The sequence below is a fragment of the Vibrio hepatarius genome, assembly GCF_043642085.1.
Classification (GTDB): domain Bacteria; phylum Pseudomonadota; class Gammaproteobacteria; order Enterobacterales; family Vibrionaceae; genus Vibrio; species Vibrio hepatarius_C.
Window position 1 is genome coordinate 461,374 of record NZ_JBHZSA010000003.1, and the last position, 115,343, is coordinate 576,716.

The window sequence follows — 115,343 nt, forward strand, 5'->3', positions numbered from 1 at the left end:
CACCTTAATGATTTTCTCAACCGCTACGTTTTGCTGTTCAAACGGTGACAGTTCAGTAGCGCAGATACTAGGTAATGCTGGAAGCTCACTACCTTGCTCAATAACCAATAACTGTTGTAATGACTGATTGAGCCAAACAGCGTCGTGATTAGGCTCAGCGTCTAACGCATCAGATAAAATCACAATCAATCCACCGCCCTTAACACAGCCAGTCGCAGCGCTAAAACTGTTGGCATCAAAGCCAGCTCTAAAATCACAAACGAGTAACTCACACTCTTGACCAAGTAACTGCTGACCTTTACTAAACTTGACGCTTTTTGTTGTGGGTAGCGCTAATGAGCCACCAAGTTGGTAGAGACTATCCGGTTTAACGGCGTGACATAATTGCACGATGGATGCGTCTTGCCAGTCGCTCTCACCAGAGAGAACCACACCGAATCGATGGTGACGCTGCTGAGCAATATGGATGAGTTGAGCGAAGTAGTTGTTGATTGCAGCCATGTGAGAACTAAAGCCTAGAGTTACGTTTATGGCTATCATTATGACATAAAAAAAGCCGCTAATAAGCGGCTTAATGAATTTCAAATTATCGATTAATTGAGTTTAGTTGCAACCAAATCCAAGATTTCTTGCATTAACTCATCATCAACTTTCTTAAGATTGAGCGTTAAATTAGAGCCCTTACGCGTATAGTTCGCACGCCCCTTCACCAACTCTTTCTTCGCCGAAGGCGCTTTCTTCGCAGGTGATAACTCTTCAACCCAAGCTTCAATCGTTTCCGTCACTTCTTTTGTAATGCGAGCAACGCCGTGAGATTCGCTACGTTGCCAAACAAAGCCCTCTTCCGAGCGACATTTTTCAAGTAATTGGGTGCGCTTATCTTGCGCTAGCCCGTTAAACTGTTTATGCAATTTAACGATCGTCGGTCGGCCAAGCTCTGCGACATTCGGGTACGCTTGCAGAAGCTCTAGTGGTAAATCTGCCGCTTTTAATGCGCCACTCACCAAAGCTTCACTGCACTGAAACATTTTTGCTAATGCTTTTTGGTCTTCAGCTTCGCCACTCTCAAGTTTGGCTAGCATTTCTTTGCCCTTCTCATAAAGAGAGAGTGGCTTGTGCGCGTTCGCAACGTCAGAAAGGAACTTAGCGTGTTGAGTGCTAATGTTCTCACCAACGTAAATCAGGAACTCTTTATCCGCCAGAATACATGACATACGACGACGGCTACCATCGAGAACCTCGATTTTGCCATCTTCACGTTTACGGCCAACCGCTGGGTATTGCTGACCACGCTCTTTTAGCGTAACCAATACATCTGACAGCGCATGTTCATTTAGGAAAGATTGCTCACGTGCGTTCTCTGCGAATACAACCGTTTGTTCAGTCACTTTATCTGCAGGAATTCGAACTAATTCGAATTGCACTTTTTCTTCGCCGGCAACCGAAAGTTCAATAACCTGAGCTTGGTCTTTAGCCGCTTGCTGCGCTTCTTGTGGTGTCGTTACGTGGCGTTTGTTCGCCTTACCAAATAATCTTGCGTTTAAATCTGAAGTCTTAATTGCCATCTTCTAATTACCCCTGATTTAATGATGTCCAGTGACTGTGCAGTACACGCTCAACTTCAAGCGCACTCTTTTGTACTGCATCTTGCGCGGTCGCGAGTGTTTTCTTACCGCCTTCAAAATCACCTGTGGTCAGATCAAATACAGTACTGTAGGTATCTGCACATGTTTCAAATGCTCGGCTACGTGGAATGGTCGCCATTGTTACCTGATCACCAAGTAAGTAGTTCATTTCCGTCAGCACCGCAACTTGCTTCTTATTGTCATCTTCAAACATGGTTGGCATCAGACGAACAAACTCAAGACCTTGCCAGTCTTCTGGGAACATCTCGTACACTGTCGGTAAATGCTGGAAGAAGTTAACCGTTGATGCCCAGTCCAAACGTTTCGCTGCACAAGGAATAAGTAGCGCATTCGATGCGTACATTGCGTTCCAAACTAGTGGGTCGACGTGCGGGCCTGTATCGATCATGATGATATCAAAATCATCAGAAATCTTATCAATTAGCTTCTCTTTAAGTAGCTTAACAATGTCTAGCGATTGATTCTGAGACAGATGTTGCCACGCTTCAGCATTAAACATCGCATCTTCAGGGAATGCAGAAACGGTCTTCAGATTTGGATACTGAGTTGGCAACAATACATTCTTGTTGAGGAATTCATTGTCAACGTCTACCCCTTCCGGCACGTTATCAAGCATAACGTCAACGGCAGAATAGATATTTTCATGATCGGTGAGGCTGATTTGCGGATTAAGGAATAGACGCAATGAGCCTTGTGGATCTAAATCTATCAAACAAATGCGGTAGCGTTTATCTAGGTTTAGCGCTAGACATGCCGCCAAATGCACCGCTGTCATCGATTTCCCCGTACCACCCTTCTGGTTCTGTACGTTGATAATCCAAGGTTTATTGTCACCATTTTTCTTACGTTGATGGAATTTAGGAACACCCGCGGCATCCATCAGCATATGCGCTTCTTCAAGAGAAATGGAGTAATGGTTAGCATTGTTCTTAGTGAACTGATGACCAGACTCTTCTAACTTACTGATCGCATCATCTAGTTTACGACGCGTTAAACCAGAACGTGTTTCCATCAATGCTTTCGACATCGGTGGGAAATGTTCGTCGCTGCGCTCTTCTAAAACTATCTCAATGCGATCTGCTTGAACCTGAGCTGTTTTTTCAGCGAGTTGAATGAGACTCTCTATCGTATGTTCTCGTTTCATTTGCCAAATTCCGTTATTAATGACTTAGTTACGATTGTACAGCATTTCAAACCATAGACAATAAAAAGGTGCACACTCAGTTATAGATAAACATCACATAAAATTGAGTTTTGACATTAATTTGATTGAATTGAGGATTAAACAAGCAAAAAATTGACTCAATTTTACATTGATAACGCACTACAAAGTGAAAAATATTAAAAGTGTCACAGTGTCACTTATTTACAATGTAAACATAACTCTCAGTCATGAACCTCGGAACGATTAAGATAAGCCACTAATTTACGGACGGTGTAATTTCGATTTTAAAAGTGAGAATTCATCACTCACTCATCTCCTCCAATAACAGTAAAACACTGGTACATATTTACCTTACTCGCGTTTAGATTGGAAGCATGATCAAGGGAAGCATCATGATCATGCTTCCTTATCAAATTGCTTGTTTAGGAACGATGATCAAGGGAATTTCATCGCATCTCAGAGCCTTACTCGCGGTAAATTGAAAAGATCCAAGATCGGAAAAATGATCAAGTGTAAATCAACACCGGAAGCATGAAAATTTCCGGCTAAATTACGGATGAATGTATATGGAGTGGGAGATTAGGGCAATTTCAACCAATTCGGTTACACATCTTGACCAACATAGGAACAGCACGCCTTATAGGGCCAATCATCATGATCATGCTTTCGAAACTATCGGACAAGCTCAGCTATGTGGACAAATTAAAGCGGGTGTTCATTGAATCTTTGATTCGATTACTATTTCACCACTTATTGGATATCAGAGCTTGATCCTTGATCATTCTTTCGCGACAATATCAGCCAAGTTAACTTGAAATAATTAACCAGAACTTCCTTTTCTCATTCTGCTTGTGGATAAAGTGTTAGAAGATGATGATCATGCTTTCAGAGGCACATTGATCATTGATTCGAGTTCACTATGATCATCGTTCTTACGATTTTTGATCATGCTTTCAATGGTTTATTGATCATGCTTTCGCTTCAACCATGATCATGCTTTCCAAGCTTTAAAAAAATAGTTCTTTATAAACAGTACCTTACAAGCATTTTCTCGCCCTGATCAATAGATCATATAATCAATAAAGATCAGATTAATCAAAAAGATCAGTTATTTAAAAGCAATAATTTTTTCTTTATTTATGATCTTTTTTTCTTTATTCTTTCGGAACTATAGCGATATTACGGCTAGTGTGACACGGATCTAATAATGAGCTCAGACGAAAAACTGCTGATCAAAGCGCCAAGAAGCCACAAAGATGGACACTTATTTGAAGTTTCTGAAATGGCGGTCAACTGGATTGAACAGTACCAACACTTCAAAGGCGTTACGAAAAGTATCGTTGAACTTCTTAATTTAATCTCACTTCGAGGCTTTAGCAGCAAAGATGGTTTAGTTTCTACCACAGAGCTTATTGACGCCACTGACGGCCAAGTAACTCGTGCTGCTATCCAACAACGTCTGCGTGCCGCGGTAAATATTGGATTATTTCAACAAGTCCCAGTTCGCTTTGAAGAAGGGCTAGCGGGCAAAACCATGCTGCACCGCTTCGTTAACCCAAATCAGCTTATTTCAGTATTAGGAGCCACGAGCTTAGTTACTGAGACTGTTAAGCAAAACGCTAAGCAAAAACGCTCAAAAGCGTTGGCACAGACACAAGTCAACAAACGCCTGCTTAACGAATACGGTTTGAATACGCCACCAGCTATGCGTGATGAAGCAGATCAGTTTGTCGTTTCTCCGACTAACTGGGCGGGCATTATCGATCAAGCATTGGCGCCGCCACGTACGCGTAAGAGTTATCAAAAAAGTATGGTGTCGATCTCAGGTACACGCGCAGTGATCGAGACACGATCTTCCAAGAGCATTATGACAGTGGATGATCTGATGACACTGTTTGCGCTGTTTACGCTTACCGTGCAATACCATGAGCACCACCAGCATCAATACCAGCTCGATGGAACGCATGTACCGAATAAAACCCCGCTCTACATCACGGATATTCTTTCATTGCGTGGCAAGAAAGACAGTGGCCCTGCTCGCGATTCAATTCGCGATAGTATCGACCGTATCGAGTTTACCGATTTCCAGTTGCATGAGTTAACAGGGCGTTGGTTAAGCGAGAACATGCCAGAAGGCTTCAAGAGCGATCGTTTTAGATTTTTGGCCCGTACCATCACTGCGTCGGAAGAAGCGCCTACAGAGGGCGCTGACGGCGAAATACGCATTAAACCGAACCTATACATCCTAGTGTGGGAGCCATCGTTCTACGAAGAGCTGCTGACACGTGATTATTTCTTCCTATTTCCGCCAGAAATTTTGAAGCAGCACACCTTGGTATTCCAGTTGTACAGTTACTTCCGTAGCCGCATGTCTCGCCGCCACAGCGATGTGATGTTACTGAGCGAGTTAAATCAGAAGTTGGCGCGCAACATTGAATGGCGTCGTTTCTCAATGGATCTGATCCGCGAGCTGAAGAAACTGTCCGAGAACAAAGGGACTGAAGATCTTTTTGTTGTGAACTTATGGGGTTATCACCTAACGATCTCGACCATGGTTGAGAATGGAAAGATCAAGGATTACCAGTTCGATATTAAGTGTGACGCTGAAGAAGTCCTGCGTTACTCACGAGCACGAACCACCAATGCGGGTAAGCGCAACATGGCACCAACTCTGCCAAACCCATTGCGCAATGAGATGGTTTCCAAGAAGCAGCTCGAAGAGATGTCTCAGATCATCGATGGTGAGTTTGAGCCGATACAGCGTAAAGAGCGTTCACCGAAAGGCAATTTAGGCCGTCGAGTGAAGCAACGTAAACACCTGGTAGAGATCAACGCTGACGAAATTACCATTACTCTATCCAAATATACCTCCTCAGAGGCTCTAGAACGCTCTATAACGGCTTTGGCTGCGATGACAGGGCATTCCCATAGCTCAATTCAAGAAGAGTGTCTGGAGCTCATAGACAAGCTTGATTTCTTGAGAGTCGGTGATCAAGTCATTCCTTACGAAACATTAAGTAAGTTGATCGAGCTCTACAACGCCCAAAGTGAGAACAAACACCTGTCGATTGAGCGTTTGATTGCGGGCTTAGCGGTGCGACGTAAAGTCTGTAAGCAAGTGTTTGAAGGCCATTTGGATGAGACGGTATTCCGAGCACTGGATGAAGTCGCGGTATAGCGATAAAAATCATTGAGATGGAAAAAGCCAGCGTGAAAATGCTGGCTTTTTTGTGTTTGGTTACCTTGTTAAATACCCTGTTACACTCTAGGGACAACAAGACAAAGCTACTACATTCCCCTGACAGTTCACTGACATTGCAGGTAGGGGAGTTGGATAATATTTATCCCGAATAGACAACCTTTTGTCCTTTCTGATGAATGGGGGGTAGGATTATCCCCGATAGATTGGCTCATATTGTTACATTCATTCTGAATATTTTGCGAGTTCTCTGAACTCGCTTTTTTTTGCCTAAAATTCAGTAACTAGTGCTAGTGTTCGGATTTGGGCTAATGGAGCGATGAATTCCCTTGATCATAGTTCCTAAGATCACGTGCTTGAGGTTCATTCCATGCGTGACTCGCCATAAACTGGACATGGCTTTCAATCAGCTGATGGGACTCTTGCTGCCAATCTGAGCGCGTTTGTTGATTACAAAACTCTAAGCTCAATACCGCAAGATGCTGTAAGCGTTTCATACACCAATCTTTTAGCTCTAATTCACTTGCAGGCTTTGATACAACCTGCTGAAGCTTGCTGTAGGCTAACTGCAGATATTGGAACGCTTTTTCTGGATCACTATATTGCGCGTGATGAAAGATACGCAGGCAACCATCTAGCCAGCAGGCGATGGCCTTACTTTGAATATCAGTGATCACCGGCCCCCACACACTGTCAGGCACCGACAGGATCAATGATTCCAGTTGATTGTCTTGATCATGCTTTCGAGTTTCGTACCACTGACTTATTTGATCTACCCACGCACCCAGTTCACTCATGCTGCTTTAACCCGATGTTTTACAAAGTGGTTTGGACCAACCTGATCAAATCCTTCTTGTACAATCGCACTCTGCTCGCGAATCTGATCGGCATCTATTGAATAGTTTGGTTCACTTTTGACTAAGTTACCAAATGGCAGATCAGGATCGGGTACCGCCGAGATCAGAAGCTTAGTATAAGGATGTTGCGGATCGGTTAAGATCGCTTGGGTGTCTCCCCATTCGACAATCTGTCCTTTGTACATCACGGCCGTTTCCTCTGCGATGTAGTGGGCGGTCGCTAAATCATGGGTGATGTACAAAAAGCCAATCCCTAGCTCTTTTTTCATTCGCTGCATCAGGTTAAGCACACCTAAGCGAATCGAGACATCCAGCATTGAGGTTGGCTCATCGGCTAAGATGACTTCTGCTCCAACGGCTAAGGCTCGGGCGAGGTTTACACGCTGTCTTTGACCGCCACTCAGTTGGTGGGGGAACTTCTCAAGCGTATCGGGCGCAAGTTCCACCAGCTCAATCAATTCTTTCAACTTGGCCGGAATATCGGCGTTACTGGCGACTTGATTGTGGATTTTAAGCGGACGAGTGAGATGATGGGCGATGGTGTGAGTCGGATTGAGCGAACCAAACGGGTCTTGGAATACCATCTGAACTTTACTGCGATACTCTTGAAGATCTTTGCGGCTGGTGATCTGATTAATATTACGTCCATTGAATAGGATCTCGCCTGAAGTCACTGGGTGAACTTTAGTGATCAATCGAGCGCAAGTGCTTTTTCCACAGCCAGATTCACCCACCAGCGCCATTGTACGGCCCTTGTGCAGATTGAGCGTGATCCCTTGTAGAGCTTTGAAAGTATCGACTGAAGAGAAACCACCGCCAATGTTGAACTCTTTGACTACGTTGTTGAGTTGAATGATCGGCTCGCTCATGCCGTGGCTCCTTGGGTTTGATGTTTAGCTTCATGGATATTAGGGAAAGAGGCCCAAAGCTTTTGCGTGTAGGCGTGTTGCGGGTTATTACGAATGTTTTTCGACTGATTCACCTCGACAATCTCGCCATTTCGCATAATAGCAATGCGGTCACACAGCTGGCTCATCAACGCTAAGTCGTGGGTAATGAACAGTACGGAGAAGCCAAATTCTTCACGCAGTTGGTAGATTTGTTGCAGGATTTCACGTTGAACGACCACATCAAGTGCCGTAGTAGGCTCATCCATGATAATGAGCTTAGGATTCAATGACAGCGCGATGGCGATGACCAAACGCTGGCGCATCCCGCCACTAAATTGGTGTGGGTGCTCGGTTAAACGTTCGCGAGGGATATTAACCAAGTCGAGGAGCTTTTCAGCGCGATCTTTCGCTTGTTGCTCGGTCATTCCTCGGTGATGACGAAGTACATCAGCAAACTGCTCTTGAATTGGAAGCACTGGATTGAGCGAGTTCATGGCACTTTGGAACACCATTGCAATTTCACTCCAGCGGATAGCGGTAATGGCTTTATCCGACAGACGCAGCAGATCTTGTCCTTCGAAATGAATTTGTCCGCCAGAGATAAACGCTGGCGGCTTATGCAGACGGTTAATTGCAAAAGCGATGGTGCTTTTACCGCAGCCTGACTCACCGGCTAGGCCAAAAATTTCGCCTTTGCCGATATCGAAACTCACTGAATTGACGGCGCGAAAGTCACCTTTGTCTGTAATGTAATCGACGCACAAATCCCGTATTTGAATAATCGGATCTGGATGAAAAGCATGTTGCTTTGAAAATTCACTCATAACTCTTACCTAAAATACAAAAGAGAATGATTATCATTAATGCTTATTTTGTGAGTGGAAAGAAGTAAGGTTGAAAAGGGTGAACTCACTCGAAAAATCTTGCTGTAACCAAGAAAGTCGCTGCGAGGAGAGGGAGACATCTTAGTGGAAAAATGAGAGCCGGATCGACTTCATTTCCTAGCGGGTAATCCTTTAAATGTACTTCGCTCATTGAGGCTGCGCAAAAGTTATTTATACAAAAAACAGTAAGAGTTTCGGAACTATTAGCACAATCACATTCTCGGACTAAAATTCTTAACAAGAGGCGAAGAGTTTTGCTACAGATTAGTCGTCCCTAGCATGGTTTGTTCGGAGGTATTTATGTCCATTAATTCTATTGACCATGATGAAATGAGTAAGATTGCTGGCAAGTGGGACTTCACGGAAGAAGTTGAATCACAAGCGCCATCAAAGGGTGTTAAATCTGCTGAAGCTCGTCGTCGTATTGAAGCATTAAGAGAGATTCGTGAAAGCGGTTTAAGCATCGAAGAAGCAAAAGAGCTGGGCTTATTGCACTAGTCTCGCCTTACGATAGCGATTACCTAGGGGTGGCACAGGAATGCCACCCTTTATTTTTGGTATTTTTTTGATCTATTCCGTCCCACAACCGCGGTTTCTCTCTCTACTTTGCTTTTTGGTGTGGTATATTCCCAAACCATATTTTTACAGATTTGAGCTTTTGTATGTCGATCAACCTATCTATGCTTCCAGCGAGTGAGAAAAACAAGATTGAACTTGATAAACAAGCTTCGTTTTTAGTTTGGAAATTACGTGAAGCCAAGGCTGTGCCTGACGAGATTGATCAGCAAGCCGCTAAAATTGTAGATGACGCAGAAAAAGCCTTGTTTTTAGAGTCTGTAGACAAATATAAGCGAGTAATGGGCGTAGCTTAAATACGTCTCTTTTCTCTGCAAAGGTGAGAAATTGAAAAGCTCACACGTTTTGCTAAAATCCTTCGCAACAAATTGAATTAGAGAGAACATCCCGATGGGAAGAAGTTTTGAAGTGCGCAAAGCCTCAATGGCGAAAACTGCAGGCGCAAAAATTAAAGTTTATTCCAAATACGGTAAAGAAATTTACATGTGTGCTAAGAACGGTGGCGGTGATCCAGACATGAACTTGTCGCTTAAGCACCTGATCACTAAAGCGAAAAAGGACCAAGTTCCTGCACACGTTATCGACAAAGCGATCGATAAAGCAAATGGTGGCGGCGGTGAAGACTACGCACCAGCGCGCTACGAAGGTTTCGGCCCTGGTGGTACAAGCGTGATCGTTGACTGTCTAACAGACAACGGCAACCGTACTTTCCAAGATGTTCGCCAATGTTTTGTTAAATGTGGCGCGAAGATTGGTGTTGAAGGTGCTGTTTCTCACATGTTCGATCACCAAGCGGTATTCCAGTTCAAAGGCGAAGACGATGAAGCAATTCTAGAAACGCTAATGATGGACGACGTTGATGTGACTGACGTTGAACTTGAAGATGGCGTGATCACTGTATTCGCTCCTCACACTGAGTTCTTCAAGACTAAGACTGCACTGAACACAGCATACCCAGACCTAACTATGGATGTTGAAGAGATTACTTTCGTACCTCAAACTCACACTCCAGTAGCAGGCGAAGACGCTGAGAAGTTCCAGAAGTTCTTGGACATGCTAGATGATTGTGATGACGTACAGCAGGTTTATCACAACGCTGAGCTATAATTGATAGCTGAAAATTAGAAAACCGAGCCTTAGTGCTCGGTTTTTTTATGCCTGAGAAACAGAGTTAGGTCCGGCGAGCCAGTTGGAGAGCTTACGAATCTGTGGCAATACCGTTAGATTCAAGACAATCGCTGCTGGCCATGCGAGTAGAAAACTATCTAGCCATATCGCTGGCCAATCACTGCTGAAACCAAGTTTATAGCCAGAAATTAGACCAGACATAATCACTGCCATGGTAAATGATGAAAGGAAAGCGGAAATCCAAAAGTGTTTGCGGCTCATAATGTGTCCTCCTCGGCTGTTGTTTTGTTGTAAATAAGGATATAACTAACCAATAGTGAAAAAAACATCCAGGATTAGAACCATGAGTTCCATATTTGGAAACATTGATGATCTCTATCTGTTTTGCTGTGTGGTGGAAGAGGGCTCATTGCTTGCCGCATCAAAGAAGTTACACCTTCCCGTTTCTACTATGTCTCGCCGCTTATCTGCTTTAGAGCAGCGCTTAAACACGCGATTGTTAGAGAAAAAAGGTAGGGAGCTGGTCGCAACTCAAAATGGATCTGAAGCGTTTGAGGCGCTACGTAGTGGCATGGAGTCGATAGAGATGGGCTTTGGCCAGATGGTGACTGAAACGCAAGAGGTGTCAGGGAAGATCAAACTCGCTATTCCTCATAACTTTTACCGTGCCTTTATCGGAGAGGTCGTTGAGCAGTTTCTTATCGATTACCCCAAAGTCACGTTGGATCTTATTTTGAGCCAGCAACAGGTTATTCCTCAAACGGATCGGGATCTGTTGATCACATTCGATTTGTCTGAAATGGATGAGATGATCGCACGGCCATTGTTTAAAGCAAGGCACGGCTTTTTTGCCAGCCCCGATTATCTTTCTAAGGTTGGGGAAGTTACAAGTCTTGAGCAACTTGTGGAGCTCGATTGGGTAAGTGTCGATCATACGACAGAACTTGCTATCTATCAGGATGAAGCCTTGATTGATGTGATTAAGGTGAAGCCTAAGCTGGTGGTAAATGATATTTTTGCAGTATGTGGCGTCGTAGAGAAAGGATTGGGTGTCGCTTCGTTGCCGTTTCGTCACGTTCATGATGGAATGAATATGGTACGTGTCTTACCGCAATATCAACGTAGTGTTCGCGAGGCATACATCGTTTATAAGCAGAGACAGTATCAACCTAAGGCTTTAAGTATATTGGTTGAACGTATCATTGCTAGTACCGACAAAATGAAAGAGCCAACCCGTTTTACAGTGTAAAGCGCACGAGATTAACAACAGAAAGGAATCATTGAATGGAAAAAGTGGTCATTGTGACAGGGGCTAGCCGTGGCATCGGCGCTGAGACAGCTAAATTATTAGCCTCGCAAGGTTATTGCGTATGTGTGAACTACCTCAGTCAGCATCAACGTGCTGCGCAAGTGGTGGATGAGATTGTCACCGCAGGTGGTGAAGCTTTTGCTGTTCAAGCTGATGTCTCGAATGAAGCGCAAGTCACCGCTCTGTTTGAGGCTGTGCAGGAGAAATATGGCACGGTGACGCACTTGGTCAATAATGCTGGCATACTCTTCACTCAGTCCAAATTATGCGATATTGAGCTAGAACGCTTTCAAACCGTCATGAATGCAAATGTGACGAGCTGCTTTCTGTGCTGTAAGGCGTTTCTTCGCCAATCGGGTACTAAGAGTGCCATTGTTAACGTTTCTTCGGCAGCGTCGCGTCTAGGCGCTCCATTTGAATATATCGACTATGCGGCTTCAAAAGGCGCAATGGATTCCTTAACCAAAGGTTTATCGTTAGAAGTGGCAGAGCAAGGCATTCGCGTAAACGGTGTAAGACCGGGGTGTATCTATACAGAAATGCATGCTGATGGGGGAGAGCCAGATCGTGTTGATCGCCTTGCTTCCAGTCTACCTCTGAAACGTGGCGGGACCGCTGAAGAAGTCGCACAATCCATCGCGTGGTTGCTTTCGGATCAGGCTTCTTATGTGACTGGTAGTTTTATCGAGTTAGCGGGCGGGCGATAACTCCCTCGCTGAGGTATGAGCTGCTCTGTGCGTAAAGTAGAAGCGGCTCATATTGTGGGTTACACTTGAGACAGATTAATAAGCAGAGGTAAGCATGTCCAACTCATCTTCTGAATCGGTGACTCGAACAAAAAAAACGTTCGTCCCTAAAGCGGATAACTTTAAAGTGAGCCTTAAGTACGAGGGGATGTCACTCAAAGAAGACAAACGTCATTCTATTGAAGAACTGAAAAGGAAATATGCACGATAAGTATGGTGTCTTTCATGATAAATACTGTTACGCAGGCACGGATGTTTTAATTAACTTATTAAACCTACGTGATGGTGAGGAGCTGATAGAGGCGGAAATCGCTTTTACGGCGGAGCGTTATCGTACTTATCAAAGTCATGCTACTAAGATCGAAGATTTTACCCTTTCTCATTTTAAATACCTTCATTTCTACCTTTTCCAAGACCTTTTTGAATGGGCAGGCGACATTCGAGAGGTTGATATCTCCAAAGGCAACACTCGTTTCTGTACAGTGCCCAGAATCGAAGTGGAAGCGGAGAAACTGTTCCAGCTAATCCCTAAATTGAAGTTAATACAAAATCGTGATGAGCTGATTAATCAGGTCGCCTCACTGTTTTGTGAAATGAATTTGATTCACCCGTTCCGAGAGGGGAATGGGCGAGTACAACGGTTTTTCTTTGAAGAGATGATGTTTGTGCTTGGCTATGATCTGAATTGGCCTGTCATTACTCAGCAGCAATGGGTTGAAGCCAATATCGCTGGCGTTTACCTCGACTTAGAACCGTTAAAAAGTATCTTTCGCCAAGCGATATCGGAACTTGCAGATTAAGCGCTTTGAATTAAGGGCAAGTGTCCAGTCTTAACTAAAATAATGGTTTCTTGCTCGACAAATGGATAGTGTTCGCTCATATGTGGGCTACGCATCCAACTCCCTTTAGGATACTGGCCGTGCTCATCGGCAAACTGACCGGATAACACCAGTATCTCTTCACCGCCGAAATGTCGATGAGGTTGAAAACGTTCACCCGCAGGCCATTTTACTAAAGCGACATGTTCATGCTCGAATTCGTGCAATGGCATCACTTCCAAGCCACCGATACCTGGTAACCAAGCTTGCTCAGCAGTATTGAGCCTGATTGAGGCATTATCACGCTGATCAAACTGATTGAGTTTGACAAAAATAACGCAGCCTTGCTCACTAAATGGTGCATGTGAACTGCCCGGAGGGTTACGAATATAAGTGCCAGCTGGGTAGTCACCATGTTCATCGGAGAAGATACCTTCTAGGACAAAGATCTCTTCACCCATAGGGTGTGGATGAGTGTTAAAGCGTGAGCCTGCATCGTAGCGGACAATGCTGGTGGTATGGCCTGATTCTGCCTCTTCACGCTCTAAGGGTTTACGCCACACCCCGTTGGCAGGGCTCGCCACCCAAGGTTCATCATGGGTGCGAATCACAACTCGCTCGGCAAAATTCATGTTGAGCATATTCTTTTCCTTTGTCTATTTGGAGGCAGCAGCAAGCGGCTTACGGTGACGATTTACGTCACCGTATAAAGTTAGTTTCGACCTGCGATCACGCCGCCGTCAACATCCCAAATGGCTCCTGTTACCCAACTTGCTTGATCTGAAAGTAAGAAGCAAATGCTGTTAGCGACATCGGAAGCGAGTCCCACTCGACCGATTGGGTGGAAGTCGTTAAATCCATCGAGCGCTTGATCGACTTCTTTTGGATCGATAAATGCCTCATAGATTGGTGTTTTCACAACCGCTGGAGAGACAGCATTGACGCGAATATTGTCGTCAGCCAACTCCATTGCTAGATGCTGCGTCATCGCATGTAACCCCGCTTTTGCCATCGAGTAAGCTGATGACGGTGTCGCTTTGATGGCTTGTTTCGCCCACATGGAACCAATATTCACAATGCTACCAAATTGGTTCGCAATCATGTTTTTTGCTACCGCTTGGGTAATTTTGAATATCGCTCGATTGAGATCATGGTATAGGTCGTAATCTTGCTCAGTGTGCTCAATAAAGGGTTTCGGATTAAAGTAACCTGCAGCATTGACCAGATAACTGATAGGCTGAACCATGGAATCGATGTTATTGATCAAGCTAGCAACCGAGTCTGCGTCATATAAGTTGGCTTGGATCGTTTCTACTTTACCAAGCGGAGCGAGCAGAGTTTGTGCCTTTTCCAGCTTTTGTTGGTTGTTGCCAACGATGATTACTGGGATCTGGTCTTCCAATAGTTGTTTGGCTGTTTCGAAGCCCATGCCACTTGAGCCACCAATGATGAGTGCAGTACCTTGATTGTTGTATTTCATTTTCTTGCTCCTGATTGATTGGGACGTGCTAAGATTAAGAGCAATCTAAATGTTTGAATAGTAAGTACAAATCGGTAGGGTAGGTACTTTTTGGTACATCTTTATGAATAACAACGAAAAACTTTTTTCAAGAAAAACGGCGCCGCAAAATAGCGCTCGTATGGTAGAAGCCATTTATGGGTGTAAATGGTCATTAACCGTATATCAGTTGCTTTCTGCTGGGGTAAACCGTCCGGGAGAGATGGTGCGAAATGTTGAGGGGCTGTCGACAAAGGTGCTCAATCAATGCCTAAAGCGCAATGTTGAGTTTGGGATTTTAGATAAAGTGGTATTTAACGAACTGCCGCCAAGAGTGGAATACCAAGTCACCGAATTTGGAGAGAAATTTCTAGCGATTCTCGACCAGTTGGAAGCGCTACAGCAAGAAATTGACGACAAAGCATGAGCGCTATGAGTGTGCGCCCATGCTCACAACAAGCTTATCCTGCAATTAACGCTAAGTTGCGTAATGACTGATATGCCGCTGTTTGGGTTTCGATTGGCTTGCAAACCGACAGTAAGTCATCAATAAAGTGAGACAGAGCGCGAGCTTCGACTTTACGTACACCACGTTGCTGCGCTTCACTTAGGTAGTCATACACTGACGCTGCCCCGAAATCACCAAAAATCATTTCACCTTGATCATTGATCAGCACATTATGCGCGTAGAGATCGCCATGACAGACCTTATTGGTGTGCAGGTGATTAAACACATCCATCATTTGATCGACGATCTTTTCAATTTGCTTCACTGAAAGCGTAAAGTCGGGCTTAAACACATCGCGAGTACAGGTTTCCAGTGTCGGTGGCAGACCTAGATTAAAGTAATTAGCTGGGATGAGCTCCATCACCAGTGCAAGGTAATTCTCTTCATTTACCTGACCAATCGATTTGACTAAGTTTGCATGCTGGCCTGTTTGCAAACATGCTTGCAGCTCGTCTTGTGGATAGCCATCACTGGTCACTTCGCCTTTAAAGACTTTAATCGCCACTTCGCTCGGAAAATCAAAGTCTTGATTGGTCCAGTTTGCATGAGAGATCACCCCAGATGCGCCTTGACCCAATACTTGGTTCAGTTGGTAGCTATCAGACGACACCAACGGCACCGAACTGGTGTGCGTTAAGCGTTCACAGAAAGGATTACCGGCAAAGGCCATCCACGCAAGTTTAGGCAGCTCCAGTAGCACCTCAGGGAAAAATTCTAGTTGGTTAGCCGATAAACGCACAAGCTCAAGGTTCACTAGGTTAGCGAAGCTCTTCGGTAGCGCCTTAATCTTGTTACCAGCTAAGGCAAGTTTCTGTAAACGTGGGCGATGACCTAGTGATTCTGGCAGTGTTTCAATTTGGTTATCGGTTAAAATCAGCCAACGTAACTGTTCTGGCAGAGATTCTTCGGCAACACGGACGATTTGGTTGCTTTTAAAGCCGACCATTTCTAATGCGCGACAGCGGCCTAGAACCAATGGCAGGCGAGTAAAGCGGTTGTTGGATGCAAACACTATCTTAAGTTTTGGTAACTCAGTTAGCCATTCAGGCAGGTCTGTCAGCAGGTTATCTGACACATCTAATATCTCTAACGAATCGGCTAAAGTTAGAATTTCGTGTGGAAGTTCTGTTAACTGCTGTGAAAGCTTCAGTCGTTGAATGCCTTTAAGCTCACCATTGTTAAGTTGTTCTAGTGTGTGCAAACCGTCTGCCTATCTCTACTCGTAGCTGAAAAAGAGAGCGCATTCTACTCAGGTTGGCTGAGAAAGGCGAGCGGGGATTTTGCGCTTCAAACAGGAAGCGCAAAACATCATTGTTGTTTGAGCTGACGATAACTCAGCAAGGTCAATAGGGCGAAGAACGCCGGATCGCTCCAGCCGAAACCGACGAAAATCCCGGTGATTCCTGCATACCCGGTAATGATCACGCCGAGCCCGTTGGCGACAATTAGCGCTTTGAGCAACTGCGTTACTGTCTGTGAGTGATGTATATCTCTAACAAACAGGCTTATCGCCGCCATGCCACCGAGAAAGATACTGGTGTGTTGCGATAAGAAGTAAGCGTACTGATCCTTAATTTCTACGCCGTACATTGGCCACATCAAGCTCGGAATGAAAAACAGTGCAAAGGCAAAAGCGGTGTAGATACTGCCATGCAATGTGAAAAAAGCTTTGTTGGTCATGGTCGCTCCTTAACGTCCGAGTGGACCTTGGTTGATTTCCGTCAGTGGTTGGTTTACATCGAAGATAATCCCTCTTACCTCAGATACTCCCATCGCTTTAAGTCTAGCGGCGTGCATCTCTAGATAGTTTTTTGCACTCACTTCATCTTCAAATAGGTAGATACCGCCGCCTAATTTTTCTGATTCGCTTTCTGTCCAAATTTTCCACACTACACCGGGCTCGTGGTTGATGGACTCAGCCAGCTCAACCAGTGCGCTAGACATCTCTTCACCCATAGGGCCGTGATATTCAAAATCGACTTGTAGTAGTTTCATTTCATCTTCTCCGTTGTCTGTTGTGAACGCCTATTGCTGTTCGATGGAGAGATTATTACCTGTATGAATTGAACAAAAAAGTTCATAATATTGCGTATATGTGTCTAAAAAACTGACAGGTTTGGCGATGAGATTGAAAAGCACGCTAGAGCAATGGTTGACGCTTCAAGAGGTCGACAGCGCGGGGAGTATTCAAGCGGCAGCGGCTGCACTGAATAAAAGCCATACCACGTTAATCTACGCGATTAAAAAGCTTGAAGAGCAGCTAGGCGTCAAGCTGGTGGAAGTGAAGGGTAGGCGAGCCGTGGTCACTGAGCATGGTAAGTCTTTACTTCGCCGGGCGAGCAGTATGCTAGATCAAGCCAGAGAACTAGAGGATCTGAGCAAGCAGATCTCTGCTGGTGTGGAATCGGAGATCACCGTTGCGATGGATCACTTATGTAATCCGAGCCTGCTGTATCAACCGATGGCGCAATATCTACAAGGTAACAGCATTACGTCCATTCAAGTAGTTGAAACCTCACTCAGCAAAACCACTGAGATGGTCACCAACGAACAAGCCGATATTGCGATCATTACGTTACCAGTGACTAACTATCCAGCACAGGCGTTTGCGATGACGAGTATGGTGCCCGTTGTTTCTAGTGAGCACCCACTTGCGCAGCAAAGCAGTATTTGCATGGCTGATTTTGCTACGCTCAGCCAGATTGTGGTGCGAGATCTTGGTGCGAGCAGCTTAGACTACCGTGAACAAAACGTCGGTTGGTTAAAAGCAAATCAACGCATCACCGTCGACAACTTTGACCATGCGTTTAGAGCGGTTGAGCAAGGCGTTGGCTTTTGTCGCCTTCCTGAGCATATTATCGAACAAAGGAATCGTGGTCAGTTGACGGTGTTAAAAGTAGAGCAAAATGGCAAGTATCAAGTACCTTTGCATATCACTCTGCCCAAAGGCGCTAAAACCGGTCCTGCTGCCAAGTGTTTTTATGAACTGCTGCTAGAAAATGCAAAGCAGTCATAATAGAAACCGTATCAATCATAGAAGTGAGTAATTACTGACAACCCTCTATTTACGATTGAACTGCGCAAAAAGTGATGGACTACACGGGACAATAATTTAGTTGTTTTAGGCGATCACAAACTGAGATTGATATGCGATATTCGCCCCAAATACTCAATACTTTTGGTAACAATGATGAGAACTGAAAAAGAGAAGATGCTGGCAGGAGAACCGTATGACGCTTGGGATAAGCAGCTGTATAGCGAGCGTATTCAATGTCGCAAGACGTTACAACAGCTCAATAACAGTACCCCTGATAGCGATGAGTGGCGAGCTGCAATTGACAGTTTGATACCAGATTCGCAAGACGCTTATCTTGAGCCGCCATTTCGCTGTGATTACGGCTCAAACATCAAGGTAGGTAAAAACTTTTACGCTAACTTCAATTGTGTTGTCCTTGATGTGGCTGAAGTGCATATTGGCGATAACGTGCTCTTTGCACCTAACGTACAGATTTATACTGCGGGTCATCCATTAGATGTAAAAGGCCGAGTTGAAGAAGGCGTCGAATTTGGTACTCCAATAACCATAGGCAACAACGTATGGTTAGGCGGTGGTGTGATTGTTTGTCCGGGCGTCACCATTGGTGACAATAGCGTTGTTGGTGCAGGCAGCGTTGTTACTAAAGATGTTCCTGCTAACGTAGTTGCAGCTGGGAACCCATGCTGGGTGATTAAGCCTATCGAGCAATAAGCTTGTCTGAATGGTATGGGCTAGCGACTGAATATTAGACGCGAGAGCTTTACAGTGTAAAACGACAATTTAAGCTTGGTGAAAATAGACATACGTAAGGAATTGTAATGGCTGACCCACATATTAAATCCCCCATGGATGCACTGGATCATCTTACGGTCATTGTCTATCGACTTGGCTTTACACTCGCGTTTCCTGTTATTGCACTGCTGCCGTGGAACCTTGGTTTTCCGATTGAGAAGCTTGTCTTTTTGAGCGCAGTAATGTGTGCCTCATCGCTGCATGTCTACAGCAAACCGTTTCGTTTATTGCTCCAGTTCGCGACCTGGATAGGCATACTTTGTTTTGTGTCTGGTTGGACAGCGATCGGTATCGGCGGCGCTTTTATTACCTTAGGTGGCCTCTGTTATAAAGAGTACTTCTGCTTCAAGGTTCCTGGCTTACAGCTGCAACCTCTGATCCTTATGGGGTTATGGTTTTGCATGATGTTTGATGCCGATGTTGCTGCAAAGATACTCGGCGCAATATCAGCTCTGCTTTTCTTGGTCACGAGTGTTTATAAATGGAGAATGCCACGCTATTTCGATATTGGTGATAAAGCAAAATATGATGTCTAACAAAAGAATTTAAACGATAAGAGAGCCGCACTCATGAGTGCGGCTTTTTTGTTTATCTGCCCATTCCACTTACACGCCCTTACAAACCCCTACATTTTCAGGTGATATATTTCTTTGCAGATTAAGTGCCGAGTCGAGCACAAGCAAACAATATGACCAAGAGAAAAAGCAGTATGAAAAAATCAATCATTACATTATCTATTATTGCATCAACGCTATCGGGTGCAGCTTTTGCACACAATGGTTTCTATATTGGTGCTGCCTATTCAAAAATGGGTTACTCAGACTTATTAACTGGAATTGAAAAAACGGATACACGTAACGGCTACTCAGTAAATGCAGGTTATGACTTTGCGTTTGGTAACTTTTTTGTACTGGGCGCGGAACTTGAGTATAAAGATTTAGGTGGAATGACTGGTACTTTTATACAGCCAAGTTGGAGTTACACACTGGATATGACATCTGTGGGCGTAAATGTGATGCCTAAAATGTACTTTGGCGATAAGTTCAACATCTACGCAAAAGCGGGTCTGCATACTTTTAGCATTGACCAAACTGTTACAACTACATCTAAGCTATCTCAATCAGACAGTGACTCCAGCATGGTTTGGGGCCTTGGTCTTGGTTATGACTTTACTCCACATATTTCAGCGCAAACAACCTATGAAGTGGTAAATACGGATGCTGGCTCAATCGGTTCTGCAAATGTTGGTCTGAGATACAAATTCTAATTAGTTAATTCATAAAATTTAAGCCGTCTTAAATGGGCGGCTTTTTGTTGGAATAAGTATGAGAAAGTTAGTTGTTACTTGGTTATCTACCCTCGCTCTTTTGGGTTGCCAAGATGGACATATTGATGAAGATAAAGGGGCCAAAAACAACGGAACTGGTTACACTCCTCAAGTCATTACTGAAGCGAATAGTGCAATTTTCAATTTAGTTGGCGATGATCGCCAAACCTATAAAACTGAAAACTTGGCTCGATTGACCACGTTTGCAAATGACAGGATTTTGAGCGCCCTAGGTGCGAAAAACGTTAATGATCTGATTATGATTGCTGAGCAAGCTTCAATAAACGGAACAGGAAAAAAACACTTTCTAATGGAGATACGGTGGATTTGGAGGTCTATGCTGTCGATTCATCTTCAGGGCGCCTTTCGCTAACCATCGAAGGTAAGACTGATATTCTGACGATAAATCCGCCGAACCTAATTGAGTCGGAATTCGGGACTAAAGCAGCTTATTTTCCGAGGGGCAAAATAGAGGTCTTTTCGGTGGTTAACATCGACACTGTTCAATCAATCAGTTCATTTTTTGTTAAAACGGATAGCGACTTGTATTCGGTGGATATTGAGCAAGGAAAAATCACTTATTTGCATTACGATGATCGTGCAATCTATTCGAGTAGAATTGAGTTTTACAGCAACGCTTCTCAAGTAACCTACGCGATAGGGGGCGAGTATCTGGACCTTTCTTATAATCAACGTACAGATACATTAACCCGTTGATAACGTTAACTATGAAGAATGGAGACTATCTATGACCAAGCCGGAGCAGCGAACTTTTATGACTAAATATTTAACCTTAGCTATCTGGCTAGTAAGCTTTGGGTCAGCAGCGCAAGACTTGTGTTTGGAACAAGAAACGGATGAGTTTTCATGCAAGCTTAAAACCAAGCTAGTTTCGGTATGCTCCGTTGACAATCTTCAGATTTATCGCTTTGGCCTGCCATCTAAGATAGAGCTTGAACTGAGTTCTGAGAGCGCGATTGAACATTATGGATTCAGTGGTGGTGGCGAGCGCGTGATGACGTTTAACAACGGTCAGTATTCGTATGTTGTCAATTCTCGCACTGTTAGAACCGAGTACGTTGTGGGCGGCTGGAACATTGAAACATCAGCGGATCTCATTGTGAGCCGCAATGATGAGACAGTGGCTCACTGGGAATGCTCAGAAATATATACTCGTTGATTATTATCCACTCTTGGTAATAAAAAAACCGCGCTAATTAGCGCGGTTTTTTTGTTTATTGGGTCTGACATTCGGCAGGAGCGGGTCGGTTTTGTCTCAGTGCAAGTATCGCCTGTGGCAGTAATGACATCACAATCATGCCGATCATCAAGCTGTACTGGAATGGGGTGAATGACTCACCAAGTAATACTAAACCAGTAACAATACCCGCGATTGGGTTAGCGATGCCGCCGAACGTGAAATCAACCACTGACATACGTTGTAGTAGCCACACATACATGCCGTAGCCAAGAGCGGTGTTTAACCCAACCACCCAAAGCAGGCCAGATAGGTTTCTCATCGAGAAGTTGTCTGCGATCGCTAGGTAGGTTGCAGGCTGTGATATCGCTTGTACAGAGGCTGCAATCGATAGGATTACGCCACCTAAAATCAACTGCCAAGTCAGTACCGTCCACCAGTGCATGCGATCGCCAAGAGACTTGGTAATCGAACTACCCACCACAATACACATAATCGCGGCGAGCATTGCGCCTAAGCCAATAGGATTTAGGCTGATAGAGCTAGGATCAAACAGCATCCACGCTAGGCCGATTAGCGCAGCTCCACTTACAGCTTGAATAATGCCTGGGCGATGCTTGTTGATCAGCCAGTTATAAAGCATGGCGAACACAGGGACCGAGATCATACCGACACCTGAAATTGCCGAAGGTAGCGTCAACGCCATCACAAAGATCAAACCGAAGAAGGTTGCGATGTTGATTAACCCTAGGGTAAATAGGATTTGCCAATCGCCCTTTTTCGGTAGGCTTGGTCTAAATACCAATAGCAGCAGTCCCGCTGGCAGCGCACGAATTGCGCCCAGCAATAGGGGAGGCCAGTCCGCAAGAGTGTATTGCGTGACAGCATAGGTGGTTCCCCAAAAGAACGCCGGTATCATGGCTAATAATATATTCATAGGTACTTATCTTTACGTTAAGATACTTTTGTGGTGAATGTACGCCTAAAATCGATGTTTGTAAAGTATCTTTATGTTAAGATACTTAGAACGACATTTTGTTACTGGAGACAAATTTTCATGGATGCTATTGAAAGAGTAGTTGAGCAGTGGGCTAAGGAAAAGCCAGAGTTAGATACTGAGCCAATGGCCATTATGGGCCGTTTGATGCGTATCGCTAAGTATATGGAGACGGAAGTTGCTCAGTTACACAAGCGCTATGATTTGAAGCTGGGGGAATTTGATGTCCTGGCGACTTTGCGTCGAAGCGGAGAGCCTTTTTGCCTTACCCCGTCAGAATTGATTGATTCGATGATGCTGACATCGGGTGCAATGACCAATCGACTCGATAAGCTGGAAAAGAAACAACTGATTGTCCGTGAACACAGTAAAGAAGATCGCCGCAGTGTTACTGTTCAACTGACTCAAGATGGCTTCATTCTGATTGATAAGATTATTGAAGAGCATGCCGCTGTGCAGGCTAAGCTTGTTAAAGGAATGAACACAAACCAGAAGAAGCAGATCAATACCTTGCTAAAGGGTTGGCTGACCCAATACGAATAACGCAGAATCAAGATTAAAAAAACGCCCTCAATTGAGAGCGTTTTTGTTGGTCGGTAGACACTAGGAAGTTACTAAGAGGGCGTTTCATCGCAATAGAGTTGTGCGTGGTCGATGCCACCAAGGGCGCAGCTCTCATCAATATCTGACAGATCGCCACTTACCCCCACGGCACCCAAGATGTTTTGCTCGGCATCTCGGATCAATAAGCCTCCCGGAACGGGAACCATATTACCGTGTGCAAGAACATTAACAGCAGAGATGAATGCTGGTCGGTTATCGGCATCTTGCGCCAGCTTGCGTGAAGAACAGCCGAGTGCGAGTGCTCCCCAAGCTTTGGCGATAGCGATATCTGGGCGCATCATACTGGAACCATCTTGACGTTGGAGAGAGATGAGCTTTCCGCCACTATCAAGGACAGCAACTGTCAGTGGTGCGCTTTTGGTTTTTGAACCGGCTTGAAAGGTGCCGTCAATGACACTCAATGCTTGGTCTAGAGTTAAACTTCCCATGTTATCTCCTGTTGTGTGCTACCTTTCGGGCTCACAGAGCCCTCAGGTATTACTCAGTCCCATGAAGAAACTGATAGCTTGGTAAGGTCAGGAAGGTGGCGAACTCTTCTGCGGTAGACAACTCGAAGAAAAGGTCAGCAGTTTGTTCAAAGCGGCCTGCTGCATAACGAGTATCACCCACTTCCTGTTTGATAGTGTCGAGCTCTTGGTATAACCAAGTGTGGAATAGCTCTTTAGTAAAGATTTGGCCATCATCGAGAGCCACACTATGGTGGATCCACTGCCAGATGTTGGCGCGCGAAATTTCTGCGGTTGCGGCGTCTTCCATTAGGCCGTAGATAGGTACGCAGCCGTGACCTTGAATCCAAGCCTCGATGTAGTAAAGCGCGATACGGATGTTTTTACGTACGCCCGCTTCATCACGAGTACCATCACAAGGTTTGAGTAGAATGTCGGCGCCAATCTCATGTGAAGGGCTGACAAAGTCTAATTGGTTTGGCTTGCCATCAAGGTTCTTCTCAAACACCGACATAGCTAAGTCAACCAACGCTGGGTGCGCAACCCAAGTGCCATCGTGACCATTGCGAGATTCGCGCTCTTTGTCTTCGATAACTTTGGCGGTCACTCGCGACATTTCAGCGGGCTCTTTGGCTGGAATAAACGCCGACATACCACCCATTGCGAGAGCGCCGCGCTGGTGGCAGGTGCGAACTAGCAGTTGGCTGTAGGCATTGAGGAACTCTTTATCCATACCGACCACATGACGGTCAGGCAGAATGCGATCGGCATGATTTTTCAACGTTTTAATGTAGCTGAAGATGTAATCCCAACGACCGCAGTTCATCGCGACAATATGATCACGCATGGCGTAAAGCATCTCATCCATTTGGAAAACTGCTGGCAAGGTTTCGATTAGTACGGTCGCTCGGATTGTGCCGCGTTGAACGCCAAAGTAGTCTTCGGTAAACGAGAAAACATCATCCCACCACTGGGACTCTTCCATGCTTTCTAGTTTTGGAATGTAGTAATACACGCCCAACCCTTGCTCAGCGCGGGTCAGGTAGTTGTGATAAAAGTAGAGCGCAAAATCCATCAAACAGCCCGGGATAGGCTTGTTTGCGTATTGAATTGATTGCTCCGGCAGGTGCAGGCCTCGTGGACGGGCAATCAATAAAGCTGGGTCATCACTAAGCTGATAATGTTTGTTTTTCGCTTGGTCGTGATAACTGATGGTTCTTGCATTGGCATCGCGCAGGTTGATCTGTCCCTCAACCATATTCTCCCAAGTCGGAGAAGAGGCATCTTCGAAACAGCACATAAATACTTTCGCGTCAGAGTTAAGTGCATTGATCACCATTTTGCGGTCAACAGGACCGGTGATCTCTACGCGGCGATCCAGTAACTCAGCAGGTGGTGTTGCTACCTTCCAGCTTTTGTTGTCACGAATCGCTTGGGTATCAGAGCGAAAGTTAGGTAATTCACCCGCATCATAGCGTTGTTGTTGTTCTTTGCGGGCTTGTAGTAGGGCATCTCTACGCGAGGCAAACTTCTCGACCAGTTTGGTTAGGAAAGAGAGTGCCTCTTTAGATAGGATGGTTTGGTATTCTGGGTTGTCCATATTACCGACTACGCGCAGACAAGCAGTTTCTTCTTTTTCTGCTACATCGTTCAGACTCATTGTTCGTCTCCTTTAAACAATACCGAATGATTTTGTGTACAAAATCTACCTTTCACGAATACTTATATTTCAATTTATGTAAACAATCAAAGGGTATTTAACATTTATTTTTCATTTGTCTCGTTGGGAAATTATTTTTACGTGAAGATATTTTATGTAAAGCAATGATTTCTAGGGTTTTCAGGGTTAGTGTTCACTTAGAGTAACTATTCGATGTTGAAAAAATGTTGCATTTAGGGGTTGCCAAATTCTGAATATGATTCATAGTACACAAAGTATCTTTGAATTGTATACAATCGAAATGGAGGTTCACATGGCAAAGATGAAGGCAATTGAAGCAGCGGTAGAAGTGTTGAAAAAGGAAGGTGTAGACATTGCCTTCGGCGTCCCTGGCGCAGCCATTAACCCAATGTACGCAGCAATGAAAAAGCTTGGCGGTATTGATCATGTACTAGCGCGTCACGTTGAAGGTGCGTCGCACATGGCAGAAGGTTACACCCGTACAAATCAAGACAATATTGGTGTTTGTATCGGTACATCGGGCCCTGCAGGTACCGATATGATCACGGGTTTGTACTCAGCGTCGGCTGACTCAATTCCAATCTTATGTATTACCGGTCAGGCGCCACGCGCTCGTCTACATAAAGAAGATTTCCAAGCGGTAGACATTGAATCTATTGCTAAGCCTGTCACTAAGTGGGCAACAACTGTTCTAGAACCCGCTCAGGTGCCACGTGCATTCCAGCAAGCGTTTCATTTGATGCGTTCTGGTCGCCCAGGACCTGTACTTATCGACCTTCCGCTTGATGTTCAGCTAACGGAAATCGAGTTTGATATCGATACCTATGAACCACTAGAAGCGTATCAACCAAAAGCGACTCGCGCTCAAGTTGAGAAAGCAATGGAAATGATGTGTGAGTCAGCAAACCCACTGATCGTTTCAGGTGGTGGCGTCATTAACGCTGGTGCTGAAGAACTCCTACAGCAGTTCGCTGAAATTACAGGCGTACCTGTTGTACCAACTTTGATGGGTTGGGGTTCTATCGCTGATGATCATGAACTGATGGCAGGTATGGTTGGTCTACAAACGTCGCATCGTTACGGTAATGCGACCATGCTGGAGTCTGACTTCGTATTTGGTATTGGTAACCGCTGGGCGAACCGTCATACCGGTTCACTGGATGTGTACACCAAAGGACGCAAGTTTGTTCACGTGGATATTGAACCAACGCAAATTGGTCGCGTGTTCTGTCCAGATTTAGGCATTGTGTCTGATGCAAAAGCAGCGCTAGAGCTACTAGTCGAAGTGGCGCGTGAATGGCGCGATGCAGGCAAGCTACCAAACCGCAGCGCGTGGGTAGGTGAATGTCAGCAGCGTAAAGCAACCATGCTACGTAAAACGCACTACACGGATGCACCAATCAAACCAATGCGCGTTTATGAAGAGATGAACAAAGTGTTCGATCGCGATACCTGTTACGTCAGCACCATCGGTCTATCACAGATTGCTGCCGCGCAATTCCTACATGTCTACAAGCCTCGTCACTGGATTAACTGTGGTCAAGCAGGTCCATTAGGTTGGACGACACCTGCTGCACTTGGTGTACGTGCCGCGGATCCTAATCGTGACATCGTAGCGATTTCAGGTGACTACGACTTCCAGTTCATGATTGAAGAATTAGCGGTAGGCGCGCAGTTCAACCTGCCTTACATCCACGTGTTGGTGAACAACTCTTACCTAGGTCTGATTCGTCAAGCGCAGCGTCAATTTGATATCGACTACTGTGTGCAACTGGCCTTTGAAAACCAAAACGCCCCAGAGCTGAACGGTTACGGTGTTGACCACGTGACGGTTGTGGAAGGCTTAGGTTGTAAAGCGATTCGTGTAACGGACCCTGAGCAGATGCAAGCGGCATTCGCAGAAGCGAAAGAGCTGATGAATAAGCACAAAGTACCAGTCGTAGTTGAAGTGATTCTAGAGCGCGTAACCAACATCGCTATGGGTGTTGAAATTAACGCAATCAATGAATTTGAAGCATTGGCTGAAAACGCAGATGACGCGCCAACCGCACTGATTCATCGTGACTAATTAGGAATAAAAGGAAATCACAATGGCAAAGTTTGCAGCAAATTTATCCATGTTATTTACCGAACTGGAATTTGAAGATCGCTTTGAAGCCGCAGCAAAAGCTGGCTTTCAAGGTGTGGAGTATCTTTTCCCTTATGCGCTGGAAGCAAAGCAAATTAAGGAGAAGCTAGATGAAAACCAACTTACCCAAGTGCTGTTCAACCTTCCGGCCGGCGATTGGGAAGCGGGCGAGCGCGGTATCGCGGTGGACCCCAAGCGAATTGAAGAGTTCCAAGCAGGGGTCGCCAAGGCCATTGAATACGCCAAAGTATTGGGTAATACCCAAATCAACTGCCTCGCGGGGATCGTTCCACAAGGGGTAAGTGAGCATGATGCCCACGCTGCGTTCGTCATCAACTTACGTTATGCCGCGCAAGCGTTGCAAGAAGCGGGTATTCGCTTGGTGATTGAAGCGATCAACACCCGTGATATTCCGGGTTTCTTCCTCAATACCACAGAGCAAGCCAAAGCGGTGATTAAAGAAGTCGGCAGCGATAACTTGTTTATCCAGTATGACATCTACCACATGCAGATCATGGAAGGGGACCTTACCCCAACCATGACGGCAAACATCGACCAAATTGCGCATGTTCAATTGGCCGACAACCCAGGTCGTCATGAGCCGGGTACGGGTGAAATCAACTACCCGTTTGTTCTAAAACATTTAGATGACCTTGGTTATCAGGGCTGGGTAGGCTGTGAATACAAGCCAAAAACCACCACGACTGAAGGTCTAGATTGGATCAACCTATACCGCTAATGCGGTGAATGCCCATCGACAGCGGTGGGCAAACGTTACGGAGAACAGATTATGAAAATTGCATTTATTGGTACAGGTATCATGGGCCGCCCAATGGCCGCGAATCTACAAAAAGCAGGCTATGAGTTGGTGTTGTCTGATCACTTTAACCCAGCGCCACAAGACCTTGTTGCTGCTGGTGCTCAGGTGGTGAATTCTGCTCAAGCAGCAACAGAAGCGGCGGATGTGGTTATCTTGATGGTACCAAACACGCCACAAGTCGAAGATGTGCTATTTGGTGATAACGGCGTGGAAGCGGGCCTAAATGCGGGTGGCGCAGAAGGTAAACTGGTTATCGACATGAGCTCTATCTCGCCAATGGCAACCAAAGCGATTGCGTCTCGTATTAATGAAAGTGGTGCACAGTACCTTGACGCTCCAGTATCAGGTGGTGAAGTTGGCGCGATCAATGCGGCACTGAGCATCATGGTTGGTGGTTCACAACAAGCATTTGATAAGGCGCGTCCTCTGTTCGAGGTGATGGGCAAAAACATCACCCTAGTGGGTGAAAACGGTGCGGGTCAGACGTGTAAAGTAGCTAACCAAATCATCGTAGCACTCAACATCGAAGCGGTATCGGAAGCACTCGTTTTTGCTTCGAAAGCGGGCGCTGATCCAGCGCGCGTTCGTCAGGCGCTATTGGGTGGCTTTGCAAGCTCGAAGATTCTAGAAGTACACGGCGAGCGTATGATTGAAGGTACGTTTGATCCGGGCTTTAGAATCTCGCTTCACCAGAAGGACCTTGATTTGGCTCTAACGGGTGCTAAAGAGCTCGAAGTCGCACTACCAAACACGCAAACGGCGCAAGAGCTGTTTGAAGATTGCGCAGCGCTAGGTGGCCAAGATTGGGATCACTCTGCGCTTATCAAAGCGATTGAAAAACGTGCGAATCACTCAATTCGTGATTAGTACGCCTTGATGGAATGAGTTCGTTTCCGTCTGGGGTGGTTAGGACTCCTCTCCCTGCCACCTCAATAACTGTATCAATCATGGTGACTCCACTGTAGGGATGTTCGTTAGGTTGATATCAAATCGCGTAGTTTTTCGTCTCCTTTTGTACGCGTTCCCGTTGTAAGACAATAGGTAGGAGCATCCTCGGGCTCCGTCTTAGCAGGCACCTAGCGGGCTTACTTCGGGATTTTTTCTTTCTATGTGACCTGAGCGAAATCGCCGTTCAGTCAACTTAGCCAGGCATGTGATATGTTTACTGGGTGTGCCGAGAGGCCGATATCACAAGGCAAAAGAGATGCAGTTAAACACCCTTATCGCCCGCCAGATTGTGGAGCGAGCGACGAAAATCATTCAGTTTCCTGTCAACGTGATGGATGAGAACGGAATCATTATTGGTTCAAGTGATCTATCCCGTTTGCATCGTACCCATGAAGGGGCATTGCTGGCGATACACGACAATCGTATTGTTGAAATTAATCAGACCGTTGCCAGTACCCTGATAGGTGTGAAACAAGGCATTAACTTACCGGTTGTGTATCAAGACAACGTGATTGGTGTGGTGGGGATTTCTGGCCAGCCAGATGAAGTGAGAAGCTATGGTGAGCTGGTCAAGATGGCTGCTGAACTGATCATTGAACAAGAAGCCTTGATGGCGCAGATTCAGTGGAATAAACGTCATCGTGAAGAGCTGTTACTGCAGTTGATTCAAGGCTCTACCTTAAGTGAAAACCAGTTGTTGTCGATTGCGGAGCGTCTGGATTTAAATTTATCTCAGCCAAGAATCGCGGCAACGGTCAAAGTGATTCCTAAGCAGGGTCAGCCATTAACTCAAGAGTATTTGCAAAAGCTGGTGCACTTACTGGAATACCCTGAACGAGACAACATTGTCGGTATTGTCTCGGTATCGATGAATGAAGTGGTGGTGCTAAAGCCGGTGACGGTAACCAATGGCACTTGGAATCAAGAAGAAGAAAAAGCGCGAGTCAAAAAGCTGCTTAAACGGATTGCCCAAGAAGCTGATTTTTCGATCAAGATAGCCATGGGGCAATACTTTCCCGGTGTTGATGGACTCGCGCGTTCGTATGAAACCGCTAAAGCGACCATGGTGGGGGCTGATAACAGCAAGCAAGCGATATTGTTTTATCAGGAACACAAGCTAGCCGTGTTGGTTGGTGGCTTAAAACAAGACCAATGGCGACGTGCGCAGTTGCTAGAACCTCTGCAATTACTGCAAAGAAAAGATGAAAAAGGCGTGCTGTTGAAAACACTGCGGGTATTTTTTGATCAGGACTGCGATCTGGCTCAAACTTGTGCAGCTCTACATATTCACCGAAATACACTTCGATATCGACTAGAGAAGATAGAAGAAGTAACTAATTTAAAGATCAATAAGTTAGGCCATAAGGTGCAGTTATATTTGGCGATGGAATGCCTTTAGTTTAGTAAGGTGTTTTGTGCAAAGTGACAATTGTAGAGTGACTTATGATTGATAAATTTGTCAGTTTGCATAAAGGAATGACGCTCGATTCACTGAATAATAACACCGTCCCTACAGGCAATCTGAATCTTTGGCATGAGGCTAAGTGTTCAGAGCGAATACTATAATAAACGGAGTTATCATGAGTCTAATCTTAATCTTGCTGGGGGTGATAGCCTTTATCGTCCTCGCAACAACCAAATTTAAACTACACCCTTTTCTCGCACTGATTGTTGCGGCCTTTTTAGCGGCTTTTGCCTATGGCCTACCTGCTGACAGTATCGCGAAAACCATCGCATCTGGCTTTGGTGGCATCTTAGGTTACATCGGCCTAGTGATTGTTCTAGGTACCATCATAGGTGTCATCCTAGAGAAAAGTGGCGCTGCGATTACCATGGCAGACACGGTGATTAAAGTACTCGGTGAGCGTTTCCCAACGTTAACCATGAGCATCATCGGCTACATCGTTTCGGTACCGGTATTTTGTGACTCGGGCTTCGTTATTCTGAACTCACTAAAAGAGTCTCTTGCTAACCGTCTAAAAACATCCAGCGTGGCGATGAGTGTCGCTCTAGCAACGGGTCTGTATGCGACACACACTTTTGTACCACCAACGCCAGGCCCAATTGCGGCGGCGGGTAACCTAGGTCTAGAGTCTAACCTCGGTTTAGTGATTGGCGTCGGTATCTTTGTTGCAGCTACGGCAGCGATTGCCGGTATGTTGTGGGCCAACCGCTTTAAAGACGTTGAACCTGATGGTGGCGACCACGCTGAAGAAGTAAAGCAAGATTGGAAAGAGCTGAAAGCGTCATACGGTGAACTACCAACAGCAGGCCAAGCATTTGCCCCAATTTTCGTTCCTATTTTGCTTATCTGTTTAGGCTCTATTGCTAAATTCCCAAGCTTACCGCTGGGTGATGGTGCATTGTTTGATGTGCTGTCGTTCTTAGGTCAACCACTGACAGCGTTAATCATCGGTCTGTTCTTGTCGGTTCGCCTACTGAAAAGCGACAACAAGGTGGAAGAGTTCGGCGAACGTATCAGTCAAGGTATTACTGCCGCGGCGCCAATTCTACTTATCACAGGTGCTGGTGGCGCATTTGGTGCTGTATTAAAAGCAACTCCGCTAGGTGAATACCTAGGAACGACATTATCTGCATTAGGCGTGGGTATCTTTATGCCGTTTATCGTCGCAGCGGCATTGAAATCAGCGCAAGGCTCATCGACGGTGGCTTTGGTAACAACATCAGCACTTGTTGCGCCAATGCTGGCTCAACTCGGTCTAGACTCTGAAATGGGACGAGTTCTAACGGTAATGGCGATTGGTGCTGGTGCGATGACCGTATCGCATGCCAATGACAGCTTCTTCTGGGTGGTTTCGCAGTTTAGCCGCATGTCAGTTGGGTTAGCGTATCGCGCTCAAACCATGGCAACGCTGGTTCAAGGCGCGACTGCAATGGCACTGGTTTACATTCTAAGTCTTGTTCTACTCTAGCAAGCTATAAAAAGGAACTTATATGAAGGTAGTTATCGCTCCTGATTCTTACAAAGAAAGTTTAACCGCTATGGAAGTGGCAACTGCGATTGAAAGTGGTTTTAAAGAAATCATGCCAGACGCAGAGTACATTAAACTGCCGATGGCGGATGGAGGCGAAGGCACGGTGCAATCTTTGGTCGACGCAACAGGGGGCGATATTGTCTCTGTTGCGGTGACAGGCCCACTTGGTCAATCCGTTGAAGGTTTTTACGGATTACTCGGTGACGGTTCTACCGCTGTGATTGAAATGGCAGCGGCATCAGGTTTGCACTTAGTCGAACCAAGTCAGCGTAACCCACTGCTCACCACAACGTATGGTACAGGCGAGTTAGTGAAAGCAGCGTTAGACAAAGGCGTTAACCATATCATCATTGGCATTGGTGGTAGCTCTACCAATGATGGTGGTGTCGGTATGGCACAAGCGCTTGGAGCGAAACTATTGGATGCGAAAGGCAACGACCTGCCTTTCGGTGGCGGAGCGTTAGCCAATCTTACAACGATTGATCTGTCAGGTTTGGATCCTCGCCTAGCGAGTGTTGAGCTTGAAGTTGCGTGTGATGTAGATAACCCATTGTGCGGACCGAAAGGTGCTTCGCATGTGTTTGGTCCGCAAAAAGGCGCAACGCCAGAGATGATCAAGCAGCTAGATGCCAACTTAGCGCACTATGCTGGCGTGATTCGTCAAACTAACGGTAATGATGTCATTGACCAAGCTGGTGCAGGTGCGGCAGGTGGTCTTGGCGCTGCACTATTAGGTCTGTTCGATGCAACGCTTCGCCCAGGTATCAGCATCGTGATGGATGCTGTTAACCTTGCTGAAGTGGTCAAAGATGCCGATTTAGTGATTACCGGTGAAGGGCGCATTGATAGCCAAACCATTCACGGCAAAACACCGATTGGTGTGGCGCGTACGGCGAAGCTATATAACCTTCCAGTGATTGGCATTGCGGGAAGCACGGCGCAAGATTGCCGAGTGGTGCATGACCACGGCTTAGATGCGGTCTACAGTGTGGTACTCGGTGCAACCGACTTGCCAATCGCACTTAAAGAAGCGGCATTTAATGTCGAGATGACTTCACGTAATGTCGCTGCAGCATTGGCGATGACGTTCAAATAATTTCCTATTTTACACTGTAAACGGCCGCTATCTAGCGGCCGTTTTTGTATTTATTCACCGGAAAAAGCTTGTTAAGGCACGGTTAATGGGCGCTCGCGCTGCTATTATCCCCTTATACTTGAGTCATTGGTCTGATTGGCGCATCAAAGGAGTTAAGCAATGAAAGGTAGGCTGGCTATAGCGTTAGGTTTGACGATAAGCACTCATGCATACTCTGCACAAGTTGCAGATATGCTCCTCACCAATGGGGTGATACACGGACATCCCAACGCCAATTCCGTTGCTGTCGCCGATGGTAAGATTCTGCAGGTGGGAAACGGTGAGGAGATGGATGGTCTTATCGATGATTCGACCAATCTAATAGATCTGCAAGGTGGCTTTGTTTCCCCCGGTTTTATCGATAACCACAACCATGTCTTTGAAGCCGCATCAGACGCTGGATCTCAGTGTGAACTAAGCCTTGATGAAGGACTGCGTGGTCAAGTCTCCTACCTAAAAGCTTGTCGGAAACAAACCCCACGAGGCGAATGGATCATGGGTTATGGTTTCTCGATAGAGTCATTGCTTGCCGATGAGGATGGCAGCACACCACTGCAGGTGATTGATGCCGTATTTCCTGAGCAGCCTGTAATTTTTATGGAGCAAACCTCTCATTCTATGTGGGTAAACTCTGCAGCATTAAGACAAGCTGGAATTACAAGGCAGTCCCCAGATCCACAAGGAGGCAAGATCCTTAAAGATGAAGAGACCGGAGAGCTACTCGGGATCTTGCTCGACAACGCGGGTGATCTGGTGCTTGAGCTGGCTTGGAACAGCTTGCGTGATCAGTTTGAGCAAAGCTATCAAGGATTAATGCAAGGCTTGGAGCAAGCGAGAACTTATGGCATTACAACCATAGGTGACGGTCGCCTTTATTGGAAACGTGGCTGGTATGAAGTGTGGCAGAAAGCCGAAGAAAGTGGTGAGCTCACTGCTCGCGTCTCTTTACGACCTTGGATCTACCCAACCGAGCCAATGCCAGCACAGTTAAAGTATCTGAAATCGATTCATTCAGACGATAATTCTCAGTTATTGCTGGTGGATCAGGTCAAGATGTACAGCGATGGTATCTTAATTAATGGTACGGCGAAGCTGCTCGCTCCTTACTTATTTACTTATGTCCCTGATGAGCCCTACGGGATTAATTACATTGAGCCCAAAGCGATGTCTAAATGGCTCAAAGAACTTAATAAGATTGGCTATGGAGCTCACATTCATGCGATAGGTGATGGTGCAATTCGTGAGTCTTTGAATGCGATTGAGTCGGTACGTAGTCAGGGCAGTGATAAAGATTACACCTTAACCCATGTAGAGTTGGTTAATTCCAAAGACGTTCCTCGCTTTGCTCAACTTAATGTGACGGCTGATTTTCAAGTTGGCTCTGATTATGTCGCCTATCATGAACATCAGTGGGCAGAAGCGTTCTTAGGTGCCAAGCGAACTCGTGCGTTGCTGAACCTTAAAGTTCTCTTCGATACAGGTGCTAACGTTACCTTAAGCAGTGATTGGAATGTGCACGACATTAATCCACTGATCGGTATTGGTAATAGTATTCTCATGGGCGATACCGGCTTACCCGATACGGTAGAGGCGCTCGATGCCTATACGATCAATGCGGCTAAGAGTTTAGGGATTGATGATATCACCGGGTCGATTGATATAGGTAAATCGGCTGACTTTGCTGTGCTATCTCGTGATATTACCTTATTGCCTCCAGAAGAAATCAAAGCAACGGAGGTTTGGATGACGATCGTTAGAGGTAAAGTGGTATTTGAGTAACTTAGTGGGTAGGGGCGAGTCAATAATTGAATTTACTTGCCATCTTAATTACTCAATATAAAACATTATTCATTGCAATTAATGTCACCTTTTTATCCGTTCATGAATGAGTAAGAATAGCCTGTATCTTGTAGGATTCTTGGTGGATATTATTGGTGCTCTCTTTACCATGGCCATTATTTTGTCGACAGTGTCACACTTGATGAATTTAAAAAATGACCAATTATATAAATTATGATTATCTTAGAACTGTTCCCGTAGCATTTTATTATCAATAAGGAGGTAACATGAAAAAATACAATAATTCTAGTGTTTGGTTTACCCTTGATTATAAAATCGCCCTGTTCTTCCCTCACTAAGTTATAGCCTTCGCACGTCCAGTGCACACAACCCTGAACAGTATTTATCTTGACGCACCTTTAACGTTTCTAGGGGCGCATTGATTATTTCGTTCATGGGTTTATTTTCCAGTTCACCTTTATTTTGGATTTAATTATCTAAGGTACTGACTTGTCTGGAATTTATATATTTAATCTTTGCTGAATTAATTATTTAGTAGAGAGGGAAAGCTATAGTTATATATTAGGGATTAATCATGGAAAATTTCAAACATCTCCCAGAACCATTTCGTATTCGTGTTATTGAGCCAGTAAAACGTACCACCAGAGAATATCGTGAGCAGGCAATTTTAAAAGCAGGAATGAACCCATTTCTTCTTAACAGCGAAGATGTGTTTATTGATCTTCTTACCGATAGTGGTACTGGCGCGATTACTCAGGAAATGCAAGCGGCAATGTTGAGAGGCGATGAGGCATACAGTGGCAGTCGCAGCTATTTCGCTTTAGCTGATGCGGTCAGTGATATCTTTGGTTACCAGCATACCATTCCAACTCACCAAGGGCGTGGTGCTGAGCAAATATACATTCCAGTGCTGATTAAAAAGCGTGAAAAAGAAAAGGGTCTTGATCGCAATAAAATGGTCGCACTGTCCAATTACTTCTTTGATACCACTCAGGGACACACGCAAATTAACTGTTGTGTCGCTAAAAATGTCTATACCGAAGAAGCGTTTGATACGGCTGTGAGTGCTGATTTCAAAGGCAACTTTGATCTTGAAAAGCTTGAGCACGCGATACTTGCAGCCGATCCGAAAAACGTACCTTATATAGTCAGTACCATTACGTGTAACTCGTCGGGCGGGCAACCAGTCTCTATTGCCAACTTAAAAGCCGTGTATGAGATTGCGCAGCGCTATGATATTCCAGTGATTATGGACTCGGCTCGTTTTGCTGAAAATGCTTACTTCATTCAACAGCGTGAACCGGGTTACCAAGATTGGAGCATTGAAGAGATTACCCGAGAAAGTTACAAGTACGCCGATGCTTTGGCTATGTCGGCGAAAAAAGACGCCATGGTACAAATGGGCGGTTTGTTGTGCTTTAAAGATGACACATTACTTGACGTTTATAACGAGTGTCGCACCCTGTGTGTTGTTCAAGAAGGTTTCCCTACCTACGGTGGCTTGGAGGGCGGCGCGATGGAGCGTTTAGCTGTTGGCCTCTACGATGGTATGCGTCAGGAATGGTTAGCTTATCGTATCAGCCAAGTGAAATACCTTGTGGAAGGATTAGAAGCCATTGGTGTGGTTTGTCAGCAAGCGGGTGGTCATGCGGCGTTTGTTGATGCTGGTAAGCTGTTGCCTCATATCCCATCTCATCAGTTCCCGGCTCATGCTTTGGCTTGTGAACTTTACAAGGTTGCAGGTATACGCGCGGTAGAAATTGGTTCTCTACTACTTGGGCGTGATCCTGCCACAGGTGAACAAATGCCTTGTCCTGCTGAGTTAATGCGCTTAACCATTCCTCGCGCAACTTACACCCAAACTCACATGGACTTCATTATTGAAGCTTTTGAAAAGGTTAAAGAAAACGCAGATAACGTTAAAGGACTCGATTTCGAATATGAGCCTGAAGTTTTACGTCACTTTACCGCACGATTAAAAGAAGTGGACAGCAAATAACATCAATTACGCAGCTCTCAATCAGCTGCGTTTTTTTTGCCTAGTCACCACATAACGTGAAATCAATTTAGAGAATAACACTATGACTGCAAAACCTTCCTTATTGGGTGGGGCCTGCATCATTGCCAGTGTCTGTGTAGGCGCTGGCATGTTAGGCCTACCTAGTGCGGGGGCGGGAGCGTGGACAATTTGGTCTATGCTTGCCATTACCCTGACAATGTTAGTAATGACCGTTTCAGGTTGGATGCTACTTGAAGCGTTCAAACATTATGACTTAAGAGTTTCTTTTAATACCGTAACCAAAGACATGTTGGGCGAAAAGATAAACATGTTTAACAATCTTACGGTGTACTTTGTGGGGGGGATATTGCTTTACGCGTACATCACCTCTTCAGGGCTTATTTTACAAGATCTATTGGATATCAATAGCAAGATTGCATCGATACTATTTGTGGCTGTATTTTCAATTTTTGTCTGGCATTCAACTCGTGCTGTTGACCGAATTTCAGTTCTCTTAATTGCTTTTATGGTGTTGAGTTTCGCTTTCGGGGTTTCGGGATTAGCGGTCAACGTTAACGTGTCTGTATTGCTGGATACGATAGACCCTGATGCAAAGTATGCTCCTTATGCCATGGCGATGTTACCTGTGGCCCTAACCTCTTTTGGCTACCATCATTCTGTCTCTTCCATGCGTGCTTACTATGGTGAAGAGCGACGTGCTAAATACGCAATTTTAGGCGGAACCATCATTGCGTTGGGGCTTTATTTCTTATGGTTAGTGAGTATTTTTGGCAATTTACCGCGCGAAAGCTTTGGCTCGGTCATCGAACAAGGCGGCAATATTGACGCATTACTTATGGCGCTTGACTCGGTTATAGAGTCACAAAGCGTCGAGCGAGCAATCAATGCATTTTCTATGGCTGCGATCTTGTCATCATTCATTGGCGTAGGGTTGGGTGTGTTTGATTTTCTAGCCGACCTGTTCCGCTTTGAGAATAACAAGAAAGGCCGAACCAAAACTTGGTTTGTTACTTTTGTACCACCATTGGTTTTTTCTATCCTCTTCCCATTTGGTTTTGTGATTGCGATTGGTTATGCCGGAGCTGCTGCGACGGTTTGGGCTTGTATTATTCCTGCCCTGTTAGTGATGAAGTCGCGTTCTAAAGATAACGGTGACGAAGGCTTTGTCGTACCCGGAGGAAAGCTCATGGTTGGTTTGGTTATTTCTTTTGGTGTACTGACTGCGGTATTCCACTTTATGGCAATGGCAGGAGTTCTGCCAGCATTTAACGGTTAAACGACAAGGAGTTTAGATGACTATTATCAATACAGACAAAGCGCCAGCTGCAATTGGCCCATACATTCAAGGTGTCAAACTCGGCAACCTTGTGATCACTTCCGGTCAACTTCCTTTAGACCCAGAAAGTAAACAAATGCCCAGCGATGTCGCAGAGCAGACTACACGCTCGTTACTCAATGCATTGGCTATTATTGAAGAAGCAGGGTTGAGTATTCATGACTTCGTAAAGACGACGGTTTTCGTCAAAGACCTCAATGAGTTTTCGGCTATCAATAAGGCTTATCAGGCTTTTTTTGAACAGCGCGGTGCTGATTTTCCGGCCCGATCTTGTGTAGAGGTTGCCCGTTTACCTATGGATGTGAAAGTGGAAATAGAAGTGATGGCATCTAGATAACCAAACCTAGAAAGAGACATCATATTATGAATATGGCCACATTAAGTGGCCATTTTTTGTTGGGTGAAATTGCTATTTTTCGCCGAGGCTTATCGATTAATACACATCGGTTTACTTGAAATTGGATCCGACATGACAACCGCATCAAGATCGAAGACATCCTTCAGCAGTGATTCGGTAAATACCGTTTCGGGGGTTCCTGTTACGGCAATCTTGCCGGATTTAAGCACGACCAAATGATCGCAGTAGCGACAAGCTTGGTTTAGATCGTGCAGCACAACGATGATGGTTTTGCCACTGGCGTTGAGCTTTTGGATTAACTTCATTAACTCGACTTGATGCGAGAGATCGAGATAGGTGGTGGGTTCATCTAGCATCACAATCGGTGTGTCCTGAGCCAGCACCATTGCAATCCAAACTCTTTGACGTTGTCCGCCGGATAGGGCGTCGACTTTCTTATCAACCAAATCTTGAATTTGAGTTTCTTCAATCGCCTGATCGACTTTTTGATGATCTTGTTGAGACAGCTTTCCCCAGTAAGACAAATAAGGTGAGCGGCCATACTCAACTAAACGACGAACGGTAATATCTTCTGGAGTGGTCAGCACTTGGGGTAGCAACGAAATATGCTTGGCCAACTCTTTATCTGGATAGCTTTTGATGGGTTTACCCAGCACTGAAAGTGCCCCTTCAAAGCTCTTATTGATTCGGCAAAGTGTTTTTAACAGCGTTGATTTTCCGCTGCCATTCGGGCCAATCAAGGCAGTAATTTTTCCTTCTGGGATCGCAAGGTCTAAGTCGTGAATGATGGTGTCTGTTCCATATGAAACAGACAGTTGATGAGTTGTAATCATTATTTCCAACCTTGATAACGCTGAAGTAAGAAAATGAAGTAAGGAGCGCCAATAAGAGAGGTGAGAACTCCTGCTGGCAGCTCTAAGGGGGGATCGATACCGCGTGCAAGTGTATCGGCCGTTACTACAAGTAGAGCGCCAATGACGCCTGACATCGGCAGCAGGAGTTTGTGATTGTGACCAAATAGGAGTCGGGCAAGGTGTGGTGAGAGAAGCCCGACAAAACTGATGGTACCGCACACAGCGACGCTGACACTGGCCAGTAGCACAGACAGGATCAATGCGATGAAACGTGTTCGCTCTGGTTGTGCACCTACGGTTGTTGCCGCTTCTTCGCCTAATCCCATCAGGTCGAGTCGCCACGCAAGATACATAGCGCAAGGAATCAAGCAGGCTAGGCTAAGCCAAATTAGAGGCATCTGAGACCAATTTCGTCCCCATAAACTGCCGGTTAGCCATACCATAGCGGTATTGATTTCAACTGGGTGGACGATGAGTAAAAAGTCGATGCCACTTGAGATGAACGCACTAATCGCAATGCCGATCAAAGCAAGCCTTGCGGGAGTTGGGTTGTACTTATAGGCAATCGTGATGATCACAATTGCAGCGCCAATACCTCCAGAAATTGCCACACTGGCGAGGAGCGGCAGTGAGGCATCAGGAATGTAGACCAACAGCAATGTTGCAGCGAATCCAGTACCTGCACTGATGCCCATCAAGTCGGGTGAAGCAAGAGGATTACGCAGCACACCTTGAATCAGCGCGCCAGAGATACCAAGCCCCGCGCCAACGCCAATCGCCAGTAGAAAGCGAGGTAGACGATATTGATTGATAATGAAATCGAGATCGCCGCCATTCCATAAGGTATGTATGACTGCGCTAGGCTCCAATGGTGTACCACCAATAAACAAGCTGCCGATAGCGCAAATCAGTAAAGTGCCGACTAACATTGAGAGTTTAAGCTGGATCATGACATTTTACTCCTCACGGCTAGAGCAATGAAAAATGGTGAGCCAATGAGCGCAGTGATAACGCCAACAGGAGTCTCAGCAGGAAAGGCGACCATTCTAGAAATAACGTCAGACCACAGGAGTAAACTTGCTCCGACGAGAGCTGAAGTCGGGATCAAAATGAAATGGTTGCTACCGACTAATTTACGCGCAATGTGGGGGACCAATAGACCAACAAAAGCGATGGGGCCCGCAATCGCAACACTTGAAGTGGTGAGCAGTAAAATCGCTATACAAGTAATGATTCTGGTGGCGGAAATGTTGACACCTAAACCAACGGCAATATCATCTCCCAGCGCGAGTAAATTCAAGCTTCGAGCAAGACTGAAGGTGATGAGAATACCGACTAAGCTCACGGGCCAGAATGCATCCCAATCTTGCCAGGTGATATTGGATACTGATCCCGCTAGCCAACTCAATACGCTATAAGCCATATCGTCTGCTAATATCAGAGCACTTCTCGTGATTCCTACCAGCAGAGCATTGACTGCAATACCTGCCAGAACGAGTTTAATAGGATGCGATTTGGCGCTGAAAAAGCCGCCGAGAGATAGCACCAATAAGCCACTTAACGCTCCACCGAGCAGGGCGCTGATAGAGAGTGGTAGCTCAGGTAAGAATGCCAAATTCATTGAGGTTAAAGCGATAAAGCATGAAGCACCGGCATTGATACCCAAGATGCTTGGAGACGCTAATGGGTTCGCAGTCAGACCTTGCATTAACAGTCCTGCTATCGCGAGGTTAACGCCAATCAACATTGAGGTTAGTACTCTAGGAGCTCTTAGTGTCGCAAGGATTTGCTGTTCCATGCTTGCACTATCAAAGTGAAATAGGTAGTTGGCTAGGTGACCAATAGATAGATCAAAAGAGGAGTAGCTAACCATTGATGAGATGGTACCTGCCACCAGTATAGCGGCGGCAGTCAAACACCCCAGTAGCATACGCTGCTGGGGTGAGGTCGTTTTTTCGATCATGATTTATTAAGAATGGTATCGAGATTTTGTGCGATTTCTTCAGCGGCATTCATGCCACGGTTGAGAGACCAAACTTGAGGGGAAACCTTGATGATTTGTTGCTGCTTTTGAGAGTTTAATAGATTAAAGAGTGGGTTTTGTTTCCACGTATCGGTGATGGTCTCATCGCTGTATGGACCAAGGAGCAACCAATCTGGATTCACTTTTAACAACTGCTCTAAGCTCACTTCTACGTAGGCCTTTTCGGTCTCTTGCGGCATTGGACTTTGAATGCCAAGGTTGGTTAGTACGCTGCCGGCATAAGATTCTGGACCATGCATCCACATGCCTTTTTGTGTCACAACCGCAAACTGCATTGTTTGTTGGCTAGAGAACTTGGTTTTGTATTCGGCCATCAATGATTTGTGCTGGCTGATACGCTGCTTCATTTCCGTCTCTTTGTTAAGAACGATACCGATCTTTAATGCTGCTTCAAGGTTCTCTTGGTAGTTTTCCCCACGGCTTTTTAGAATCAAGGTCGGTGCGATTTTCGATAAGTCATCATAGGCAGGCGAGTGACGTTGCACATCAGCGATAATAAGATCTGGCTTAAGCTGAGCAATGATCTCTAAACTTGGCTGAGGGCGCATACCGACTGAGGTCCAAGGAGAGATCTGATCACGAATTGACTTAAGGATGCGATTGACATCTTTATCATCGGCCACACCAACAGGCGATACGCCGACTGATGCAAGAGCATCAACAAATGAGTATTCAAGTGCTACAACGCGCGTTGGAGTCCCTGTGATAGTGAATGTGCCTTTTTCATCAACGACAGAGCGCTGATCCTGTGCGGTGACACTAAATGAAAGCATTGCGGCTAACAGGAGTGAGGAGAGTTGTTTGAGTCGGTTCATTAAATCATTCCATTAATATCAAATCAGTAGCGGACAGAACACAGTCCGTTGCGACGCATTTCGTCATACATCAAACGAATTTGTAGCAAAATATTAATAATGAATGCTAATTTAAATGATAATTAATATCAATGCCGATAGGGGTGGTTTGCTATTTATGGGTGGTCGCGCGGTATGGTGTGTGAGAAGCGAAATTGTAGATAATGTAACCTGCAGGAAGTTGAAATAAGAGAATTGTAAGGATTTGACCAGAGTGATTGATAGGGCTTGTCTTCGATAACATAATGTTTACACTGGAATAGCGTAAACATTTATAAAGGATGAAGAATGACTCGCATTAGGCAGAAGAATCAGCAATTGATTATTGAAGTCGCCAGTGAACAGTTTGCATTGCAAGGGTATGCGGCCACCAAGATGGTTGATATCGCAAAAGCGGCCGACATTGCCAAAGCGAACGTCTTCTATTACTTCAGTTCCAAAGACAAGCTCTACTACGCGGTATTACAAACCGTGACGCAGCCTTTGCTAGAAGCGTCTCGCCCGATTGAAGAGCTCACCGACCCGGTTGAAGCGCTCAGCCAATACATCCAAGCCAAACTGCGAATTTCGCAAGAGCACTCTTACGCATCAAAAGTGTTCGCTAATGAGGTGATGTCAGGGGCGAAAGTGTTGCCGGAAGATATTGCTCAAGAACTGTTTAAGCAATCGCAAATGATCATCGATAAATTTGCAACATGGTCGCAGCAAGGCTTGATGGACGATGTTCCCCCTCATCACTTGATGTTTAGCATCTGGGCTGCAACGCAAACCTACGCTGATTTTGGTTGGCAGATTTGTAATGTAATGCAAAAAGATCAGCTCGACGATAATGATTATCGCCAAGCGGCAGAGTTTCTCACTCAACTGATCATTAAAGGGTGTGGCGTTAAGAGTAATGGACATTAAAAAACCAGCCTATTCGGGCTGGCTTTTTCTTTTGGCGTTCAGAGCGGCTGGCTTAACGTGACTCAAGTGGGTATGAGCGATAGCTCCACATACCGTAAGTTCTTAAAGCGTCACGGTAGATCCCAAGCAGCTCACTGTCACTGGCTTTTTCAAGTTCCTTCAGGGGCTTGTCTGGGTAGCTTACCGTATCAAAAGTAATGTCTTGTGGGCCTGTTTGCCAACTGGCAATTTCGAATAAGGTTTGTCCACGGCGAACGTGACTCGCGGAGCTAATAATAGTCGCATGCTGAATATTGTGGCGTGCTAATGCATAGCTACTAAAGAGTGCATTACCCACCGTGCTAGTTGCGTAATTTTCCTCGATGATTCGCTCTTTTTTAATGCCTTTTTCAATCAACCAGTCAGCCATTAGCTTACCTTCGGTTTTATGATTTTTAGGTACACCACCAGTCAATACAATTAAAGCATCTGGGTTGTCCTTCGCCATTTGTAATGTCGTCTCTAGGCGCTCAATAAGGATTTGATGCATCGAGCCATCAGGGTTCAATGCATAACCTAAGGTGACAATAGCGCCATGATCATCTAGTTGACCTTTGCTGGCTTGTTTTTTCAGTGGTGTGGCTAACACGCGGTCAACGGTTTCAAAGATTCGATTTATGTCTGATGCCTTGCCCGCATTTAACTTCGCAAGCGTATCCATGTGTTTATCAGACTCAGCCTGATTACGGTTAAAGCGCTGCCAAACAGCGAGGTAAGCGTGTAGGTCGACGTCTTGCGGCGCAACGGATAGCGCTTGTTCAAACAACTCAATCGCTTTATCTACATTCTTGTTGTAGATCTGCGCATTCGCTGCCGAGATAAGCAAATCAGTACGGTACGGTTCCAGTTGGTAAGCTTCTAGTAAACGGTCGGTAACGGTTTCCATATTGCTTGGCATTTTGGCGGTAAACCCAGCGTGAGAAATACGGGCTGGGGATTTAAACGCCTGCACCGCGTCATTGAGTAGTTGGTCTACCACTTGGCGCTTAGTGATGAGTTGGGAATAGTCATTGTCAGAGACAATAGCACTATCATTAGCAGCAAAAGTGTGTGGGGCAGAAGCTAAGCAAATGACGCTACCAAGAGCGAGGGCAAGGAATTTTTTCTTCATAGAGAAGTCCTAATTTTTTATTTTGAATAGTAAGACAGGTGATTTTGTAGCTTAGATTCAAACGATTAATAAACTGTGAAAGGACTCTCAACTCAGCTTGGTGATTCTCCACTATTGGTAAATTTCAGAATTAGGATCACGAAAGTTTTACCCAACTTTTTACTGCTGGGAATCTCAGCGATAGATGAATCGTGTTTTTACTATGTTTAGAGCGGAATATTTATCCAATGAACCTCCCCTCTATTGCTCCAAAATGCTCTCTATTCGTCTAATTGCCTATCTGCGAAAGCTAACTTTTCACCCTCTAATATCTTGAAAGTTATCTTTATTTTTTTAAGAGTAATAAATCACAACCTGATTAAGATCATAGTAAGTGGCTTATTGAAATTTGGCGCGTCGGCACTTTACCCCTTTTGGAGAGGGCCGATTTTTTCGGTTACTGATTGAAAATCATCATAATTTTGAGTACTAGCGGAAAATACTTCGAAAATACCGAGTAAAAATGCAACTTTAAATTACTTTTTCAGAAAATGCTCTCAAGCTAGCGTGAATGGGACACAACAAAATAATTAGAAATACAGATGAATAAAAAGAATGTTCTTTATGCTGCCATGGGTGTTTCAGAGCTGTCTATTCTTGGTAGCAAACCATGCTCCCAATCTTTGCCATTCTCGGGTGGTCGATTGGGCTCAATGATAGAGTGGAGGCAATGATGATCTTATCCAGTGAATTGAAGAAAGTCGGCACTATCATCACCAACTTAGTGGATATTGTTAAGAAGCACGGCGTAGAGCTAAACAGTGAATCAACGTATTACATCAGCAAAACTTTTAAAGAAAAAGTAATCCCTTGCAGCCGCAATGTGCATTACTACCTCACCTTGAACAATGATGTTGGCGATATCCTGATCACTAAAATTGTCCACGCGAGTAACTCGATTGATATTGGCTTTAAAGATATCTACGGTAATAAGCTCGCTAACGCGACCATCACAGATAAAGGTGAGCTCAAAGAGTATCGCTTGTAGCTAGAGACCTGCGAATCCATTCAATTAGATTCGCAGGCTTTCTGTTACTTAATCGCAGTACAAAAGCTTACATCGGCGTGCTGAGTTTGCGGATCGTAGCTGTGATAGAGCTCAAAGCATGGGCGATCATCGTTTTCAACACCAGTTTCAATCACCTTGCTCATCAAATCATCCCACGCTTTGGCATATTGGTTATGTTCGGTGATGTGTTGACGCATGACCGCATATTGCCCACCAGGAAAATCTTGCAGTTCAATCCCACTTGGCACTTGTGTATCAGCCGGGACCATCAAACAGATGTCGGTGCGACATTTGTCATTGGGTGTGACTTCAGGGTTATCGTGATAGATAAAGATGCAGGTATTACCCGCCAAGTTTTTCATTCCAGCCCACTGATACAAACGCTTTGAGGGTTCTTCATAGCCTTCACCATAAGGGCCAGTGACTCTAACGTAGGCGAGTTTAGTTGCGTCAAATTGTTGCATTTCCATTGTCTTTCTCCATGTCGTTGGTTCAGAGCAAGTATATGGAGTCGTCATCTCGCTTTCGTTTCCAATCTTGCGCAAGGTGTGTCCAATCTTGCTGTTTTGTGCCAGCGTTGAAAACTCTTGATAGTTTTTGCAATCACGAAAAGCGGTCGGTGTAACACCGTAATGTTGTTTGAACGCCTTGGCTAAACTTTGAGAAGAAGAAAAACCAAACTCTAACGCAATGTTGAGGACGGGCTGTTTGGTTTTGAATAATTCATCGGCTGCTGCTGCGAGTCTTAAACGGCGAATGAAGTCGGCCAGTGTTTCTCCTTGCACCGCTTTAAATGTGCGATGAAAGTGATAGGGAGAAAGGTTCGCTAATGCAGCCACTTCGGGTAGGTTGAGAGGTTGATTGTAGTTTTGTTCGAGGTAACGGATGACCGGAATCAACCGCTTTTTATAGTCTACACCCATTTAGGTTCTCTTTATTCCCTGAATTATCGTTTCAGGCTAACCGATTGAGGCAGAGTTTAAAACCTGAGCGTAAAAAGATGAGTTGGTTTTGGTGTTTTAACAGAATAACGACAACGAAAAGGCCGCGAATTCGCGGCCTTTTATGTGGGTGCGCTCTGGCTTAGAGCCCTTTCGAATATTGGGCATTGGTCGTTGGTTGAATTACTGAATGCAGTGACTGACTATTCTCTTCATTGTTGTTATCAAGCAGGGTTAAGAATGCCTGAATCAGATCTGATTTCTCTATGCTAACTTGCGTCTCAGTCTGAATGTCTCGCAAGTCGATCAAAATGTCACTGAACAGGTTTGGCAGTTGTTCAAGCACCTCTAAGTTCAACACATTGTGCTCGCTGTATATCGCGTTGTGACTGCCTTTATGTTTCTGGATGACATAAGGATTGTCTTTCAAGTTGATGATTGATGTGCGTTTCTCACAGCGCTTCAAACAGCCTTTGTTTACTTTAATCTTGCGGCAGCCTTCCGTTTGTTGGAACAAACATTGGCGGCTCGTCAGCAGAGTATTCGGGTGATAAATACTGTAGAACAGCTGCATATTGTCACTGCGCTTGATGTGTCGCATCTGCTTCATGTTGAGTTCGTTGGAAATAAACGCACCGGCACAAGCGAACTCTTCTTCAAGGCAAGCAAGGGCATAAGAGTTGGTGATGTTCATTTGTGGACCGGCAACCCAAGCAAGCCCTAGCTCTTGGGCAATAACGCCAACGCCAGAGTTATTCGTCACCATTTGCTTTGGTTTCACTACTTGTAAGAAGCGCTTAGCGGCGACAAAGTCATCGCCAATCAAAATTGCAGGGAACCATGGCATCAGGCTCGGGTTAGCAGCAAATCGCTCAATTAGGCTATCGCACTCTGCTGCTAAGCCCATCGGGAGCTGGTAATAGAAATTCGCATCAGAGCCGTTGATTAAGCCTAAGTCATCTGCTGATGAGAGTAACACCGACAGTTTCGCTGTATCGACAGACTTGGCTTGCGGCAGAGCCTTCAACTGAGGGACATCAATCGCCCCTTTTAGGCTCGCACTATTGTCTTTGGCTGGCGTGAGAACCATCGCATCGGTCTTTGAAGCTACCGTTTCAATAATGGCAGTTTTGTCATCGTAGAGCTTCTTCTTCACCTGCTGAACTTGCTCAGTGCTGGTGCATTGATACACCTTAGAGAAGTGCTTTACGGCGTGATCGCGTGGGTTGTCGATGTACATCGCTTTACCAAATTCACCCTGCAAGAACGCGTTGGAGAAATCACGGTTAAACACGGTGTAAAGCTCAGTGGTATCATTCGACAACTCGGCACCATCGTAGAAGCGATCTATTTGCTTGCGCCAGTTATCGACCACGGTGTAAACGTAGTGAGACTTCTTAATTCGACCTTCGACTTTCAATGAGTAAACGCCTGCATCGACTAACGCTTCGAGATCGCCAAACGCCGAGTTATCTTTCATGTTGAGCGGGTAGCTATTGCCTGTTTTGGTGGTTTCATACTGCTCACGACAAGGCTGACTGCAGCGACCACGGTTGCCTGATGCGCCATTGCGAGCCGAGCTGATATAACAGATACCTGAAAAACCAATGCAGTATGAGCCGTGGACAAACACTTCCATCATCACATCATGTTGACGACCAAACTGAGCTAAATGCTTAATCTCATTGATGTTCAATTCACGAGAGAGATTCACGCGGCTGGCCGTTAGCTGGTTAAGAAACAGGATCTGACCTTCATTGTGCGTATTGAGCTGGGTAGAGGCATGAACATCCAAGTCGGGAAAGTAGTTTTTAAGGATGTAGGCTAAGCCAAGATCTTGCACGATGATGCCATCAATGGCCGTGGTATTCAGCTGGCTAAGTAAACGTACGATGGCTGGGATTTCGCTTTCTAGAATCAATACATTCAAGGTAAGGAAGATCTTACAATCGTGCTGATGAGCAAGCTGCAACACGCCATTTAAGTTATCTAAGGTAAGGTTAGTGGCTCGGTTACGGGCATTGAATCTATCTAGGCCACAATAGATAGCGTCAGCACCCGCTGCAATCGCTGCTTTGATTGAATCTAAATCACCACCGGGTGCTAATAACTCAAATTGATCACGTGTCACTGTATGTCTCTTTCACTGCATCATAAATCAGGCACGCAGTTTACGGGTTTCATACATTTGATGTTCGACTAGTTAACCTTTTATTAATCTGGGTCAAAAACAAATAATGTCTCAGTAGAGCCTATTTGTATTTGCTGTGAATCCGTTCCATTTGTCCATCAGCGATCAGCTCTTTTATGATCTGATCAATCTGCTCGATTTTGCTGGTATGAGGGGACTTTTTAGAGATCGCATAATAGATCGGAACGGAGACTCCGGTGTTGTATTCCACGGTTTCAAATTTGTCACTGTAACCAAGCTTAAGCGTCTGGTAGTCGATGTTCGGGTTGGTGCCAATAATCACATCGATACGTTTGTTGGCCAGCATGTGGAGCAAAATCGCCTCTTCACTGACTTGGTAGCGGTTAATTTTAGGGTCACTGTTAAAGGGTTCAAAGTATTCAGACTTTACGACAGTCCCAACCTTGAACTTATAAAGATCTTCATAGTTTTGAACCAGTGATGCTTCGCCTTTACGAACAAGAAAGACCACTTCAACGTGAGAATACGGGGTCTCGGTGTAAGTGAGGTATTGCTCTCGCTCCTTATTTTTTGCAATGCCACTGATGATATCGACCGAGCCGACTTCGGTTTCGGCTAAACAGCGTTTAAATGAACATCGTTTGAGCTCAATTTTTTGCCCCAAGCGCTGACCAATAATGTGTGTCAGATCCATATCAATGCCGCTGTAAGGTTTTGTCTTAGTGAGGGCGTAAGGAGGCCACTCGCTGGCTACAGCACTTAAATGTTCGGTCGCCAATGCAGGAAAGCTGAAAATCGATATGGCGATTAAGCTACGTATAAAGCTCGTTTTGACGTGATTATTGCGAGACATCCGTGTTCGAAGCAAAGTCATTCTCTCAAATTTTCGATGTAATGGTTATTATTATGTTAAAGATTTAACACGCGTATGCATTTAAGTTAACTTAGCTTGTAAAACAATCAAGGATGATGGTTTGAAAAGTCGATTGATGTCGTTAGTCAGCAATAAAATTGCCTTTAGGCAAGCAAGCTTTATTGTACTGATGACTTTTGTTACAGGAATTTTGTTTAGTGGTTGGCAGCTTTGGTATGACATTAAGCAAGAGTTGACTGCGTTTGACGTTGAGATTCAACATAAGTTGACCGCCGTGCAACATCCCGCTGCAAAAGCGGCATTCCATGTTGACCCTGATCTCGCAGGGCAAATTGCCTATGGCCTCTTTTTAGATAAAGCCATTTTAAGTGTAGAGATTATCGCAGACCTCGGAGCCGATGGCTTCTCGGAGCCTCTGGTTAGCGATTTTGTCGAGTTGACTCCAGACGAAAAGAGCTTTATTTCAGAATCGTTGCTTGGCGGAGAGCAGAGCTACTCACTCGATCTATTTTTAAGTGAAGAGCCAGAACGTCGACTGGGTATTCTCAAAGTAACGGCACATCCTCATGTCCGTGCTGAAAGTTTTTTAAATCGTGCTATTTCGACTTTTTTGCTTGGCGTTTTACGAAACGGAATTATTGCCGCCATTGCTTTCTATTATTTCTATTCAACGCTTTCAGCACCCATTCGAAGGCTCACCAAAGATTGGGAGTCCATCAACCCTGTTCTACCTTCTCCTGATGATATAAAAGGCAATGCGGCTGAACGTGATGATGAGTTAGGTCGTCTAGTTCGTCAGATGAAGTTAGTGCTATCTGTGATGAAAGAGAGTGTGTTGAAGCGGCAGGTAATGAAACAAGAACTCATCCAAGTGAACGAAAAGCTGGAAGAAAGAGTGTTGGCTAGAACGCAAGAGCTGCAAGTGGCAAAGCAAGAGGCTGAGCTTGCAACTGATGCGAAGTCCAAGTTTTTGGCTCAAATGAGCCATGAAATCCGCAACCCAATGAATGTCGTTTTTGGTTTATGTCATTTGTTATCAAATAGTCCTCTCACTAATAAGCAACACACTCATGTTGACCAAATCCATCAATCTAGTCGTGGAATGTTGCGATTGCTAAATGACATTCTTGACTTTTCGCGCATAGAGTCAGGCAAGTTTGAACTAGAGAGTGTCCCCTTTTCAATCGCAGAACTTGTGCAATCTAGCTTTCAGCAGTTCGCTCATTTAGCTAGGGAAAAAGAGTTGGACTTTTCCTTTGAAAACGAATCGAGAACCTCAGTTCTAAGTCTAGGAGACCCTCTTCGAGTTGAACAAATTGTCACTAATCTCATCACTAATGCCATTAAGTTTACCTCCGCTGGCTTTGTCAAGATCACACTTAATGCGGAGCAGAGAAGAGAAGGGCAGCTATGGTTCATGGTGAGTGTGCATGATAGCGGAATTGGCTTAAACAGCGAAGAACTGACCCAGATCTTTGATAGTTTTTCTCAGGCAGAAACTTCGACCTCTCGTCAGTATGGAGGTTCGGGGCTAGGTCTCAGTATTAGTAGTGACTTAGCGGATTTGATGGGAGGTGAAATTACGGTTAAGAGTCAAAAGCATCAAGGTGCTTGTTTCTCGTTTGAATGCCAGCTTCCATTGGCTCTCTCTGCGCCCCCTGAACAGCTACGTATCAAGGTGGTCGACACTGAAACACTAGCACTTAAACCGCGCCAAACGCTCTCGATATTAGTTGTCGATGACGAAGCTATGAACCGACAAATTCTCAGCGAACTGATACAAAGCTCAGACATCCATTGTTACGAAGCGAGCAACGGTATCAAAGCCATAGAAAGGGTGAACAAACAGCACTTTGATTTAATTCTTATGGATATCCAGATGCCAGAAATGAACGGTTTGCAAGCTGCAGAGGTGATTAGGCAGCGGTTCACTTCAGATCAACTTCCCATTATTGCTGTCACGGCAAATGCTTTTGCCAAGGATAAAGAGCTTGCGCTACAAGCTGGGATGAATACGAGCATCGAAAAGCCCATAGATACCGCAGAACTCTATAACGTGTTGCAGCAACATCTTCCTTTCTCTCCAATGATTCAGCCGAGCATCAAACATTTTGGTGGATGGTCTGGTGGCCTAATTGATAAAGAAAGAGCCCTGAATCGTGTGGGGTATAACCATGCACTCTATAAAGAGTTGGTTGAGACGTTTTTCGCGAAGCATTCAAATAGTGTGATGGATATGCGTAGTTTGGTCGATGCGGGAGACTTTCAAGCAGCATTCGCGCTTTGTCATGCAATAAGTGGGAGTTTATCTAACTTGGGGGCGCAATTAGGTGAACAGTCTCGTGAGGTTGAGCAATCTCTGTGTAATGAGAACATTGATTGGGTAGTCTTAGGGGAATATTTCGATCTCCTGACATCGTCAATGAAAGCAGTTCAAGAGTTTGTTGAGCAATTAGATAGCTCGGTGACATTTGGTGATACGACAAAGGTCGATGTTAACGAGAGCTGGGGTTTGGCGCGTCAGTATATTCAAGAAGGGAACAGCGAAGCTGAACACCTTGTTGCCCAGCTTGTAAACTGTGTCACCGGCGAGCAGGCCAAGGTCCTAGAAAGAATTAAAATCGATCTCACTGATTGTGAATTTGATCGAGCCTTAGAGCAGTTCGATAGTCTAAAAATAACATAACGGTTAGTTGGCTGAGTAGTATGGACAGAGAAAAATTTAAAGCTCTCATTGTTGATGATGAAGCGATAAACAGAAAAATGTTGGCAAACATATTAGATGATTTTACCAACATAGTGGCGAAGGACGGCCATCAGGCTTTGCAACGTGCTCAAAACACAGACGACATCGACATTATTGTGTTGGATGTCATGATGCCCGAAATTGATGGTTATGAAGTGTGTCGGCGTCTTAAGGAAGATCCAAAAACAGAGCATATTCCTGTTGTGTTCGTTACCTCAAAAGGCAGTGAATATGATGAAGAGCTAGGCTTTCGTTTAGGGGCATCGGATTACATCACAAAACCGTTCAATAGCAGTATTGTCCGAGCCAGAATCGATAATCATGTGAGGCTTAAAAAGCAGTGTGACTTTCTAGAGAAGTTGAATGTCACCGATCCTTTAACTGGAATCGCTAACCGTCGTTCATTGGAAGAAACGTTGCAAAGAGAGTGGGTCCAGGCTCAAGAGACGCAGCGCCCACTGTCTTTGTTGATGATCGATATAGATTACTTCAAAGCATTTAATGACTTATATGGACACCAACAAGGGGATGAGTGTCTTAAGCAAGTTGCTTGTATGATTCAAATGCAACTGGTTAGCCCCGGTAGTCATGTATCTCGTTATGGAGGAGAAGAGTTTTGCGTAGTCTTACCTGAGGTAGAGAAAGCGGAGGCTCAACAATTGGCAAGCAAGATTATTTCAGCTATTGAAACTGCATCGATTGAGCATCGAGGTTCAACACTCAATGAAAAAGTCTCAGTTAGCATCGGTGTAACAACCAAATCTGCCCAATTAAAGCGCGCCTCTGATCTCATTGCTATCGCGGACAGAGCTCTATATCACTCTAAGCGAAGTGGCCGTGGTCAAAGCTATTATATGGAGCGTTAGTAGAAATAGTGAATTTTAGGCATTTTTTGTCGGGCGTTTAACCTAACTCAAAAAGGATAATGTAAAAAGATATCGTCGATCATTTCTTCTAACAGCTCATCGTCGTCGCAAGCTTTCGCATAGGTGCGCAGCCCAGCTACTTGAACTTGTAAGTGTCGAGCGAGCTTTACAGGGTCTTTTTCTGCAGAGATGTCATTGCACTGCTGGGCTTGGGTAATGACATCGGTAAAAGTGCACTCCATCTTCTTAAAACAAGCCTGAGCCTCTTCAAGTAACTCTTGATGCTCATCGGTTAATTCACCAATTGTTTTTGCCAACATACACATTCCGTTTGGCGCGCCATGTTTGGTATTGATGACGATATGTTTTACGAACTCTTTTAGTCCTTCTAAAGGAGAGTCGGCCTCCTCTAAGCAACGGTTTAAATGCGCAATTCCCATCTGGGTATAGTTATTCAACGCCTCTTTAAACAGCCCATCTTTACTGCCAAATGCGGCATAGATACTGCCTGGTCGCATGTCGATGACATCTTGTAGATTTCGCATAGAGGTAGCGTGGAAGCCTTTTTGCCAATAGAGGTCTGTGGCTCGGTTGATCACTTGGTCACGATTGAATTTGGCGGCTTTACCCATGCTCTTCTCTTGAAATCTCATTTTGAACGTTAGTTCAATTATAGGTTTTTTATTTTGTAGGGTAAAGCTGGCAAATCTCGCACTGGCTTTATCGCCGTCAAAATATATTTCATCAATAAAAATACTTATGTTTCAAAATCTTAAGTTAAAACCTTTACGCTAAATTGAACAGTCGTTCAAATCAATGCTTGAACGATCGTTCAATTGGATCTATCGTATGTTCATCCGCTGGGGAGGCCTAGCGAGCAACGAACATCACATTGATAGGAAAATTAAAATGAAAGAGTTTAAACGTCATACGATTGAATCAGCGCCACAAGCAGCACAAGCGATCTTACAAGGTGCTCAACAAAGCATGGGAGCAGTACCAAACCTATTAGCTACACTGGCTGAGGCGCCTGAAACGCTTAAAGCTTACAACCAGCTTCACACGCATTTTGTAAACAGCTCATTTGATGCCGAAGAGTTGACCGTAGTTTGGCAAACCATCAACGTTGAGCATGAATGTCGTTACTGCGTCCCTGCTCATACCTTGATTGCGAACTCAATGAAAGTAGATGGCGCGATTACTGAAGCGCTGCGCACTGGCTCTGCATTACCGACTGAGAAACTTCAAGCATTGCAGGACTTTACACTCAGCATGGTTCGTAGCCGAGGTAATGTCACTCAGGCGGATTTAGAAGCATTTTATGCAGCCGGTTATGCTCAGCAGCAAGTATTAGAAGTGATTCTTGGCTTGTCACAGAAAGTGATCAGCAATTATGTAAACCATGTAGCGAAAACACCGCTAGACCCAATGTTTCAGCCATTTGCTTGGGATGGTAAATAGGTTCTAAGTCGTAGGCGTTTTAACTAGCAACCTCGATATTTCAAAAGCTCCCTAATCTCAGGGAGCTTTGTTGTATTTGGTACTTTATATATTCGTTGACTGATATTTATGGTTGCAATATCGCCCAATTGCTTTAGTGTTATACCTATGTATAACACTAAAGCGAATTGATGAGGGCGATACCATGACGGAATGGAATGACAACCAGCCTATCTTTCGCCAATTGGCTGACCGAATAACAGAGCAGATTTTACAGGGAATTTGGTGCGAAGGTGAAGCGCTTCCGTCAGTGAGAAGTGTGGCTGCCGATCTGAAAATTAACCACCTAACCGTGATGAAAGGTTATCAGTTACTGGTAGATGAAGGCTTAGTCGAGAAAAAGCGTGGCCAAGGGATGTTTGTTGCCAATGGTGCAGTAAGACAGCTTAAAAGCGACCAAAGACGAGACTTTATTGAGCAGCAAATCCCCTCCATCGCGAGTAAGCTGCAGCAGTTGGACATCCCCCTAGACGAATTTATTAATCAGCTAAAACAACATGCTGAGGACAAATCATGAGTGTATTAGTTAAAGCGACTCAAGTGTCAAAACAGTACTCTGGCCAAGCGAAAGAGCAGGGTGAGGCACTAAAAAACATTAACCTAGAGCTAAAATCGGGTCAGGTACTCGGTTTACTTGGTCATAATGGTGCGGGTAAATCTACCCTAATTAAAAGCTTGTTGGGTGCCCATGATTATCAAGGTGACATCCAAGTTCTTGGAATGGAGCCAGTAAGCGAGCGAGCCAAAGTGATGGCGCATCTCTCTTATATTTCCGATGTAAACGTGTTGCCAGACTGGATGAAGGTCAACCAACTGCTGCGTTATACCGCGGGCGTTCATCCTAGCTTTGATATTGAGAAAGCGCGCCAAGTACTCGAAAAAACCAACATCAAACCAAACAGCAAAATTAAGTCTTTGTCGAAAGGGATGAAGGTGCAGCTGCATTTGGCTTTGGTGATTTCAACCGACACTAAGGTGCTGATTTTAGATGAGCCTACGCTAGGTTTGGACTTGGTTTATCGCGACACGTTTTATCGCCACTTGCTCGAGTGGTTCCACGATGGTGAACGAGCATTGATTATTGCCAGCCACGAAGTGTCTGAAATTGAGCACTTGCTGACTGACGTGCTTATCTTGAAGCAAGGTAAAGCGGTACTGCAGTCTGCGATGAGTGAGATTGAAAACGAATATGTCATTGTCGAAACAAGCGACTCACAAGCAGAGAAAATCCAACACCTCAATCCATTATCGAGCGAGAAAGCACTCGGTAGCACACGATGGTTGTTACGTGCAGAGCAGGTGGAACAACTGAATGATGTCGAGCAAATTTACAATGTAAAACTTGCTGATCTGTTCTTAGCGTTACAAAAAGGAGCAGCGTAATGAATGCCAATATCTATATGTTAGAGAAAGAGTGGTTAGAGCATAAAATGGTCACTCGCGTGCCATTGGCGCTGCTTATCTGTGGCGTGGTTTTTCTGTTTAGCATCATCATGAATAGCACGATTCAAACTAACGTGACCTATGAACTGACCTACAGCGACGGTTTTGAGTCGAACTTTGCACTTGGCAAGCAGCTAAGTCACTTGGTGTTTGGCTTTGCCGGAATTCTGTCTTTGATTCTTACGGGGCTCTACTTTCCGAAGACTTTGCGCAAAGAGCGCCAAGAAGGCAGTTTGATGTTTTGGCGTAGCATGCCAGTGAGCGATATGCAGATCCATCTGGTTAAGCTGTGTTTTGGTTTGTTGGCGATTCCAGTGATCTGCTCAATCTTGGTGCTCAGTGCTGACTTTCTAATGTGGGTGATTAACTCGGTTGTCGGTGATAAGTTCCCACTATTTGCTACGGGAGAGTCAGTATTGTATGTGTTTACTAACTGGCTAGAGTTTATTGCCCGAATGTGGCTGATTGGCCTCGCTCTGATCCCAATGGCAACGGTATCACTAGCGATATCGCAGAAGGTAAACTCGCCATTGTTGGTGATGTTAGTGGCTCTGTTTGTGATTCAACTAGTGTCAAAGTCGCTACTAGGTGCTCATGGTGTAGGGCACTTTATTGAAGCGATTTCAATCTTGCCATTTGAGATGTTAACGGCAGAAAATCCGCTCAGTGCGTTTGCCAACATGGGCATGGTGAATCTGCTGATATACGCATTATTGGGTGCACTGGGTTTAGTGGTTAGCTTAAGGTTTGCTAAATACGCTGACTAGAGCTTACGACTTAGTGAAAGAAGAAAAGCCACCGCATTGTCGGTGGCTTTTTTGTCTTATTTCTTTATTTATCAAGACGTAGTATTAAACATCTTTTCGTTTTTCTTATCTTTGTCAGACCAGAAGTTGATATTGAACTGGGCGTCGTCACTGATCTCAATGCGATGCCAATATTGCGGAGGGCTAGTGGCAAACTGGCCGGCTTCGATGACCACTTTTAATTCATGTTCGCTTGCGTCGGCGTCAGCGAAACCAAAGTAAGTGACAGTTCCTTCCATAACACAAAGTTGGCCGAAGACGCCTTCCGCAGTATTGTGATGATTAAGTAATGCTGCTGGCACATTTTCTTTAGTAAAGAATGGGGTAGAGCGTTGAATTGTCCAGTTTGATGGAATACGTAAATGTGTCATATAAAACCTCTGCTAACTTACCAATAATTTTCACTACTAAATTGACCGGGCTTTCTGCGTAGATGCTTGGTAAACCCGAGTTTGTTTAAACTTTCGCTGCTCTCTTTAACCATTGCGGGATTACCGCACAGATAGAAGAAGCAAGATGAGCTATCCGGCTGACATCCAGCCGCTTGGAACAGGGATCCACTTTCGAGCAACAATGGAATTCTTCCTGACAGAGCTCCGCGGACCGATTCTCTAGAAATAACTGGTACATAAGTAAACCTCGCTCCAAACTTTGCTTTGAACTCTTGGATTTTCTCTGGGTAGCTTTGCTCTGCTTGGGTTCGCGTTGCATTAACTAGGATAATTTTTTCAAATCGTTGACTTATCTCAGGCTGATCGAGCATCGCTAAATATGGGCCAATTGCCGTCCCTGTGCTAAGCAACCAAAGCTCCGAAGCGGCGTGAGGGATTTCATCGAGTGTCATAAAGCCTGCCGCAGTGTCAGAGATAAGAATGTCATCCCCAATTTGTAACTGTTGAAGTCGAGGAGATAGTTGGCCAGTGGCATCAGCAATAATTAAGAACTCAAGCTCATTGGTTTGCTCGAAATCATTCGGATGATTGACGATAGAGTAAGCCCGTCGAATCAACTCCCCTTGCTCGTCATAAAGTGCGAGTTTTACGAACTGACCTGCTATGTATGGGCTGAACATTCCGCGAATCCGCAGTGAGAATAGTCGTTCCGTCCAATCAAACTTGTCCGCTACCTTTCCTGAGATAAATCCTGCGTAGGGCTTTATCATATCGTCCCCTTATTCACTCATGGTGATTAACTACACTAACAAGGGCTACACTAATCGTGCCAGAAGTTTAAGTTCTTTAATTTCAATTGCTTGTGACAATTCTGATAATTGAAGTTATCATTGGGATAAATTTAAAACTATCCTTGTGATAAATGATTTATCATAGGGATAAAATTATTTTCTGGGACATAAGTTATGGGGCTGTATCAAAATCAATGGCTGCAGGTTGCGCTAGACATTACTTCGGGTATTTCAGAGCAAGATCGCTTTGAACGGCTGCTGGCGACGATTCGAACTATGCTCAAGTGTGATGCTTCTGCGTTACTACTGTATAAAGATCAGAACTTTATTCCCTTAGCAATTAATGGCTTGAGTGAAGATGTACTTGGCCGCCGTTTTGCGATTGAGCAACACCCTAGGTTTGAAGCGATAGCTCGTGCCGGTGACGTCGTTCGCTTCCCTGCCGCGAGTGAACTGGCTGACCCTTATGACGGGTTAATTCCAAACCATGAGGGCAATCTTGAAGTGCATTCTTGTATAGGCCTACCGTTACTTCATGATGAGCGTCTAATTGGTGCGATCACCATTGATGCCTTTGACCCAGAGCAGTTTAATCATATTGATGATACCGATTTACGACTTATCTCAGCGCTTGCCTCTAATAGCTTGCATACCGCATTGCTAATGGAGAAGTTGGAAAAAGGTACAGAGGTCAGCTCGCAAGGTCAGCGTTCAAAACGACTTGTTAGCGATAAGCATGAAATTATCGGCAATTCAGCCAGTATGCTTGAGCTCAAACAGCATATTGAAGCGGTCGCACAAACGGATCTTTCTGTGCTAGTCATGGGAGAAACGGGGGTTGGTAAAGAGCTGGTGGCTCATGGCATTTATCGCCAGTCTCATCGAAATAAAGAACCGTTTGTTTACTTAAACTGCGCGGCTTTGCCTGAGTCGGTGGCAGAGAGTGAGCTGTTTGGTCACGTTAAAGGAGCATTTACGGGGGCGATCAGTAACCGCAAGGGTAAGTTCGAACTAGCCAACAAAGGGACACTGTTTCTTGATGAAGTCGGCGAACTTTCTTTAGCGTTACAAGCCAAGTTACTGCGCGCATTGCAATATGGCGATATTCAGCGTGTCGGCGATGATCGTAACGTTAAAGTGGATGTTCGCATTATCGCGGCAACCAACCGAGTGTTGCATGAAGAGGTCAAAGCAGAGAAGTTTAGGGCCGATCTCTACCACCGTTTGAGTGTCTTCCCAATCTTTGTTCCGCCGCTTCGAGAACGCGAAAAAGATGTCATCTTACTTGCCGGCTTCTTTGCTGAGCGTTGCCAGCATAAGCTTAATGTTGCCAGCATTCAGTTGAGCCGAGCGATTCATCCACTATTGTTGGCCCACCAATGGGAAGGTAATGTTCGCGAGCTTGAACACACCATCAATCGAGCGGCAGTTATCGCCAAAGCTGAAAGTAATCAAGCGCACTTAACGTTAGAACCTCGTCATTTTCAGCTTAATACGGCGGCAGAATCACAGTTAGAAAGTGATACTAAACTTCAGTCTGCATCAGAGCATATTGATAGCCGATACCAAGGTTTGAGCCTTAAAGAGGCGACAGAGCAATTCAAACTTCAGTTCGTTGAAAAGGCGTATCTAGATAACGAGCAAAAACTGTCGGCCACGGCGAAACAGTTGGGAGTTTTCCCTGCGAACTTACACCGATTGCTCAAAAGATTGAATTTAAACTAGTTTATCAAAAAGATAATAATTATCCTGATGATAACTAAATGGGCATTATCATTAGGATAATTCTCTAACTTAACTCTAATTAACTATTTGAATTTTAAGTAATTTAACTTTTGGCATGCCATGTGCTCTTACTAAAGCAGATTTTTTATTTTGTTAAGGTAAGACAAATGACGATTCACGTTAAAAATAATATTCATTGGGTTGGCCAGCGCGATTGGGAAGTGCAAGACTTCCATGGCACCGAATATAAAATGACCAAAGGAACCAGTTACAATAGCTATCTAATACGTGAAGAAAAAACCGTGCTGGTTGATACCGTTGACCACCGCTTTAGCCACCAATTCCTCCAGAATCTAGAAATGGAAATCGATCTAAAAGAGATTGATTTCATTGTTGTTAATCACGCTGAAGAAGATCACTCTGGCGCACTCTCTGTGTTAATGGAAAAAATCCCTAACACGCCTATCTACTGTACAGAAGCCGCGATTGATTCAATTGTGGGTCACCATCATCACCCTGAGTGGAACTTCAAGACCGTTAAAACCGGCGATACGATCGATATTGGTAACGATAAACAACTTATCTTCATTGAAGCGCCGATGCTGCACTGGCCAGATAGCATGATGACTTATCTAACGGGTGATGCAGTGTTGTTTAGCAACGACGCCTTTGGTCAGCATTACTGTGACGAGCATTTATTTAACGATGAAGTGGATCAAAATGAGTTAATGGATCAGTGCCTGCGTTACTACTCAAATATTTTGACGCCATTTAGTGGTTTAGTGACGGCGAAGATCAAAGAAGTGCTCAGTTTTAATGTGCCTGTCGACATGATCGCGACCTCACACGGTATCGTATGGCGTGATAATCCAACTCAAATTATCCATCAGTATCTAGAGTGGGCGGATAATTACCAAGAAGATCGCATCACCATCTTCTACGATTCAATGTCGAATAACACCCGCATGATGGCCGATGCGATTGCACAAGGTATTCACGATGTTGATCCGAAAGTGGCGGTAAAAGTGTTTAACGTCTCTAAACATGATAAGAATGAGATTCTTGCCAATGTCTTCCGCTCAAAAGGTGTATTTGTTGGCTCCTCAACCATGAACAATGTCATGATGCCAAAAGTGGCTGGCATGTTGGAAGAAATCACCGGGCTGCGCTTTAAAGATAAGAAAGCCGCTGCGTTTGGTAGTTATGGTTGGAATGGTGGTGCCGTCGACCGTATTCATGCCCGCCTTACTGATGCTGGCTTTGAAACTGCGGTGAGCTTAAAAACTAAATGGCGACCAGATGGAAAAGCGATGCGTGAGTGCCGTGAGCACGGACGACAACTTGCTAAACAGTGGACGTTAGATAGCGCGAGCCTGATTCCTGCCATCCCGTTGGTAGAGCCTAAGCCTGTTACTAATGAGCAACCAGCAAGCGCGGCACCTATCACAGCGGATGAGCACCCTGCCGATTGCCAGTGCATGATTTGTACTGTGTGTAACTGGATTTACGACCCTGCTATCGGCGAGCCTAATCAAGGCGTTGAGCCTGGCACCGCGTGGGATGATGTGCCTGACTACTTCCTTTGCCCTGACTGTCATTTAGGTAAAGAGGTGTTTGCCGAATACAGCAAAGATAAAACGGAGGCCGCGTAATGACAGCCCCTCTGATTATTATCGGCAGTGGTTTTGCGGCTTATCAGTTAGTTAAGAACTTGCGTCGTAAAAAAAGTGGTCGGCCAATCATGCTATTTACCGCGAATAGTGGCGATGAGTACAACAAGCCCGATTTAAGCCATGTGTTCACCCGCCAGCAAAATGCTGATGATTTGATTTCTCATACAGGAGCAGAGTTTGCTCAGCAGTATCAGGTTGAACTGTTTGCCAACACTCGTGTAGAAGCAATAGATGTTGAGGCTAAGGCGATTACAGCCAATGGTGTTTGCTATCCTTATTCGGCTTTGGTATTGGCAACGGGGGCGACTACCTTTGTACCTAGGTTAGAAGGGGATGCCAGCCAAGAGATCATTACCCTAAATAGCCTTGATGAGTATCGCTGCTCGCAGCAACGCATCGCGCTTGCCAAGCGAGTGCTAATTATGGGCGGTGGTTTAATCGGCACAGAGCTAGCGATGGATCTTGCTGCAAGTGGTAAACAGGTGCAGATACTGGAGCCGGGCACGCAGTTGATGGCAAGTATTCTACCTGACTTCGTCTCAACGTCCTTGGAGAAGCAGCTTCGACAGGAGCAGGTGAGTGTCGAGTGCCGAAGCTATGCAGTGGCGATGAAGTACCTAGACGGCACCATCCAAGTGACTAGCAATAAGGGATTAACCTATCAGGTTGATGGGGTGATCTCGGCTGCTGGGCTACGACCGAACCTGACTTTAGCAAGCCAAGCGGGTTTGCAGGTCAATCAAGGTATCGTGGTGGATAAACAGCTAAAAACATCCGCTGATAGTGTCTATGCGATAGGGGATTGCGCTGAGATTGATGGCAAGGTGATGGCGTATCTGCAACCTATCATTTTGAGCGCTAACACATTGGCGAGCACTTTAATGTCAGAAAGCTCGACGCTGACCATGCCCGCGATGATGATAAAGGTGAAAACGCCAAACTATCCGATTCAGATTGGTGGCGCTCACGATGTGGATTCTCAATGGAAAGTAGAGCTTTCGCCGCAAGGTATTGTGGCTAAAGCGTACGATCAACAACAGCGTTTAACCGGCTTTGTTGTCACTAAAGACAACATCAATCAAGCCTTTCCTTTGCTGCGTGAAGTTCAAACCGCTTAACTAGCGAGAAAATTGCCAAGCCTTTGAGTGCTCAAGGGCTTGGCAAACTGCCGTCAAATACTCACTATTATTGGGCAACCACGGTTTTAATGTAATCACTTGGGGTCAAACCAAACTTTCCTTTAAAACGTTGACTAAAACGCCCTTCAGATTGATAGCCACACAGTTGCGATAGCAGCGCGACGTTTCTATGACCATTTTGCATCAAGTATAAGGCATGATTTAAACGCACTTCCGCCAGTACTTCTCGATATTGGGTGCCTTCTTGTTTGAGTCTTCTTATCAAGGTAGCGCGGCTCATAGCAAAGCGCTCGGCAACGGCCTCTAATGGGTGTTCTTCTCCGGGCGAGTAGGCGAGATAACGGCTAACTTTCTGACTGAAGGCCGCGTTTGAGTTAGCAAAAAGATGGTGCAATACCCCGTGCTCGGCTAACTGTTGATAGAGACCTTGCACCCAGTAAGATTGCGTCTCTTTGCTCATGCTTTGTTGATCGAATGAGAACAGCGCATTGAGTGTGTCCTGCATTGCTTTATCGCTGGCCAGTAGTGGACTTAGCGCTTCACTCTCATTGTTTCTGCTTAACTCAAGCATCGCATCACTCGGTGTGTAGTGAAAGCTGTACACGCGGGAAAGAAACCGTCCTTTTTGTGGCAGGTTTTCGAAGCTCAATGATGCTGAAGCCTCGCAAAGTAGCAGCTCTGATTGGGAAAGATCCAACGCTGAATCTTTCCAAAAAAGACGTTTGCTGCCAGTAATTATCTGAATAATACTCGGGGAATGAATCCTCACATTTCTGAGCTTTTGCAGTTGCTCAGCGCGAAATATCGTCACTTGGTATGGATGAGTCATCAGTTCCCCTTTGTGATTCAATTTAACGGGTATACGTCGCGGTTAGTTTGGCTTTGTCTAGCGCCATGCTGTTCAATGTAAAGCCTACTACTGCAGCTGGCGTATCTTTAGTGAGTTCGAGTTTGTCAGTCGGCAACGCCCACACAGTAAATTGGTAACGGTGCATACCATCGGCTTCAGGAGGACAAGCGCCACCAAAGCCAACGCTGCCGTAGTCAATACGTGACTCGGTAGCACCCAGTTTACTCATATCCACACTACGTGGTAGTTCACTGACGTTAGCCGGAATATTGAACGCAACCCAGTGCCAGAAGCCGCTGCCAGTTGGCGCATCAGGGTCATAAGCTGTGATGGCAAAACTCTTGGTCCCTGCAGGAGCATCTTTCCACATCAGTTGTGGAGACTGGTTGCCGCCATCACAGCCCCAGCTATTGTATTCAAACGTCTTAGCCATAGGGTGGCCTTCTTGAATATCGTTACTGGTAAGTTCAAATGCGTGTGCAGAGCCAACGGCTAATAAGCTAAGTGCCAATACTGATTTAGTGATTACTTGCATAGTGGTGATCCTTTTGTAAGTTCAGAATCAGTGTACGCCTAACATTAAATGATAGTATTACAGTAAGTATCTCATAGTGATTATTATTAGTTAATATTGATACTTTTGGTTTCGTGTGAGTTTCATGGGGTGAAAAAAATCCCCATGAACATATCTGTCATGGGGACAAGGTAAGTGTATAAAGTGAAAGCCTCTATGGGGATAGAACTTTCACAACGTTGTTACAATAAATGCTCTGCGGTGATGAGTAAAAGGCATGCTTGATCTAAGTAATATTGTGATGCCTAGTTTTGAGTCAGGTGCTCTATTGTTACTCAATATTAGGTGTTAAGTCGTTTTCTCGATTTTCCAGCTTACGAATCAACTTCGCTGGCGTACCGCCGTAAAGGCAATCTGGCGGGACATCACTGTTGACCACTGAATTAGCGGCAATGACTGAGCGAGCGCCAATCGTGACGCCTTGATTGATGACGCTATTACCGCCGATCCAAACATCGTCTTCGATGGTGATAGGTAGACAGTAGGTTTCCCACTTTCGGCGACTTAAATGATCAAGCGAGTGTGATGCCGTATAGAGTTGCACGCTTGGTCCAATAAGAACGTTGTTACCAATGGTGATGGGTGCGCCGTCAAGCATAACCACATTCATGTTGATGAAGGTATCACTGCCTATAGAAATGGTTTTGCCAAACTCACAATGAAAAGGCTGTCGAATAAGACTATTTCCAACCTGTCCAAACAGTTGTACTTGGAGTTCAGCTCTTTGGTTTTCATCTACGCAGGTATTGAATTGTTGCAAAGTGCGAGTAGCTGCAGTGCGAATCGAGTCAATCTCTTGCGCTGCGCCATCAAATATTTGGCCAGACATCATTTTTTCTAGTTCATTCATGGGCGAGTTTTGCTTTAGAAGTAATTGCCTCAATATACGCCGAATAGGGCAAAGAAAAAGAGAAAAACTAAGTCGCGATTACTTCCTCTTTATTACAGCGGTAGATAGGGATACGAAAACGCCAACAGAGAGAGTTGGCGTTAGGATAATGCGAGGGTTAATCACCAAGCGGTTGGCGGTCTAAGCCACCACGGTAGGAGTCGAGTGCCAATTTAAGACGACGTAGCTTATCGCGTGAGCGGCGTTTGTGGTTTACTGCTAGTGCCATAGAGAGCACGTCAACCAGCGCCAGCATCGCGTAACGCGAAGCAGAAGGTTTGTAGATAAAGTCGGTTTCTTGGTGCTCAATCGGCAGAGTTAAATCGGCGATGTCTGAGAGTGGGGTCGATTTAGGAGTAATTGCAATCACTTTCACTCCATACTCTTTGGCAAGCTCAGCGGTTTCAACAATCGTTGGTGTATAGCCTGTCGCGGAGAGCATAACTAACACGTCGTTACTGTCAGCGGTCGAGGCCACCATACGCGACATGAGACCGTCGTTGTAAGACACCACAGCATAGCCAAGACGGAATAAACGATGCTGCATCTCTTGTGAAGCAATGGTAGAGCCGCCGCCCATACCGATGGAGATAACCTGTCTTGCACCGTGCAGCCACTCTACCGCTGTTTCAATGTCGGCTTCATTAACCAGATTACGGTTGATATCTAGCGATTGTTTGATCGATTCATAGATTCCTTGGTAACCGCTTTGATCGGGTGGCTCAAGAATAAAACGCTGACCAACTGTTAGAGTTTGAGCAAGCTTGATTTTCATATCACGAACATTTTTACAGCCTACCGCTTTGGCAAACCGGGTAATGGTCGCTTCACTCACTTCCGCGCTTTCTGCTAGTTCGGTAATGCTGGCGTTCGCGGCGGTTTCTATATCGTCCATGATCAATTTGGCGACTTTCTTTTCCGCATCTCGTAGTGCGCTGAATCGCTCGGTAATCCGCGAAATAATATCGACTTCTAAACTCACGTATTTTCCTATTCTTTTTGCTGGTGGCGAATAACCAAGGCGAGGTTATGCGCCACCAAAACTTTGCTGATTAGTATACCCAAAAAGCAGGGTGACTAAAGCGAACTGGGTTAGAAACGAGTCTCTACCCAATGCGTGACCTTATATTCGTCGTCACAAATCGCAATTGAGCGCCATTTGTCGATGGTTAGGCATGGGTGTGAGGTAGAAAAGGCGATAATGTCACCGACATTCAGTTCGCTATCAGCGTCAATTTCAATAAAGGCATGTTGGTCCATTACCGCCGTTGTCACTGCTTTACCTACTTCGATTGACTGACCATCTCGATAGGCTCTTTCTGGGATCGGAAGTCCAGCATCAAAAGCGACATCACGTTTGCCCAACCCTGCAACAATCTTATTCGGCTCTGGACGTGAAATCACATGAGCCCAAACCTCCAATGAAGATTGTAGGTCGCCGCCGAGATCACACGCTACGCCTTGGTTCTTTTTCGCGCGAGTAATGACTTTGTTTTGCGCTTCGAGATAGATACCTGTGTCATGGATAGCGTAACAGCCTGGGCGGATGATTGCCTCAACATCATCTAGATTGGCTAAGCACTCTGACACTACGTCGTACCAAGCTGAGCCCGCACCAGTGACGATTGGCTTGTGTTTGATTAATTGATCATTTTGTAACGATCGCGCCATGGTGAGTGATTGAGTCAAGAAGGCGCGAATGGTTTGTTCTGCATTCTCGCCACTGATTACGCCCTCATAGACTTCGATGCCGCGTAGTGACAGATAATCATGTTGAGCAATTGTGTGAGCCAGTTCAGCCACTTGGTTTTCATTACGGCATCCACAGCGGCCACCTTCAACGCCAAACTCAATCAATAGATTCAGCGTTACTTTACGCTGAGCAAAAAAGGCACCCAGAGCATTAACGTTGAGCTTGGAATCGACGCTGATGTAAATCTCAACGTTTTGTTGCTCAATTAGGTTAGCAAGGATCGCCATGTTGGCTTTGCCCACCACTTGGTTAGCAATAATGATCTGTTTTGCACCAACCATAGCCGCCACTTGAGCTTGTGCCGCTGTTGCAACGGTGATTCCCCAAGCTCCGTGCTCTAACTGTTGACGGAAGAAGTCTGGCGTCATGGTGGTTTTGCCATGCGGGCAGAGCTTTACCTTGTGCTGCGCTGCAAAACGCTGCATCCAATCGAGATTGTTCTTCAAGCGTGATTGCTGAATCACAGCCGCCGGTAAGCTGATCTCATCATCAATTAAGCTGAAGGTATCACCCGTAGCAGACTGAAAAGGTTGAGATTTTTCTCCAATACCCGGTAGGCAGATGTGATCTGTGTGATAGTTTTTATCACGATTTGTGTGTTGATTTGTCATCGCAAGCTCACTTCTAACATGATCTAAGTGTTTGATTTTTAGTGTTTGTTGCTATCTACATTAATATTAATGTTAGAAACTATCAAACAAATCTGTATTTTTTGTGTGTTTTATCACTGTTATTACTGTGGGGATTATTAATATTGAACTCATGCAAACGAGAGACGAAAAAGGTTAACAATGTTGTTCGATACCATTATCAAAAGTGTAGAAGTCTTTGACGGTACCGGCGCCCAGTCATACATGGCTGATATCGCGATTCGTCATGATCGAATTGAACAAATTGGCCAGCTAGGTGAAGAGCAAGCCAAGCGCATTATTGATGGCCAAGGGCTCGCTATCGCGCCTGGGTTTATTGATGTTCATACTCATGATGATACCAATGTGATTCGTTTTCCTGAGTGTCTACCAAAGATCAGCCAAGGTGTGACGACAGTGATTGTCGGTAACTGTGGCATTAGTGCAAGCCCAGTTGTGCTCGCAGGTGACCCGCCTGATCCAATGAACCTATTAGGTAGCCAGAAAGATTTTAAATACCCAACTTTTGCTACTTATGCCAAAGCGGTAGAAGCAGCAAAGCCAGCTGTGAATGTGGCAGCGTTAGTCGGCCATACTGCACTGCGTAACAACGTGATGGATGATCTGCAGCGCACGGCGACCGATGAAGAGATTGCTCAGATGCGCGCTGCGCTCGATCAAGCAATGTCAGAAGGCGCATTGGGTTTAAGCTCCGGCTTAGCCTACGCCAGTGCCAAGCAAGCCAACGCCGATGAGGTGATGCGCTTAGCACAGATTCTTGGTCAACACGGTGGTATTTACACCACTCATATGCGTACCGAATTTGAAGAAATCATCTCGGCGATGGAAGAAGCGTTTGAAACCGGTCAGTTCGCCAAAGTACCAGTGGTTATTTCCCACCTTAAGTGTGCTGGAGCAGGTAACTGGGGACGCACCGTTGAAGTATTGGATGTGATGGACAAGGTGTCTAAGCATCAAGATGTGTCATGTGACTGCTACCCATATTCAGCAAGCTCTTCAACCCTCGATCTTAAGCAAGTGACGGAAGATTTCGACATCTTCATCACGTGGTCTGAATCTCACCCAGAGCATGCAGGTAAGGTGCTTAAGCAAATCGCTCAAGAGATGGATTTACCGATCATGGAAGCGGCTAAAGCGCTGCAACCAGCCGGTGCGGTTTATCACTGCATGGATGAAAACGATGTTAAGCGCGTACTGAAGTACAAGCTGACCATGGTTGGCTCTGATGGCCTACCTAATGATCCGCATCCGCATCCGCGCTTATGGGGCACCTTCCCGAAAGTGTTGGGCCACTATTGCCGAGAAGAAAAACTGTTCCCGCTGGCAGAAGCGATCCACAAAATGACGGGTATGTCGGCGAAACGATACAACCTGCAAGGTCGTGGTGAAATACGCGTTGGGGCATTTGCAGACTTAGTTTTATTTAATCCAAATACAATTAAAGATACCGCAACTTTTGAAAATCCTATTTCAATGGCAAAAGGTATTGAATCTGTATTTGTAAATGGCGAGTTGTCTTATTTTGAAGGCAATGTTAGCGAAAATAGAAATGGTACGTTTATTTATAGAAGATAAACAATTTCTAAAACAAATATCAAATATTACTTATATTAATTAAATTTTTAAATACTGGAGAAGAATATGTCTATTAAGCGTTATGGTGTAGAAGGTGGAACAGGTACTGGCGGTCAACATCTTCCATTTGCTCGTGCAACGGAAGCGGGTGGTTTCCTATATGTATCTGGCCAAACGCCAATGACGGACGGTGAGGTGGTTGAAGGTGGTATCGTTGATCAATCTCGCTTAGCGATTCAAAACTGCGTCGACATCATGGAAGAAGCAGGCTACACACTAGCAGACGTTGTGCACGTAAAGGTAGTGCTGACGGACTCTCGTTACTTCCAATCGTTCAATAAAGTATTTAAAGAGTTCTTCGGCGAGCACCCACCTGCACGTATCTGTATGGTTTGTGATCTTGTGGTCGATGTGAAAGTTGAAGTTGATGTGACTTGCTACCGTGAAGATCGTAGATAAACATCACAAATAATTAGTATCAAGTGTCGGGGTATTTCTTATCCCTGTTAGAATTATCTCGGCGCTTCCTCTCCTACAATAATAAAATAAACAACAGCGCTATAAATGGTTAGTTAAATATATATTTTATTTCTAACTGTTTATATAGGAATAAGGTTTAATTGCAGCTGTTGTAATAAATCGAAATTAATACGGATTTTTCCCAAGAGGTGTTCGATGAATAGCACACTGTTTCTTACTGGCTTTGGCGTATATGTCCTGTTTTTAATCTGGCTTGGTTGGTTCGTTTCTCGTAACCAAAAATCAGGTGAAGATTTTCTATTAGGCGGTCGTGGCCTTCCTCTGTTTCTTGTTTTAGGTACCACAGTTGCAACCATGGTTGGCACGGGCTCAAGTATGGGCGCGGTTGGCTTTGGTTACGCCAATGGTTGGGCTGGTGCACTTTATGGCATCGGTGGTGCCATCGGTATTTTGTTACTCGCGCTATGGTTTGCGCCAGTACGTAAACTCAACTTCATGACGATGAGTGAAGAGCTCGCTTACTATGTGGGTGCAAATCGCATCGTTAAAAACGTCGTTGGCTTACTCATTTTCATCGCTTCTATTGGTTGGTTAGGCGCGCACATCCTTGGTGGTGGGATGTACCTAGCGTGGATTGCCGATATTGAGCTCAGCACAGCGAAAATGGTGATTGCAGCAGCATTTACTATCTACGTGGTTATTGGTGGTTACACTGCGGTTGTTTGGACTGATACCATTCAGGCAATCATCTTGTTCGTTGGTTTCATCCTAATGGCAGTGCTGTCAGTGCAGCACATTGGTGGCCTAGATAACCTATACGACGCAATGGACCCAGCTGCAACAAGCTTCCTTGCGATTGAGAAACTTGGTCTTCTACCTGCAATTTCACTAGCGGTAGTGATTGGTGTCGGCGTACTGGCTACTCCATCATTCCGTCAGCGCATCTACTCAGGTAAAGATGTCTCTACGATTCGTCGTTCATTTGTTGGCTCAGGTATTCTGTACCTATTCTTCTCAATCATCCCTGCGATCATTGGTATGGCAGCCCATGCAATTGACCCAACGCTAGATAACCCTAACTTCTCATTCCCATACATTGCGGCGACAGTGCTACCAGTAGGTGTTGGCCTAATCGTACTTATCGCGGGTCTTTCTGCGACCATGTCGAGCGCGAGTTCTGATGCGATTGCCGGTGTATCGATTCTACTGCGTGACGTATACGTGATGTTCACAGGTCGTGTGCCAAACAAAGAGTCGATGCTGAACTACTCTCGTCTTGCTCTTGTGGTTGTGATTGGCTTTGCACTGCTGTTCGCTCTAACGTCGAACGATATCATCAGCTACATCACTAAGATGATCTCGACGGTTATGTCAGGCATGTTTGTGTGCGGAATGCTAGGTCGCTTCTGGAAACGTTACAACTGGCAAGGTGCGTTGGCGACGCTAGCAGGTGCATCAATCGCATCATTCACTGTAATGCTAAGCGCTGACCTAACAGCCTTCTGGGGCAACCCTGTTATCCCATCATGTCTGTTTGCTCTGACACTCGGTGTAGTAGTGAGCTTGCTGACTCCGGCAAACCAAGTAACACCAGAGATGGCACGCGCAATTCTTGATGACGAACGCGCTCTGATGGAGATGGAATTATCAGACAAAGGTCAGATAGAACAAGATCCTTCTCTTGAAAATCGTAAAGCCGCACAAAGCGCATCATAGTTAGACACTCAAACTAGGTGGCTCAATGAGCCACCTTATCTGACAAGGTTAGCCTCGCAATGACACATCCTCTTCATATCGCATTCTTTGGTGAGTGCATGATCGAACTTAGCGGCCTTCCTCTCAAAAAAGGGTTTGGCGGCGACACACTTAACACCGCACTGTATTTATCCCGCTTAACTGAAAACACCCCCGTTTCTGTTTCTTATGCGACAGGGTTAGGCGAGGATTCTCTTTCTCAGCAGCTTATCTCCGCTTGGCAACAAGAAGGCATTGACTCCGCGTTGGTTCAACAATATCGCGACAAGCTACCGGGTTTGTACATGGTTGAAACGGACGAGCAAGGTGAACGCAGCTTTATGTACTGGCGAGATAGTGCCGCCGTGAAAAGCTATTTCTCTGGCAGTGAGTTGAGCAAGCTGGAGCGTGCGATGGCTCAAGGTGAGCTCCATTCTGTTTATCTCAGTGGCATCAGCCTAGCGATTCTTGATGATGAAAGTAAGACACGGCTTATTGAGGCGTTAACGGTGTTTTCACAGGCGGGTGGCCAAGTCATTTTTGACAACAACTTCCGCCCACAGCTGTGGAATACCCAACAAGCGCAGCATTGGTATAGCCAACTGCTGCCTATCGTCGATATTGCGCTGATCACGGAAGATGATGATCAGCTTGTATGGGGAACCGACGAAAGCGTTGAGCAGCGCAGTACCCGTTTCGGTTGCAAAGAGACAGTCATTAAACGTGGTTGTGAACCGTGCAAAGTGATTTGGCAACAAGAGCGCGAGTTTGAGTATGCCTACGTTAGCGCTGAGCGTGTCGCAAATGTGGTCGATACTTGCGCGGCGGGTGACTCTTTTGCCGCTGGTTACTTAGCGGCTCGCTTAAATGGTCAAACTCCAGCTGAGTCAGCGATATTAGGCCACCAACTGGCATCAACAGTAATTCAATATTCAGGCGCAATCATTCCTAAATCGGCAATGGCGCACCTCACTCTTTCTTAAATTTTTTGATTGGTAAAAACAATGACAAACGAAATGATCAATAAACTAAAGCAGTTCAAAGTAATTCCAGTAATTCAAATCAACAAAGTTGAGCACGCTATCCCATTGGCGAAAGTGCTGGTCGATAACGGCCTACCTGTTGCTGAAGTGACCTTCCGCACTGAAGCGGCGGCTGCATCGATTAAGGCGATGAGCGATGCTTACCCTGAAATGTGTGTCGGCGCCGGTACTGTGCTAAATGCTGAGCAAGTGGATCAAGCTAAGGCCGCTGGCTCTGAGTTTGTGGTTGCGCCAGGTCTTAACCCAAATACCGTGCGTTACTGCCAAGAAATCGGTATGCCAATCGTACCTGGGGTGAATAACCCAAGTCAGGTTGAGCAAGCGCTAGAGCTGGGTCTTAACTTCCTGAAATTCTTCCCGGCTGAAGCGTCTGGCGGTGTACCAATGGTTAAGTCATTACTCGCTCCTTACGTAAATGTTTCTCTAATGCCAACTGGTGGTATTGGTAAAGGTAACGTTAATGACTACCTAGCGATTGACCGCGTGGTTTGTTGCGGTGGTACGTGGATGGTTGCGCCAAGTCTGATTGAAAACGAGCAGTGGGATGAGATTGGCCGCTTAGTGCGTGAAGCTGTCGAGCTAGTCGCATAACAGAGTTCAAAAGTTAAAAATTAAAGGAATACTCGTATGAAAAGAACGACTCTAACTCTATTGATTTCTGGACTACTGAGCACTAACGCGATGGCTATGGCTCCGAATACTGACCTTAACCTTATGCCTTACCCACAAGACGTGGAGTTAGGTTCAGGCACTGTCAGCATCGACAAAGAATTTAGTATTTTTATCAAAGGCTACGATTCAGACCGAGTGCAATTCAATGCGAAACGCACCATGGAACGTTTGTACCGTCAGACAGGCCTGCCAATGCTCCACTGGCAGGCCGAGTCTGAAAAAGAAGCCACCTTGGTGATTGATATTCGCAAAGGGCCAAAAGATGAAGTGCAGAATCTTGATAGCGATGAGTCTTACCAGCTTGAAGTGACTAACGGCCAAGTTCGTATTTCATCAGAGCGTCCATACGGAGCATTCCACGGCTTAGAGACTTTCTTACAGTTGGTGACCACTGACGCGAATGGTTATTCTGTACCCGTGGTGTCGATTGAAGATGAGCCTCGCTTTAAATGGCGTGGTGTTTCTTATGATACTTCACGTCACTTCATCGAACTTGATGTCATTTTACGCCAATTGGATGCGATGGCATCGGCGAAAATGAACATGTTCCACTGGCATATCTGGGATGACCAAGGTATCCGTATTCAGCTTGATAACTATACCAAGCTATGGCAAGAGACGGCTGACGGTGATTACTACACCAAAGATGAAATTCGCTATGTGGTCAACTATGCACGCAATCTAGGTATTCGTGTTATCCCTGAGATTTCATTGCCGGGGCACGCTTCAGCAGTTGCTCATGCATACCCTGAACTCATGTCGGGAATGGGCGAGCAATCTTATCCGCAGCAGCGTGGATGGGGTGTCTTTGAGCCATTAATGGATCCAACCAACCCTGAGCTCTACACCATGTTAGCAAGCGTATTTGACGAGGTAGTAGAGCTGTTCCCTGACGAGTATTTCCACATCGGCGGTGATGAGCCGAACTACAAGCAATGGAAAGAGAATCCAAAGATTCAACAGTTCATCGCTGACAACAATCTAGATGGTGAACGCGGCCTACAATCTTACCTCAACACTAAAGTAGAGCAGATGCTGGAAGAGCGCGGTAAGAAGATGTCTGGTTGGGATGAAATTTGGCATAAAGACCTACCTAAGTCGATCGTTATTCAAAGTTGGCGAGGTCACGACAGCATTGGCCGTGCAGCAAAAGAGGGCTACCAGGGTGTGCTTTCAACGGGTTATTACTTAGACCAAGCGCAACCGACCAGCTACCACTACCGCAACGACCCCATGCCAACTGGTATTACGGTCGATGACAAGCTGCACAGCGGTGAAAAGTTTGAAACTTATGATTGGGTTAAACCACGTAATAAGGGCGGCCCACGCAAAGGCAACTTGACCATTATTGAAGCAAAAGATGGCACATTCCGCGCTTTTACTGACTACAACGGTAAGTCGCGTGAAGAAGTGCATATCTTAGAGTATGTGCCGGGTGTGAAATTCCGCGGTCACTTCGATAACTTCATGTCGTACACCGAATTCAACTATGAGTTTGCGGGTGGCAAGCTAAAAGAGGGCAGTTATCAGATCATTGGTAACGTTCGCTGGCCAGCCACGGGTGAGCTTATTGCTGGAAGTGCGATCGAAGGTAGCGTTATCCCAGAGCCAAACGGCGGTTACCCTGCAGAGCTAAAAGGTGACGAAAAAGATCTGATCTTGGGTGGTGAAATCACGATTTGGGGTGAGAACTTAGACTCAATGACGATTGAGCAACGTCTATGGCCGCGCAGCTATGCGATTGCAGAGCGTTTATGGTCAAGCCAAGAGCTAACCGATGAGCGCAGCATGTACCAACGTATGAATGTGATGGACACTTGGTCTGAGATCTCATTGGGTCTGCGTCACCATACGGATGCGACCATGATGCTAAAACGTCTGGCAAATGGTGCGGATGTGACGCCACTGCAGACACTCGCCAAGTACATTGAGCCTGCTCAGTACTATGCGCGTCATTGGGAGAAGTGGATTTCAACACCAAACAAAGGTGATTTGTACAACCAGTACGAGCGTTTGAACCGATTTGCTGATGCGCTACCCGTTGAAAGCTTAGCAGTTTACGAAATGAATGACCTAGTGTCTGAGTATGCCAAAGGTGATAAAGCGGCGTTGGCTAAGCTGGCGCTGCATTACCAAACCGCAGCTTTAGCAGCGAAGCAAGCGGAACCTATTTTTGCCAATAATGTGGCCTCGGTTGACACGGTCAAAGTCGCGCAGGCAACGGTTAAAGTGGCAGAGTTAGCCAATACCTTGATTGATCTTGCTAACAAGGGCGAGTCAGTCAGGGCGGCGGATGCGGCTGAATATCAGCGCGTCATTGATGAGAACGCTATCATTCTCGACGAAACCATTGTCGCGATAGTGAAACCAACTGAGAACCTACTCCACACTTTAGTTAAATAGCGTTGAAACTGATTGCCGCCAGCTGTTGCTGGCGGCATTGTGTTTACAAAGATATTTGATTGGGAACATCGCTATGCAAGCAAGTGGTCACTTACGCTTTCTCGTAGGTACATACACAGACTTACCGAGCCAAAGTAGAGGAATCGCTCAGGTTGGGTTAAATCAACAAACAGGCGAGCTGATTCGCTTTGATGACTACTATCCTCTTCGCAACCCTTCCTACCTTATTCAATCTCAGCAACAGACCTATAGCTTTAGTGAAGTGGCGCAACAAGATGGTGCTCAACTGGTTTGTTTGGATGGGCAACATACTCACGCTCTGCCTATTGCCGGTGACTATCCATGTCATTTGGCTATCTCTGCTGACAAAAAGTACCTTGCTGTTGCCAACTATGGCTCAGGTAATGTGAGGATTTACTTGCTCGATAGCCAAGGTATTCCTTTACGCTCAGTGGCCGACTTGTTTGAAGAGGGACAAGGACCAAACCGAGATCGTCAGCAGTCACCTCATGCACACCAAGTGGTGTTTCAACAAACTGAGCCAGTGCTCGTCAGTGTGGACTTAGGCAGTGATGCGATTCGTTTTTATCAGATAGAAAATGGCACGTTTACTCTTGCACAACAACTGGCAATGCCGGCAGGTTGTGGTCCGAGACATTTGGTATTTAATCGCGCTGAAGACAAGGCGTATGTGGTGTGTGAGTTAAGTGAAACTCTTGTAGTATTGCGCAAAACTGAACAAGGTTGGCAAGTGCAGCAACAACTGGATTTACTTCCGGATGCTGACAAAGGCGAGGCCGCAGCAGCGATAAAATTGTCTGATGATGAGCGTTTCGTTTACGTTTCTTGTCGCCATCAAAATGCGGTGAGCTGCTTTGATGTATCAGGCAGTGAAGTTACATGGCTTAGCATGACCGACGCTGGTGGCTTGTTTCCAAGAGACTTTACCATTACCTCTTGCGGCGAGTGGCTGATTGTAGCGAACCAACACTCTAATAATCTCGTCAGCTATCGCCGTAACGAAATCACCGGCAGTCTGGAAGCGAGTGGTTATCAATGCCAAATAGATGCGCCAGTTTGTCTAGTAGAACAACATAATTAATTGAGAACAATGATGACACTTCACCGTATCAACCCAACCAAACGTTGGTCAGATGTGACTATTTTTAACGGTATGGCTAATTTTGTCGAGGTCGCTGAAGCGGACACCTCCGCCGATATCAAAGGCCAAGTACAACAAATCTTTGATCAGGCAGAACAAATGTTGGCTCTGGTTGATAGCGATAAAACACGTATTCTATCAGTGACGATTTATTTAACTGACTTCGCGAACTTCGATGCGCTCAACGAAATATGGGATGAATGGTTTGAGCAAGGTACTGCCCCAAGCCGCGCTTGCGTCAAAGTAGAACTTGCGGATCCAAACCTATTGGTTGAGATGGCATTTGTCGCAGCGGCAGGTGAAAAGTACCAATAATCAGCGGAATTGAGCAATTTTTGCAAAAATTTAATGAAGTTGCTAAATCGCTTATAGACCAGATAGTTATGTCCCGAAAGGGGTACTAGTACTGGTTTCTCGAGGGCGTACACGCGCCGTTCGGGCAAAAAATAATCAACTCTGTGTTAGTATAGCGTACCGGGGATGAGCAATAGAGCCAAAAATGCCTTATTGGAAAGGGTGTTTTTCATCAGCATGATGCGAGCTTTTTGTTGCTTATCAAACTTTAACTAACATGGAGTTGGTCTTTATATCCGTTGAGTCGGATATGTAAACCTCATGATATATGAGCTTTAAATCAAAAAAATACAGTATTGAATCTACAGACTATCAAGTCGGTCAGGATAACGTTAGTAAGTGGGGTATGGATGTCCACAACACGGTTTTCACTGCTTCTGTCGGCTTATCTCTTCTCTTCATCATCTCGTTACTGCTACTCTCTCCAGCAGATGCAAAAGCGGCCATCGATTCGGTAAAAGGTGCCGTTCTTTCTTACTTTGACTTCCTATTTATGTGGGGAGCAAACATCCTACTTGTGTTCGCCATTGTTATCGCTCTTTCTCCATTCGGTAAAGTCCGTTTAGGAGGTGAAGGTGCAACCGCGGATTACTCGACGATTTCGTGGATTACCATGCTGTTTGCTGCGGGTATGGGTATTGGTCTTATTTTCTGGGGTGTTGCGGAACCGACCGCCTTCTACACCGGTTGGTACGGCACACCACTGAATGTGGAATCGCACACGCTAGAAGCTCGTGAGCTCGCGTTAGGTGCAGCGACTTTCCACTGGGGCTTCCACGCTTGGGCCATTTATGGTGTGACGGCACTTTGTTTAGCGTACTTTGTTTACAACAAAGGTCTGCCGCTTTCTATGCGTTCAGTATTTTACCCGCTACTTGGTGACAAAGTTTGGGGTAAAATCGGTGATTTCATTGATATCATGACGGTACTGGTGACTCTGTTTGGCTTAGCGACATCGCTAGGTTTAGGTGGTACACAAGCAGCCAGCGGTATCAGCCATGTGTTTGGCTTAGATAATAGCTTGCTGCTGCAACAATCGATTATTGTATTGATTATGGGTCTGGCGATCCTATCAGTACTGCGAGGCATGGACGGCGGTGTTAAGCTGCTGAGTAACCTCAATATGGCGATTGCTTTCATCTTCCTTGGACTGATGGCTGTTTTGAACTTCACGACGGTACTCGATTCTATGAAAACATCGGTCGTAAGCTATGTGGAAAACATTTTGCCACTGAGCCAAACCTCAGGCCGCGAAGACGAAACCTTCTTACATGGTTGGACAGTGTTCTACTGGGCTTGGTGGGTCGCTTATGCGCCGTTCTTTGGTATGTTCGTAGCACGCATCTCTAAAGGCCGTACGGTTCGCGAGTTCCTAGCTTACGTTCTGATCATCCCAACACTAGTGACCACCGCTTGGATGTCGACCTTTGGTGGTATCGCGATCCAGCAAATGATCGACAAAGTCGGTTTACTTGGCGCTCAGCAGCAATTGAGTAATGTCTCTCTCAGTTTGTTCTACATGCTAGAAGCTTACCCAGTAGGCAATATTTTATCGATTATTGCTGTGGTACTGATTATTGTCTTCTTCGTTACGACGCTGGATTCTGGCTCGATTGTTATTGATAGCATGACGGCAGGCGGCAAGTTAGAAGTGCCAATGAAGCAGAAAATTGTTTGGGCGATTATTTCAGGTTTGATTGCGATCGTGATGCTGTGGATTGGTGGTACTGAGTCGATTCAAGCGCTGCAATCGATCACCATCATTGCGGCTATGCCGTTTACGATTATCTTGCTGCTGGGCTGTGTTAGTTTGGTGAAGGGTTTGTTTACTGAAGTGGATAAGCCGAAAGAGGCAGTAAAACTGTCTCGCTAAACAATTGAATAAATAAGTAAAAATGCAAAGCCCCGACAACAGCGATGTTGTCGGGGCTTTTTTTGACTGTTTGGGCGATTACGCTTTCTTCAGGTCTTGTGCTGGGTAAGTTAGCATCATGCCGTCTACAGTAACACGAACGTAGTAACCGCCGCTGCTTAGACCAACAACAACCATCTGACCTAAATCAACGCCTTTACTTGCTACAACTACATCATCAATTGCAAACATGGGAACACCTTGAAGTTAATTATTCGATTATAAAAAATCTCTCGGCGCGGATTAAAACAGCAATGATGCAATTGGACTAATCGAGTATTTTATCGTGATGATTAAATTCTTTTCGTCCAATCGGTTATTTCTCCCACTTTTGAAAGTGTAGGTGTTAAGCGAAATCGAGTGTGAGTAATAGCCTTGGTTCATTGGTCTCAGCGATTGGTGAGCGATGAACTAAACCTGTCTCTTCATTTCCCTCCCATCGAGTCCCTTTGAGTAGCGCGACATCACCACTTTCGAGCTGCTTTATATCTGATGATCTTTGATACAAACCTGACGCTTCATCTGAAAGTCCATTACTCCCTTTGCCAAGTTTTGAGCGGCTTACCGCTTCGTTTGGCAGCCACTGGGTCGCTATGCCTTGGTAAGTGGTGACCAATCGACAGGGCACATGATCAACATGAAATCGAGGGCACATTGCGCCGTTTAGTGTCGCGAGTCTAAGCCCAGCATGTTCAAGATCGAATAAGCAACAAAACATATCAACCAGTTCAGCGATGTTTTCAAGTAGCGCTTTAGGCACTTGTCCATCTAATGCAAAGTCGAGTGACTCATAGGCGTTTTCAGGTGACAGGTTGAGTGACTTGCTTAGGCTCGGGTGACTTTCAATAAACTGAGTGATATCGCTTTGGGTCGCTTGGTCAAAGCGACGTTGCCAGACAGCGATGTTAATTCCATCTTGGTAGATATCGGTCAGTACGCTTGGGTTGTCACTGATACTAAAGCAAGCTTGATTGCCTATCTCGACGTCAAAGGATTCTGCTAGAGCTGTCATGTGTAACCTCCGGTGTTAGGTGTGTATCTGGATGTGTTTATGCGACATGCAAACCATTTTATTGAAATGTTATAACATAGCAATTGGTGCTAACAAACCTATAATTGGACCTACATAATTTACCCTCTTGGTGTCTTTGCAATCAATCACGTACTGGCTGCGAGACAATGTGAGTATTTGCCATGGGATTGCACTGGCTAAGAGTGTGTGGGATTTTTCTGATGATTAAGAGTGGTGGATTCTGGACTTTGTGGTAGTAGCTACTGACTAATTGTGCGTAAAAGTCTGATGTACAAGGTGATCGGGCGACTGCACCTACCGCTGTATTAAATGGTTACAAATATAGGTTAACAGCAATTTGATGTTTGAAAAAAAAATGACTTTATTTGCCATTTTTAAATAGTTGTACGCTTTTTATTATTCCCTAGTTAATTAAGGGGAATAAGAGATGAAGCCTAAGTTTTTGTTACTTTCGACGGTTAGTTTTGGATTAATAGGATGTAATGGTGATGAGGGGGCTAATAGCCCAACGCGAGTTGAATCTGCGGAAGAAATAGAATCTGCGGAAGAAGTGATTAAGTTTTCTGAGAGTCGTTACTACGCCCTTCCAGGAGAAAAAATTTCCATTGCAATCAACTCACAAAATACAGGCGGGGCAATAGCCGCCTACAGTCAAAGCCGTACCGATACTTCAATCGTTCGGATTGACGTAGATGGCGTTGAATATAAAGACATCAATAATGTTTACGCGCCCAATGAACTTGGTGATTTTGAAATTATTGCTTACGACCAAGCGGGAGCTGTCGTTGCATCTAGTTCGGTAAACACTGATGCCAGTTTGGTTGGCCTTGAAGTGAGGGAAACGAGCGATACAGTCGCAATGGAAGGAAATATTTCCGCTTATCAAGCGATTGGTACATTTGATGTTGATGGGGTGCTGGTTAGTCGAGATATAACCAATTCAGTCGACTGGAATATTAGTGGAAGTATTAAGCCACTGAATGGCGAAACAAGTGTATTTTATTTCGATGGCGCTGGAGATGCGACGCTAAACATTCGTTATGGCGAATTAAGCCAAGAGATAACAACGAAAGTGGCAGCCCCGCTTTCTGTGAGCTCACGAAGTCTTACTATTGGTGAGCTTTCTGTTATAAGCGGTCAGTCAGCAAAATTACCGGGCGCAGGTAGCTTTGATTTGAGCCTAAAACTTCAATATGAAGATGGAAGTGTGGCTGATGATAATACAATTGTATGGCAACTGTCTTCTCCCCAGTCTGGTGTAACGATCAATGGCAATCGACTCGACATCCAAGAAAACAATAAGAGCTTTACTCTAAATGCTTATAGAACAACTGCGGTCGATGGAAATGTTCAGTTAAGTTCTAGCCCAGAGGTCAGTGCTGACATTGAAGTGGGTGGTGTCGATATGAGCTTATCGAATGTGGAATTGCAGCTCGAACGAGCCACTTACCGTGTTGGAGATAAACTTAAATATCGTGTGTTTAAGAACTTTAACTCTGGCCTTAGAAGTGAAGTGACTGACCCGTCTCAAGTATCTATTTATGGCTCAATGATAGACAGCAACTCGTTAGGAGAAGTCTCTATCACAAAAGCGGGTTCGGGCGATGTATACGCGAAGGTTAATGGCTTTGATGATGCCACTAATTCAGTAGCAATCGTCGTCGAGACTGATAGTGTTGAGAGCTTGTTACTTACCGCTTATAACACAGACACCAACAATTACTTGATGGGTGGGCAGGGTTACCCGTTCTACATTTATAATCAAGTAGATAATGGAATGAGTGAACCTTGTACCACATGCCGAATTGTTGTGACTAACGCTGCAGACGAGGAACTGGGCAATCAATACTATTCTGCTGACTTAACAGACCCGAATTACTCAGCAAGGTTACAGTTTTTCCAACCTGAGACCTATTACGTTAAGGCAATATCTGAAAATGGACGTGCGAGCTCTGACAGTATAACTATCACTGTTCCTGACAACCCACTCACGTCGATTGACGTCAGTGTAAATGCCACCGTTAGCACATTTTTAGGTGGCCATATTACACCCACCGTGACAGCTTCATATACGGATGGGCAAACCAGAAATGTTGACTCAGTGACCTATAGTGTTACACCGGCGGGATACCTTGATATTCAAGGGGACACTCTTTATCCACTCCAATCTGGAGATATCGAGTTGACGGCTACTTATCGTGGGGTAAGTGTAAGCAAGAATATCACGCTAGACGTTGAAGAGAACGTTACCGTTCAAAGTTCAGCTATCCACTATCCACAAAAAAACTCGATAGGGGAGTTGGTTCTTGACGCCTATCATAAGCCATATATGAAGATTACTTTGTCTGATGGGACGGTGGTGACTTATTCGTATGAAGATGTATCTTGGACGATTAGGTCATCCGATCTTGAGTATGAGCAAAGCCTGCAAGGATTCAAATTCGAGTACAACGAAATCTACGATGGAGAATACGCATATACGGTGTTTGTTGGAAGCATTTATCTCAACGGAGAGCTCCACCAAGCAGAAAATAGAATAGGTGTCGATAGCCGAATTTCATCTGGCCTTTGGATTGCCAAGCTTGACTGGAATAAAGTCGATGAAATTAAGGTAGGGGAATCAGTTAAGTTATACATCAGACGTGGTTTCTATCAGCCGGGTGGCGGTATTTACTATGACTTCTTAAGAGGAACGAAAGCGGCACCAAGTAATAACAATGTAAAAATCGTAAGGGAGTCAGGCTACGAGATCGATCTAGAGGGGCAAAGTGCCGGGCCCGTTACAGTTTACTTCTACTCTCAGTATGGTGAGTACTTAGATAGTGAAGAGTTTATGATCATCGAATAGCATCGATGATACTCCCTCCAATTAAATTGGAGGGAGCTGATTAAAGCTATCATCAGGTAAACTATTACCTTTATTCCTATATTTGTCACTTGAAAATATAAAATATTTACATGCTATTCTGTGTTTGAATGTTAATTACTATTCTGTTTTAAATAATAGAAGATAATTAATTGGCGAGGTGCATTATGTTATTAATAGTTGTAGAGAATAAAGCCTATGAGGTTGATGTTGCTTTTCAACCTATTTGTGATCTAGGTAATAACCAGCCAGTTTATTATGAGGCATTAGCAAGATTTAAAGACATTGAAAGTGGACGATTAGTTAACACTGGCTGGGTAATTGATTCGTTGATTAATATGAATATAATCAATGACTTTACCTTAAAGTTTTTTGAATATACATTTAATACGATGAAATCGCATAATCTAAACTTTCGGTGTTCATTTAACCTAGAATCAACTCAGTTGATAAATCCTAATTTTATAGCATCACTTATTACCTTAATAAAAGGCTTTAATGTTGGCGAAACAATGATTGAAATAACGGAAAGAACATCTGTTCCTGACTCATTGAATAAGAATAAAATGGAGGGCCTATATACATTAAAGGATGCTGACCTAGCTATTGCTTTAGATGATTTTGGAATGGACAACTCCAATCTAATCGATCTCTTTCAGTTCCGGTATGACGTAGTTAAATTGGCCAAAAGCCTCGTGGATGTGACCTTAGAAGACGACCATGCCATGAGAATAATCAAACAGTTAGCGCTTGAAAGTCAAAAAAAAGGTATTCAAATTATAGCGGAAGGTATCGAGGATCGGGCTGCATGTGAAAGGATTAAGAAAATGAACATTTCTCTTGTCCAGGGATATGCATTTGGTAAACCAATGACCATTTCATCCTCTATGTATTGTCAGAGAGTGTCATGAATAAGTTTGCAGAGAAGATACGTGATATACGTTTGATGAGGAACTTGAAACAGGTTGATGTATGTTCGATTCTAGCCGGTGAAAGCAACCAGTTTGAGTCGATTGATACAACGACTTATTCAAGGTGGGAAAAGGGAATTATTGTACCAGCTCCAATAAAGCAAGCGGCGATGTTAGATATACTAGGAAAGCTGAGCTCGTATGATGCGATCATCCCTTCTGTTAATAAAGCGAAAGCTAAAGTACATGCAGAACTACTACACAAGCTATTTCCAGATGATGGTGTCAAAACCTACTTTAGTGATAGTGAGTTCAAAGTATTAAAAACACTCCCTGAAATCGAGGATGTGTTAAGAGATGGCAGAGTATATCGACATACCCATCAAGTCGTAGATGACTTTTCGTGGCTATTTGATAACTACTCACTTGAAGAAATGGTAAACTCTTTTGAAATGGAGCTACTCGGCTACTATTACGACGGCTTACTCATTAATCATGTTCTACTAGCAACGGTTCCGGTTGAGTCCATTACAAATAGAGTACCTAATGGTGAGTACTTTCGTTCAATCATTGTTAAAAGCAGTGGCACAGATTACGTGAATGTACTTTCAAGTAGTGTAGTTACCGATTTAGACTTTATGCATCTCAGTATTGCGTACATCTGTTCAAAGAACTTTAGTAATTCGAACTGGTTGAGAAGTCCGACGGTATCTCAAGTTCACAGTTATTTGTGGCGCAAGCTGTTTAATTTATATGGTTCAAAGTCACTACCAGCATTTATTAAGCATGGTCAGCCATGTAACTATCAGATTTTCGAGCCGTATTCATTTATGACCAGCTTTATTATCGAAAAAACATATAATGATAACATTGATAAAATTGTTCGATGGATTTAGTTGATTTTATGTTTTACGCTCTATAGTTAGTGTGGAAACCAAAACATAAAAGATATGCAAGAGAGCTTCGGTCATTTACTTAAAGAAGGGCGTATTGCCTTAGGCTTAACTCAGTCAGAATTTTGCGACCGTCTTTATGCTGTGCATTCAACATTCAATGGTATTGATGTTGGCACACTGTCTCGTTGGGAGAACGGTGCATCCATCCCTTCTAATGAAAGAAAAATCATTATGCTCATAGAGCTCGGGATGAGAGAGTGCGTATTGGATATTGAGCTTAAAGAGAACCTTGCTAAGAAAAATAAAGAGAAGTTACTTCTCAGTAAGCTGTTCCCGAGCCCGTTTCCTTTCACCTACTATACTACTCGCTCTCTTCGTCGTTTAACGTCTAAAGAAGATATTGAGAACGTATTTCAGTGCTGCGTGCGTAACCATAATCAGGTGATCCATGGTGAATTCGAGTATCTCTGTGATCATTATTCAGTTGATGAATTGCTCGCAAACTTCAACTTGGAAATGGCAACACTGACTTACGATAGTCGTGTTGTGGGACACATCATGACAGCGTTTGTCCCTAAGGAAATCATTGGAAAGGGTAAAGCGTATTATGATCATGTTCAACGGGCGTTAGAGGTGGTTCCTCACAGTCATATAAAGTTACTATCTTGCTGTGTTATTCCAGAGCACCGATTTTTTAGTGAAGTTATCTCTCTTATGTATGAAAGCTATTTTAAAGATACGAAATTGTGTGCGTACCATACGTTAGCAAAATCGCATTCTGCGATGTGGAATAGCGTCTACGAACTCTATGGCGGTGAGTCTATCTATGCCCACCCTCATCCATCGTTTGATCTTCTTGCTCGTTTTTATTTGTTTCCTCCTTATACGGCGCTATCTAATCCGCTAATTCGTCGTCATTATCTAAAAAATAACCCGACTGCCAAGGACTAGGGTATGACCTGCATTCCGTGCCGGCTAACTTTCCTGAAGCAGCTTCATAATAGTTGGCATCTTATGTCCTAGCTTTTGTAAATAGAACACGATTTGTGAGTGGTGCTCATCATTTTCCGGTTGTCCTAGACCAAACTTTTCCTTTTTACATTTTTTTGCTAGTTGGTACTCATCGACATCTTTATAAACAGAGTCGAGAACTTGTTCTATTTGTATCACGTTATATTGGCTATCTTTGAGTTGCTCTTTTGCGCGTTGACGGCCACAGAATGCGCGTAAGTATTTTAGTGCATCTTTTTCAATATTCGGTCGGTCGTTTATTTTTCCTTGCTGGTAGAGCATATCGATATGATGCTCTATGTCTACTTTGTTCAGGTCCAAAAATTCGAGCCGCGTGCGAACACAGGATGAAGAGGGTTCTTTATTAAAGCGAAGCATATTATTGATAACATTGTCTATCTGTTTTTGTGTACTTTTAGGCATCGATTTGACCTGTTAAAAAGTAATAATTAAGTTGGGTAGCAATCGTGATATTACTACTTACTTAGAATGATCATCATGAGATAATTTCTAATGAATTACTATTATCGCATTGTAAAATTGATGTAAGTAATTTACCTGTTACTTTTCGCATATTTTTGATTTGACTCGATAGTTACGAACGTTGATTTGGAACTAATCACTCGATTATTGATCCTATATCAACATGTGATAGTTCGTATTGCTATGTCATACAGATTCCACTATTGGTCATCAATTAAATTAGCTCTTATCGAATTTCTCCGTTTTTGGCAAGGTCAAGCTGGCCTTCGTTGTTTTGTTGTGGCTATGTAAAAAATTAAGTATTTACTCTAAAGTTTGGTGTTTTTTTCTCGAGATCTCCATATAAATATATCTAGTTCCGGATTTATATATAATTCACGTAAATTTGTCGGAAAGAGCCTACACCTTACACTCCTTGTTTACTACATCGAGTGGGGATTTATCGTATATGAATCATATGAATGATCTCTGATAATAATTATTAATAGACGGAAGCGTGATTCAGCTTTGTTTTGTTTTTAACAATTATAGGTAGGGGCTAACATGCCATTTGCTAAAGATAATACTAAGAGTTTTATAGCCAAAGCGACTAAGCGATGGGGATTGAAATACGATTACAACAAAGTTGAATATATTAATTGCCGTACGCCTGTGACAATTGTTTGTAGGAAGCATCAGCATGCCTTTCGTCAAACTCCAAAGGCTCATTTTACGGCAAAGAGACACTGTTGCCCTTTATGCTACAAGGAGGTTGAAGGGATCTATAAAAACCAATGGCGTAATTCTCCACCAGTGAGGACTGCATTATTAACCAGCATGCCTTCACTTATAAACCATGTCTTTCGTTGAAGAAAATACATAAGTATTAACTGTCAATAAAAGTGCCTTTATTAGTTAATGGATATAGCTATTTTATATGGCTATGCCTGTTACTGATTAAGTTTTGTATTACCTAATTGATTGATTCAATTTGCCTGACTTTATGCGTGTGTTTTTGGTTTTTTAAGATGTTCACTTTTATAGGTGAACAATCAATAAGAATTAATAATCCCAGGTGTTTCACTGGTAGAAAATAAAAACATAAACCTAACTAGGAGAAAAATGTTGAAAAACCGTGTTCTATTAACACTGCCTATGTCAATTCTAGCGACAGATGTTGTCGCTAGTGTGAATTTAAATGGCGGAATGGTGGGGGAGTTGGTTCAACCTGCGTCACCTTCATCACATTGGAATAATTATCAGATTACTCTCAAAAACAACGGAAGTAGTGCGATTGAATTGCATCAGAACGAGTTTCGTTTTGATACTCCATCGCCTATGTATAGCGCGCCATGGGGAGTCAGCGGGGCTAGTGTGACCCTGAAATCTTCAAAGGCGAATGGTGATATGTTCACCAATACGTTGGTATTTGTGTCATACAACGGCACATCTCGTTTGCTTAAGCCTGGTGAGTCAGTCTCGATGACCTTTGGCTATAGCGGAACCTTGGACAGTGCGTTGATTGAGGCTTCGTTTCGTTTTGCGGGTGATGACAACGTGGTCGAGCCTAACAATGCGCCTAGCGTTACTCTATCTCGCCCTAGTTCAAATATCTCCATCGTAGAAGGCCAGTCTGTAACGTTAACAGCGCAGGCTTCCGATGTTGATGGCGACCTAGAAGGCGTTAAGTTTTTCGTCAATGATCGTCAGATCTCTGATGATAAAACGTCACCATACGAGTTTAATCTTGCCGATCTCGGGGTAGGTATGCACTCGGTTTACGTGAAAGCATACGACTCTAAAGGGAATATCACGCAAAGTGTTACTCGAACGGTTACTGTTGAACCAAACAAAGGCACTGCGCCTGAAATTGGCATTACTCAGCCAACGGGCCAAGTCGAACTGCAATTAGGCGATTTTTTGAATGTCGTTGCTAGTATTAGTGACGTCGATGACGATCTCGCTGGCGTAGAGTTTTATGTGGATGGACAAAAACTAGCGACAAAAACACAGCCACCATTTAATTTCCAATTTACTCCTGTAAATGAAGGTCTCTATTCATTCCATACAGCGGCTTATGATATCGCAGGGAACCGAACGGAATCTCCACCTCAGGCATTTAAGGTCACGACTCCAGTTGTTGAAACGACACCACCGGTCATCAACATTGTTTCACCACAGTCTTATGTTAACACTCTATCCGGCGAATCAATCGTGGTGGCAGCACAGGCCTCCGACGTAGACGGTGATCTCACTGAGGTGCGTTTCTATGCCAATGGTGAGTTACTTGCGACAAAGAAAAGTGCGCCATATACCGCTGTTGTTATCGCCCAAGAAGGCACAACGGCTATCGTAGCTGAAGCGATTGATGCCGCAGGCAATACAACACGCACGTCAGAAATCAATATCACTGCAAAATCCTTGTCTGGTGGGGAGAGCTCTGGTGGAAGCTGTGATGTACCTCAGTACCAAAATGGTGGTAATTATGCCTTTGGCGATAAGGTTCAGAACAATGGCTCTATCTACGTATGTAAGCAGTTTGGCTGGTGTGGGCAAGCTCCCTATGAGCCAGGTGTCTCATGGAATGGCAGTGATTTCTGGACGGATGCATGGGACGTTGAAGGGGCTTGTGACACGCAACCAAATGTCGCACCTTCTATCTCAGTCGTGCAGCCTAATGTAACAGCGAACTCAGCGTTTGAATTGAGTGCCAATACCAACGATGAAGATGGTCAAGTTGCAAAGGTAGAGTATTACATCGATGGTATTTTAGCGGGAACGTCGAGTCAGGCTCCATTTACACTAAGTCACCAAGGTTTGAGTGAAGGCGATTATCAACTCTTCGCTGTTGCTACTGATGATAAAGGTGCACAAACACGTTCAGAAAATGTGGCGCTCAATGTTGAGCAAGCCTTTGAAGGCAATCGTTTAGCTATCACTTTCCCTAGCTTTGATCATAAAGATCTCTTGAATCCTCCTGCTGAACTGCAAGGCCAAGTTTTGACTGGCACGCTTTATTGTCCAGCGGATGGCACGACCACTCAAATTGAAGGGACATGGGGCGAAACTGTCAATATTGATGGTTTAGGTGAAGACTGTTTGTATCAACTGAACCTTGATGGTTTCAGTGGCTACGTTGCCCGTTTCTCACCTTGGGTAGTGAATTTTTCCAAGTCTGAAGAGCGACAAATTGATATCAATGCTCTGTATCGAGCACCGATTGCGACCGAAGCACTTTTCCCATTAGGTGGAGTGAAAGTTGAAACCTATCTAGAAGGGATTTATCAACCTCGCTCTATGGCGATGGGTGACAACATGATTTTCGTTGGCTCCTCTTCAATCATGCTAGATAGCGAACCTTTAGGTGGCACTATTTACGCCGTTCAACTTGATCCTCAAACGAAACAGCCGATCGGGACTTATGTTGTGGCGGAAGGCGAAGAGCCTCATGGTGTCGCGTATCGCGATGGCAATCTCTACTACAGCACGGTAGGTGCTCTATACAAGATTGAGAACATCAATGAAACCTTTAAGTCACGTCCTGTAGCTGAAAAGATCTTCACCTATCCTGCTGATGGTACTAAAACGCCGATCCCTACAACGCAGTGGTGGACTCGGATGCAGCACCAAAAACATCCATTAAAGTTCAATACCGTCGACCCGACGGACAAGAAGCTTTATACCGCTGCTGGTCTACCATGTAACATTTGTACCACACCAGAAGAAGAGCTTTACGGGACCATCTTTGCGATTGACTTGGAAACGGGTGAGTACGAAATCCAAGCCAATGGTATTCGTAACTCAGTAGGTTTTGACTGGCACCCTAAAACGGGCGAGATCTGGTTCAGTGACAACAACCGCCAGCAGTTTGATAACCCAGATGAGATCAACCGTATCTCAAACCCAGGTAATCAAAACTTTGGTGCGCCAATTTTCTTCGGTAAAGATACGCGTGGTCTAACGGATCATGAGATGGCGAACTGGCAAGACCTACTCCTTGGTGGGGAGGGCAGTGATGGCTACCCAATTATCCCACCGAAAGCGATTTTGCCTCAGATCGATTATGACGTGGTTAAACCAACAGACTACGCTGGCGCTGAGTTTGATGTGTTCACCAACAGCGCGCCATTAGGGGTGAAGTTCTGGAACGCTTACTCGCAGTCAGACAATATTCAGCACCTTGTTTACGCGACTCATGGTAACAGTAAGCCTGAGCACCCAGGGTTAGAGCTTCGTATGGTGACTATTCAAAATGGTACCGATGTGATTCATGAGCGCCCATTGGTGACGGGCTGGATGAGAGATCGTCAAGCGGTTGAATCTTACGCGTGTTTAACCGATGCATGTATTGGTCGTCCAGTCGAGTTCCTCGAATTAGACGATGGCTCAATGCTGGTGTCAGATGATAAGGCGAGCGTAGTTTACCGCGTCTCTTATGATGCATCAGGAGCAAACCAGAAACAGATCACGTTCACGACCACTGAAGCACCGGATAGCAGCCTAAGTGATGAGTTGGTCAGTGGCGCTCTGATTCATCCGAATGGTCACGAAAGTAAGTTCCATGTTGCGTGGAATGCACCTTCAATGAATATTGATGGTCTAGAAAATGGAACTTATCAAGTTCGTTTAAATGATGTTGATGAGTTCATCCCAGAGCAACGTATTCATTCGATTACGATCTCTAACAGTGCTGCAACGGCTACGATTGAGCTGAAGTATGTTGAAAAACCGAAAGATTTGGTAGGTGTCGTTAGGTTTACTGCACCGCCGAAACCTGCGAATGCCACTGAATCTAGCTTACGCCTTACCTTCATTGATAAAGCGCAAAACAAAACGTTTGAGCGTGAAGTCGCTTGGGGAGCGTCATTAGAAGAAACGCTAGACTACGGTTCGTACGAAGTTCGTTTCCCATATCTAAAGAACTACTTCCCTCAACCATCTAAGCTCAATGTGGCTATCAATGAGTCCACTTTAGAGCACAACTTAGATGTGGAGTTTATCGGCTTTAACTCTGGCGAAGATCTTATGGCGCAGAACTGTAATGCGTGTCACTCAACAGAGTTCTTCGACAATGCGAATAAGGCAAACACGTGGAACAACGCAGGATACGATGCACTGCTCGACAAAATCATGTCGATGCCGGTGGCGGGTCACTGTGATCTAACCTGTGCAGAAGAAATTGCCGACTACCTATTTGATGAAGTGTGGAGCGAGTACCTCGGTCAAACGGAATCGTATGGTGATCGACAAGTTAGACTGCTTACCTACCTTGAGTATGCCAATACCATTCAAGATTTATTTGCCATCACAGTTGATAAGCAAAAACTGCCGAAAGACAAATATGAACGTGAATTTAAATTCGCTGGTCAATCTAGTCAGGGCATCATCCTAACTGAGGACATGAAACAGTACCACGCGATGGCGGTCGATATCGCAAGTCGTCTTGATTTAGCGTCCATTGGTTACAGTGATAATGCCAACAAAGCACAGTTCATTTCTAAACTCGGTCAGAAAATCTATCGTCGACCATTAACCGCTGACGAGCAATCAAGGTTTAGCACCTTCCTTGGTCAATATGGAGCCAGAGATCTGGTTGCGTCGATGCTGTTGTCGCCGAATTTCTTGTACCGCTCAGAGCTAGGTACTTTGACGGATGAGGCTCACGTGTATGAGCTGAGTCAGTACGAAGTTGCTACCGCGCTTTCATACAGCTTCCTTGGTACAACGCCAAGTGAGTCTCTGTTAGCGAAGGCATCCCATGGTGAACTAGAAACCAACGAACAGGTTGCTGCCGAAGTGGCAAGTATGTTGACCAGTTCAAGAGGTATTGCGCGATTTACCGACTTTATTGGTTACTACATCCATACCCAAGTTCAAGAGCTACCTGAAAAGCCGGGCCTAACGACTGAAGTAGTCAACGCTATGGTGCAGGAACAGGCGGAGTTTATTCGTTACTTCCTAACCGAAGGGGAAGGCACGGTCGCAGAGCTATTTAACCCGAACTTCACTTTTGTCAACGGAGCACTCGCTCAGCACTACGGAATCAGTGGTGTTACGGGCGAAGAGTTCCAAAAAGTCGTGGTCGACAATGGCCAGCGTGGTGGTCTGTTACAACAAGGTCTGACACACGTTGTGAACTCAGACTATGCGGCAACCTCATTGGTCAAGCGCGGCCTAATGATCCGTCAGAACTTACTATGTCGCACCATCGGTGTACCTGTTGACGTTGATCCCGACTCAATCGAACTACCTGAGTCGCCAATTACTACTCGTGAGCGTTGGGACACCATTAACGGTCAAGATGCCTCGGCAGGACAGTGTTGGCAGTGTCATGAGTTCATGAATGACACCGGCGCTTCGATGGAGAACTACAGCCAGACGGGTGAATGGAGAACGACCGAACCAGCGTACAACGACCCAAGTGTTACTTTGCCAATTGATGCGTCAGGTCCACTGGTGGATAACTCTGGTTCTCATGTGATGCTTGAGTTTAACAATGTGCGCGATATTTCTGCTCACTTCCCTACCAATGCCACTGTCCTTCAGTGTTTAGCGGACAGCTACTTCCGTTATGCGATGGGACAAGAGGCGAATGCCAACTCGAATGCGGGCATTCAAGACATGACTAAGCAGCTAGAGAAGAGTGGCTCGATTACAGAAATGCTGGAAACCCTAGCAACGTCGCAAATGTTCAAATTCAAAAAGGAGAGTAACTAATGTCTTTTCTAAAAAGTCGTAGACGTTTTCTAAAAGCCGCGGCAGGGGCAGGTGTTTTAGCTCCAATGTCATTGCCTGGACTTACCCGCATCGCTCATGCAGGCACAACAGGCCAAGCGAAAACCAAAGTGGTGTTCTTTGTCGTGCCAGATGGACTTGCAACGGATGGTTTTAACGGTCGATTTAACCAAGGGCTATGGTTTCCAAAAACAGCCCAAGCGAATGCGAGTGATACCACTCAGTTTACGTTAAATGAAGTGAGCCAAGAGCTTGCTGCGTATAAAAACCGCTCTTTATACCTGCAAGGAATCATCTTAGGTCAAGGCAACGCGGGTCATAACGGTTGGACAGAAGTGCTGCGAGATCAAAACAAAAGTCACTCTTCGATCGATGTCTTGCTAGGACGAGCTATGCAGGGAACGGACCCTTCTCAACGTTCTATATTTGCTGGTCCTCATGCGACAGATAGCGTGAACTGGTATGTCTCTTGGGATGGTAAGAACAAGCGTACTCCTCATGGTAACCCGACGCTGTTATTCGAAAACATTTTCGGCACTAACTACAGCGGCGCAAAAGCGCGTACGGCTCAAAACAACAATGGGACGCATCTATTTGATCCAATCAACCAAGATATTCAAACGCTGCGCTCGAAGCTATCTGGCAGTGAGCGACAAAAACTGGATACCCACTTGGATTCGATGGAGCAAGTGGTTGCTGATATGGATGCGACACTGCCAATTACGGCGGAATGTTCTCCTGTCATGCCAAGCAATCACCCGATGATGTCGGCTGATTTCCGCAACCAAGTTCAGTCAAGCCACCACCAAGTCGTGGCGACAGCACTGAGTTGTGGAGTGTCTCGAGTAGCAACGGTGCAAGTCGGTCGCTCGGCTGACCAAGTGGTGATAAAAGATGCCAGTTTGAATGCGAATCCACATGACCTAGCCCATCGCTATAAGAGTGAGCAGGAGTGGAAAGATAGCCGTAAATGGTATGCACGTCAGGCGAAACTGTTCTTGGACGAGCTTTCTCGCCATGCCGATCCTGATGTCCCTTCAGATTCATTGTTGGACCACACACTCGTGGTGATTACCTCAGAAATGTCCGATGGCGCCCCAGAGCACCAGTACAACCAACCGATGTTATTTGTTGGTGGTGCTTCTGGCCTATTGAAGAGTGGTGATGGTCAAGGTCGTTATTTGAACATTACTTCTCAAGGGGACCGAAATCACTGGGCGGCAGGGCGTCAGGTTGATCAACAGCGTATTTGGGCCACCGTAGCTCAAGCGATGGGGACGTCAGTACCTTATGGCGGAAATACTAGCTCGGTTTCCGGAATCTTCACCAACGTAAGCTAATGCTCACTTAAGCCGTAAAGAAAAGGGGGAGGTTTCTTCCCCCTTATTTCAGGAGTAATTTCATGATCACCATCCTCCAACGATGCGCTTTATTCTTGCCGCTATTAGCGCTGACAGGGTGCGATAGCTCGGACGCCACCAAGCAAGTGACTGTGACTTCACAAGTCTCGGTGACAGAGCAAAAAGCGACTGCGCCGAAACCCCTAAATAGCCCGGTTTCAATCCAAGGTTGGCTCAAACCAGGTAGCCCTGATCTTGAGTTTGTTGAGGTTCCTGTGAACGTAGCTTTAGAAGAATTTAATTCGAGCGGAGAGGCCAAAATCGTCGCGACTACCACAACAAAAGCGAGTTACGAGACGGGTTTTTTAGCTCGCTATGTTCTGGAGTACAACACCAATCAGCTAGATGAAGATGCAAAGTACTTTGTTCGAGTGGAAGCAAAGCGAGGAGAGCGCGTTCTGTGGCGCAACAATATCTTCTTCTCAGGGCTGAGCAACCCCTACCAAGACTCAACAATCAACATCGTCGTGAAATAAGTCAGTAGTCTTTGTATTGAAACGACTGCAAGCCGATATCGACATCCAAAAAACAATGTTAACAGCTCTTACATACGCAGTGGAAAACTGAGCAATATCAATAACTAGGAACAAAAAATGAAACAAAGGAAAACCAAAATAAGCTTGCTCGCGGGCAGCATCATGTTAAGCATGGCCGCATCTGCACAAAATGTGGCATTCAACACCACAACGGTCGCAAACGACTTGCAGGGTGACTTTGAGGCGATGATTAGCTACGCGCAAAATATCACCATGCCTCACCACAATACGAAAGGGGACCCGCGTCCTCATCTGACGGCGTTACGTGACACCTTGTTAATGGTTCAACCTGTGGCTGATATGCCAATCGCGGGCAATAGCGTGTCAGTAATCGGTCGTGATGCGAACAACGAAATTCTCGGTGAATTAGCCCTCGCTACGCCAGAACAGCTTCCTGCGCATGACGGTCATGACAATAATATTGTTTATGCCAACGATATGTGGTCGGTGACGTTACCAGCTTCTTGGATGCAGCCAGGTTTAACGTTGGAGCTTTCAAGCGGTGAACGAACTGGTCAGCTAATCGATCTTGAGATTGGTGCACCCAACCAATTGATGATTAATACCATGGATCTTGGCATGTTAACGGCTCCAAGAGACCGTTTCGATTTCATGCAAGATACGAAATATCACGAGGACTACTTTCAAAAAATCCCAGTCAGCAAATTGGTCGTCAACCCATATGAACCAGTCAAACTTGATGAAGTCATGTTACCAACTGGGGTGCTGCTTACGGAATACGATCCAAGTATGGGGACTTGGCACCGAGGTGATATGCGCGAGTATATTTCTAAAGTTCTGGTCGCTCACGGTATTAACAATGCTAACTATGGCATTAACGCTTCAGGTGCCACCGGAAAAGGCCACCCATTTACCTCTGCTCAGTTAACCGCAGTGACGCCAGTTGGTCGTTATAAAAATGGCGTCGTAGTACATGGCGGTAGTGGCGGTGCGGGAATGGTTACCTTAACCAAGACACTAGGAAATGAATGGAGTCACGAGATCGGTCATAACTTCGGTATTGGCCATTACCCTGGAGGGACGGACGGTTCTACGCATAGGCCATCAACGGACATTAACTCAGGTTGGGGCTGGGATGTATCTCAGAAGCGCTTCATTGCTAACTTTATGTGGAATAAGCAGACAGGAGAAGATCAAGTTTGTTGTAGTGACGGTATCGGTATCCCCGCTTTTGAAGGCTACAAGTTTAATCGTGATGCGATGGCGGGCGGCGAACCATCGTCTCCTATTTCTAAATATACTCTTCATACACCTTACGTGCTGAGTGATATACAGACGTTTTTAGAGAGCAAAGCAGTGTTTGACGAAACGTCTGAGTCTGGTTTTAAAAAGTGGAATAGTATGACCAAGCAAATGGAAGAGTTTGTACAGCCTCCGCTGGTGGAATTTAAGACCATCGCGAGCCAAAGTGAACTCGACACGCTCCAAGGAGATATTCAAGGGCAGGTTCTTGCAGGCTATATCAGCAAGTACGATGTTCTGGGCATTCAAACATATGATGGCCGCTGGATCAGGGATATTTACCTGCCAAATGCACAAGAAGTGGCGTTAGGTAAGAAGATCAGCGTTTCACGATATTCAGGCTACGGCGTGACCGTTTATGTTAATGGTCAAAGCATAAACTTGAATCGAGGTGACACGAAACACTATGTGAATGACAACTACTCGTGGGTTGAATTTAATCCAGATGACGAGACTAATAACTTGCCAGCGCGAGTTCCGAGCGACTTTGGCGTACCGGTAACAACGCTTGTCGGCTATTACGATCCGATGCAGCAACTCGATAGCTATTTATTCCCAGCTCTTCATGGCGCGTATGGCTTTGTCTATGAACCAACTCAGTTGGGTGAGCTAAATACTCAAGGCTGTTATGTCAAAGTCTACAATGGGAAAACCCATGACACTGATAACTATCTGCTAACAGGGTTCCGCTACGATGCCAATCTGATGAACAAGCTACACATTAATATCAGACAGTCTGATGACCCGACGAAAGCGGAAATCATTTGTGATAACAATGTACTGAGCACGCTGCAAATCAGTGAGCCAAAACAGCCACTAGAAGTTTCAATTATTCAGTCTGATTCTCTAAGCCCAATTCAACCAGACAGCAATACGGCCCCCGTTGCCAACGCTGGTGGTGATCAATTGGTTAACTCAGGTTCGACGGTGATTTTATCTGGCTTGGCTTCAACAGACATTGATGGTGATAGTTTAAGTTACCAGTGGCAACAGGTAGCTGGCGATCCTGTGACGATCCGATTTGACCGCGAAGCGACTGCAGAAGTAGTTCTGCCTGATTCAGCAAAATCAGAAATCTACACCTTTATGCTGACTGTTTCTGATGGAAAAGCGAGTACAACCGACACCGTGATTATTTCAACTACCCCAAATCTGATTGAAAACAGTGCTCCGATCGTAACCTTACCAGCATCGCTAAATGGCAATTCTGGGCAGTCAGTTGACGTGAGAGCTTCGGCATTTGATCAAGACGGAGATGCTCTATCGTACCGTTGGAATACTTCAGGCTTAGCTTATCAAGTGATTGGTGAAGGTGCGATAAAAGTGACGTTACCTGAGGTTCAAAGCGACAAAACGTATTCAATCTCAGTCGTGGTTGCTGACCCTCATGGCGCTCAATCTCAGGCGACGACGCGCATAAATGTGAAAGCGATGACAGGCAGTTGTGATGTCAATGATCCCAATGCGAGCAACCATCCCCAGTGGTCTTCTAGTCAAACCTACGTTGGCGGTAATACCGTCAGTTACAACGGCTTGGTTTGGAAAGCAAAACACTGGACTCGCAACAATCAGCCAGATCAAAGTGCTGCTTGGGAGTTGGTCAGCGATGTGAGCCTACCTTGGTCTAGTGAGCGAGCTTACACAGGTGGTGATGTCGTCACTTATCAAGGGGTTAAGTATCAAGCTAAGTGGTGGACAAAAGGTGAACGCCCTGATGCGAGTGGTGTATGGGCTATACAAGGCCCAGCCTGTTAGTTACTGAGTAAATCTTGGTAGTAGTGCTGTCGGGAGAAGAGGTTTTCTCCCGACATACTCGCATCGCTTAAGTGATCGCATGACCCCAGACTAATCGGATGGTCGTGGCGTGCTTTCTGTTTAAGTGGATGGAAGAAAAATAGAAATTGAAAGGATGAAATTATGATGAAGCATGGACTTAAAACACTGGCCATGGCGATCTCGCTTTCAGGCATGGTGTCAACGAGTGCTTTCTCTAACACAGATATTCCACACGAACTGCAAGTGACGGCGTCAGAAAGCGTTTCTTTTGTGCCATATACCGCGCCAGAGCTGGGATTAGAAACACCGCAACAAATGGTTATTGAAGTGATAGGGAGATCGTATGAGCGTATTGGTCTTATTGAGCTTGAAAACCCGCTCTATACTCAATTTGAAGAATTTGATGAACAGACCGGCGAGTTTGTCTCTTTTCAAGCGCAGTGGTTTGAACGTGGATTTCTGACATTAAATGCAGCTCAGCAGGTGATTTTAAATCAGGGTGAGACATTTCGAGCTTATACCTTGGATGAGAATGGCAGTGTAGTAGAGCTTATGTTGAGTGGTGATAAAGCGATGCGTTCGCCAATGGTGCGAAGTGCAATGACTTCAGCCTATAAGCTTATTGATAATGGCGCTCCTCAAGACAAAATCGACCTAGTTTTATTGGGCGATGGTTATCGAGCTGACGAAAAAGAAAAATTTCGCCAAGATGCAGCTTCAGTGATGGACGGCTTTTTTTCCAAAACACCTTATCGCGACTATCGCGACTACTTCAATGTGTGGTTAATTGAAAAGCCAAGTCAGCTGTCGGGCGTAGCAGAGAACGGGAGTCCGTTAGAGGGCAGCGCTTTTAAGAGCTATTTCCGTAGTGCTTCAGATCGCTTACTGTTGCTAAAAGATCGTTATCAATCGATTGATGAAGCGAAGTCGGTACTTCCGAATGATGCAGATGAAATCTATTTAGTCGTCTCAAATACAGATAAATACGGTGGTGCGGGTTATCAAAACATAGCAACTATGTCGACTCACTCCAGTGCAGTTAGCTTAGCTTTGCACGAAGTTGGGCATACGTTTGGTAAATTGGCCGATGAGTATAGCTATGGGAGCTGTAACTTAAACCGTGAACCAAATGCCAAGAATGTCACGATGAAATCGAGCGATGTCAAATGGGCACACTGGATGGAACATGATCCTGACGTCGGGATATTTGAAGGTGCACAGTATTGCTCTGAAGGGAAATACCGTCCAACGAAAAACTCTATAATGCGTTCGCTAGGTGACAGTCGAGAGTTTGAGTCAGTCAACACTGAAGCGCTGATCTTGAAGATGTACGAGACGATCAAGCCATTAGCCTCAGTCAGCCCAACTGAGCAGAGCATTGATATGCAAGGTATTCGATCTTTCTCAATTTCAACACCGATTCCACCTGATCGCTTGGAGGTTACTTGGCTATTGAATGGAAAGGTAATGGATTCTGGTCAGAATACTCAATTGGCACTCAATTCAGAGCAACTGGAATCTGGTAGCCATACGTTAAAAGCAATCGTAAAGGATATGACCAGTCAAGTGAAGTCTGATCTTAACGGACGATTGGTCAATGAGCGTCAATGGCAACTGAATGTTGCGGACCAGACCCCTGACGAGATGGGCGAAGGTTTCCGTTATGTTCGATTAGTCGCTGATTCAGAGATAAAAGACCAAAGCTTTGCATCCGCTGCGGAGCTGAGCTTTGTGGATAGCCAAGGGGCATTTGTACCAACAGAACAGTTGTCCATAGTGTCGGTTTCAAGTGAAGAGACTCGTTATCCTCGCTACGCTATTCAAGCGATTGATGGGATCCAAAAACGTTTTGGCATAGTCGTTGGAGTGAATCTCCATTAGTGAACCCACCTCATGAGATGGTGATTGATTTAGGTGGTCGTGTTGAACTATCGCAGATCAACTATCTTCCTCGACAGGATGGCAATGTTAACGGCACAATCAAAGACTATCGTTTGTACGTCAGTAACAGTGCTGAGCAGTGGTCTTCACCAGTGGTCTCGGGGTCTTTCGATGCTTCGACTAAGGAAAAACAGATCCTAATTCAGGAGTCGACAGAGACAAACCAAGCGCCAAATGCGATTGTGACAACCGACAAAAACACATTGGAAGGTGCGGGCTTTTTATTGTTAAGCGGTGATAAATCAACGGACCCAGATGGTGATAGCTTGGTTTATCAATGGCAACAGATTGCGCCGACATTCCCGTTAGCGGTACTAGAGACACCAACTGAAGCGAATACGGTAGTTCGTTTCGCTGACACTAATGCTAAAACGACGTATCGATTTTCTCTAACTATTAGTGATGGTGAGCTTTCCGATAGTGTAGAAGTTTCAGTCGTGCAGTCACCAATTCCAGAGGTGATTCAATCTCCTCTATGGCAAGCGGGCAAAACTTACGCTACTCCATGTCAACGAGTGACGTGGCAAGGGGCTGAGTGGGACAACCAATGGTGGACACAAGGTAACGAGCCTGGTTCTGGTGGTCAGTGGGGCGTTTGGCGTAAAGTGAATAGCAGCCAGCATAATCAATGTAAATAAACCTCTCACTAAACTCAATAAAGCGGCCCTAGATAGGGTCGCTTTTTCTATATTCATTGCTAGTCAGTTTCCGTAAACTGTACATGATTATCACCTAACGTTGGGTGATGAAATTGATACCAAGGGGAACCACCATGCAACATATTAATAATCAAAGCCTTGTCTCATTCATGGTGTCAGAAAAAGAACCAGGTATCGAAGTGGTCAACCCTGCGACGGGAGAGGTACTAGGTTATGCGCCTATCTATTCTGAACAGGCGATTAAAGGTCGAGTTGAGCAAGCACATTTAGCGCAAAAAGAGTGGGCGGCTCAGTCAGCTAAAACTCGCTCTCAACTACTCAACCGCTGGTACCAGCTGTTAATTGAAAACAAAGACGACTTAGCTCGGTTGATGACTCTTGAGCAAGGTAAGCCGATGGCTGAAGCTCAAGGTGAAGTCATGTATGGTGCGAGCTTTGTTGAATGGTTTGCTGAGGAAGCCAAGCGGACTTACGGTGAAACGATTCCTGCGCCTAGTGGTGATAAGCGCTTGGTGACAATCAAACAGCCAATTGGTGTTGCCTGTGCGATTACGCCTTGGAACTTCCCAATTGCAATGATTACCCGCAAGGCTGCACCAGCTCTGGCCGCAGGCTGTAGCTTTATTGTCAAGCCTGCGGAGCTTACGCCACTGTCTGCTTTTGCTGTGGTTGAACTTGCTTATCAAGCAGGGATCCCGCGCCAAGTGCTTCAAGTTGTATTGGGTGAGAGTGCTCCGCTGGTGGGCGATATCTTTACCTCACATCCATTAATTCGAAAACTGTCGTTTACTGGGTCTACCCAAGTCGGTCGCCTATTGATGCAGCAAAGTGCCCATGACATTAAGCGCACCTCTATGGAGCTTGGTGGCAATGCGCCGTTTATCGTGTTTGATGATGCAGATATTGATGCGGCAGTGGCTGGTGCTATGGCCTCTAAGTTTCGCAATGCAGGTCAAACGTGTGTATGCGCGAACCGATTCTATGTACACAGCAAGGTGTATGATGAGTTTGTGACTAAGTTTGATGCAGCAGCTCAAAAGCTAAGGGTTGGAGATGGTCTCGAAGATGGGGTGAGTGTTGGTCCGGTGATCAGTGCGCCTGCAAAACAGAATATCCAAGCTTTGATCGACCACGCTATTGAGCAGGGTGCTCAGCCTGTATCTGAACTGACATCGTTAGATGGACTGTTTGTGCAACCTGTCGTGCTTAAGAATGTTACCCACGATATGGATATCGTCTCTCAAGAGATTTTTGGCCCTGTCGCTCCTGTGATTGAGTTTGATAGCGATGAGCAGCTGATTGAAATGGCCAATGACACCATCTATGGCTTGGCTTCATACTTCTACAGCCAGAATATCCACCGAGTGTGGAAGATTGCGGAAGCACTCGAATACGGCATGGTTGGCATCAATGAAGGCATCATTTCGACAGAAGTTGCGCCTTTTGGTGGCGTAAAACAATCGGGTATTGGTCGAGAGGGTGCCAAGCAAGGCATCGACGAATATCTCGATGTGAAATACCTCTGTTTTGGTGGTAACTGATCCGAGAATAGATATAAAAAAAGCTGACCTAATTTAGGTCAGCTTTGCTTTTGAATGGCTATTTAGTTAGTCATTGCTGCGGTTTGATGCCCATGCGTACATAAGCTCAAGTGCCACAGTTGCCCCTGCTAGGGCGGTAAGGTCGCTGTGGTCGTATGGGGGTGATACTTCCACAACGTCCATACCAACAATATTTACACCCGCAAGTCCGCGTAGAATCTTCAGAACTTTGTCTGAGTTCAATCCGCCGCAAACCGGTGTGCCTGTTCCCGGCGCAAATGCTGGGTCAAGACAGTCGATATCAAACGTTACGTAAACTGGCTTGTCACCGATAATGTCATGGATACGTGCAACGATGCTTTCCGCTGAAAGATCGTTCGCTTCCATAGCATTAATCACGTTAAAGCCATGATTGTCTTTCTCATACTCAGTACGAATACCGATCTGCACCGAGTGCTTAGCAGAAATTAGACCTTCATTTGGCGCATGATAGAACATGGTGCCGTGATCGTAGTTACTGCCATTCGCATAGGTGTCAGTGTGGGCATCGAAGTGAATCAATGCCATTTCACCATGGTGTTTCGCGTATGCGCGCAGAATAGGCAAAGTAATGAAATGGTCACCACCCAAAGCCAGCATGGTTTTACCACTTTTTAGAATCTCGCTTGTCGCGGCTTCTAGTCGGTAGGTAAAGTCTTCAGCGTCACCACAGTCAAAGACTAGGTCACCCGCATCAATGACTTTTGCGCGGTCAAAGACATTGAAATCCCATGGGAATTTTTTACCTTCCCACGCAAGGTTCACTGATGCACGGCGAATCGCGTCTGGGCCCATTCGCGCGCCTGGTCTGCCTGATGTTGCCATATCTAGCGGTACACCAAGTACAACTAGATCTGCGTCTGCCGAGACAGGGTTGCGCAGGTAAGGTCTGCGCATAAAGCTCATTGAATTCGAGTAAAGCGAATAATCAGTTTTCGTAAACAAATCATTCATTTAGAAATCCTCTAAGTAGGTGTAACCGGTTAGGCCACCTTCTAGTTCTTGTAGTACAGTTTGCTGTTCGTTAGAAGCGACACGCTCAGCGACCAGCTCACGATAGTTGCTACGAATCTTATCTACATCAATGTGTACGTAGCGCATCATGTCTTCCACGCTATCACCTTCATCGATGCGTTCAATGATCGCTTCGCCATTTTCATCAACAGTGACGACTGCGCTGTGCGTATCACCAAATAAGTTATGCATATCACCAAGGATTTCTTGGTACGCACCAACGAGGAAGAAACCCATTAGGTATGGTTTGTCTTTATTCCACGCAGGTACTGGCAGCGTCGTTTCGATACCTTGACCTTCAACATACTGCTCAATCGCACCGTCTGAGTCGCAAGTGATGTCCAGCATCACAGCACGACGCTCTTCGACTTCTTCCAAACCAGATAGCGGTAGGACAGGGAACACCTGATCAATACCCCATGCATCTGGTAGAGACTGGAATAGCGAGAAGTTGACGAAGAACTTGTCGGCTAGTCGCTCATTCAACTCATCCAAAATAGGACGGTGGAAACGGTTCTTGTTGCTCATTTGGCGGCTTAGTTCGAAGTAAATTCGCAGAGAAAGCTGCTCAGCCCACGCGCGTTGCTGCAGATTTAGTACCCCTGTTGCAAACTGCGAGTGCACTTCTGCCAAATCGCTTTGTGTATCGTTGTAGATCTCTATCAGCGCACGCGCATCGCTACCGTCTTGTAAGTTCTCCCAGTTACGCCACATGTTTTGTAGTAGCGTAGGGTCTTCAGCACTTGGCTCAACCACCGTTTCTGGATGGTAAGCTTCAGTACCAATCACGTTAGTGATCAACACAGCGTGGTGCGCCGTCAATGAACGACCTGATTCCGAGATAATCACAGGAACCGGCTGTTCGTATTGTTGGCAAACATCACCGACAGTGCTAACGATATTGCGTGCGTACTCAATCAAACCGTAGTTCATTGAGTTTGACGATTGGCTGCGAGTGCCATCATAGTCGACTGCAAGGCCGCCACCGATATCGAAGTACTTAATGTCCGCACCCATTTCACGCAGTTCACAGTAGAAACGCGCAGACTCATTAACACCATTACGGATATCACGAATGTTCGCCATCTGTGAGCCAAGGTGGAAGTGCACAAGCTGCATTGCGTCTAGTTGCTCTTCTTGTTTCAGACGTTCGATAACCGTAAGAACTTGTGATGCTGCTAAACCAAACTTCGATTTCTCGCCGCCGCTTGATTGCCATTTGCCCGCACCTTGTGACGCAAGGCGAATACGAATACCTAAGCGAGGTTTTACACCTAAGCTTTTTGCTTCTTTCAGTACCAGATCAAGCTCAGAAAGCTTCTCTAATACGATAAATACTTTGTGGCCAAGCTTTTCACCAATTAGCGCAAGACGCACGTATTCACGGTCTTTGTAGCCGTTACATACAATCACTGAACTCGCTTTTTGCGCCAGTGCCAGTACCGCTAATAGTTCTGGCTTACTGCCCGCTTCTAGGCCTAGTTGTTTTGTTTCTAGCTGCGCTTGGCTTTCTAGAATTTCATCAACCACTTCTTTTTGCTGGTTCACTTTAATTGGGTAAACCAGTAGGTAGTTGTTGTCGTATTGGTTTTCTTCAATCGCTTGGTTGAACGCTTGGCAAATACCGTGCACACGTTGGTGCAGGATCTGTGGGAAGCGAACCAGTACCGGTAAATTAAGCTGCTTTTGTTCTAGCTTAGAGACGATATTACTCAGAGGCACCTGATGTGCGTTATCGCTACGAGGTGACACATACACTTCACCTTGGTTATCGATACCGTAGAAGCCTTGGCTCCAGTAATGAACATTGTAATCAGCACGAACACGATCAAGTTTGGAATTGTTTTCCACTTCAAATCTCACAAAGATAGGGAGAGAAATACATGACCCAGTGGAGCTGAGTCATACCTGACACGGGTCTGAATTTGGCTCTCTAAGCTTCCGCGTCGAGCGCATTAACGGATAAAAAGGTAGCGGAGTCTAACAAAATAGATTTGTCGTTACGATAAGGTTTTAAAGCCTTTTTTTCGGATGATTTTCTATGCAGTTTCGCTGATGATTTTATCTTGTTTGTAGCCTTTATTTGCTTGGTTTGAACCGTTAAAATGAGGGCAAATTGATTACCTTTGGAACTACGATGGCAAAACTGACACTTCAAGAGCAAATGCTGAAAGCGGGCTTGGTAAACGAGAAAAAATTAAAGAAAGCCAAAAAGGGCTCGAAGAAATCTCGCGTGCAAGCACGTGAAGTAAAAGCGGCGGTTGAAGAGAGCAAACGCCAGCAGCAAGAGCGTGATAAAGCGTTAAGCGAAGAGCAAAAAGAGCAGCGTCTATCGAAAGAGATCAAAGCGCAAATCAAGCAACTGATCGAAATGAATAGAATCGACCAAAAAGATGGCGATATTAAATACAACTTCACTGATGGTACGCTTGTAAAATCACTGTATGTTGAGCAACTGATTCGCGATCAGTTAGCAAAAGGTATTCTTTCTATTGCGCGTACTGATGAAACTTACGTGATTATCCCGAGCAGTGTAGCGAACAAGATTGCGATGCGTGATGAGAGTGTTATCATCGAACAAAATGCACCAGCAGAAGATATCTCGGCAGAAGATGACCCATACGCTGACTTCGTCGTGCCAGATGATTTGATGTGGTAATTACGTATTAAGTGACTTAGAAAGAGCTCTACTTACGGTAGGGCTTTTTTTGTAGCAGGAAAACTGGTTACAGTGGTGAGCTATAAGCATAAAAAAACCAGCCACTAGGGCTGGTTTTTCGAAATCTTAGTAATTGACGCTTAGGTCAATCTAAAATTAAGCTGGTACTACGTTAGCAGCTTGTGGGCCTTTTTGACCTTGTTCAACTTCGAAAGAAACCTGTTGGCCTTCTTTCAGAGTTTTGAAACCGTCTGAAGTGATAGCACGGAAGTGAACGAATACGTCAGCACCGCCGTTTTCTGGAGTGATGAAACCGAAGCCTTTCTCTTCGTTAAACCATTTTACGATACCAGTAGTTTTGTTAGACATGATGTGTCCCTTATATAAAAAATTAAATTGTAGTGCGCTGAAAAATCGAACTATTTAATGTGTAAACAATGAAGCTAAGGGAAACACTGAGGATAACAACGGTAACGCAGAATTCTAAGGATTTACTTTTACTTGCAGTTTCACAAATAACTCTGTATTGCAGAGCGATCTAGATAGTACCTGATTACTGTGTGATGTAAAGATATATTTTGTATTTCCTTTCGCTAAAATAGTCAGGGAGGCCCTAACCCCCTAACTATTTTATAGACTCATGACCTAAGCGCTTTGTTTTTGGTCGTTTTGGTCTTCGCCAATGAAGCCTCCAGTCTGGTGCGCCCAAAGCTGAGCGTATATTCCGCCGCTTTGAACTAGCTCTTGGTGAGTACCTTGTTCAACCACTTCACCTTTATCCAGTACGATCAAACGATCCATTGCAGCAATCGTTGATAGTCGGTGAGCAATGGCGATAACAGTCTTGCCTTGCATCAGCTCGTTTAAGCTTTCTTGAATTGCCGCTTCGACTTCGGAATCGAGCGCGGACGTCGCTTCATCAAGGATCAGTAAAGGGGCGTCTTTAAGCAGTACGCGAGAAATCGCGATACGTTGGCGCTGACCACCTGACAGTTTAACGCCACGTTCGCCGACTTGAGCGTCGTAGCCAACGTTGCCAAATGGGTCATTCAACGTTTCGATAAACTCATGAGCATGGGCTTGCTTAGTCGCACGCAGCAAGTCTTCTTCAGAGGCATCAGGGTTGCCATACAAGATATTGTCGCGGATCGAGCGGTGCAGTAATGACGTATCTTGCGTCACCATACCAATCTTACTGCGTAGTGAATCTTGCGTAACATCAGAGATAACTTGGCCATCGATCTTAATCTTACCGCTCTCCACATCATGGAAACGTAGCAGTAAGTTAACCAGAGTCGATTTACCTGCGCCCGAACGCCCAACCAATCCCACTTTTTCGCCTGGTTTGATATTGAGGTTGAGGTTACTGATCACCCCTTTCTCTTTATCGCCATAGTGGAAGCTGACATTATCAAACTCAATGCCACCTTGTTGTACTACGATAGGCTTAGCGTTAGGTTTGTCTTGAATGTCGATGGGTTTCGATAGGGTTTTCATCCCGTCTACTACCGTACCCATATTTTCAAACAGAGCGCCAACTTCCCACATGATCCACATCGACATGCCGTTGATACGCAGGGCTAACGCGATAGCAATGGCGATTGCGCCAATACTGATCGAGCCATCCATCCATAAGAAAATAGACAGGGCACCAATTGAGAACACTAGAACGTAGTTGGTGATTTCCACCGCGACATCAAAACCAGTCACCAGGCGCATTTGGCGGTATACCGTATCTAAGAAACCATTCATGCCTTTTTCGGCATATTCAGTCTCACGTTTACTGTGCGAGAACAGTTTCACGGTGGCGATGTTGGTGTAGCTATCGACGATACGACCCGTCATGGTTGAGCGAGCATCCGCTTGCTCTGATGCGACGCTCTTTAATTTAGGTACAAAGTAAATCTGGATGGCGATATAACAGCATAGCCAAACCACCATTGGAATCATTAGGCGCCAGTCTGCTTGAGCTAACAGGACAACAATGGAAGTAAAGTAGACCGAGACGTAAACAAATACATCCATGCTCTTCATTACGGTTTCACGCACTGCCAGCGAGGTTTGCATCACTTTAGTCGCCACTCGACCGGCAAAGTCATCCTGGTAAAAGTTGAGGCTTTGCTTTAGCAGGTAGCGGTGTGCTAACCAACGAATAGACATTGGGTAGTTACCAAGCAAGGTTTGGTGAATTAATAGAGAGTAACCAATCACCAATATCGGCATCACAACGAGTAAAAGAGTACCGTAAAATAGGAGCTCGCTTTGATTTTCTTGCCAAAAGGTTTCTGGGTTGCTGGTCGATAGCCAATCAACTAGGTTACCCATCGCACCGAACAGAGACACCTCTACTATCGCGACAATCGTCGACATGATAGACATGATGATCAGCGGAACTTCAAAGCCCCGCGTGTAGTGGCGACAAAAAGCAAACACCCCTGATGGCGGCTGGGTTGGCTCTTGCTCGGGAAAAGGCTTGGTAAAGCCTTCAAATTTTTTAAACATAGTTATTTCCTAAACACACAAAAGACAGGATTTATGCCGTGCGGCATTGGTGTACGTCCATAAATAGGAAGGAAAACCAATGGTATAACGTTAATGTGTGAAATGTAACCAGTTTATTACTCCTGTCGATGCATAATATTCAGAGGCTTTTGCTTAAAAGTTATGGTGACAATAAAAAACGCTGTCATATTTGTTATTTTCACTTGATTTTACTGTTGATGTGAGTGTTTAGTAGGTTATTTCAGTAAATCTTGTTTTAACATTATGTCTACAATTAGCCCTATTGAGTGAGATTAATTGAGTTTGTCCTAATGTTGAAACAGCAAGCCCTACTACAAAAAAAACAATCAACAGTACAAAACGCTAACTGTGTGGTGATGGTGCCACCTAAAGAGTTTGCGTTTAACGCAGAAACTGCACAAGACAATGAATTTCAGCATCAAGTGACTGAGTCTACGAGCCAAGTTCGTCTTGCTGCGATGGAAGAATTCAAAGCAATGGTGGCTTCTTTGCGCCAAGCAGGCGTTCAAGTAGTTGAGTTTGATTACCCTCTAGGGGACGTAGAAACACCAGATGCAGTCTTCCCAAATAATTGGTTCAGTACGACAGCGAAAGGCGAGCTATTTACCTTTCCTATGGCATGTAAGAACCGCCAGCACGAAGTGAAAGTCGATGCATTGGCTGAAGCGCTGCAACAAGCCGGTCGTACGATTACCCTTCAAGACTCTTTGACTGACTATTTACAAGAAGACGCGCATTTAGAAAGTACTGGCGTGATGGTTAAAGATCACGTTAATAAAACTGTTTATGCCGCCTTGTCACAGCGCTGTGATCGTGAAGTGTTGGAAGATTACTCAAAACGAATTGGTTATGACCGAGTCGTCTCGTTCCAAACGGCGCTTCCTTCAGGCAAGCCGATTTATCACACCAATGTGATGATGGCGATTGGGGAAAGCTTCTGCGTGATTTGTGATGAAGTGATTCCAGAGTTCGAACGTCGCTTTGTGATCAAATCTCTGGCTAAAGATAAGCAAGTGATTTCAATTTCATTGGAACAGATGAATAACTTCTGTGGCAACATCCTTCAACTGGAAACCATCAATGGCGAGAAAGTGATTGCGATGTCGCAGTCTGCCTATGATGCTTTTTCTCCAGCGCAACGTGCACAGCTTTCAAGTCACGGTAAATTACTGCCATTCAATGTCCAAACGATTGAGAATATTGGTGGTGGCAGCGTACGTTGTATGTTGGGTGAGGTATTTTTGCCGAGCCGTCAGAAACAGCTTTAATCGATTTTAGATAGAATAAAACGCCCCTGTGACTGAATATAGAAAGTCACAGGGGCGTTTTTTATATGGGTAGAGATTAGAACTTAACTTGGTAGTTTAGCGTATAGGTGCGGCCACGACCTTTGTAGTCATACGCTTCAGGCGCATAGTGGCTTGAGTAAAGAATTTGTGCTCGCTGGCCCCAAATTGTGGTGTAGTCTTCGTTGAATAGGTTCTGGATACCAAAGCCTAGGCTACCTACAGGAAGCTGATAGCTACCCACTAGGTCAAATACTGTGTAGCCTTCCAGCTTATTGTCAGCTTCATCTTCATAATCAAACATGGTCTGGCTTTGCAGTTTTAGCGCCAAGTTGTCATCGTACCAACCGGCCCAAGCACTTGCCTTTGAAGTACTCGCTTCGCCAGCTGACAGATCTTCCCAGCCGTTGTCACCATCGAGTTCAGAAATCACGTAATGAGCAGATGCACCGATCTGTACGTTGTCATGCACCCAGTAAGCAGCAAGTGCTTCTAGGCCGTAAACTCGTTTCTTGTCCTCAACGTCTTCAATCAATAGTGTATTTTTGTTGTACTTCACACTCTTATCAGATTGAGAGTAGTAAGCCGCCGTTTGTAAGTTGAGCTCACCAGTATCTAAGCGATAACCTAGTTCAAAGCTGTTGGTTTTGATGCCAGAGAGCTTCGAATCAGAGACATTAATACTGTCGTTTAGCTGCCAATGATCGCCAACTAGGGTGTAGTCACCTTGACCGTAATATTTCGCAGGGTCAGCGAGATCAAAACCTTGGGAAAAGTTTGCCCACACCTGAGAGTTATTGTTGATGTGGAAAATGGTGCCAAGGTTGAACAAGCCCACACTGTAATCGGTTTCTCCTCCTGGAACGGCATCAGCGCTGCTGCCACTACCTTTAGCAATGTTCTTTTGCTGAGTGTAGCCGACAAAATCATCGATCTTATTGACCATGTACTGGTAGCGATAGCCCCCTTCGACGGTCCAACTATCGGTAATGGCATAGTCTGCTTGAATGAACCCCGCGACTGAGCCGACTTCAACACCTGGATAACGGCCAACTTGCGCATAAGTCTTGTTGATCAGATCGCCTGAGTTGTTGGCGATAGTCGGATCGTATAGGGCTTGATTACTTTCCAATGAATCTTGATAAGCGTCGATACCATAAACGAAATTGAAGCGGTTATAGCTTTTCGCTAGTGCTGCTTTAAGAGAGAGCACGTCGGTAATCTGCTGGCCTGAAGATTGGTAGTAAGGAGTGTAAGTTTGATCTTCCTTACGGTAGGCGGCTTCGGCGATAAGCTGGTGGCCTAAGAACGCTTCATCCACATACGATGCGCTCAGCATAATACGCTCAGTGCCATGCTCACGATCTGAGTTGAAGCCTTTTCTAACATCGATGAAGGTCCTGTCTTTTATATACAGACCATAAGGTGAGTCTTGCTGGCTGTCATAGTATTGCGCTAAGAAATTGATCTTCTTGGTGTCAGAGACATTTACACCGACAGTCGTTAAGAAGTCGACGGTCTGGTTAAACTGCAGAGAGCCTTGTGAGATATCTGGAACCACGATATCGCCATTGGCATCGAAGAAGCCTTGTGTTTCGGTATAAATTACTGACGCTCTTGCTTTTACTTTTTCGTTACCACCAGAAATTGCCTGACCCAGCTTATAGTCGAAATCCTCACTCGAATTGAAACCTGAAGAAGCGCCTACATAAGATTCAAACTCGAGTTCCTCGCTTTGTGCTTTCTTGGTAATGATGTTAATCACACCGCCAGATGCGCCTGCGCCGTAGATCGATGTTGCTCCAGAAAGTACTTCGATACGTTCGATATTAAACGGATCGATAGAGTCTAAGTGACGGCTGATTTGGCGAGAAGATTGCAGTGACACACCATCAATCATCACCAACATTTTTCGGCCACGTAGGTTTTGGCCATAGTTGGTTCGGCCGCCGGTACTGACATCTAAAGAAGGAATGGTTGCAGCAAGGATATCGCCGAGTGATTTACCACCGCGGTATTCTTGCTCGATCTGTTCCGAATCTATGTACCAAACAGTGCCTGGAATATCGCTGAGTGCTTTAGGAGTGCGGCTAGAAACCACGACCATTTTTTCTTGAGTTTCTGTGTATTCTTGAGCGTAGGTGATCGCTGGTGTGCTTGCTGCTGCAATGGCTAACGCGATAGAAGACAGTGGAAAAATTCCTTTTATAACGTTCATTTCTTTCTCTATGTTTTCTTAGGCCGCACAGTCGGTGTCGATGTGGTAGCCTTATTAATGATTATGATAATAATTATCAATTACAAATGATTGGGGCTATTATTGTGTTTTTGTTGCGAAAAAACAATATGGAAAGGTGATTTATTTTTGATACTTATATCGATAACCGTATGGTTTGGACGAATGGTGGTGATGTAAGGAAGAAAAGGGAAAAAAATAGCAGCTATCTAGAGCTGCTATTGGAATGACTATTGTGGCGAGTGGGTAAGACTTTGTATGATTTTGTCACGTTGGTCTTGAGAGATGTTCATGACGTCGTTGTATGTTCGAGTCATGACTCGAATATCATTTTCGAGCAGCAGAGTCAGCTTGTCCGCCGCAGTTTGATTTTTACCTCTGAGCAGCAATTCGATAATCTCTAGTCTGCGTTGGCAAGACTTCACCACTGATGATTGAATATGCATTGAAATAAGGTCTGTCGCTTTACGCAGTCGGTTATGTTGCTGCATGGTGCTGAGCAAAAATCGATTGCCGGAACAAGATGCAAGTAACTCATGAAAATTGGCACTCAGCGTAAATAGCTTGCTCGCTGAGACTGCATCTGGCGTATCAATGGCCAGAGTATGCTGATTTTGGCATAGGACAAACTGCTCGGTATCGAGCTTCCACGTGGGTTCAAGTAAGCCTGCTGGCTCGAAAATCAGTCGGCAACGATAGCTTTCTGCGTGTCGTTCAAGCGTATTTAAGACGCCGTCAACGTGCCATTTATAGCCAGGGCCATGGCGAAATATACCGTCCGTTTCTAATAGTCGAAGCACATTATGAATTTCTCCGCGGCTGGCATTGTAGCGCTGTTGCAGTTCGTTCTCAGAGAATGTGGTGTCAATCTGACCAAAAAAGAGATCGATCAAAATATGCAGGTAGAGCTGCTCTTGTCGACATTGCTCATCACCCTCAGGAGCGTCGATATCAATCTCTTGTGCATGAGTCTGCAAAACAAAACCTTTATAAGGAATCGCCTTGGTGATCCCGAGCGCAGACATATGTTTGAGCACTGCACGCATCGGTGTTCTTGAAACTTCAAAGTGTTGCGCTAGAGAAGATTCATTGAGGCTATCACCCGCTTGTGCGTTTTGCTCTTTCAGTCTTGATACGACTTTCACTAACAGACCTTGTTGAAGCCGAGTGATTGCTATCTTTTCCATGAATTGATCGCGATTGGTTGTTGTTAACGCCATGGTAAACACAAATGGGTAGAAATGTCACTTATTGTCTTTTGGTAGCAAAAGTACGATGTGAGGTTTAGTTAGGAAAGGGGTATAAGCCCTCGCAAATTGGAGGGCTCTAGAGCTAGCGTCTCATTAGATACAAGAAGTATCCACCGCCAATCAAAGAGGCGAGAAGGCCAGCCGGGAATTGCCACGGGAACCAAAGGGTTCTACCTATCCAATCCGCGATAACCATAATAATCGCGCCCAGTACCGCGGCAGTGAGCATTTGTGGTACTGCGCGATACTGATGCAGAGATCTCGCCATATGAGGGGCCAGTAAACCAATGAAACTGAGTGGGCCAATCACGATGGTGCATAAAGTGGTTAATGCCGCGACCAAAAGTAGCAGTACTAATCTTACGATCGTCGAGTTCATCCCTAGGCTGTTGGCTGTGACTTCTCCGATTCCAATCAGCTCAACCCAGCGATTGAGTGACAAAGCGATGGCTCCGGTGAGCGTGACGCCAACCGCAAGAATGAGAATATCTTGGCCTGCTACTAGGTAAGTTGAACCAGATAACCAGGTGAGCAAAGTTGTGGCATTGTCATGGCCTGAGCTCATCGCAATACGCAGTAAGGCATCGAGCCCGGCGCTAAGTGCAATACCGGTTAATAAGGTTTGGGTTGGCGCAAAGTTATGCTTTCTCCCCATCAACCAAACAAGAGCCGTAACGGATAGCGCGCCTACAGTTCCGATAAGCATTTGCTGTTCTCGGCCGACGGTAATACCCAAAACTGTCCCTAGCACCAGCGCTAAAGCAGCACCTGAACTGATCCCTAGCACTTCAGGGCTTGCCATCGGGTTGTTAGAAATACGCTGAATCAATGTACCAGCAAACGCAAGGCCGACACCTGCCAATAGTGCGACTAACACTCGTGGCGCGCGCAAATCAAAAATTGAGCGATTAACGTTTAGCTGCCAACCTTGCGGTGTTTTACCAACGGTCAGCGCAAATAAAGTGACTAGGATAAGGACAACAACCATTGCGGTGATAAGTTTGGCAGCATCAACATGGCGGTAATGTTCTACATGTTCAGAGCGTGCTTTTAGATCGGCCTGAAGCTTAGTTCGCTGTAGTAGCCAAAGTAAAAAGGGTGCGCCGATCAATGCCGTCATCGCTCCGGTTGGTAACAGCTCGCCGCCAACGCCAGAGAATGGTTGGATCAGCAGGTCAACGGTCAAAAGGATAAGGCTACCAATCAATCCACTAAGAAGGATTTGCTTCACTAAGGTTCGGGCGCCTAGCATTCTTGCGATAGCCGGAGCAACAATGCCGACAAATCCGATCAGCCCAACTTCGCTTACGACGGCCGCTGTAATGAAGATAGCGAGAGATAAACACAGTAGCTTTATTTGCTTGATGTTTACGCCTAATGAGGTCGCGACATTGTCACCAAATTGGAGTGCAGATAACGGGCGTTGTAACAGCAGTAATAATAGGGTTGGTAGAGTGACTAAGGGGATGAGCATCTGCGTACTCGTCCAGTCATTCTGGTTCAACATTCCGGCCCCCCAAACAAATATGTTGGTTAGCTGTTGTTCATGCAGCATCAAAAGCATGGTATTCAATGAGCCTAAGAACAGGCTGACGATCATGCCGGATAACACCATATGAAGGGGAGAGAAACCTCTGGTTGAACTTAACGCAAATACTAACCCCGTAGCTAAACACCCGCCAATGAATGCAGGAACAAAATTAGGTATAGCCATGTTGGCAGGGATAAGAAGGATCCCCAGTACCATGCCAAGCTCTGAACCCGCAGCGACACCTAGGGTGGTTGGTGAAGCGATTGGGTTGCGCAGTACAAACTGCATCACACAGCCCGCAACAGCGAGAGCGAATCCACAAATAATGGCGACAGATAACCTAGGAAGATAGGTTAAGTGGGTAATAAGGTGTTGATAGTTAGCAGGGTCATAGTGAAACAAGGTATCCCATATCAGCGGAATACCTTGTGTATAAGGAGCGGTGATCTCCAGTAAGCCGACAACACTCACAAGCGCGGCTGCGAATAGGGCAGCCGCTGTGAAGTGGATACGTTGCTGTGGAGGGTTATGTATTTTTAAGGTGTTCATTGATTTGTAATAAGCTGCTCAGTGATATGATCACTAAAACGTTGTGCTGCAATTAAGCCGCCAAATGTCCAAATTGCTGGCAGTTCATACACGGAATTGGTACGGGTAAACTCCATCGCTTGCCAAAGCGGTGAGCGAGTGAGTTTGTCGCGCTCAGGTTGAGTGAGCGGGCCGAAGATCATCACAGTCGCACTTTGGTGTTCAGCCAGTTTCTCTGTCCCAGCTGTGGTGAAGCCCCATAGGTTAGTCTCTTCTTGCCAGTCATTTTCTAGACCCATGGCATCGATAGTTGCTTGAGCCAGTGAGCCTTGGCTGTGGATTCGAAGGGTTTTGTCGTTAATAAAACGCGCGAATAGTAGCGCTTTATCCGACTTGCTTGATTGGCGAACTTTATCTGCGTTAAT

General features: G+C 45.1%; 102 protein-coding genes (2 of these 102 only partly in view). 60 read left to right on the plus strand and 42 right to left on the minus strand.

Annotated elements, in window-relative coordinates:
- The 3 genes from ACHUFZ_RS08220 to ACHUFZ_RS08230 all read right to left on the minus strand — a co-directional run.
- Positions 1-501 carry the start of a tRNA(Met) cytidine acetyltransferase TmcA gene (locus tag ACHUFZ_RS08220; RefSeq protein WP_394126736.1) on the minus strand. It extends 1,488 nt beyond the left edge of the window, so 501 of the gene's 1,989 nt are visible here — the first part of the coding sequence; it begins with the start codon at positions 499-501; the stop codon falls past the left edge of the window.
- A 92-nt stretch (positions 502-593) separates the two neighbouring features.
- Positions 594-1,565: a ParB/RepB/Spo0J family partition protein gene (locus ACHUFZ_RS08225; RefSeq protein WP_394126737.1), complete on the minus strand. Its 972-nt coding sequence runs from the start codon at positions 1,563-1,565 to the stop codon at positions 594-596.
- Between the two features lie 7 nt (positions 1,566-1,572).
- Positions 1,573-2,790, minus strand: a complete 1,218-nt coding sequence (locus ACHUFZ_RS08230; RefSeq protein WP_134834941.1) for a ParA family protein — start codon at positions 2,788-2,790, stop codon at positions 1,573-1,575.
- 1,228 nt (positions 2,791-4,018) lie between these two features.
- Between ACHUFZ_RS08230 and ACHUFZ_RS08235 the strand changes: the two genes are divergently transcribed.
- Positions 4,019-5,989: a replication initiator protein RctB domain-containing protein gene (locus ACHUFZ_RS08235; protein WP_053439343.1), complete on the plus strand. Its 1,971-nt coding sequence runs from the start codon at positions 4,019-4,021 to the stop codon at positions 5,987-5,989.
- 329 nt (positions 5,990-6,318) lie between these two features.
- Here the strand turns inward: ACHUFZ_RS08235 and ACHUFZ_RS08240 are convergent, their stop codons facing one another.
- The 3 genes from ACHUFZ_RS08240 to ACHUFZ_RS08250 are packed head-to-tail and all read right to left on the minus strand — an operon-like array spanning position 6,319 to position 8,581.
- Positions 6,319-6,807 (minus strand): transcriptional regulator, encoded by a 489-nt coding sequence (locus ACHUFZ_RS08240; protein WP_394126738.1) that lies wholly within the window; start codon positions 6,805-6,807, stop codon positions 6,319-6,321.
- Entirely contained in the window at positions 6,804-7,736 is a 933-nt protein-coding gene (locus ACHUFZ_RS08245) for an ABC transporter ATP-binding protein (protein ID WP_394126739.1), read from the minus strand. Before ACHUFZ_RS08245 ends, ACHUFZ_RS08240 begins: the two co-directional genes overlap by 4 nt.
- The gene (locus ACHUFZ_RS08250) at positions 7,733-8,581 is read right to left on the minus strand and encodes an ABC transporter ATP-binding protein (RefSeq protein ID WP_394126740.1); all 849 of its coding nucleotides are present in this window, start codon (positions 8,579-8,581) and stop codon (positions 7,733-7,735) included. Before ACHUFZ_RS08250 ends, ACHUFZ_RS08245 begins: the two co-directional genes overlap by 4 nt.
- Before the next feature lie 360 nt (positions 8,582-8,941).
- Here ACHUFZ_RS08250 and ACHUFZ_RS08255 point away from each other — a divergent pair, with 360 nt between their 5' ends.
- The 3 genes from ACHUFZ_RS08255 to ACHUFZ_RS08265 all read left to right on the plus strand — a co-directional run bounded on the left by ACHUFZ_RS08255 (position 8,942) and on the right by ACHUFZ_RS08265 (position 10,324).
- Complete coding sequence (locus tag ACHUFZ_RS08255) at positions 8,942-9,139, plus strand: PA3496 family putative envelope integrity protein (protein WP_394126741.1); 198 nt, start codon at positions 8,942-8,944, stop codon at positions 9,137-9,139.
- Positions 9,140-9,303: 164 nt separating this feature from the next.
- Positions 9,304-9,513 carry a DUF3283 family protein gene (locus ACHUFZ_RS08260; protein WP_134834936.1) on the plus strand — a complete coding sequence of 70 codons (210 nt, stop codon included), beginning with the start codon at positions 9,304-9,306 and terminating at the stop codon, positions 9,511-9,513.
- Between the two features lie 94 nt (positions 9,514-9,607).
- Positions 9,608-10,324, plus strand: coding sequence for a YebC/PmpR family DNA-binding transcriptional regulator (locus tag ACHUFZ_RS08265; RefSeq protein WP_053439337.1), 717 nt, complete (start codon positions 9,608-9,610; stop codon positions 10,322-10,324).
- Between the two features lie 45 nt (positions 10,325-10,369).
- On the opposite strand, the gene ACHUFZ_RS08270 is transcribed toward ACHUFZ_RS08265, so the two are convergent.
- Positions 10,370-10,606: a DUF2798 domain-containing protein gene (locus ACHUFZ_RS08270; RefSeq protein WP_134834935.1), complete on the minus strand. Its 237-nt coding sequence runs from the start codon at positions 10,604-10,606 to the stop codon at positions 10,370-10,372.
- Positions 10,607-10,688: 82 nt separating this feature from the next.
- Between ACHUFZ_RS08270 and ACHUFZ_RS08275 the strand changes: the two genes are divergently transcribed.
- The 3 genes from ACHUFZ_RS08275 to ACHUFZ_RS08285 all read left to right on the plus strand — a co-directional run bounded on the left by ACHUFZ_RS08275 (position 10,689) and on the right by ACHUFZ_RS08285 (position 13,200).
- Entirely contained in the window at positions 10,689-11,594 is a 906-nt protein-coding gene (locus ACHUFZ_RS08275; protein ID WP_394126742.1) for a LysR family transcriptional regulator, read from the plus strand.
- 35 nt (positions 11,595-11,629) lie between these two features.
- On the plus strand, positions 11,630-12,361 hold the full coding sequence (locus tag ACHUFZ_RS08280) for an SDR family oxidoreductase (RefSeq protein WP_394126743.1): 732 nt from the start codon (positions 11,630-11,632) through the stop codon (positions 12,359-12,361).
- Between the two features lie 239 nt (positions 12,362-12,600).
- Positions 12,601-13,200 carry a Fic/DOC family protein gene (locus ACHUFZ_RS08285; RefSeq protein ID WP_394126744.1) on the plus strand — a complete coding sequence of 200 codons (600 nt, stop codon included), beginning with the start codon at positions 12,601-12,603 and terminating at the stop codon, positions 13,198-13,200.
- On the opposite strand, the gene ACHUFZ_RS08290 is transcribed toward ACHUFZ_RS08285, so the two are convergent.
- Together ACHUFZ_RS08290 and ACHUFZ_RS08295 are read right to left on the minus strand one after the other, a co-directional pair.
- Positions 13,197-13,859, minus strand: a complete 663-nt coding sequence (locus ACHUFZ_RS08290; RefSeq protein WP_394126745.1) for a cupin domain-containing protein — start codon at positions 13,857-13,859, stop codon at positions 13,197-13,199. The two genes, ACHUFZ_RS08285 and ACHUFZ_RS08290, sit on opposite strands and share 4 nt — an antisense overlap.
- Positions 13,860-13,930: 71 nt before the next feature.
- Entirely contained in the window at positions 13,931-14,698 is a 768-nt protein-coding gene (locus ACHUFZ_RS08295; RefSeq protein WP_394126746.1) for an SDR family NAD(P)-dependent oxidoreductase, read from the minus strand.
- A gap of 103 nt (positions 14,699-14,801) precedes the next feature.
- On the opposite strand from ACHUFZ_RS08295, the gene ACHUFZ_RS08300 reads away from it, so the two are divergent.
- Positions 14,802-15,143 carry a winged helix-turn-helix transcriptional regulator gene (locus tag ACHUFZ_RS08300; RefSeq protein WP_394126747.1) on the plus strand — a complete coding sequence of 114 codons (342 nt, stop codon included), beginning with the start codon at positions 14,802-14,804 and terminating at the stop codon, positions 15,141-15,143.
- A gap of 34 nt (positions 15,144-15,177) precedes the next feature.
- Here the strand turns inward: ACHUFZ_RS08300 and ACHUFZ_RS08305 are convergent, their stop codons facing one another.
- The 3 genes from ACHUFZ_RS08305 to ACHUFZ_RS08315 all read right to left on the minus strand — a co-directional run bounded on the left by ACHUFZ_RS08305 (position 15,178) and on the right by ACHUFZ_RS08315 (position 17,219).
- A complete protein-coding gene (locus ACHUFZ_RS08305) occupies positions 15,178-16,425 on the minus strand; it encodes a leucine-rich repeat-containing protein kinase family protein (RefSeq protein WP_394126748.1) in 1,248 nt (415 codons plus the stop codon).
- Positions 16,426-16,532: 107 nt separating this feature from the next.
- A complete protein-coding gene (locus ACHUFZ_RS08310; protein WP_394126749.1) occupies positions 16,533-16,904 on the minus strand; it encodes a hypothetical protein in 372 nt (123 codons plus the stop codon).
- 9 nt (positions 16,905-16,913) lie between these two features.
- Positions 16,914-17,219, minus strand: a complete 306-nt coding sequence (locus ACHUFZ_RS08315) for a monooxygenase (RefSeq protein ID WP_394126750.1) — start codon at positions 17,217-17,219, stop codon at positions 16,914-16,916.
- A 127-nt stretch (positions 17,220-17,346) separates the two neighbouring features.
- Here ACHUFZ_RS08315 and ACHUFZ_RS08320 point away from each other — a divergent pair, with 127 nt between their 5' ends.
- The 7 genes from ACHUFZ_RS08320 to ACHUFZ_RS08350 all read left to right on the plus strand — a co-directional run bounded on the left by ACHUFZ_RS08320 (position 17,347) and on the right by ACHUFZ_RS08350 (position 21,560).
- Positions 17,347-18,240: a LysR family transcriptional regulator gene (locus ACHUFZ_RS08320; RefSeq protein ID WP_394126751.1), complete on the plus strand. Its 894-nt coding sequence runs from the start codon at positions 17,347-17,349 to the stop codon at positions 18,238-18,240.
- Positions 18,241-18,414: 174 nt separating this feature from the next.
- The gene (locus ACHUFZ_RS08325) at positions 18,415-18,972 is read left to right on the plus strand and encodes a sugar O-acetyltransferase (protein ID WP_394126924.1); all 558 of its coding nucleotides are present in this window, start codon (positions 18,415-18,417) and stop codon (positions 18,970-18,972) included.
- A gap of 107 nt (positions 18,973-19,079) precedes the next feature.
- Entirely contained in the window at positions 19,080-19,589 is a 510-nt protein-coding gene (locus ACHUFZ_RS08330; protein WP_394126752.1) for a DUF2301 domain-containing membrane protein, read from the plus strand.
- 173 nt (positions 19,590-19,762) lie between these two features.
- Positions 19,763-20,320 carry an outer membrane protein gene (locus ACHUFZ_RS08335; protein ID WP_394126753.1) on the plus strand — a complete coding sequence of 186 codons (558 nt, stop codon included), beginning with the start codon at positions 19,763-19,765 and terminating at the stop codon, positions 20,318-20,320.
- Positions 20,321-20,378: 58 nt separating this feature from the next.
- Positions 20,379-20,753 carry a hypothetical protein gene (locus tag ACHUFZ_RS08340; protein WP_394126754.1) on the plus strand — a complete coding sequence of 125 codons (375 nt, stop codon included), beginning with the start codon at positions 20,379-20,381 and terminating at the stop codon, positions 20,751-20,753.
- Complete coding sequence (locus tag ACHUFZ_RS08345; RefSeq protein WP_394126755.1) at positions 20,702-21,097, plus strand: hypothetical protein; 396 nt, start codon at positions 20,702-20,704, stop codon at positions 21,095-21,097. Before ACHUFZ_RS08340 ends, ACHUFZ_RS08345 begins: the two co-directional genes overlap by 52 nt.
- 31 nt (positions 21,098-21,128) lie before the next feature.
- Positions 21,129-21,560: a hypothetical protein gene (locus ACHUFZ_RS08350; protein WP_394126756.1), complete on the plus strand. Its 432-nt coding sequence runs from the start codon at positions 21,129-21,131 to the stop codon at positions 21,558-21,560.
- 55 nt (positions 21,561-21,615) lie between these two features.
- Here the strand turns inward: ACHUFZ_RS08350 and ACHUFZ_RS08355 are convergent, their stop codons facing one another.
- Entirely contained in the window at positions 21,616-22,515 is a 900-nt protein-coding gene (locus tag ACHUFZ_RS08355) for a DMT family transporter (RefSeq protein ID WP_394126757.1), read from the minus strand.
- A 120-nt stretch (positions 22,516-22,635) separates the two neighbouring features.
- Between ACHUFZ_RS08355 and ACHUFZ_RS08360 the strand changes: the two genes are divergently transcribed.
- Positions 22,636-23,118 carry a MarR family winged helix-turn-helix transcriptional regulator gene (locus tag ACHUFZ_RS08360; protein ID WP_394126758.1) on the plus strand — a complete coding sequence of 161 codons (483 nt, stop codon included), beginning with the start codon at positions 22,636-22,638 and terminating at the stop codon, positions 23,116-23,118.
- 71 nt (positions 23,119-23,189) lie between these two features.
- Here ACHUFZ_RS08360 and ACHUFZ_RS08365 read toward each other — a convergent pair whose 3' ends face one another.
- Both ACHUFZ_RS08365 and aceB read right to left on the minus strand, forming a co-directional pair.
- On the minus strand, positions 23,190-23,627 hold the full coding sequence (locus tag ACHUFZ_RS08365; RefSeq protein ID WP_394126759.1) for a GlcG/HbpS family heme-binding protein: 438 nt from the start codon (positions 23,625-23,627) through the stop codon (positions 23,190-23,192).
- A 49-nt stretch (positions 23,628-23,676) separates the two neighbouring features.
- Positions 23,677-25,305, minus strand: coding sequence for a malate synthase A (aceB, locus tag ACHUFZ_RS08370; RefSeq protein ID WP_394126760.1), 1,629 nt, complete (start codon positions 25,303-25,305; stop codon positions 23,677-23,679).
- A 313-nt stretch (positions 25,306-25,618) separates the two neighbouring features.
- Here aceB and gcl point away from each other — a divergent pair, with 313 nt between their 5' ends.
- From gcl to ACHUFZ_RS08425, 11 genes are all read left to right on the plus strand, one after another.
- Positions 25,619-27,394: a glyoxylate carboligase gene (gene gcl, locus ACHUFZ_RS08375; protein ID WP_394126761.1), complete on the plus strand. Its 1,776-nt coding sequence runs from the start codon at positions 25,619-25,621 to the stop codon at positions 27,392-27,394.
- A 22-nt stretch (positions 27,395-27,416) separates the two neighbouring features.
- Positions 27,417-28,193, plus strand: coding sequence for a hydroxypyruvate isomerase (hyi, locus tag ACHUFZ_RS08380; protein ID WP_394126762.1), 777 nt, complete (start codon positions 27,417-27,419; stop codon positions 28,191-28,193).
- A gap of 48 nt (positions 28,194-28,241) precedes the next feature.
- Positions 28,242-29,141 carry a 2-hydroxy-3-oxopropionate reductase gene (locus tag ACHUFZ_RS08385; RefSeq protein ID WP_394126925.1) on the plus strand — a complete coding sequence of 300 codons (900 nt, stop codon included), beginning with the start codon at positions 28,242-28,244 and terminating at the stop codon, positions 29,139-29,141.
- Positions 29,142-29,478: 337 nt separating this feature from the next.
- A complete protein-coding gene (locus tag ACHUFZ_RS08390; RefSeq protein ID WP_394126763.1) occupies positions 29,479-30,621 on the plus strand; it encodes a sugar diacid recognition domain-containing protein in 1,143 nt (380 codons plus the stop codon).
- 181 nt (positions 30,622-30,802) lie between these two features.
- Complete coding sequence (locus ACHUFZ_RS08395) at positions 30,803-32,155, plus strand: GntP family permease (RefSeq protein WP_394126764.1); 1,353 nt, start codon at positions 30,803-30,805, stop codon at positions 32,153-32,155.
- A 22-nt stretch (positions 32,156-32,177) separates the two neighbouring features.
- Positions 32,178-33,314 (plus strand): glycerate kinase, encoded by a 1,137-nt coding sequence (locus ACHUFZ_RS08400; RefSeq protein ID WP_394126765.1) that lies wholly within the window; start codon positions 32,178-32,180, stop codon positions 33,312-33,314.
- A gap of 159 nt (positions 33,315-33,473) precedes the next feature.
- Entirely contained in the window at positions 33,474-35,132 is a 1,659-nt protein-coding gene (locus tag ACHUFZ_RS08405; protein ID WP_394126766.1) for an amidohydrolase, read from the plus strand.
- 287 nt (positions 35,133-35,419) lie between these two features.
- Positions 35,420-35,491: a tryptophanase leader peptide gene (gene tnaC / locus ACHUFZ_RS08410; RefSeq protein ID WP_071816296.1), complete on the plus strand. Its 72-nt coding sequence runs from the start codon at positions 35,420-35,422 to the stop codon at positions 35,489-35,491.
- Positions 35,492-35,727: 236 nt separating this feature from the next.
- Positions 35,728-37,152 carry a tryptophanase gene (gene tnaA / locus ACHUFZ_RS08415; protein WP_394126767.1) on the plus strand — a complete coding sequence of 475 codons (1,425 nt, stop codon included), beginning with the start codon at positions 35,728-35,730 and terminating at the stop codon, positions 37,150-37,152.
- 82 nt (positions 37,153-37,234) lie between these two features.
- Positions 37,235-38,449 (plus strand): aromatic amino acid transporter, encoded by a 1,215-nt coding sequence (locus ACHUFZ_RS08420; protein WP_394126768.1) that lies wholly within the window; start codon positions 37,235-37,237, stop codon positions 38,447-38,449.
- Between the two features lie 16 nt (positions 38,450-38,465).
- Positions 38,466-38,846 carry a Rid family detoxifying hydrolase gene (locus ACHUFZ_RS08425; RefSeq protein ID WP_394126769.1) on the plus strand — a complete coding sequence of 127 codons (381 nt, stop codon included), beginning with the start codon at positions 38,466-38,468 and terminating at the stop codon, positions 38,844-38,846.
- Between the two features lie 89 nt (positions 38,847-38,935).
- Here ACHUFZ_RS08425 and fecE read toward each other — a convergent pair whose 3' ends face one another.
- From fecE to ACHUFZ_RS08445, 4 genes are read right to left on the minus strand one after another with little or no spacing between them, the layout of a single operon-like run.
- On the minus strand, positions 38,936-39,700 hold the full coding sequence (gene fecE / locus ACHUFZ_RS08430) for a Fe(3+) dicitrate ABC transporter ATP-binding protein FecE (RefSeq protein WP_394126770.1): 765 nt from the start codon (positions 39,698-39,700) through the stop codon (positions 38,936-38,938).
- On the minus strand, positions 39,700-40,671 hold the full coding sequence (locus ACHUFZ_RS08435) for a FecCD family ABC transporter permease (protein ID WP_394126771.1): 972 nt from the start codon (positions 40,669-40,671) through the stop codon (positions 39,700-39,702). The genes fecE and ACHUFZ_RS08435 overlap by 1 nt, the downstream gene beginning before the upstream one ends.
- Positions 40,668-41,651, minus strand: a complete 984-nt coding sequence (locus ACHUFZ_RS08440) for a FecCD family ABC transporter permease (protein ID WP_394126926.1) — start codon at positions 41,649-41,651, stop codon at positions 40,668-40,670. The genes ACHUFZ_RS08435 and ACHUFZ_RS08440 overlap by 4 nt, the downstream gene beginning before the upstream one ends.
- 29 nt (positions 41,652-41,680) lie before the next feature.
- Positions 41,681-42,580 (minus strand): Fe(3+) dicitrate ABC transporter substrate-binding protein, encoded by a 900-nt coding sequence (locus ACHUFZ_RS08445; RefSeq protein ID WP_394126772.1) that lies wholly within the window; start codon positions 42,578-42,580, stop codon positions 41,681-41,683.
- Between the two features lie 327 nt (positions 42,581-42,907).
- Between ACHUFZ_RS08445 and ACHUFZ_RS08450 the strand changes: the two genes are divergently transcribed.
- A complete protein-coding gene (locus ACHUFZ_RS08450) occupies positions 42,908-43,525 on the plus strand; it encodes a TetR family transcriptional regulator C-terminal domain-containing protein (RefSeq protein WP_394126773.1) in 618 nt (205 codons plus the stop codon).
- A 52-nt stretch (positions 43,526-43,577) separates the two neighbouring features.
- Here the strand turns inward: ACHUFZ_RS08450 and ACHUFZ_RS08455 are convergent, their stop codons facing one another.
- Positions 43,578-44,675, minus strand: a complete 1,098-nt coding sequence (locus tag ACHUFZ_RS08455; RefSeq protein WP_394126774.1) for an ElyC/SanA/YdcF family protein — start codon at positions 44,673-44,675, stop codon at positions 43,578-43,580.
- A 709-nt stretch (positions 44,676-45,384) separates the two neighbouring features.
- On the opposite strand from ACHUFZ_RS08455, the gene ACHUFZ_RS08460 reads away from it, so the two are divergent.
- Complete coding sequence (locus ACHUFZ_RS08460) at positions 45,385-45,702, plus strand: hypothetical protein (RefSeq protein WP_244230767.1); 318 nt, start codon at positions 45,385-45,387, stop codon at positions 45,700-45,702.
- A gap of 44 nt (positions 45,703-45,746) precedes the next feature.
- On the opposite strand, the gene ACHUFZ_RS08465 is transcribed toward ACHUFZ_RS08460, so the two are convergent.
- From ACHUFZ_RS08465 to ACHUFZ_RS08475, 3 genes are all read right to left on the minus strand, one after another.
- Positions 45,747-46,646, minus strand: coding sequence for an AraC family transcriptional regulator (locus ACHUFZ_RS08465; RefSeq protein WP_394126775.1), 900 nt, complete (start codon positions 46,644-46,646; stop codon positions 45,747-45,749).
- A gap of 160 nt (positions 46,647-46,806) precedes the next feature.
- Positions 46,807-48,795 (minus strand): U32 family peptidase, encoded by a 1,989-nt coding sequence (locus ACHUFZ_RS08470; RefSeq protein ID WP_394126776.1) that lies wholly within the window; start codon positions 48,793-48,795, stop codon positions 46,807-46,809.
- Positions 48,796-48,916: 121 nt separating this feature from the next.
- Positions 48,917-49,669 carry a substrate-binding periplasmic protein gene (locus ACHUFZ_RS08475; RefSeq protein WP_394126777.1) on the minus strand — a complete coding sequence of 251 codons (753 nt, stop codon included), beginning with the start codon at positions 49,667-49,669 and terminating at the stop codon, positions 48,917-48,919.
- A 121-nt stretch (positions 49,670-49,790) separates the two neighbouring features.
- Here ACHUFZ_RS08475 and ACHUFZ_RS08480 point away from each other — a divergent pair, with 121 nt between their 5' ends.
- The gene (locus ACHUFZ_RS08480; protein ID WP_394126778.1) at positions 49,791-52,376 is read left to right on the plus strand and encodes a sensor histidine kinase; all 2,586 of its coding nucleotides are present in this window, start codon (positions 49,791-49,793) and stop codon (positions 52,374-52,376) included.
- A 20-nt stretch (positions 52,377-52,396) separates the two neighbouring features.
- Positions 52,397-53,302, plus strand: a complete 906-nt coding sequence (locus ACHUFZ_RS08485; protein WP_394126779.1) for a GGDEF domain-containing response regulator — start codon at positions 52,397-52,399, stop codon at positions 53,300-53,302.
- Between the two features lie 47 nt (positions 53,303-53,349).
- Here the strand turns inward: ACHUFZ_RS08485 and ACHUFZ_RS08490 are convergent, their stop codons facing one another.
- A complete protein-coding gene (locus ACHUFZ_RS08490) occupies positions 53,350-53,934 on the minus strand; it encodes a TetR/AcrR family transcriptional regulator (protein WP_394126780.1) in 585 nt (194 codons plus the stop codon).
- A 277-nt stretch (positions 53,935-54,211) separates the two neighbouring features.
- Here ACHUFZ_RS08490 and ACHUFZ_RS08495 point away from each other — a divergent pair, with 277 nt between their 5' ends.
- The 4 genes from ACHUFZ_RS08495 to ACHUFZ_RS08510 all read left to right on the plus strand — a co-directional run bounded on the left by ACHUFZ_RS08495 (position 54,212) and on the right by ACHUFZ_RS08510 (position 57,012).
- Positions 54,212-54,763 (plus strand): carboxymuconolactone decarboxylase family protein, encoded by a 552-nt coding sequence (locus ACHUFZ_RS08495; RefSeq protein WP_394126781.1) that lies wholly within the window; start codon positions 54,212-54,214, stop codon positions 54,761-54,763.
- A 184-nt stretch (positions 54,764-54,947) separates the two neighbouring features.
- Complete coding sequence (locus ACHUFZ_RS08500; RefSeq protein ID WP_394126782.1) at positions 54,948-55,319, plus strand: GntR family transcriptional regulator; 372 nt, start codon at positions 54,948-54,950, stop codon at positions 55,317-55,319.
- On the plus strand, positions 55,316-56,185 hold the full coding sequence (locus tag ACHUFZ_RS08505) for an ABC transporter ATP-binding protein (RefSeq protein ID WP_394126783.1): 870 nt from the start codon (positions 55,316-55,318) through the stop codon (positions 56,183-56,185). The genes ACHUFZ_RS08500 and ACHUFZ_RS08505 overlap by 4 nt, the downstream gene beginning before the upstream one ends.
- Positions 56,185-57,012 (plus strand): hypothetical protein, encoded by an 828-nt coding sequence (locus ACHUFZ_RS08510; protein ID WP_394126784.1) that lies wholly within the window; start codon positions 56,185-56,187, stop codon positions 57,010-57,012. The genes ACHUFZ_RS08505 and ACHUFZ_RS08510 overlap by 1 nt, the downstream gene beginning before the upstream one ends.
- A 71-nt stretch (positions 57,013-57,083) precedes the next feature.
- Here ACHUFZ_RS08510 and ACHUFZ_RS08515 read toward each other — a convergent pair whose 3' ends face one another.
- Positions 57,084-57,422 carry a TehB family protein gene (locus ACHUFZ_RS08515; RefSeq protein ID WP_394126785.1) on the minus strand — a complete coding sequence of 113 codons (339 nt, stop codon included), beginning with the start codon at positions 57,420-57,422 and terminating at the stop codon, positions 57,084-57,086.
- Between the two features lie 17 nt (positions 57,423-57,439).
- The gene (locus ACHUFZ_RS08520; RefSeq protein ID WP_394126786.1) at positions 57,440-58,213 is read right to left on the minus strand and encodes a ferredoxin--NADP reductase; all 774 of its coding nucleotides are present in this window, start codon (positions 58,211-58,213) and stop codon (positions 57,440-57,442) included.
- A 195-nt stretch (positions 58,214-58,408) separates the two neighbouring features.
- On the opposite strand from ACHUFZ_RS08520, the gene norR reads away from it, so the two are divergent.
- The 3 genes from norR (at position 58,409) to norW (ending at position 62,750) form a co-directional block, all read left to right on the plus strand.
- The gene (norR, locus tag ACHUFZ_RS08525) at positions 58,409-59,959 is read left to right on the plus strand and encodes a nitric oxide reductase transcriptional regulator NorR (protein WP_394126787.1); all 1,551 of its coding nucleotides are present in this window, start codon (positions 58,409-58,411) and stop codon (positions 59,957-59,959) included.
- Between the two features lie 167 nt (positions 59,960-60,126).
- Entirely contained in the window at positions 60,127-61,611 is a 1,485-nt protein-coding gene (gene norV, locus ACHUFZ_RS08530; RefSeq protein WP_394126788.1) for an anaerobic nitric oxide reductase flavorubredoxin, read from the plus strand.
- Positions 61,611-62,750, plus strand: a complete 1,140-nt coding sequence (norW, locus tag ACHUFZ_RS08535) for an NADH:flavorubredoxin reductase NorW (RefSeq protein ID WP_394126789.1) — start codon at positions 61,611-61,613, stop codon at positions 62,748-62,750. The genes norV and norW overlap by 1 nt, the downstream gene beginning before the upstream one ends.
- Positions 62,751-62,817: 67 nt before the next feature.
- Here the strand turns inward: norW and ACHUFZ_RS08540 are convergent, their stop codons facing one another.
- The 5 genes from ACHUFZ_RS08540 to ACHUFZ_RS08560 form a co-directional block, all read right to left on the minus strand.
- Positions 62,818-63,600 carry an AraC family transcriptional regulator gene (locus ACHUFZ_RS08540; protein WP_394126790.1) on the minus strand — a complete coding sequence of 261 codons (783 nt, stop codon included), beginning with the start codon at positions 63,598-63,600 and terminating at the stop codon, positions 62,818-62,820.
- A gap of 22 nt (positions 63,601-63,622) precedes the next feature.
- Positions 63,623-64,156, minus strand: a complete 534-nt coding sequence (locus ACHUFZ_RS08545; protein WP_394126791.1) for a YbhB/YbcL family Raf kinase inhibitor-like protein — start codon at positions 64,154-64,156, stop codon at positions 63,623-63,625.
- A gap of 310 nt (positions 64,157-64,466) precedes the next feature.
- On the minus strand, positions 64,467-65,045 hold the full coding sequence (locus ACHUFZ_RS08550) for a sugar O-acetyltransferase (RefSeq protein ID WP_394126792.1): 579 nt from the start codon (positions 65,043-65,045) through the stop codon (positions 64,467-64,469).
- Between the two features lie 157 nt (positions 65,046-65,202).
- Complete coding sequence (locus ACHUFZ_RS08555) at positions 65,203-66,066, minus strand: MurR/RpiR family transcriptional regulator (RefSeq protein WP_394126793.1); 864 nt, start codon at positions 66,064-66,066, stop codon at positions 65,203-65,205.
- A gap of 110 nt (positions 66,067-66,176) precedes the next feature.
- Positions 66,177-67,448 (minus strand): amino acid deaminase, encoded by a 1,272-nt coding sequence (locus ACHUFZ_RS08560; protein ID WP_394126794.1) that lies wholly within the window; start codon positions 67,446-67,448, stop codon positions 66,177-66,179.
- A gap of 180 nt (positions 67,449-67,628) precedes the next feature.
- On the opposite strand from ACHUFZ_RS08560, the gene ACHUFZ_RS08565 reads away from it, so the two are divergent.
- From ACHUFZ_RS08565 to ACHUFZ_RS08605, 9 genes are all read left to right on the plus strand, one after another.
- On the plus strand, positions 67,629-69,062 hold the full coding sequence (locus ACHUFZ_RS08565) for an N-acyl-D-amino-acid deacylase family protein (RefSeq protein ID WP_394126795.1): 1,434 nt from the start codon (positions 67,629-67,631) through the stop codon (positions 69,060-69,062).
- Between the two features lie 66 nt (positions 69,063-69,128).
- Positions 69,129-69,521 (plus strand): RidA family protein, encoded by a 393-nt coding sequence (locus ACHUFZ_RS08570; RefSeq protein ID WP_053439282.1) that lies wholly within the window; start codon positions 69,129-69,131, stop codon positions 69,519-69,521.
- Between the two features lie 216 nt (positions 69,522-69,737).
- Entirely contained in the window at positions 69,738-71,258 is a 1,521-nt protein-coding gene (locus ACHUFZ_RS08575; protein ID WP_394126796.1) for a sodium:solute symporter family protein, read from the plus strand.
- Between the two features lie 59 nt (positions 71,259-71,317).
- Entirely contained in the window at positions 71,318-72,259 is a 942-nt protein-coding gene (locus ACHUFZ_RS08580; protein WP_394126797.1) for a sugar kinase, read from the plus strand.
- Positions 72,260-72,280: 21 nt separating this feature from the next.
- On the plus strand, positions 72,281-72,910 hold the full coding sequence (locus ACHUFZ_RS08585) for a bifunctional 4-hydroxy-2-oxoglutarate aldolase/2-dehydro-3-deoxy-phosphogluconate aldolase (protein ID WP_394126798.1): 630 nt from the start codon (positions 72,281-72,283) through the stop codon (positions 72,908-72,910).
- A gap of 36 nt (positions 72,911-72,946) precedes the next feature.
- Entirely contained in the window at positions 72,947-75,394 is a 2,448-nt protein-coding gene (locus tag ACHUFZ_RS08590) for a beta-N-acetylhexosaminidase (protein ID WP_394126799.1), read from the plus strand.
- 73 nt (positions 75,395-75,467) lie between these two features.
- Positions 75,468-76,496 (plus strand): lactonase family protein, encoded by a 1,029-nt coding sequence (locus ACHUFZ_RS08595; protein WP_394126800.1) that lies wholly within the window; start codon positions 75,468-75,470, stop codon positions 76,494-76,496.
- A 12-nt stretch (positions 76,497-76,508) separates the two neighbouring features.
- Entirely contained in the window at positions 76,509-76,871 is a 363-nt protein-coding gene (locus ACHUFZ_RS08600) for a RidA family protein (protein ID WP_394126927.1), read from the plus strand.
- A gap of 307 nt (positions 76,872-77,178) precedes the next feature.
- A complete protein-coding gene (locus ACHUFZ_RS08605; protein ID WP_394126801.1) occupies positions 77,179-78,783 on the plus strand; it encodes a BCCT family transporter in 1,605 nt (534 codons plus the stop codon).
- 78 nt (positions 78,784-78,861) lie between these two features.
- On the opposite strand, the gene ACHUFZ_RS08610 is transcribed toward ACHUFZ_RS08605, so the two are convergent.
- Together ACHUFZ_RS08610 and ACHUFZ_RS08615 are read right to left on the minus strand one after the other, a co-directional pair.
- Positions 78,862-79,014 (minus strand): hypothetical protein, encoded by a 153-nt coding sequence (locus ACHUFZ_RS08610; protein ID WP_167489417.1) that lies wholly within the window; start codon positions 79,012-79,014, stop codon positions 78,862-78,864.
- A 154-nt stretch (positions 79,015-79,168) separates the two neighbouring features.
- Positions 79,169-79,834 (minus strand): DUF1826 domain-containing protein, encoded by a 666-nt coding sequence (locus ACHUFZ_RS08615; protein WP_394126802.1) that lies wholly within the window; start codon positions 79,832-79,834, stop codon positions 79,169-79,171.
- Between the two features lie 448 nt (positions 79,835-80,282).
- Between ACHUFZ_RS08615 and ACHUFZ_RS08620 the strand changes: the two genes are divergently transcribed.
- From ACHUFZ_RS08620 to ACHUFZ_RS08635, 4 genes are all read left to right on the plus strand, one after another.
- On the plus strand, positions 80,283-82,703 hold the full coding sequence (locus tag ACHUFZ_RS08620; RefSeq protein WP_394126803.1) for a hypothetical protein: 2,421 nt from the start codon (positions 80,283-80,285) through the stop codon (positions 82,701-82,703).
- Positions 82,704-82,888: 185 nt separating this feature from the next.
- A complete protein-coding gene (locus ACHUFZ_RS08625; protein ID WP_394126804.1) occupies positions 82,889-83,632 on the plus strand; it encodes an EAL domain-containing protein in 744 nt (247 codons plus the stop codon).
- Positions 83,629-84,528 carry a helix-turn-helix domain-containing protein gene (locus tag ACHUFZ_RS08630; RefSeq protein ID WP_394126805.1) on the plus strand — a complete coding sequence of 300 codons (900 nt, stop codon included), beginning with the start codon at positions 83,629-83,631 and terminating at the stop codon, positions 84,526-84,528. Before ACHUFZ_RS08625 ends, ACHUFZ_RS08630 begins: the two co-directional genes overlap by 4 nt.
- A gap of 54 nt (positions 84,529-84,582) precedes the next feature.
- Positions 84,583-85,479, plus strand: a complete 897-nt coding sequence (locus ACHUFZ_RS08635) for a helix-turn-helix domain-containing protein (protein ID WP_394126806.1) — start codon at positions 84,583-84,585, stop codon at positions 85,477-85,479.
- A 24-nt stretch (positions 85,480-85,503) separates the two neighbouring features.
- On the opposite strand, the gene ACHUFZ_RS08640 is transcribed toward ACHUFZ_RS08635, so the two are convergent.
- Entirely contained in the window at positions 85,504-85,962 is a 459-nt protein-coding gene (locus ACHUFZ_RS08640; protein WP_394126807.1) for a hypothetical protein, read from the minus strand.
- Between the two features lie 1,161 nt (positions 85,963-87,123).
- Here ACHUFZ_RS08640 and ACHUFZ_RS08645 point away from each other — a divergent pair.
- The 7 genes from ACHUFZ_RS08645 to ACHUFZ_RS08675 all read left to right on the plus strand — a co-directional run bounded on the left by ACHUFZ_RS08645 (position 87,124) and on the right by ACHUFZ_RS08675 (position 101,852).
- Positions 87,124-92,718, plus strand: coding sequence for an Ig-like domain-containing protein (locus tag ACHUFZ_RS08645; protein WP_394126808.1), 5,595 nt, complete (start codon positions 87,124-87,126; stop codon positions 92,716-92,718).
- The gene (locus ACHUFZ_RS08650) at positions 92,718-94,076 is read left to right on the plus strand and encodes a DUF1552 domain-containing protein (RefSeq protein WP_394126809.1); all 1,359 of its coding nucleotides are present in this window, start codon (positions 92,718-92,720) and stop codon (positions 94,074-94,076) included. Before ACHUFZ_RS08645 ends, ACHUFZ_RS08650 begins: the two co-directional genes overlap by 1 nt.
- A 62-nt stretch (positions 94,077-94,138) precedes the next feature.
- Complete coding sequence (locus tag ACHUFZ_RS08655) at positions 94,139-94,612, plus strand: hypothetical protein (RefSeq protein WP_394126810.1); 474 nt, start codon at positions 94,139-94,141, stop codon at positions 94,610-94,612.
- Positions 94,613-94,729: 117 nt separating this feature from the next.
- Positions 94,730-97,690, plus strand: coding sequence for a M66 family metalloprotease (locus tag ACHUFZ_RS08660; RefSeq protein ID WP_394126811.1), 2,961 nt, complete (start codon positions 94,730-94,732; stop codon positions 97,688-97,690).
- Between the two features lie 162 nt (positions 97,691-97,852).
- Positions 97,853-99,592, plus strand: a complete 1,740-nt coding sequence (locus ACHUFZ_RS08665) for a M64 family metallopeptidase (protein ID WP_394126812.1) — start codon at positions 97,853-97,855, stop codon at positions 99,590-99,592.
- Positions 99,592-100,290 carry a discoidin domain-containing protein gene (locus ACHUFZ_RS08670; protein ID WP_394126813.1) on the plus strand — a complete coding sequence of 233 codons (699 nt, stop codon included), beginning with the start codon at positions 99,592-99,594 and terminating at the stop codon, positions 100,288-100,290. Before ACHUFZ_RS08665 ends, ACHUFZ_RS08670 begins: the two co-directional genes overlap by 1 nt.
- Positions 100,291-100,424: 134 nt before the next feature.
- Complete coding sequence (locus tag ACHUFZ_RS08675; protein WP_394126814.1) at positions 100,425-101,852, plus strand: NAD-dependent succinate-semialdehyde dehydrogenase; 1,428 nt, start codon at positions 100,425-100,427, stop codon at positions 101,850-101,852.
- A gap of 66 nt (positions 101,853-101,918) precedes the next feature.
- Here ACHUFZ_RS08675 and speB read toward each other — a convergent pair whose 3' ends face one another.
- Positions 101,919-102,845 (minus strand): agmatinase, encoded by a 927-nt coding sequence (gene speB / locus ACHUFZ_RS08680; RefSeq protein ID WP_394126815.1) that lies wholly within the window; start codon positions 102,843-102,845, stop codon positions 101,919-101,921.
- Positions 102,846-104,756, minus strand: a complete 1,911-nt coding sequence (gene speA / locus ACHUFZ_RS08685; RefSeq protein WP_394126816.1) for an arginine decarboxylase — start codon at positions 104,754-104,756, stop codon at positions 102,846-102,848.
- Positions 104,757-105,042: 286 nt separating this feature from the next.
- Here speA and ACHUFZ_RS08690 point away from each other — a divergent pair, with 286 nt between their 5' ends.
- Positions 105,043-105,564 carry a DUF2058 domain-containing protein gene (locus ACHUFZ_RS08690; RefSeq protein WP_394126817.1) on the plus strand — a complete coding sequence of 174 codons (522 nt, stop codon included), beginning with the start codon at positions 105,043-105,045 and terminating at the stop codon, positions 105,562-105,564.
- 156 nt (positions 105,565-105,720) lie between these two features.
- Here the strand turns inward: ACHUFZ_RS08690 and cspE are convergent, their stop codons facing one another.
- Both cspE and ACHUFZ_RS08700 read right to left on the minus strand, forming a co-directional pair.
- A complete protein-coding gene (cspE, locus tag ACHUFZ_RS08695) occupies positions 105,721-105,933 on the minus strand; it encodes a transcription antiterminator/RNA stability regulator CspE (protein WP_004412710.1) in 213 nt (70 codons plus the stop codon).
- Positions 105,934-106,209: 276 nt separating this feature from the next.
- Positions 106,210-108,066 carry an ABC transporter ATP-binding protein gene (locus tag ACHUFZ_RS08700; protein ID WP_394126818.1) on the minus strand — a complete coding sequence of 619 codons (1,857 nt, stop codon included), beginning with the start codon at positions 108,064-108,066 and terminating at the stop codon, positions 106,210-106,212.
- Positions 108,067-108,377: 311 nt separating this feature from the next.
- Here ACHUFZ_RS08700 and ACHUFZ_RS08705 point away from each other — a divergent pair, with 311 nt between their 5' ends.
- A complete protein-coding gene (locus tag ACHUFZ_RS08705) occupies positions 108,378-109,355 on the plus strand; it encodes an arginine deiminase-related protein (protein ID WP_394126819.1) in 978 nt (325 codons plus the stop codon).
- A 76-nt stretch (positions 109,356-109,431) separates the two neighbouring features.
- Here ACHUFZ_RS08705 and ACHUFZ_RS08710 read toward each other — a convergent pair whose 3' ends face one another.
- From ACHUFZ_RS08710 to ACHUFZ_RS08725, 4 genes are all read right to left on the minus strand, one after another.
- Positions 109,432-111,591 (minus strand): TonB-dependent receptor, encoded by a 2,160-nt coding sequence (locus ACHUFZ_RS08710; RefSeq protein WP_394126820.1) that lies wholly within the window; start codon positions 111,589-111,591, stop codon positions 109,432-109,434.
- 248 nt (positions 111,592-111,839) lie between these two features.
- Positions 111,840-112,796, minus strand: coding sequence for a GntR family transcriptional regulator (locus tag ACHUFZ_RS08715; RefSeq protein WP_394126821.1), 957 nt, complete (start codon positions 112,794-112,796; stop codon positions 111,840-111,842).
- Between the two features lie 145 nt (positions 112,797-112,941).
- Positions 112,942-114,939 (minus strand): Fe(3+)-hydroxamate ABC transporter permease FhuB, encoded by a 1,998-nt coding sequence (fhuB, locus tag ACHUFZ_RS08720; protein WP_394126822.1) that lies wholly within the window; start codon positions 114,937-114,939, stop codon positions 112,942-112,944.
- Positions 114,936-115,343: the final stretch of an ABC transporter substrate-binding protein gene (locus ACHUFZ_RS08725; RefSeq protein WP_394126823.1), read on the minus strand. 489 nt of this gene lie beyond the right edge of the window; only the last 408 of its 897 coding nucleotides appear in the window; its start codon lies beyond the right edge, outside the window; it ends in the stop codon at positions 114,936-114,938. The genes fhuB and ACHUFZ_RS08725 overlap by 4 nt, the downstream gene beginning before the upstream one ends.

Bases quoted from the DNA above. Each gene is read 5' to 3' on its own strand.
- ACHUFZ_RS08645 (WP_394126808.1), top strand. From the start codon at position 87,124: ATGTTGAAAAACCGTGTTCTATTAACACTGCCTATGTCAATTCTAGCG.
- ACHUFZ_RS08250 (WP_394126740.1), bottom strand. From the start codon at position 8,581: ATGAGTGAATTTTCAAAGCAACATGCTTTTCATCCAGATCCGATTATT.
- ACHUFZ_RS08440 (WP_394126926.1), bottom strand. From the start codon at position 41,651: ATGCTACTGGGGTGTTTGACTGCCGCCGCTATACTGGTGGCAGGTACC.
- ACHUFZ_RS08450 (WP_394126773.1), top strand. From the start codon at position 42,908: ATGACTCGCATTAGGCAGAAGAATCAGCAATTGATTATTGAAGTCGCC.
- ACHUFZ_RS08390 (WP_394126763.1), top strand. From the start codon at position 29,479: ATGCAGTTAAACACCCTTATCGCCCGCCAGATTGTGGAGCGAGCGACG.
- ACHUFZ_RS08475 (WP_394126777.1), bottom strand. From the start codon at position 49,669: ATGTCTCGCAATAATCACGTCAAAACGAGCTTTATACGTAGCTTAATC.
- ACHUFZ_RS08230 (WP_134834941.1), bottom strand. From the start codon at position 2,790: ATGAAACGAGAACATACGATAGAGAGTCTCATTCAACTCGCTGAAAAA.
- ACHUFZ_RS08260 (WP_134834936.1), top strand. From the start codon at position 9,304: ATGTCGATCAACCTATCTATGCTTCCAGCGAGTGAGAAAAACAAGATT.
- ACHUFZ_RS08665 (WP_394126812.1), top strand. From the start codon at position 97,853: ATGATGAAGCATGGACTTAAAACACTGGCCATGGCGATCTCGCTTTCA.
- ACHUFZ_RS08570 (WP_053439282.1), top strand. From the start codon at position 69,129: ATGTCTATTAAGCGTTATGGTGTAGAAGGTGGAACAGGTACTGGCGGT.
- ACHUFZ_RS08660 (WP_394126811.1), top strand. From the start codon at position 94,730: ATGAAACAAAGGAAAACCAAAATAAGCTTGCTCGCGGGCAGCATCATG.
- hyi (WP_394126762.1), top strand. From the start codon at position 27,417: ATGGCAAAGTTTGCAGCAAATTTATCCATGTTATTTACCGAACTGGAA.
- ACHUFZ_RS08640 (WP_394126807.1), bottom strand. From the start codon at position 85,962: ATGCCTAAAAGTACACAAAAACAGATAGACAATGTTATCAATAATATG.
- ACHUFZ_RS08235 (WP_053439343.1), top strand. From the start codon at position 4,019: ATGAGCTCAGACGAAAAACTGCTGATCAAAGCGCCAAGAAGCCACAAA.
- ACHUFZ_RS08225 (WP_394126737.1), bottom strand. From the start codon at position 1,565: ATGGCAATTAAGACTTCAGATTTAAACGCAAGATTATTTGGTAAGGCG.
- ACHUFZ_RS08400 (WP_394126765.1), top strand. From the start codon at position 32,178: ATGAAGGTAGTTATCGCTCCTGATTCTTACAAAGAAAGTTTAACCGCT.
- ACHUFZ_RS08255 (WP_394126741.1), top strand. From the start codon at position 8,942: ATGTCCATTAATTCTATTGACCATGATGAAATGAGTAAGATTGCTGGC.
- ACHUFZ_RS08445 (WP_394126772.1), bottom strand. From the start codon at position 42,580: ATGAACCGACTCAAACAACTCTCCTCACTCCTGTTAGCCGCAATGCTT.
- ACHUFZ_RS08630 (WP_394126805.1), top strand. From the start codon at position 83,629: ATGAATAAGTTTGCAGAGAAGATACGTGATATACGTTTGATGAGGAAC.
- ACHUFZ_RS08590 (WP_394126799.1), top strand. From the start codon at position 72,947: ATGAAAAGAACGACTCTAACTCTATTGATTTCTGGACTACTGAGCACT.
- ACHUFZ_RS08675 (WP_394126814.1), top strand. From the start codon at position 100,425: ATGCAACATATTAATAATCAAAGCCTTGTCTCATTCATGGTGTCAGAA.
- fhuB (WP_394126822.1), bottom strand. From the start codon at position 114,939: ATGAACACCTTAAAAATACATAACCCTCCACAGCAACGTATCCACTTC.
- ACHUFZ_RS08460 (WP_244230767.1), top strand. From the start codon at position 45,385: ATGATGATCTTATCCAGTGAATTGAAGAAAGTCGGCACTATCATCACC.
- norV (WP_394126788.1), top strand. From the start codon at position 60,127: ATGACGATTCACGTTAAAAATAATATTCATTGGGTTGGCCAGCGCGAT.
- ACHUFZ_RS08340 (WP_394126754.1), top strand. From the start codon at position 20,379: ATGAGAAAGTTAGTTGTTACTTGGTTATCTACCCTCGCTCTTTTGGGT.
- ACHUFZ_RS08505 (WP_394126783.1), top strand. From the start codon at position 55,316: ATGAGTGTATTAGTTAAAGCGACTCAAGTGTCAAAACAGTACTCTGGC.
- ACHUFZ_RS08520 (WP_394126786.1), bottom strand. From the start codon at position 58,213: ATGATAAAGCCCTACGCAGGATTTATCTCAGGAAAGGTAGCGGACAAG.
- ACHUFZ_RS08435 (WP_394126771.1), bottom strand. From the start codon at position 40,671: ATGATCCAGCTTAAACTCTCAATGTTAGTCGGCACTTTACTGATTTGC.
- ACHUFZ_RS08495 (WP_394126781.1), top strand. From the start codon at position 54,212: ATGAAAGAGTTTAAACGTCATACGATTGAATCAGCGCCACAAGCAGCA.
- ACHUFZ_RS08565 (WP_394126795.1), top strand. From the start codon at position 67,629: ATGTTGTTCGATACCATTATCAAAAGTGTAGAAGTCTTTGACGGTACC.
- cspE (WP_004412710.1), bottom strand. From the start codon at position 105,933: ATGTCTAACAAAACTACTGGTATCGTAAAATGGTTTAACGAAGAGAAA.
- ACHUFZ_RS08285 (WP_394126744.1), top strand. From the start codon at position 12,601: ATGCACGATAAGTATGGTGTCTTTCATGATAAATACTGTTACGCAGGC.
- ACHUFZ_RS08655 (WP_394126810.1), top strand. From the start codon at position 94,139: ATGATCACCATCCTCCAACGATGCGCTTTATTCTTGCCGCTATTAGCG.
- ACHUFZ_RS08715 (WP_394126821.1), bottom strand. From the start codon at position 112,796: ATGGAAAAGATAGCAATCACTCGGCTTCAACAAGGTCTGTTAGTGAAA.
- ACHUFZ_RS08455 (WP_394126774.1), bottom strand. From the start codon at position 44,675: ATGAAGAAAAAATTCCTTGCCCTCGCTCTTGGTAGCGTCATTTGCTTA.
- ACHUFZ_RS08265 (WP_053439337.1), top strand. From the start codon at position 9,608: ATGGGAAGAAGTTTTGAAGTGCGCAAAGCCTCAATGGCGAAAACTGCA.
- ACHUFZ_RS08625 (WP_394126804.1), top strand. From the start codon at position 82,889: ATGTTATTAATAGTTGTAGAGAATAAAGCCTATGAGGTTGATGTTGCT.
- ACHUFZ_RS08315 (WP_394126750.1), bottom strand. From the start codon at position 17,219: ATGAAACTACTACAAGTCGATTTTGAATATCACGGCCCTATGGGTGAA.
- ACHUFZ_RS08650 (WP_394126809.1), top strand. From the start codon at position 92,718: ATGTCTTTTCTAAAAAGTCGTAGACGTTTTCTAAAAGCCGCGGCAGGG.
- ACHUFZ_RS08585 (WP_394126798.1), top strand. From the start codon at position 72,281: ATGACAAACGAAATGATCAATAAACTAAAGCAGTTCAAAGTAATTCCA.
- ACHUFZ_RS08635 (WP_394126806.1), top strand. From the start codon at position 84,583: ATGCAAGAGAGCTTCGGTCATTTACTTAAAGAAGGGCGTATTGCCTTA.
- ACHUFZ_RS08465 (WP_394126775.1), bottom strand. From the start codon at position 46,646: ATGGGTGTAGACTATAAAAAGCGGTTGATTCCGGTCATCCGTTACCTC.
- ACHUFZ_RS08580 (WP_394126797.1), top strand. From the start codon at position 71,318: ATGACACATCCTCTTCATATCGCATTCTTTGGTGAGTGCATGATCGAA.
- gcl (WP_394126761.1), top strand. From the start codon at position 25,619: ATGGCAAAGATGAAGGCAATTGAAGCAGCGGTAGAAGTGTTGAAAAAG.
- ACHUFZ_RS08540 (WP_394126790.1), bottom strand. From the start codon at position 63,600: ATGACTCATCCATACCAAGTGACGATATTTCGCGCTGAGCAACTGCAA.
- ACHUFZ_RS08310 (WP_394126749.1), bottom strand. From the start codon at position 16,904: ATGACCAACAAAGCTTTTTTCACATTGCATGGCAGTATCTACACCGCT.
- tnaA (WP_394126767.1), top strand. From the start codon at position 35,728: ATGGAAAATTTCAAACATCTCCCAGAACCATTTCGTATTCGTGTTATT.
- fecE (WP_394126770.1), bottom strand. From the start codon at position 39,700: ATGATTACAACTCATCAACTGTCTGTTTCATATGGAACAGACACCATC.
- ACHUFZ_RS08560 (WP_394126794.1), bottom strand. From the start codon at position 67,448: ATGACAAATCAACACACAAATCGTGATAAAAACTATCACACAGATCAC.
- ACHUFZ_RS08595 (WP_394126800.1), top strand. From the start codon at position 75,468: ATGCAAGCAAGTGGTCACTTACGCTTTCTCGTAGGTACATACACAGAC.
- ACHUFZ_RS08405 (WP_394126766.1), top strand. From the start codon at position 33,474: ATGAAAGGTAGGCTGGCTATAGCGTTAGGTTTGACGATAAGCACTCAT.
- ACHUFZ_RS08425 (WP_394126769.1), top strand. From the start codon at position 38,466: ATGACTATTATCAATACAGACAAAGCGCCAGCTGCAATTGGCCCATAC.
- ACHUFZ_RS08245 (WP_394126739.1), bottom strand. From the start codon at position 7,736: ATGAGCGAGCCGATCATTCAACTCAACAACGTAGTCAAAGAGTTCAAC.
- ACHUFZ_RS08270 (WP_134834935.1), bottom strand. From the start codon at position 10,606: ATGAGCCGCAAACACTTTTGGATTTCCGCTTTCCTTTCATCATTTACC.
- ACHUFZ_RS08510 (WP_394126784.1), top strand. From the start codon at position 56,185: ATGAATGCCAATATCTATATGTTAGAGAAAGAGTGGTTAGAGCATAAA.
- ACHUFZ_RS08280 (WP_394126743.1), top strand. From the start codon at position 11,630: ATGGAAAAAGTGGTCATTGTGACAGGGGCTAGCCGTGGCATCGGCGCT.
- ACHUFZ_RS08360 (WP_394126758.1), top strand. From the start codon at position 22,636: ATGGATGCTATTGAAAGAGTAGTTGAGCAGTGGGCTAAGGAAAAGCCA.
- ACHUFZ_RS08395 (WP_394126764.1), top strand. From the start codon at position 30,803: ATGAGTCTAATCTTAATCTTGCTGGGGGTGATAGCCTTTATCGTCCTC.
- ACHUFZ_RS08620 (WP_394126803.1), top strand. From the start codon at position 80,283: ATGAAGCCTAAGTTTTTGTTACTTTCGACGGTTAGTTTTGGATTAATA.
- speB (WP_394126815.1), bottom strand. From the start codon at position 102,845: ATGAATGATTTGTTTACGAAAACTGATTATTCGCTTTACTCGAATTCA.
- ACHUFZ_RS08275 (WP_394126742.1), top strand. From the start codon at position 10,689: ATGAGTTCCATATTTGGAAACATTGATGATCTCTATCTGTTTTGCTGT.
- ACHUFZ_RS08515 (WP_394126785.1), bottom strand. From the start codon at position 57,422: ATGACACATTTACGTATTCCATCAAACTGGACAATTCAACGCTCTACC.
- ACHUFZ_RS08615 (WP_394126802.1), bottom strand. From the start codon at position 79,834: ATGACAGCTCTAGCAGAATCCTTTGACGTCGAGATAGGCAATCAAGCT.
- norW (WP_394126789.1), top strand. From the start codon at position 61,611: ATGACAGCCCCTCTGATTATTATCGGCAGTGGTTTTGCGGCTTATCAG.
- ACHUFZ_RS08325 (WP_394126924.1), top strand. From the start codon at position 18,415: ATGAGAACTGAAAAAGAGAAGATGCTGGCAGGAGAACCGTATGACGCT.
- ACHUFZ_RS08335 (WP_394126753.1), top strand. From the start codon at position 19,763: ATGAAAAAATCAATCATTACATTATCTATTATTGCATCAACGCTATCG.
- ACHUFZ_RS08705 (WP_394126819.1), top strand. From the start codon at position 108,378: ATGTTGAAACAGCAAGCCCTACTACAAAAAAAACAATCAACAGTACAA.
- ACHUFZ_RS08575 (WP_394126796.1), top strand. From the start codon at position 69,738: ATGAATAGCACACTGTTTCTTACTGGCTTTGGCGTATATGTCCTGTTT.
- ACHUFZ_RS08240 (WP_394126738.1), bottom strand. From the start codon at position 6,807: ATGAGTGAACTGGGTGCGTGGGTAGATCAAATAAGTCAGTGGTACGAA.
- norR (WP_394126787.1), top strand. From the start codon at position 58,409: ATGGGGCTGTATCAAAATCAATGGCTGCAGGTTGCGCTAGACATTACT.
- ACHUFZ_RS08550 (WP_394126792.1), bottom strand. From the start codon at position 65,045: ATGAATGAACTAGAAAAAATGATGTCTGGCCAAATATTTGATGGCGCA.
- ACHUFZ_RS08700 (WP_394126818.1), bottom strand. From the start codon at position 108,066: ATGTTTAAAAAATTTGAAGGCTTTACCAAGCCTTTTCCCGAGCAAGAG.
- ACHUFZ_RS08605 (WP_394126801.1), top strand. From the start codon at position 77,179: ATGAGCTTTAAATCAAAAAAATACAGTATTGAATCTACAGACTATCAA.
- ACHUFZ_RS08330 (WP_394126752.1), top strand. From the start codon at position 19,080: ATGGCTGACCCACATATTAAATCCCCCATGGATGCACTGGATCATCTT.
- ACHUFZ_RS08320 (WP_394126751.1), top strand. From the start codon at position 17,347: ATGAGATTGAAAAGCACGCTAGAGCAATGGTTGACGCTTCAAGAGGTC.
- ACHUFZ_RS08545 (WP_394126791.1), bottom strand. From the start codon at position 64,156: ATGCAAGTAATCACTAAATCAGTATTGGCACTTAGCTTATTAGCCGTT.
- ACHUFZ_RS08710 (WP_394126820.1), bottom strand. From the start codon at position 111,591: ATGAACGTTATAAAAGGAATTTTTCCACTGTCTTCTATCGCGTTAGCC.
- ACHUFZ_RS08500 (WP_394126782.1), top strand. From the start codon at position 54,948: ATGACGGAATGGAATGACAACCAGCCTATCTTTCGCCAATTGGCTGAC.
- ACHUFZ_RS08420 (WP_394126768.1), top strand. From the start codon at position 37,235: ATGACTGCAAAACCTTCCTTATTGGGTGGGGCCTGCATCATTGCCAGT.
- ACHUFZ_RS08355 (WP_394126757.1), bottom strand. From the start codon at position 22,515: ATGAATATATTATTAGCCATGATACCGGCGTTCTTTTGGGGAACCACC.
- ACHUFZ_RS08350 (WP_394126756.1), top strand. From the start codon at position 21,129: ATGACCAAGCCGGAGCAGCGAACTTTTATGACTAAATATTTAACCTTA.
- ACHUFZ_RS08295 (WP_394126746.1), bottom strand. From the start codon at position 14,698: ATGAAATACAACAATCAAGGTACTGCACTCATCATTGGTGGCTCAAGT.
- ACHUFZ_RS08490 (WP_394126780.1), bottom strand. From the start codon at position 53,934: ATGGGTAAAGCCGCCAAATTCAATCGTGACCAAGTGATCAACCGAGCC.
- ACHUFZ_RS08485 (WP_394126779.1), top strand. From the start codon at position 52,397: ATGGACAGAGAAAAATTTAAAGCTCTCATTGTTGATGATGAAGCGATA.
- ACHUFZ_RS08690 (WP_394126817.1), top strand. From the start codon at position 105,043: ATGGCAAAACTGACACTTCAAGAGCAAATGCTGAAAGCGGGCTTGGTA.
- ACHUFZ_RS08365 (WP_394126759.1), bottom strand. From the start codon at position 23,627: ATGGGAAGTTTAACTCTAGACCAAGCATTGAGTGTCATTGACGGCACC.
- aceB (WP_394126760.1), bottom strand. From the start codon at position 25,305: ATGAGTCTGAACGATGTAGCAGAAAAAGAAGAAACTGCTTGTCTGCGC.
- ACHUFZ_RS08300 (WP_394126747.1), top strand. From the start codon at position 14,802: ATGAATAACAACGAAAAACTTTTTTCAAGAAAAACGGCGCCGCAAAAT.
- ACHUFZ_RS08610 (WP_167489417.1), bottom strand. From the start codon at position 79,014: ATGTTTGCAATTGATGATGTAGTTGTAGCAAGTAAAGGCGTTGATTTA.
- ACHUFZ_RS08600 (WP_394126927.1), top strand. From the start codon at position 76,509: ATGACACTTCACCGTATCAACCCAACCAAACGTTGGTCAGATGTGACT.
- ACHUFZ_RS08290 (WP_394126745.1), bottom strand. From the start codon at position 13,859: ATGCTCAACATGAATTTTGCCGAGCGAGTTGTGATTCGCACCCATGAT.